The sequence below is a fragment of the Brachymonas sp. J145 genome, from assembly GCF_036312245.1.
In the GTDB taxonomy this organism is placed as follows: Bacteria; Pseudomonadota; Gammaproteobacteria; order Burkholderiales; family Burkholderiaceae_C; genus Brachymonas; species Brachymonas wangyanguii.
This window is the reverse complement of record NZ_JAZDCI010000004.1, coordinates 113,475-199,132: the sequence shown is the minus strand read 5'-3', so window position 1 is coordinate 199,132 and position 85,658 is coordinate 113,475. Positions and strand designations below refer to the sequence as shown.

The window sequence follows — 85,658 nt, the reverse complement described above, 5'->3', positions numbered from 1 at the left end:
ACTATAACACGATTTTTGAAGCTGTCAAGGAATTTTGCAAATTCTTTTTCAACCCCCGCCTGGATCAGCGCCTCAGCCCCTCAACCAGACCGCCTGTGCGGCGAAGACGTGAACTATAACAGCTTTTTTGTGGCCGTGGCAAGTCCTCGTCAAAAAATTGTCAAAAAGTTGCGTTAGCCCGTTCGGCCCAGCCTGGGTGCTGGGTGCTGGGTGCTGGGTGCTGGGTGCTGGGTGCTGGGTGCTGGGTGCTGGGTGCTGGGTGCTGGGTGCTGGGTGCTGGGTGCTGGGTGCTGGGTGCTGGGTGCTGGGTGCTGGGTGCTGGGTGCTACTAATGAACGCTGTCATAGACGCCATAGTCATAGCCTACGCAAAACGCAGGGCTCTCAGCCCCCGGGGCTTGCTCATATGCAACGCAGTCTGTTCCATACCTGCGTTGACATGAGATTTTAGCCTTGGCGATTGCATTGTCTGGAGCCGAATCGTAAGCCACCACTACCTTACCTAGCTCTTCATTGCCTCGTGGTTCTGCCAACATCAGACATGTATTGGAAAAAATTGCAACCAATTTGCAATCCTCTCCACATGACGCTGCAGCCAATCGATTTGCTTGATCCTCATTCTTATAGCCTGCCGCCCAAAAGACTTCCCCGAGATTTTTGGGATTCAGATAAACAGCCGCGTAATATTTTTCAGTTCGCAGCTTCTTTTGCAAAAAACGCTCTCTAGCTCCTTTATTTGCAATCGTTCTGCGCTCAATGTAGTCACTCACAGCAACTCTACTCTCCTCTGCACTTTCGCGTATTGCTTCCGCTCTAATAGCTATATCATCTCTATAGTACGAGCTTACTTCCTGTGCCTGCACGCTCAAAAGAGCTGTTCCGACTAAAGCAACTATGACAATTCGCATACGTTTAAATCTATTTTTTATCAACTTTTCTTGGTCCAAATGTCGCTCCCACTGCAGGGAGGCTCATCCTAGTATATTCTGCTGTAGGCGCAGAAGAGCGAATCTCACCAAACTGTTTCGGTAACAAGCCAGAAAACGAGTTGTAGCCATGAAATTGGATACCAACACTACCGCTAAAGAAGTTAAATATTAAACTCGGGGCTGCCAATAACAACATCGTCAACAACATCCCTACCCCGCCAGAAAGCGTAGCGATATCGCGCAGCTGTAGGCTGGTATTGACTCCCAGGGCACTGGCGGCGCTGTTGCCGAGGTCCATGGCGATCAGGGCGGCAATGAGCACGATGATGGCGTGCAGGGCGATGACGGTGACTACGCTGATGATGACCATGCTGAACAGGGTGGCGATGGTGAACTTGAGCCAGTTGACGAAGACGAAGCGCGTGGGCTCGTAGACATACGCCAGTATGCACAATGGCGCGACGACGAGACAGAGGTGGAGTGCGATTTCGTTGAGCAGCATCAAGCCACCTGCAATCAGGGCCGGCAGGCTCTGGCTGAGGCCGGTGCAGAAGTTGAGGAAGTTGGCCATGCTGATGTTGCTGGCCGCCGCTCCGCCATTGGCCTGGTAGACATCGAGCGCAGTCTGCAGGATCAACATCTGGGTGATGACCTTGCCTATCATGTCGGCGGGGTCGCGATAGTTGTCGCCGGTGATGACGCTGGCGATGCTGTTGCGCAGGTCATCGATGATCAGGGTAGAGAGTTCCTGACCGAACAGGGTCATGCCTTGCGCCAGCGAGAGGATGGTGATGACGCTGATGGCGCGCATGAGGAAGGCCTGCATGCTGTCGCGGCTCTGGCCGGTGGCGAGCCGGTAGCCCTGCCACATGAACCAGATGGTGAGCATGACGGTACCGACGGCTACGGCAAAGCCATAGGCACGGGCCATGCCGGCATAACCGAACTGGTGGATCAGGTCGACGATATAGCTGCGAATGCTGGCAAACAGCTGGGCAGAGATAAAGGCGTCAAGCATGGCAATGATTCCCGCTAGGTTTATGGCCGGAACAGGTTCTTGCTGCCGACCAGTTCACGCGCAGCGAGTTTGCCGGCTTGCATCCCCAACTTGGCGACAGCGACCTGGGAAATGCCTCCCAGCAGGCTGGGCTTGCCAGTAACGCGTTGCTGCAGGGCTTCCTGGTATTTTTCCTGATACAGGGTGCGCATGCCCTGATACGCCGCCATGGCGGTTTGCAAGCGCATCTGGTCATTGGCGATCAGGGCTTGCAAGGTTTGCAGCGTGTATTGTTTTTGCTGGAGTTCGGCCAGGGTGCCGTACTGGTTATCGGCCATCATGTCCTGCAAGGCCAGATTGCGCGCTTCGAGTGTTTGCCCAAGATGTTCGATTTCCTGCAACTGGGCGGCGAGGATCTGGCGACTGGCCAGGCAGTATTCCCGAATCGGACCCGGGCGATCCGGGCAATTGGGCGTGGTGTCCAGTCCGTAATAGCGCTGCATGGTGGTCAATGGCGCCGGCGTCTTTTCCAGCGTCTGCCTGGTGGTGGTTTGCAGCATGCCGAATTTCCGGGAATTCCAGTCCTGCTGGTTCTGGGTGATTTTGGAGGTCATGCCTTGCGTGACACGGGTGAAATCGATGCCGGTCTTGATACTGAGTTGTTCCAGCATGGGCGACAGCAGTTTCTGGCCGATCTGGTCACGCAGGATGGTGTTCCCCAAGTGTTCCTTGATGGCGGATTCGGCGACGGTGTTCTGCATCAGGGCCTGCATCGCCTGTTGCATGGCTTTCTGGAACGCCAGATTGGCGGCATCGGTGACTGGAATCTGCGCCTGGGCAGAGATGCTGGCACCGATGAGGCCGATGAGCAGCAGCAGGTAACGGAGCAGTTTCGGAAGAGTGGCTGAAATTCGCATGGTGAATAGGATCCAGATACGGAAGGAGAACAGGTCGGCATTACAGACCAGGGCGCTGTGACAGGCTGTGCTGCGGACTGTCGTGCCGCTGCTGGTCCTGCTTCAGGCCCTGGCGCGCCTTGTCGAGATCAGCACTGAGCAGAGCCTGACCCTGCTGGCCGATGGCGTGCAGCCACTGCCGGCCCTGGTGCTGCTCCTGCACCAGATGCCCCAGCTGTTCCGGGGCGAGTTGCAGAGCCTGCAAGCGCTGGGCCAGATACTGGGCGATCGGGCCTTGTTGCTGTTGCGGAATGTCTGGACAACCCATATGCAGCTGCTGGCACAGGGTGTTGAGCCAGGGACTGCCGTGCTGCGCCGGCTTGTCGACTGCCGGGGATGTCGTCGCCATAGCGGTCTGTGCGGGAGATTCGGTACGAACGAAATGCTCGCTGCGTGGGCGCAAGGCGCCGAGAAATTCCTGCTGCGCGCCGTCCCAGTAGCCGCCGGACTTGATGGTGACGGTAGCCGGGCCGGTGCTGACCTGAGAGCCAAAGAAGCGCATCTGGCCTTGTGCGTCGTACTCTTGGAAGATGCCGACGTGCTGGCCGGCACCATGGCGGCTTTTGAACATGACGATGTCGCCGGGCTGCAGTTGCTGCTCACGCGCCTGTTCGGGCGTGATGGTGTCAAAGTGGCTGCGCGCGAGCGCCGTGGTCTGCGTACCCTTGAACAGCATGGCGGTAGTGAGATGGGCGCCGGGCCACTGGAAGCCGGCATCCTTGAGCGATTGATATACCAGCATGGAACAGTCGATGCCGCGGCGGCCATCGCCGTCGAGGTCGCGGCCATCACGGCTGGGGTCGGTGCGCTGGTCCGGGCTGCGGTTGGGACGGCCCTGCTGCCAGCTGCCATCGGCGCGGCCGTATTCGTGGGTGCCGGGTGCAAAGCGCTGCTGTGCGGCAGCGAGCACAGCCTGGCCGGCAGCGGCGCGCCAGGATTCGGCGGGCTGCAGCGGCTGATCGGCCTGCGGCGAGGCGGGATCGAGGTGCAACTGGCCATGGACCTGCTGGGCATGCGTAAGGGCGCGCTGCATGGTGGGGCCTTCGACGATGCGGATCAGCTTGCTGGCGTAGTGCGGGTCGGTGGCGTAACCGGCACGCTGCAGCGCCTGGGCTTCGTGTTCGTAATCGCCGAGAGTGTCGGACTTGAACAGGCCGGCACGGGCGTAGCGTGGCTGGGTTTGCAGAAAGCGGTTGCGATCCTGCAGCGACGCGGCCTCATCCGGGTAGACGCGGAAGCCGTCGTGCTGCCAGCGCGTGCGGCCGCCCTCCACTTCCCAGACGTGGACCTGCTTTTCCGGGCCTTGCCAGTGGCGATCGGCCTTGATGTTGAACAGGTTGTGCGTATCGGCCAGTGAGGCCTGACGGCCCCAGCGGGTTTCGAGCGCAGCCTGGGCCAGCATCAGCTCCCAGGACAGGCCGGTTTCCTGCGAGGCCTGGACGGCGGCGGGATAGAGTCGGGTGATGAAGGCATCGGCCGAAGACTTGGACATGGTCGGACTCGCTGGGTATCAGGAAGGATGGCGGCGGGCCGCGTGGAAGCGCGGCAGCCATTGTTCGGGTGGCGGCGATTGCAGGCCATCGGCCGCGCCGGGATCAAGCTCAGTCAGGACCTGCTGCAGCAGCTGAATGTTGTGCGTGTTGGCCGAGAGCACGGCGAGGGCATCGTCCAGCCCCTGTAGGTCGAGCCGGCACAGGGCGCTGGCATGGCCTTGCTTGACCAGAAAGCAGCGGCTGCGTTCGTCGAGCTGGGTCAGCAGCTGGAATTCGGCCTCGGTGAGCTTGAGGCCGTCAATGTAATCCCGCCGGTCGGCCTGCGGATTCGGCAGCAGGATCAGCGTGGCGGTCTGTTCGATCAGCGCGGCGGCGATATCGCTGCGCAATGCGTCTTCGGGCGACTGGGTGGCGAAGATGCCGAGGCCGTTCTGCTTGCGGATGGTTTTCTGCTTGTTGCGTGCGAATTCCTTCAGGCCACCTTCGCCGTCGAGGATTTTCCAGAACTCGTCCATGACGTAGAGCAGCGGGCGGCCGTCGATCAGGGCTTCTAGCCGGTGCAGCAGGTAGTGCACGACCGGCGTGCGCAGCTGCGGCTGGTCGAGGATCTCGGTGTAGTCGAAGCCGATGATGCTGGCATCGGCCAGATCGATGCGGTCCTGCGGGTTGTCGAAGACCCAGCCGAGCGCACCGGCGCGGGTCCAGGTGCGCAGGCGGGCGTAGATGCTGTCGTCGCCGAGATTCGTCAGGCTTTTCTGCAGGTTGCCGAGGGTACGCAGTGGCATCGGCGTGTCCAGCATGGCCTGCACGGCGCGCTGGATATCCTCGTCTTCGCTGGCGCTGCAGGACGGCTTGTTGGCGAGCAGCTTGACCCAGTCGACCAGGAATTGCTGGTTGACCGGGGTGGCTTCGCATTGCAGCGGATTGAAGCCGGTCGGTTCGCCTTGCGCCAGGCGCAGGTAGCGGCCACCACAGGCACGCACGAACAGCTCGGCGCCGCGATCCTTGTCGAAAAAGAAAATGGTGGGCCTAGGCTGGTATTTTTGCACCTGCGACAACAGGAAATTGATCAGCGCGGTCTTGCCGGTACCGGACTTGCCGATCACCAGCGTGTTGGCGAGCGCCTTTTCGCCCAGGCTGTCTTCGCCCGGATGGGTGGCGTGGAAATTGAAATAGTAGGGCTGGCCATTGGCTGTCTGCAGCACGGTGACGCAATCGCCCCAGGGGTTGTGGCTGCGCTTGCCGGAGGCGAAGTTGTGCAGCGGGCTCAGGCCGAGGAAATTCAGCGATGACAGCTGCGCCAGCCGTGGCCGGTAGCGCCAGTTGCCCGGCAGCTGGGCGTAGAAGGCACCAGCCACTGCCAGGTCTTCCTTGACCGAGACAAAACCGGCCTGCGACAGTTCGGCACGCGCCTGGGCGATATGGCGCTGCAGCTGTTCCTGGCTGTCGGCGTAGATCGCCAGACTGAAATGGTATTCGCCGAGTACGAAATGGCCGCTGGCGAGTCCGTCCATGGCCAGATCCAGCTCCTCGATCTGGCTGACGCCGCGGTCGCCGGCGCTGATCATCATGCCCTTGGTGCGCTCCAGCACCTTCAGGCCTTGCTGGCGTGCATGCGGCGTGAAGGAATGCGTCAGCACGTATTCCATATCCAGGTACTTGAGGCCGTTGAGCATGCCGGGCCAGGTCTGTTCCGGATAGTCCTTGAGCTGCAGCATGGCACCATAGTGATTCGCGCCATCGGGTGTGCGCACGATGAAATCACCGCCGGACGGACTGAAGATATGGCGCGATACCGGCAGGCTGGCATGGATCGGGCCACGCGGCAAGGGCATCGGCTCGTCCAGCCGGTTGATCAGCCAGGCACAGAAGCGGCTGATGTCGGAGAACAGCGTGCCATGCGCATCCTGCTGCAGGCCGAGCCGGCTGGGAGCGTAATCGTGCAGCACGGCTTCGACATGGCCGGCCAGTTCCTCGATGCGTGTCAGGGCCTGCTCCTGCTCTGCGCGCAGCGAAGCCAGATCGGTGGCGGGCTGCAGCAGGCGCCGGCCTTCGGGCGCGGGGCGATACAGCATGCTGAAGTAGAGCGTGTTCTGCATCAGCTTGCGCCCGGACAGGGCTGCGAAATACTGGTCGGACAGCTGCTGGTTGAAGGTATCGTCGAAAGACGGCTGCAAGTCCAGCTGCATGCGGCGGCGCACATCGTGCACCCAGAACGCGACGTTGGCGTATTCCGGGGCGCGCAGGCTTTGCAGCAGGCGGTTGAAGGTCTGGTGCCGGCTTTCCAGCTCGCTGTCTTCGCGACCGGCGAATGGCAGGCCGTCGAGCTGCCAGCACATCAGGTAGTCGCCAGCGGTGGTCTTGACCACTTCGGGCGCGACATGGCTGGACAGCGGGATATGGGCGCTGATGGGCGGGAGTGCTTCAGGGCGCATGGCCTTACTCCGGCTGGCGTGGTTCGAGCGGGCTGAATACCCACATGCCGCCATGCAAGGCACGCTGGCGTACGCGCAGCCGGAACAGCCAGCGGATGCCGAGCAGGCGGAACACCATGTCGTCGTGGCGTACCATCAGCTGCAGGCTGAACACCACCGGCGGCAGGGCCAGCAGCCAGAACAGGTTGAACCAGGCCGCCAGCAGCAGGCAGCTGCCAGCACCGACAAACAGCGGCAAGATTGGCACACCCAGCAACATGGCCGGGCGGGTGCAGCCGCGGAACACGGTGTCCTTGCGCATGGCAGTCTCCGCGATCAGCCGATGAACCAGCCGGCCAGCTGCGCGGCCGCACCAATGACAACGGCACCGACCAGCACCGGCGAGACATCGCTGATGCGCTTGTGGTTGAAGGCGATCTGGTAGCCGGCAAAGACGAAGGCGATGGTGACGACGGTGATCGAGATCGGCACCAGGGCATCGCGGATCTTGATCAGGAAGCTGCCGACCTTGCCGCCATTGACCAGATCGGCGGCGAGCAGGTCTGGTGCATGGGTCAGGCACAGACTGACCAGCAGCAGCATGCCGAGCGGCTGCAAGCGACGCAGCACGGAGGGACGATGGGCAGGGGCGAAGGATGTGGACATGGAAGTCTCCTGAGGTGGTTAGAAAACGAAACGGGTATCGCCGGGAAGAGCCGGCAGAGCAACGGCGGCGGGAATGCTGGAAAGAGAGGCAGGCGGCGATTCGCTCCGCTGCGCTGGGGATGTGGCGCGCTTGCCATGGCTGGCCGGCTGGCGCCTGCCGACTACCGGAATCGGCATCGCCTGCCCCGTGGCCGCTGGCTGCATGTGCGCCATCACCTTCTGCACGTAGCCATGGCGGAAGCCGGTGGTGAAGTTGCCGGAGTAATAGCAGCTGAAGGCCTTGCCCCAGTCGCCGGCGCGCTGGTAGCACTCCTGCAGGATGCGGCTGCCGGCGCGCAGGTTGTCGCAACTGCCAAACGCCTGCTCGTAGCTGTTCAGGCCCTGGCGCCTGAGGTTGTAACGGTTGACCTGGGCCAGCCCGAGCGAGAAGTTGTAGCCCTGCTGCTCCAGCATATTGGCCGTTGCCACGGCTTCGGGCAGATTGCGTGGCTGGCGCGCGAGGCGGCCACCAACCACGCCGATGGCATAGGGATGAAAGCCGGATTCGACCCGGACCACGTGCTGCAGCACGGCGGCGGGAACGGCCAGGTTGGGGCAATCGGGCATCATGGAGGGAATCGCATCAAATATTTGTACAAATTTCGTTTAAACGAATACTTACGATGTAATATAGCACCTTATTACACGTTGGAGCGAAAATTTGATGCGCCCTGAAGCAAAAACACTACTCTCTCTTGGCCTGGTCCTGCTGAGCGCTTGTGCCAGCGATGGCGCGCCCAACTTTGGCGGGTCGTGGCAGCCGGTCAACCGCTATCCGTCGGCGGCTGCCACCACGCCCACCTATGTCATCAGCGCGCGCGATGCCAGCCTGCGCTCCTTGCTGCAGCGCTGGAGTACGCAAGACGGCCTGCAACTCGATGACCGCCTGAACCAGGACTACCCGCTGCCGGCAACGCTGACCGGCTTCCGCCACCTGTCGCTGCCACAGGCACTGCTGGCCTTGCAGACGCTGTATGCACGCGAACAGGTGATGCTGGAACTGCAGGGACGCCAGTTGCTGGCGTGGCAGGATGGGGCCGCCGAATGCAGGGAGGCCACATGCTGAAGCGCCCTGTCGATCCTGCACACCCCTTGCTGGTGGCGGCGCGCGATTTCGAAACCGGCCTGATCGAACGCAGCCGCCTGAGCGAGCGCAAGGCCTGGCGCGTGGCTGCTGCCTCCAGTCTGCTGACGCTGCTGCTGGCCGGTGGTTATGTGCTGTTGCTGCCGCTGAAGCAGCAAGTGCCCTATCTGGTGATGGCCGATCCGGCCCACGGCACCAGCAGCGTGGCGCGCATCGAGATGCCGCAGGCTGCGGTGAGTGCCAGCGAGGCACTGAACAAGAGCCAGGTGGCGCATTTCGTGATTGCGCGCGAATCGTATGACTGGGACTTGCTGAACCGGCGCGATAGCCGGCTGGTACAGGCCATGGCCAGCGGTGCCGTGCTGAAAGAATACGAGGCGCTCTACAGCAACGGGCACCCGGACAACCCCGACACGCTGTATGGCCGCGCGCAATCGCTGCGCGTGCGCATCCTGAGCACGGTACTGAACTGGAACGATGTCGGCAGCGACGCTGACAGCCCGGTGCCGCGCACGCCGGTGGCGGCCAGCGTGCGTTTCGAGCGCTGGCTGTTCGACAAGGCCAGCGGCCAGTCCCGCCTGCTCGATACCCGGCTCGCCACGCTGAAGATCGGCTACGACGCGACGCTGGAGATGAACGAGGACGCGCGCCTCGAAAACCCGCTGGGCTTTCGTGTGCTGGCCTACCGTGTCGATCAGGATGCGTTCAGCAGCGCTGCAACACCCAGCACCCCGTCTGCAGGAGAACGCGATGCTGCCTTCTAGACCCGCATGGCGCGCGCTGCTCTGCCTGTTGCCCCTGCTGTCGCAGGCCGTGCAGGGCGGCGTGATCCAGGAATACCGCTACCAGCCCGATGCCGTCTATGCCGTGCGCACCGGCCAGGGAATTGCGACCCAGATCGAGCTCGAGGCCGATGAACAGGTGCGCGATTTTGGCACCGGCCAGAGTGGCAGCTGGGAGCTGGTACGGCGTGACCAGGTGTTCTACCTGAAGCCGCGCCACGCGCAGGCCGCCACCAATATGCATATCCGCACCGACCGGCGCAACTACCTGCTGGAGCTGCAGGTGCTGGGCCATGGTGCGCTGACGCCGGCACAGGCACGGCGCCAGGGCGTGCACTACAAGGTGCGCTTCCGCTACCCCGATGCGCCGGCGCGTCAGAACGCGAATGCGGAGCCGGAGACCGGCCCGCAACACGATGCCTACAGCTACTCCGCCAGCGATGACGCCGCCTGGCTGCGCCCCGAGCGCGTCTTCGATGACGGACGCTTTACCTATATCGATCTGTCGCATGACCTCCCCTTGCATGGCGGTCTGCCTGCCGTATTTGGCCGGCAGCAGCAGGACAGCGGGGATTTCATCATCAACAGCAGCTACCAACATGGGCGCATCACCGTGCATGGCGTCTATCCCTATCTGGTGCTGCGCCACGGCCAGCAGGTGCTGGGACTGCGACGGGAGTAAGGCATGGCATTCACATTCCGCCTCGGGCAACAGCCAGCTGTCACACCTGAAACCTCCAGTGCCGCCGATGGGGCACTGCTGGCCACAGAACCAGTGCTGCGAAGCCGCCAGCGGCCACGGCTGAACCGCAAGGCGCTGGTGTTCGCCGCCATGCTGCTGGCCGGCAGTGCCGCCATGGTCGCCTGGAGCATGAGCCGGCTGCCCTGGAGCGATGGCCCCAGCAGTCCAGCACGCAGTTCCGGCGAGCGCGTGGAACTGCCGCAGCAGAGTTTCCAGGCCAGTGCCAGTGCGCCCGCCGCCGCGCTGTTGCCGGATACCTTGCCGCCGCTGCCGCCCTCCGGTCTGCCGTCTGGCCAAGTCACCATGGCGCTGGCCGGGCAGACCGCCCTGCCCACCCCGGTGGAGACACTGCCGGAACCCAGCTTGGCACCTGTGCCACTGGCTCGCCCGCGCAACCCCGCCCCCAAGCTGGCGCCGGAGCCTAGCCCCACCAGCACCAGCGCCGGCCCGCTGGTGGAATCAGCCAGTCCGCCTGCCGCCGAATCCGGTCAAGGCACTGCGCTGGTACAACGTGTCCAGCACCCTGCCACGCTGCTGCCGCGCGGCCGCGTGATCCGCTGCGTGCTGGAAACACGCATCGTCAGTGAGATCGCCGGACTGACGTCCTGCATCGTGACCGAGCCGGTGTACTCCCTCGGCAACCAACTGCTGATCCGGCCTGGCTCGCGCATCAGCGGCCAGTACCAGGAACAGCTGGGTGCCGCCGATCGACTGGCAGTGATCTGGGAGCGCCTGCTGACACCCGACGGGCTGGACGTGCAGTTGATGAGCCCCGGCGCCGATGCGCTCGGTGGCAGCGGCCATCCCGGCGTGGTGGACAAGCACTGGGGCGAGCGCGTCAGCTCGGCGCTGCTGGTCAGCCTGATGAGCGACGTGATGCAGATCGCCGCTGCCAGGCATGCCCCGGCCGCCGCCAGCCCGAGCACCACCAGCATCTCGGTTGACAGCGGCAGCCTGGTGCAGCAGACCAACCCCTACCAGAGCCGCACCGCCGACACGCTGCAATCGGCGGCGCAGACCGCGCTACAGGCTGGCGCCACGCGCGCACCCACCATCACGATCGCGCAAGGCCAGCTGATCACGATCCAGGTGGCGCGCGATATCGACTTTGCCGGAGTGCTGACGCCATGACTACCGACCCGCTGGCCCGGCTGCCCGACGGCTTTCTGCAGTACCAGTACCAGATGCTCGGCATTGCCGACTACCTGACGCGGCCGGACGTGACCGAAATCTGCATCAACCGCCCCGGCGAGCTGTTCCTGGAGACGCACGCCGGCTGGCAGTGCGTGCCGGTGGCCGGCCTGACGCCGGAACGCGTGCGCCATTTCTGCACCACCATCGTCAACGAAAGCCAGACCGGCCAGCGCATTACCGCGGCCGAGCCGCTGGTCTCGCTGACTTTCCCGTCCGGGCAGCGCGCCCAGTTCATCATTCCACCGGCGGTAGAGGCCGAGCGCGTCTCGATCACGATCCGGCTGCCCTCGCGCCAGCCGCCCTCGCTCGAGCAGTATGCGGAACAAGGCTTTTTCGAGCAGTTGGCGCCACAGACACAGCGCCTGCCGGCACACGACCGCCAGCTGCTGGAGCTGTTGCACCAGGGCCGCCATGCCGATTTTTTCCGGCTGGCAGTGCTGCAGCACAAGACACTGGTGGTGTCCGGCGCCACCGGCAGCGGCAAGACCACCTTCATGAAATCGCTGGTCGGCCATATCCCGGAACAGGAGCGGCTGGTGACGATCGAGGATGCGCGCGAGCTGTTCATTGCGCAGCCGAATGCGGTGCACCTGCTCTACTCCAAGGGTGGGCAAAGCCTGGCCCCGGTCAGTGCCAAGAGCTGCATGGAAGCGGCGCTGCGCATGAAGCCAGATCGCATCATCCTGGCCGAGCTGCGTGGCGACGAGGCCTTCTACTTCATCCGCAACTGCGCCTCCGGCCACCCGGGCTCCATCACCAGCTGCCATGCCGGCAGCGTGGCGCAGACCTGGGACCAGCTGGCGCTGATGGTCAAGGCCTCGCCCGAAGGTGCCGGGCTGGAGTTTGGCGTGATCCAGCGCCTGCTGCAGCAGACCATCGATATCGTCGTGCATGTGCGCGCCCACGCCGGCAAGCGCCAGCTCACCGGCATCCATTTCGATCCGCAGGCGCAGCTGGAGGCCACATGCAGCTGATGCACCGGATCGCCCTGCTCCTGCTGCTGGCACCGGCCGCCGTACTGGCGCGCCCGTCACCGCTGGCCGGGCAATGGATGTGTGCCAGCACGCCACAGCAGCTGCCGGCCCTGCTGCAAATCCCCGCCGGCCAACTGCGCCAGCAGGCCGCGCTGCGTGCTACTGCCGACGGCCACTGGCACAGCAACACCCTGCTGACGCTGGTACCCACCGATGGCAGCGCGCCCACGCACTTGCGCCTACAACTCGGCGGCAATAGCCAGCTGCGCGGTCGCCAGTGGCAACAGCAGGTGCTGCAAGCGCAACTGCTGCCCGCAGCAGTCCCGGACCGATCCCTGCCGGCTGCCGCACAACGCCAGTTCGAGGCGCTGGTGCTGTCCTTGCTGCGCGATGCACACGTGCGCCATTACCGATTGCTGCCGTCCGGCCCGGATCAGCTATTGCTGGCACCGATCCCGGACAACCGGCACCACCCACGCCTGGCCTGCCAGCGCATGCCGGAATCGCCCATATGAACGCCCCGCTGCGCCTGACACTGTCGCTGGCTAGCCTGTTGTTGCTGGCGGTCGCCGGCAGCTGGCTGTCCGGCTGGTTGCTGCTGCAATGGTGGAGCCTGCCCGATAGCGCCACGCCCTGGCTCTGGCCGCAGTACCTGCTGCTGCACTTGCCGCAGCTGCAGCCCCACCGGCAGGCCATCCGTATCAGTGGCGGCATCGGCCTGGGCCTGGCGATGCTGCTCTGGTTCGGCACGCTGGTACTGCTGTGGCGCCCGTCCCCGCGCAGCCTGCATGGCGATGCACGTTTTGCCAGCCGCGCCCTGCTGCGCCGCGCCGGCCTATTCCGCAACGCGGCCGGCGGCCTGCTGATCGGCCGCAGCGGCGGGCAACTGCTGCGTGACCACGGCCAGCGCTTTGTGCTGCTGGCCGCACCCACGCGTTCCGGCAAGGGCGTGAGCGTGGTGATTCCGGTGCTGCTGGACTATGCGCACAGCGTGGTCGTGCTCGATATCAAGGGCGAAAACCATGCGCGCACCAGCGGCTACCGCCGCCGCATCGGCCAGCAGGTATTCTGCTTCCAGCCCTTTGCCGCCGATGGCCGCAGCCACCGCTGGAATCCGCTGCAGCATGTGTCCAGTGACCCGGCGCGCTGTGCCGGCGACCTGCGCGGCATCGCCCAGGTGCTATACCCGGAAGGCGACAACAGCGGCAACCAGCGCTTTTTCACCGACCAGGCGCGCAACAGCTTTGTCGCACTCGGCCTGTGCCTGTTCGAGCGCCATGCGCGTGACCGGCGCCTGCAGCTGCCCAAGGCACAGCCCCCCACGCTGGGCCAGCTCTACCGCCTGTCGATCGGCGATGGCCGTCCGATGCGCGACTGGCTGCAGCTGCTGGCAGACGACGATCTGCTGTCTGACAGCTGCCGCACCAGCCTGCGCGCCCTGTGCAGCCAGGCCGATGACACGCTCAGCAGCATCCTCGGCAGCCTGCAGGCACCACTCGGACTCTGGGCCGATCCGCAGCTCGATGCCGCCACCAGTGGCCACGACATCGCGCTGGACCAGGTGCGGCGCCAGCGCATGACGGTCTACCTGTGTATCACGCCGGACCGGCTGGAACAGGCGGCGCTACTGGTGCGGCTGATCTTTTCGCTGCTGGTCCGCGACAACACGCGCACCCTGCCGGAGCAGGATCCGACGCTGCGCCACCCCTGCCTGTTGTTGCTGGACGAGTTCACCAGCATGGGCCGCATCGATATCCTGGCGCAGAGCGTGAGCTATATGGCCGGCTACCAGCTGCGGCTGCTGACGGTGATCCAGAGCATGGCCCAGCTCGATGCCGTCTACGGCACGGAGCAGGCACGCAACCTGGCCACCAACCACGCCACGCAGATCCTGTTTGCCCCGCGCGAGCAGCAGGATGCCCGGCTCTATTCGGAGATGCTGGGCAACACCACACAGCGCCGCCAGCAACGCAGTCAGGGCCGCGATACCAGCCATACCGAGATCCTGGACAGCCGCCCGCTGCTGCTACCGCAGGAGGTCAAGGCACTCGGGCCACAGCGCCAGATCGTGCTGATGGAAGGCCTGGCCGATGCCGCCCTGCTCGACAAGATCTGCTACTACCGCGAGCGGCGCTTCCGGCAACGGCTGCTGCCCGCCACCCCGATTCCCCTGCTGCCCCCAATGGAGCCCACCTGATGCGCAAATCCCTGCTGATGCTTTCCTTGCTCGGTGTCCTGGCCCTGCCCGCGCAGGCGCAACAACCTGCGCTGTTCACCGGCATCACCCGGCTCGCCTGCGAAGCGCTGCTCTGCCTGTCCAGCGGCAGCCATCCGGCGGCCTGTGCGCCAGCGCTGGGCTACTACTTTGGCCTGCGCAAGCTGTTCCGTACCGACCTGTCCACGCTGACCAAACGGCTGAACTTCCTCAACCTGTGCCCGAGCGCCAGTGCCGATGCCAACATGCAATCGCTGACACTGGCGATTGCGCAAGGGGCCGGCTATTGTGATGCCGCCAGCCTGAACCGCAACACCTACGAAACCACGATCCGCGTCTGCCCGTCCCGCAGCGGCCCCATGTGGTGGCGCTACGACGACAGCGATTGCACGCAGCAAACCGTGCAGGCGATCGACCCGGCCATGCCGCGCCACTGCACGGCCTACTACCAGCACGGCTATGTCGCGCCCGGCGACCTGAAGCCGCCGCGCTATGTCGGCAAGCCAGGCTACGACGGTCGCTGGGTGCCAGCCCCCGCCCCATGACAAAACACCCCGCCGCAGACAGATCTGCAACGGGGTGCAGGCGTTCAAGCCGAATCGCTCAGTGGAACTGCGGTGCGCGCTTTTCCATGAAGGCGGTGAAGGCTTCGCGCGCGGCCGGTTCGCCCAGCATACGCGCAAACACGGTGGCCTCTTCGGCCAGGCGCTCCAGCAGCGCGGCCTGCTGGCCCTGCTTGAGCAGGCGCTTGGTTTCCAGCAGCGAGCTCATCGGCTTGCTGGCCAGGCGCTGGGCCTGCGCCAGTGCCAGCGCATTGACCTCGGTCGGCGCGGTGATGCGATTCACCAGACCGATATCGCGGGCGGTTTCGGCCAGGAAAGGCTCACCCAGCAGCAGCAACTCGGCCGCACGCTGGTGGCCGACGAGTTGCGGCGCCAGCAGGCTGGAGCCGGCCTCGGGACACAGGCCCAGGTTGACGAAGGGCATGGCAAAAGCGGCGTTGTCACCGGCATAGACCAGGTCGCAGTGGAACAGCATGGTGGTGCCCACGCCCACTGCCGGCCCCGCCACGGCGGCGATCAGCGGCTTGGGAAAAGTCACCAGCTGGCGCAGGAAGCGAAACACCGGCGCATCGGTGCTGGTAGGCGGATGCTCCAGAAAGTCCTTGATGTCGTTGCCGGCGGTGAACACGCTGGCATCGCCCTGGATCACCAGCACGCGCACGGCATCATCGCTTGCGGCCTGCTGCATGGCCTCGGCCAGCGCGCTGTACATGGCTTCGGTCAGCGCGTTCTTCTTGTCCAGGCGGTTGAAGGTGATGGTGGACACGCCGCCATCGGTATGGATCAGGATATCGCTCATGCCCCCTCCTTACGCTGCGCGGATCATGGTGCCGTACGGCGTATCGGTGAGAATTTCCAGCAGCATGCTGTGCGGCACACGGCCATCGATGATGTGCACGGCATTGACACCGCTGCGCGCAGCGTCGATCGCGCCGGCAATCTTGGGCAGCATGCCGCCGGAGATGGTGCCATCGGCGCAGAGCTCATCGATGCGGGCCGAGGTCAGTTCGGTCAGGAGCTGGCCCTGCTTGTCGAGCACGCCGGGGATATTGGTCAGCATCAGCAGTTTTTCGGCATTCAGCGTCATCGCCAGGTGCGAGGCGACGACGTCGGCGTTGATGTTGTAGCTCTCGTTCTGTTCGCCAAAGCCGATCGGGCTGACCACCGGAATGAACTGGTCGTCCTGCAGTGCCTTGACCACGCTCGGGTCGATGCTCTCGATGTCGCCCACCTGGCCGACGTCGTGCTCCTGCGCCGGATCGTTCAGGTCCTTCAGGCGCAGCTTGCGCGCGCGGATCATGGCGCCGTCACGGCCGGTCAGGCCGACCGCCTTGCCACCGGCCTGGTTGATCAGGCCGACGATGTCCTGCTGCACCTCGCCGCCCAGCACCCATTCGACCACTTCCATGGTCTCGGCATCGGTCACACGCATGCCCTGGATGAAATGGCCTTCCTTGCCCAGGCGCTTGAGCGCGGTCTCGATCTGCGGACCGCCGCCGTGCACCACCACCGGGTTGATGCCGACCAGCTTGAGCAGCACGATGTCTTCGGCAAAGGCCTTTTGCAGTGCCGGATCGGTCATGGCATTGCCGCCGTATTTGATGACCATGGTCTTGCCATGGAACTCGCGGATGTAGGGCAGCGCCTGGGCCAGGATGCCGGCCTTGTCGATGGGGGTGAGGAGGGTCTGGTCAGACATGGGGATTTCGCCTGGTTAACGGCACGTGGTGTGCCATGACATGGACAACAGATCCCCTGCGCGGGGAATCCGGGTACAGCTGGCAATTTAGCATAGGTGCGGGACGAACGGCGCACCTGTCTGGGCCCCGCTCAGGGGCAATCAGGGAGCAGACAATCCGCACGATCGTGAGGATTCCTGGCAAAAGCAGGCCATTTCAGCAAGAATCCGCACGCTCATGCGGATTCTGAAAATATCCGCCGTTCATTCGCCCCACAATGTCGATAGCGGAGCCGCCCAGAGGCCATCGCCCACCGGCAGGGTTTCATCCCCGTCATACAGCAGCACGCCCATGCGGAACTGCTTGCCAGCCAAGCCCGCCCATTTTTTCAGGCCTTTGAAATCGGCTTCACGCACGGTAGCAGCGGCCTTGATCTCGACCCCAATGAGCTGGCCTGCCGCATTTTCAACCACGATATCGACCTCGACCTGCTCCCGATCCCGGTAGTACATCAGCTGGTAATCCCCATCGGCACTGGCGGCCAGGCGCAACAATTCCGCATAAACAAAGGTTTCGAGTACATGGCCGAAACGACTGCGGTCCTGCTGCAGCTCGACTTCTCCCAGGTCCAGCAAGGCAGACAACAAGCCCGAATCGACAAATTGCAGCTTGGGGGTCTTGATGACGCGATTGAGGCGATTATTGGCCCATACCGGCACCCGCCGCAGCAGGTACATCTGCTCAAACGCAGCCACATAGCGCGCGGCCGTCTTGCCATCCAGACCCAGTTGCCCTCCAAGCTGGCTGTAGTTACACAGCTGGCCAGCGGTTTGTGCCAGTGCCCTCAAAAAGCGAGGCAGCTGATCCAGCTTGTCAATACCAGCCACATCCCGCACATCGCGCTGGATCAGGGCATCGACATACTGCCGGTACCAGGCCACGCGCCGCCGTTGTGTGGCACGGGCCACGGCTTCCGGATAGCCTCCGCGCAAGACTCGCTCTTCCAGGGCCGCCTGCCGCGCAGGTGCACCTGCTGGCGGTAGCTGGCCGGCGAATACGGTATCCAGCCAATTGCGCGTACGCCCTTCCATCTCGCTCTGCGACAGCGGCAGCAATGTCAGGGTTTCCATGCGGCCTGCGAGCGAGTCCGCCACTGTGGGCAAGGCCATCAGGTTGGCTGAGCCGGTGAGCAGAAAGCGCCCGGGTCGGCGGTCTTCGTCCACACTTTTCTTGATGGCCAGCAACAACTGCGGCGCACGCTGGATTTCATCGATGATGGCGCGGTCCAGACTGCGGATCATGCCTGCCGGGTCTTCCCGCGCGGCCAGTTGCGTGAGTTCATCATCCAGCGTGAGGTAACGCCAGTCAGGATCTGCCAGCTGTCGCACCAGCGTGGTCTTGCCAGACTGGCGTGGTCCGGCCAGCAGTACGACGGGCGTGTCCTGCATGGCCTCGGCGATGCGCGACGTGATATGGCGTGGGTACAAGACATCTGCAGACATGTCGCGATGATAGCGGCAAATCCGGAATCAAACATCCGCCAATCCGGAATTTGGTTGCGGTAATTTCGGAATATAAACGCGGCAGATCCGGAATCAAATCACCGCCAATCCGGAATCTGCAGCCCGCCACCAGCGCTCAACGCACCCGGCTACCTTCACGCCACACCAGCATGCCAAGCGATGCCCCCACGCCAATACCGATGCTGTTGGCCAGCAGGTCCAGCAGGCTGGTAGAGCGACCCGGCACAAAGCCCTGCAGCCATTCGGTGAGCACGGCAAAGCTGAACAGGCCGAGCAGCAGCCAGGGGCGGCCGCGGCGGCCAAAAGCGCGCCAGCCGGTGAAGGCGAGTACGGCAAAGAAGGTCAGGTGCACCAGCTTGTCCACATGCTGCAGCAGGCCGCCTTGCACGTGCACGCTGCGGTTCAGGAACTGCAGCCAGGCGGCCAGCTCCTGCACGGCGGTGCCGGGCACCAGCAGCATGATGAACACCGCCAGAAAAGATACCGAAAACAATCTCACGCACATACTCCTGCATGGTTGTGCAGCCCAGACGGGCGGAAATCAGCGGCCACGCTGCACATCGGCTTCGAGCACCATACGCACATAACGCGAATAGGGAATGCCCAGAGCCTCGGCCTTGGCACGTATGGCGTTCATCAGTGAAGACGGCAGGCGCATGTTCAGGGAGGCTTCCTTTTTGGACAGCTCAAAGCGCATGGGCTTGAATTCCGACAGGTCGTACTCGGACAAGTCGGCCGAATCCACAAAGCGCTCCGCCTCTTCGTCACTTCGCAGTGCCGAAAATTTCTTGCTTTTGGCGTTCATGGTAGTCAAACTCCTTCTGATGCATAGAACAGACTGCATTGGAGCAACTGCGCGGAAAGCGGGTATCTGGCATCGTCACACTAGGCTCACAAGTCCAGAGCCAACGCAATAGTGGAGTGTTTCAATGGACGAACTGCCGAACCGCTCCGACCAGCTTTAGCTTAGCCTTATAACCCCAGTACTTCATCGAGCCAGCCTGACAAAGAATATTTATCCTTCAGGCTCTTGCTCAACGGCTTATAGGGCGTCGAGAAAAAATCATCTGGAACCTTCAATTTATCACCGCGTTTGAACACCAGTATATTGGCCGGATCATAAAAATCATAATCAATCACTTGTGGATTGGTTGTGATCAGTTTCTTCTCAGCCCCAAGCGCCTCGAAGGTTCGCATGGTCAGTCCGGTTTGCTTGGGGTGCTCAATATCCAGAATTGCCAGCGACTGCGAAAAGATCAATTGCACCCGATCTTTGGAAATCGAGTTAAAACTAAAGTCCTTACGCTGGGAGCCAGCCATTTTTCTATCCAACAGTCGGCGCACCGTGTACACCCAAGGAGCCTGCAAAAACAAGAAAAAGAATGTCCGCACGTTTGGTGGCAGCGCAGCACGAACGCTTTTTACAACCTGGTAGCGATCTGAATGTGCAGTCCCAACAAAACTCAGATCAAACTCCGAAGGAATTTTTCCAGATTCACTATAACCGGGCACATAAAATAATGGCCGGAATTTTAAATTGTACGAAGATGCATCACCCCGATCAAAAGTACTCACCACATCGAAATACGCAAGATTCTTTTTGACATATTTTTTATTGCCAAACGAATCCCACATATACAACACGAATTTTGCGCCAGGGTTCTGCTTACGTAGCTGCTCCAGAATGGTCGGAGTGAACGCCTCTCCAATTACCACAAAGACAATACCAAATTTCGCGTCACTAAATTCCCGAATCTTCTCAGCAAGTTTTTTTTCAGAGTACCAAGAAATTGCCGGCCGAAACACGCGGGCTACCGCCTTCAGAACCGAAGAAGAAAAAGGCCTATCCGAAAGAAAAGTTACTTCCGCACCCCGCCTCTCCAACTCCTTTTGAATTTCAACTTCGTAACCAAAAAATTTTGGCGCTACCAATAAGACTCGCTTATGCAGCATGTCAGCATCAGACATTATCAAGCACCTTCACAACTTTAGCAGGAATTCCAACTGCCACACCATTTTCTGGCACATTCTCAATTACTACAGCATTCGCGCCAATCTGACTGCCATTGCCCAACTTGATTCCCCCAAGCACTTTGGCACCGGCTCCAATAATGACGTTGTCCCCCACTTCGGGGCGCGTTTCAGCCGTAAAACCCAAATCTGCTTCGCGCGCACCCAGTGTCACACCTTGAAATATTGTGGCATTAGTACCGATGGACACGGCGCCTATGACGGTTCCACTCGTGTGCGGAAGCATCAATCCTGGACCGATCTGGCAACGCGGAGTACATTCAACACCGAATAGCAGAAGGTTAAGCCAAGTCAACAATAATCCAAATGGCTTAAATAGCGTGTGCCGCCACACTGCTGCAGCCAACCTTATCAGGAACACGGGAAGAAACCTGGGATTTACCAGTTTCATCAAAAGATGAATAACACCGATTTCATCCGGCTTGCGCTGACTCAGTCGTGCTGCATCACACCGCAGCGTATGAAAAAAAACACTCATCAACTCTCACCCATGAGACCTTTAGAGCGCAGTTCTTCGACAGATTTTTCGTATGCATCTGCACTTTGAGGATCTTCCGAGGATGCCCACTTGAGGAATTCATTGATCCCCTGCCTAAAGCCCACTTGAGGTTCAAAGCCCAACGCAGTTTTTATTTTAGTCATATCAGCTACATTATGGCGAATATCACCCAAACGGAATTTACCAGAAACTTCAACAGCGCTATGCCCACCAAAATATTCATTGATGACATTGGCAATCTCGATCACAGAAGTCTTGATGCCAGTACCCACATTAAAGCTATCAACCATACCGCGATCTTGGCATTCCAGTGCGAGCTTTGTCGCCATGACGACATCATCGATGTAGACAAAGTCCCGTGACTCCAACCCGTCTTCATACACTTCAATTTTCTTCGCTTGACGAGCCAGATTGGAAAAAACCGCCAAAATTCCAGTATAGGGATTTTTAAGCGATTGCCCAGGTCCGTATACGTTTTGATAACGCAGGGCAATGCCCTTCAATCCATTCGTTTTTGCATGCATCAGGATAGCCTGCTCTTGTACCTGCTTGGTCAAGCCATACACAGACATCGGCTTGAAGGGGGCAGACTCAGCGGTGGCTCGCATCTCAACCTGCGTTCCACAAACAGGACATGCAGGTTCAAAGTGGCGATTAGTCATCGCACCATATTCGCGTTGCTCAGGAAACACCTCTCCGTGCTCCTGACAGTAATACGCCCCCTCTCCGTAAATAGCCCGACTCGAAGCAACGACCAATGTTGTCAACTCTGGCGCCACTTTTTCGTTCTGGAGCAGATCCAGCATGATGGCAGTGCCCTGTACGTTCACGCTGTAGTAGCGTTCAATTTCATACATGGACTGTCCAGTCCCAGTTTCGGCTGCCAGATGCACGATTCCTTCCACGCCCTGCAGCCCCTTTCTCAGAGCGTCACGGTCACGAATATCTGCCTTGATCAACTCTACACGACCATCCAGATCAGCCGGGAGCGTATCTACCGTGTGTACCTGCGGGCTGAAGTTATCCAGAATTCTGATTTCGTGTCCGCTTGCCAGCAACACTCTTGCCAGACGTTGACCAATAAAACCTGCACCACCTGTTATCAATACTTTCATTACAATTCCTTCACGAACACAAACTTCAATCAATCACCAGCACATCATTGCTTCACACCATGTTGGCAACTTCCTGCAGCGTTAGAGCCTGCTGATCTTTCGCTGATAGCTGAGGCTCGACAATGCCATTGTCAGCCAAGGGCCAATCAATATTCACGGTCGGATCATTCCAGGCCAGACTTGCCTCGTACTGCGGCGCGTAGTAATCGGTTGTCTTGTAGAGGAATTCCGCCGTGTCGCTGAGCACCAGAAAGCCGTGCGCCAGGCCAGGCGGGACCCACAGCATGCGCTGGCTCTCTTCGCTGAGCTCCAAACCAAACCACTGGCCATAGGCGGGCGAGTCCTTGCGGATATCCACGGCCACGTCAAACACCTTGCCACGCACCACGCGCACCAGCTTGCCCTGGGCCTGTTGCGTCTGGAAATGCATGCCGCGCAGCACCCCCTTCGCGGAGCGGGAGTGGTTGTCCTGAACGAAGCTGTGGTTGGTGCCAGTCAACTCGTCAAACACGCGTTGGTTGAAACTTTCGAAGAAGAAACCACGTGCATCGCCAAAAACGCGAGGCTCCAGGATAAAAACGTCGGGGATCGTAGTCTTGATGGCATTCATGCGTGATCTCCATGCTGCAGCATACGCAGCAGATACTGGCCGTAACCATTTTTCTTCAAGGGCTCCGCCAACTTGGCCAGCTGGGTATCATCGATATAGCGCAGGCGCCAGGCGATTTCTTCCGGGCAGGCGATTTTCAGGCCCTGGCGGCGTTCCAGCGTGGCGATGAAGTGGCTGGCCTCGAGCAGGCTTTCGTGCGTGCCGGTATCGAGCCAGGCATAGCCGCGCGTCATGGTCTGCACCTGCAGCTGGCCGCGCTCCAGGTAGGCCTGGTTGACGCTGGTGATTTCCAGTTCGCCGCGGGCGCTGGGCTTGACGTTTTTCGCGATCTCGATCACGTCGTTGTCGTAAAAATACAGGCCGGTGACGGCATAGCTAGACTTGGGCTGGGCCGGCTTTTCCTCGATGCCAATGGCCTTGCCATGGGCATCAAACTCGACCACGCCGTAGCGCTCGGGGTCGTGCACATGGTAGGCAAACACAGTGGCACCTTCCGTGCACTGATGCGCCTGCTCCAGCAGGTGCGCCATGTCGTGACCATAGAAAATGTTGTCACCCAACACCAATGCGCAGGGATCATCGCCAATAAACTCCTCACCGATCAAGAAGGCCTGAGCCAGGCCATCCGGGCTGGGCTGAACAGCGTACTGCAGCTTGATGCCCCACTGCGAGCCATCGCCGAGCAGTTGCTGGAAGCGCGGCGTGTCCTGCGGCGTGGAAATGATCAGCACTTCGCGGATGCCGGCCAACATCAGGATGCTGAGCGGGTAGTAGATCATGGGCTTGTCGTACACCGGCAACAACTGCTTGCTGATGGCCAGGGTGGCGGGGTGCAGACGGGTGCCGGAACCTCCGGCGAGGATGATGCCTTTGCGATTGATAGTCATGTCAATAATCTTGCTGTTGATAGATGGGCCTCAGGCCAGGATTTCTTGCAGCATACGATCCACACCCTGCTGCCACGGCGGCAAGGTCAGGCCAAGCGCCTGCTGCAGGCGCGTAGTGTCCAGGCGCGAGTTGGCCGGGCGTTGCGCCGGTACCGGATAGGCGCTGGACGGGATGGCGGCGACGGCCTCAGACGCGACGCGCAGGGCCACACCCTGGCCTTGGGCCTGTGCCAGCACATGCTGCGCGTAGCCATGCCAGCTGGTTTCACCGCTGGCGGCCAGATGGTAGGTGCCTGTGCAGGCGGTATCGCCAGCCAGGTACTGGCGCACGGCATGCGCGGTCACATCGGCAATCAGTTCTGCGCCGGTGGGTGCGCCCCATTGGTCGTTGATGACGCTGAGGGCATCACGCTCCTGCGCCAGGCGCAGCATGGTCTTGGCAAAGTTGCCGCCGCGTGCGGCGTAGACCCAGCTGGTGCGGAAAATCAGGTGCGCTGCACCGCTGGCGCGGATCTGCTGTTCACCAGCCAGCTTGCTGTGGCCATAGACGTTGAGCGGGCCGGTAGAGGCATCGACTGGCCAGGGCTGCTGGCCACTGCCGTCAAACACGTAGTCGGTGGAGTAATGCACCAGCAGCGCGTCCAGTGCCTGCGCCTGTTGCGCCAGCACGCCTACGGCGGTGGCGTTGATGGTGTGGGCCAGTTCGGGCTCGCTTTCGGCCTTGTCCACCGCTGTGTAGGCAGCGGCATTGACGATGACGTCGGGCTGCAGCAGCTGGACGGTACGTGCCAGCGCGTCGGGGTCGGCCAAATCACCGTGCAAGGGCTGTCCCTGCCAGTGCGGGTTGCTGGCTGCATCACGGCCGAGTGCCCAGAGTTCCCCCAGTGGGGCCAGGCTGCGCTGCAGTTCCCAGCCAACCTGCCCATTCTTGCCCAATAACAGAATGCGTTTTGTCATGGCTCAGCCCTGCTGGTATTGTTTGCTGACCCAGTCACGGTAGGCACCGCTCTGGACGTTTTGCACCCAGGTCGGGTTGTCCAGATACCACTGCACGGTCTTGGCGATGCCGGTGTCGAAGGTTTCGGCCGGTCGCCAGCCGAGTTCACGTTCCAGCTTGCGTGCATCGATGGCGTAGCGGCGGTCGTGGCCAGGACGGTCAGTCACATAAGTGATTTGTTCAGCGTAGCTCTTGCCGTCGGCACGCGGGCGCAGCTGGTCCAGCAGGCGGCAGATGGTCTGGACGATCTCGATATTGGGTTTTTCGTTCCAGCCGCCAACGTTATAGGTTTCACCCAGCTGGCCGGCTTCGAGTACGCGGCGGATGGCGCTGCAGTGGTCGGTGACGTAGAGCCAGTCACGCACCTGCATGCCGTCGCCGTAGATCGGCAGCGGCTTGCCGGCCAGGGCGTTGACGATCATGAGCGGGATGAGTTTTTCCGGGAAGTGGTAGGGGCCGTAGTTGTTGCTGCAGTTGGTAGTGAGTACCGGCAGGCCGTAGGTGTGGTGGTAGGCGCGCACCAGGTGGTCGCTGGCGGCCTTGCTGGCGCTGTAGGGGCTGTTGGGCTCATACGCGTGCTGCTCGGTAAAGGCCGGCGAGTCCGGGCTGAGGGTGCCGTAGACCTCGTCGGTGGAGACGTGCAGGAAGCGGAAGGCGGCCTGCTTTTCCGGCGACAGGCCGTTGTAGTAGGCACGGACCGATTCGAGCAGGTGGAAGGTGCCAACGATGTTGGTCTGGATAAAGTCTTCCGGGCCGTGGATGGAGCGGTCTACGTGGCTTTCGGCGGCGAAGTTGATGATGGCGCGTGGCTGGTGTGTAGCCAGCAACTGATCAACCAATGCCTTGTCGCCGATATCGCCCTGGACGAAGATGTGGTTGGGGTTGTCCTGCAGCGAAGACAGGGTTTCCATGTTGCCGGCATAGGTCAGCTTGTCGAGGTTGATCAATACCTCATCAGACTGCTTGAACCAGTCCAGCGCAAAGTTGCCACCAATAAAGCCGGCTCCGCCGGTTACAAGAATACTCATTTTTTCCTCAAAAAATTAACGCGCACCGAAGCCGGTGAGCATGGTACGAATGGTCTTGAAGACGATGATCACATCCAGCCAGAATGAGAAGTACTTGATGTAGTAGAAGTCGTGCTCGATCTTGATCTGGGTTTCATCGGCGCCCGTGGCGTAGCCGTACATGACCTGAGCCCATCCGGTAATGCCAGGCTTGACGATGTGCCTGTACATGTAGAACGGCACCTGTTCCGATAGCTCATCGGCAAATTTCTTGTATTCAGCACGCGGACCAATCAGGGCCATGTCGCCCTTGAGCACGTTGAAGAATTGCGGCAGCTCATCAATGCGTACCTTGCGGATAAAGCGGCCAATACGGGTAATGCGCTTGTCGCCATGGCTGGTGGTCTGCTGCTGGTTGACGGTCTGGTTTTCCGTCATGCTGCGGAACTTGTACATCTTGAAGGGCTTTCCCCGGTACCCTACCCGCTCCTGGTTGAAGAAGATGGAGCCGCCATCTTCCAGCTTGATCAGGATGGCTGTGACCAGCATGATCGGCAGGGTGATGGGAAAGGACAGGATGATCAGCACTGATTCCAGCAGGTACTTGATCCACATGTACATGGGCGACGGCAGCAGCGAGCCCAGGTTGTTTTCGTACATGTGCTGGATCTTGATGCGACCGGTCAGCGACTCTTCTGCCTGACGAATGTTGTAGACCAGGCGATGCTGCAACGCACATTCGGCCAGGAATTTTTGCCACTCGTCTGGCATGTGGGGAGTGTGCAGATCCGCCACGATGGCGTCAATGCGAACTCCTTGCGGCATGCGCGGCTCTTCCAGACGATACCAGTTGACCCCTTCGATGCTTTCTACATGATCGGCCCGGCCCATCGGCACATAGGCCAAGGTCATGCGGTGGGAGCGGCGCAGCATATAGGCCTACGCCATCAGCCAGAGCAGGCTCAGCGTAAACCCAATGGTCAGGTAGGGAATGCTGTAACTCATCCGGAACAGGAACAGCACACCCAACAGGACACCATACCATCCCAGCAACACCGGAATACTGGCCAGCACGGAACGCGTCCCTGGAAACCAGTTCATCTTACGTAAGCTGAGCATGGTGGCGACAAAGCCAAGCCCCACCAGCAAGACATTCCAGCTCTCGTACAACTGGCCTTGCGGCAGCAGGTGGCGCCAGGCGGGCAGGAGCAGCAGCGGCAGGCCACAGACGAAGAGCAGGCCCAGCATCAGCCTGAGGTAGAAATACTTGAACATGTGTGGCTCTTGGCCACCGTTGCCATTTTTCATGGTGCGTATCCTCGCACAGGAGGTACAAGAGGATTGTGCATTTGTACACTCCAAGCTGTGCGAACGGGGATCATTGCAAAAGTTTGTGGTTGAAAGGGTACAGGGAATCAATGGTTACGACTGCAGACGACCTGTCAGCCATTGGGAAAAGTCCATACCTACTTCCGGGTGTTTTTGCGCCAAATCGACTGTCGCTTGCAGGAAGCCAAGCTTGCTACCACAGTCATAACGGGTGCCCTGGTAGCGGTAGGCAAAGACCTTTTCGCGGCGCAGCAGGGAGGCGATGGCGTCGGTGAGCTGAATTTCGCCACCAGCGCCGGGCTGGACATGGGCGATTTCGTCAAAGATGCCGGGAGTGAGGATGTAGCGCCCCGCCACAGCCAACGTGCTGGGTGCTTCTTCTGCCTTGGGCTTTTCGACAATACCACTGACATCCAACAGGTGCTCCTTGACTTGCGTGCCGGAAACGATGCCGTACTTGCGCGTGTCTTCACGCGGCACGTCCTGCACGGCCAGGATGCTGGCACGCCATTCGTTGTACTGGGCAATCATCTGCGTCATGATAGAAGGTTGCCCCACCATCAGATCGTCTGCCAGGATCAAGGCGAACGCCTCCTGCCCAACCAGTTCACGTGCGCACATGACGGCATGGCCCAAGCCGAGTGCGCGGTGCTGGCGCACATAGACACACTGCATGTCATCTGGCTTGATGCTGTGGACAACATTCAACAGCTCCTGCTTGCCTGCGGCCTCCAATTCGGACTCCAGTTCGTAGGCGGTGTCAAAATGATCTTCAATTGAGCGCTTGGTGCGCCCAGTCACAAAGATCATCTGACGAATTCCGGCTTCATAGGCCTCTTCGACCGCATACTGGATCAAAGGCTTGTCCACGACAGTCAACATCTCCTTGGGGCTAGCCTTAGTGGCAGGCAGGAACCGTGTACCCAAGCCCGCAATCGGGAAAACTGCTTTACGTAGCACAGCGCTCGATACCGACAAATTTGTCATAAAATTGCAATAAATGAGTAATCTATCCAGCAATTATAACCATATGGCATACTCATCCTGTCAAGTTTGTAGAGCACCAACTCCTGTAGTCCTTCTGATACATTTATAAAACAATTAATGAAAAAGCGTGGCTCTATGCCGTTTCCAGTGGGAATTGACTTCTCAACAAACATGATGATCGGTGGTACAACCGCCCGACACTGACGCTGACCTCGCACCGCATGAACACCCAGATTGAAGCCCTCTTCACCACCGCGCTCGGCCTGCAGCCGCCCTGGCACGTCGCCAAGGTCGAGCTCAACACAGCCAAGCGCCGGATCGACTTCGAGGTCGAGCACACCGGCGGTCGTGCGACGTGTCCGGCGTGTGGGGTCGAGCACCAGCTGATCCACGACCGCGTGCGGCGCAGCTGGCGTCACCTGGACTTCTTTCAGTTCGAAGCGTGGCTGCATGCCGAGATCCCGCGCGTGCAGTGCAAGGGCTGCGGCAAGACCACGCAGTTGCCGGTGCCGTGGGCGCGTGAAGGGAGCGGCTTTACCCTGCTGTTCGAGGCGCTGAGCCTGTCGCTGTGCCGGGAGATGCCGGTGCGCCAAGCGGCCAACCAGTTGCGCGTGGCGCCCAAGCGCCTGTGGCGTCGAGTGCGCCATTACGTCGAGGTGGCCCGTGCCAAGGACGACATGTCGGGCGTGCGCTACGTCGGGATCGACGAGACCAGCGTCAAGCGCGGGCACGAGTACATCACCGTGGTGCATGACCTCGAGGCCAAGCGCTTGCTGTTCGCCACTCCCGGCCGCGATCACGGCACGTTGCAGGCCTTTGCCCAGGACATGCGTGCGCACGGTGGCGATCCGCTGGCCATCGAGCATGCCTGTATCGACATGAGCGCGGCCTACGCCAAGGGGATCGGCCAGTCGCTGCCCAATGCCCGGATCAGCTACGACCGTTTTCATGTCGTGGCGCTGGCCAACGCGGCGATGGACGAGGTGCGTCGCGAAGAGATGCGCAGCTCGGCGGCAGCGGTGCGCGAAGCGGTCGGCGCGCAGAGCAAGAAGACGCTGCGACAGCTGCTGTGGGGCATGCGCAAGAACCCGGTGGGCTGGACCCATGCCCAGTTCGAGGCGATGCACTGGCTGCAACGCTCGAATCTGAAGAGCGCGCGCGCCTGGCGCCTGAAGCAGGCACTGCGGCTGGTCTATCGCGATGCAGCCGCGAGCAACAACGAAGAGATCGCGCAAGGGGCCATGAGCAAATGGCTGAGCTGGGCGCGCCGCAGCCGCCTGGAGCCCTTCAAGCGGCTGGCCCTCACCCTGAAGGCGCACCTCGGTGGCGTCGTGCGCGGCATGCTCGACGGACGCAGCAACGCCTACGTCGAAGCGATGAACGGCCTGCTCCAACAGACCAAGACCGCCGCCCGAGGCTTCCGCAACGTCGAGAACTTCATTGCCATGGCCTACCTGCGCATGTCCAAGCTCAAGCATCTACCGCAGAACCCCCTGGTGCCGGCCGTCGCCCGCGACTACGGGCGCTACCGTCATGTTTGTTGAGAAGTCAATTCCCACTGGAAACGGCATAGAGCCAAAAGCGTATGCGGAAATAGCGATAAGAAAACAAGAAAATCAAATGCCAATTCGCCCCACGAGAAATTACCAACAACTGTTGTGCAAACCGAAATCCATTCACAGGCAATAAATCATCGTCTAGCATTTCAATGAAAAATAAATACAACAGGTCGACAGAATGAAATATCTCAGCATAATATATTACGACTCATTCGCAAGATTTTTTCACTCGATCGAAGAGGAAACCAAAAAAATTGACCCGAATGCTGAGTTTCTCCATTTATCCATCTTTCCCAGCGCTTGGCTCTACATGCTGGCGCGAAGAAAAAAAACTGTGCTACTTCCGCTCAGAATATTTCTGCGGCGAAATTCAGGAGGCAAAAGCGAGCATGATGATGTATTAGAAAAAATCGCAAAATATCACATTACGACTGGGGAAGAGCGCGGCTCAATTTACATAGAAAAAACAAAATTACGCGCCGAGAAGTACTTACATCTAATGCAAGAAATTATCTCCAATTACAATCCCGATGCAGTAATCTTCTCTGGCGACACACGAATTGCATGCGAAGCCCTACAACACCACCTCACCTCTATTAATTTCACGGGAAAACGCTACTATTTTGAGCAAGGCCCAAACTCAACAACAATTCTCGACAATACAGGGGTAAATGCAAATTGCTCGTTCCGATTCAAAACCGCCGAGCTCACAGGATATGGCTTTGAACCAGAGGCAACAGTCAGAAATAAGCGCTACAAGCGCAATCCAATCTATCGAGGCCTAGACTACCTCATAGTCAGCGCATTAAAACTCATCAACAAAGTCCCTCCCGAATGGGATAAGCTTTCATTCAAAAAAATTACAGAAAATGAATATAAAGAGTGCACCAAAAAGCCTTACGCAGACGCAAATTCAAAGAAACCCGAAATTTTAGTTGCATTACAAGTACCAGATGATGCCAATAACATCCACCACAATCCCAACAATATTACAGACGAACTACTATTTCAGTGGGTAGTTAGCGCCAGCAAAACATTAGGCATGCCGATTAAATTTAGGGAGCATCCACTATATAGGCGCAAATATACACCGGGCTTTTACCAGAAAGTCAAAACTACAGAACACACGTACATCTCAAGCGCTAGCCTAGATGACGATCTAGCTAACGCTGCGGTAGTGATAACCGTAAACTCAATGACCGGACTGGACGCGTACTTGAAGCAAATTCCCGTAATCGTCTTAGGCAACTCATTCTACGACCACCTACCAGGCATAATTCACACCAAAACCCGTGAACAATTCGAATCCCATCTGATCGATATACCCAAACAAGGCAACCAAATAATTAAAAAACAAAACCCTCAAAAAATCTTTGCGGAAATGAAAAGCAAATTCTTCATTAACGGTCACTTCTTGGATGAAAACTTATCTTCACACAAGGACATCGCAAAGATTATCACAAACAGCAAAAGTAGCCAGAGCAGAACAGATGAACATTAAGGGCGTATATTATGGCGTAGCGTCTAACATAGCGGGCAATATGCTCATGCTAATTGCTACATTGTGGCTGACACGCATCATGAGTCCTGAGGAATTCGGCATTTTCCGTGTAGGTTCAAACTTCTCCGTTTTAATGATCCCGTTTCTAGCACTAGGAATCGAACGATTAATTAGTCGCTATATCCAAAGTCAATCCAACTATCGTCACTCAGTCGCCAGCGCCCTAATAACATCTGCTGCACTTGTATGCACTGGCATAATGCTATTAGCGGCAAGTTTTACAATTCTCTCAGAGCATATATTTAACAACAACTTGCCAGCATCAATCTATTATGCCAGCATCGCAATTATGCCATTCACCATAGCGTACAATATCGCCAATACCATTTGGCGCCATGTTGATGATCCTGCGCAAGCACAAATTGATTTAAATTTCACACAGCGAATAATTAGAGCCCCACTGCTAGTAGCATGCACACTGGCAATTCCCAGCGCATTATCAGCAAGCCTTGCCATGTTAGCAGCACAAGCAATTTCATTATTCCGAACAAGAAAAAAATACAATCAATTTATAGGGCAAAGGAAAATCACGTTAAAAAAATCCATTAAGATCAACTCTCGTCAGTTACTCTCAATAGGCATTCCAGTAGCACTCTTGGCTTCTGTTGATAGACTGGATGTCTTACTAGTAAATGCCGTATTAGGGGCCAGCAAAGCGGGGAGTTACGACCTGATTTTTATGCTTGCCATGACTGCCATGTTTCCAGCAATGGCACTATCAAAAACCACAGAGCCATATTTGCGCGGACTTTCCTCAGACGCCGACAAACAAAAAAAGTTGAAGCAATTACAAACTCGTGCATTTATAATTTCATGCGTGGCATTAGCTTTAATTTCATTACTCACCCCAATTCTAGCAAAGCATCTTGGAAATGCTGGCCCAGATTTCACTCAATCCGCCTTAATTCTTTCCACAGGCATTGCGTGCTCGACTGCATTTGGCCCAACATTCGAATATCTTCAAATCAATAACAAAACACTGCTTGCATTAATCATCACCATATCTTTGCTGCTAGCATTTCTGGGATTCAAGTATTACGCCGCAACCAGAGGATCAATGATAGCTATTGCCGGCCTGGCTGGTCTTTTCTATTTCACACTCCGACTTTCAATGGCCATCTACATTAGAGCCACAGATAAAATCATGCTTGCAAACCCAATTACAATCGCAATCTCTACAACCATCTATGCAATCGCGGCAATATATAATGCTCATACATACTTGATATAAGCAATACTAGCTCATACACATCATGCAGTCACTCACCATTAGCAAATCAAAGCAAAGCGACATTAGGGTTCTTGCGCGCATATTTCTAGCAATTCTCATTGCATTACTGTATGTATTGAAATATGAAGGAAATGACTACTTCATGTATGAAGAACACTATTATTCAGATGGCACGTTTGAATTCGGTTATGAACTCCTAGCTTCAACCGCAAAATTTCTTGGCCTTGAGTTCAAGTACTTTTACATTGCCTACAGCTCATTTAACCTATTTCTACTTTTTACCTTAACCCGCTGGAAGTTTAGAACCACACTACTTGCACTAATACCACTGATGCTTTTTCCTGGCCTACCACTAAACACCATCAGACAGTTTACTGCCAGCCTGATATGCGCAATAGCGTATGATCGCCACTATCCAAATGAAAACAAAAAATATATCCTTGGAATCATCTTGGCAATGCAATTCCATGTCACCGCGCTATTATTTTTAATACCGCTCGCCTGGAAGAGGACGAAGATATTTCTACTAATTCTAGTCACCAGCATTATTGCATTTGTAGCCCTCGATGCATATACCGGCCTAATCTTGCAAAAAATTATTTTTTACACCGAAGGTGGTGCACACGAAGGCTTTTATGAACAAAGCGGAACCAAATCGATTGCCTTTGTTGTTTTATTTTTTTCATTGATCATATCGGGCTTTCCATTGAAAATTGGCGATTACGAAAAATACCGTCCCGTCATCTTATTATCAAGCATCGCATTGCTTGCCTCTGCATACATGAGTATCTATTTGCGTTTTCTATACCTATTTCTGCCCACCATCGGCATTTGGTTAAGCTCGCATCAGAAATTTAGCAAACAATACATATTGCCACTTGCCTGGATTCTATCTATGATCAATGTCTATATGGTCGTTGCCATCTGGAGCGGAGACGCCTACAGACATAGGAACTACTTGATTGATTTTTTTCTATAACAATGCCGCATATCAATGATTTACAATCCATACTAGCGCAACCTTAAATCACAGCATCATCCTACTTAGCAGAACCTCATCAAAAGACCATCATGAACGAATCAAATACCGTCAAGATTACACAAGAAATCAGCATCTCTAACTCCTTGCCATTCGTACTTTTTGGCGGCCTAAATGTACTCGAAGACATTGACACCACACTACGTACTGCCCAGCATTTTATTGAAACAACTAGCAAACTCAACATCCCTTATGTATTCAAAGCAAGCTTTGACAAAGCCAACCGGAGCTCCATAAAATCTTTTCGTGGCGTTGGCATGGACAAGGGTCTTAAAATTTTCTCCAAGATTAAAAGTGAGTTTAATTGCCCTATTATTACTGACATTCACGAAATCGATCAAGTCAATCCAGTTGCCGAAGTTGTCGATGTCTTACAAATCCCAGCTTTCTTGGCACGTCAAACCGATCTAGTTGTTGCTACTGCAAAAACAGGCCGTGTTATTAACATCAAAAAGCCACAATTCCTCTCCCCCAGTCAAATCAAGCATATTACAACAAAGATAATTGAATCAGGTAACAACAAGATTATACTTTGTGAACGAGGAACTCAATTCGGCTATGATAATTTGGTGGTCGACATGCTTGGCTTTAGAGAAATGATTGAAGCATCAGGCGGCTACCCCGCCATATTTGATGTGACGCATAGTTTGCAGCGTCGAGATGCAGGAAGTGAGGCGTCTGGCGGTAGACGGCGTCAAGTTGTTGAACTTGCTCGCTCTGGCATGGCAGTCGGACTCGCAGGATTGTTTCTCGAAGCCCATGAAAATCCTGACCTGGCGAAATGCGACGGACCAAGCGCACTGCCATTGAAGTCCTTGGAACCGTTCCTAGCTCAAATCAAGGCGATCGATGATTTGGTCAAATCATTCCCCACCTTGGACATCAAATAAGCTGGAGTCTAATTTATGAGTCGTGTTGCTATTGTCATACCTGCTCGCTATGCTTCTACGCGCCTACCTGGCAAGCCTCTATTAGAGATTCTCGGAAAGCCAATGATCCAGCACGTCTATGAACGCGCACTTGAAGTCACAGCATCAGCTGATGTCGTGGTCGCAACCGATGACATCCGAATTGCAGATTGCGTCAGAGACTTTGGTGGCCGTTTCATTATGACTTCCATCCTGCACAACTCTGGCACCGATAGACTAGTAGAAGTCTCCAAACACTTTCCTGCTGATATTTATATCAACTTGCAAGGTGACGAACCATTAGTGCGACCAGATGACATTACCTTGCTAGCACACAAAATGTTAGACGATCCTGAAATCCAGGTCGGTACGCTATGCCACGAACTATCCGAAAACGAGGTAGACAACCCCAATCATGTTAAAGTTGTATTGAGCAACAATGGTGACGCGTTATACTTCAGTAGGTCTCGTATCCCATATCCTCGCAACGATGAAAAGCTCACATATCTAAAGCACATCGGAGTATATGCTTACCGTAGAGATGTATTGAGCCACTACAATACCTTGCCTTCATCCGCACTGGAAGATGCAGAAAGCCTTGAACAACTTCGTCTTTTATCGGAGGGAATTCGCATCAAGGCTTTTAAAGTTCCACCCACAGGACCAGGTGTGGATACAGAGGCTTGTCTAGATCGAGTTCGCGCAATCATGTCTGGAGACGAAGATCCGTCAGCAATTCAATCTCCTCTTTCACAAATCAAACTTGTCATTACTGACGTTGATGGAGTATTAACCGATGGCAGCATCATTTACAACGAAACAGGCGAATGCCTGAAGATTTTCCATGTGCGTGATGGCTTGGGTATTCGCATGCTGGAGGAGTCAGGAATTCGCGTAGCTGTCCTATCAGGCCGTGACTCCCCTACGCTCCGCAAGCGCGTCAAGGATTTAGGTATCAGCTTAGCAAGCTTTGGTGTCAAAGATAAGTCTGACGCTTGTCTAAAATTAATGGCTCAAGCCGGGGTCCCGGCTCATCAAACCGTCTGTATCGGCGATGACAGCATTGATCTCCCTGCCTTTTCTGTTTGTGGAATTAGTTATGCTGTCGCCGATGCACCCTCCTATGTCAAGCGGGCAGCATCATATGTGCTTAAAGCTTCGGGAGGCAACGGCGCATTTCGCGAATTGTCAGACGAAATTTTGAAGTCAAAAAACCTATCATCCATTTATGACTCTGCGCAAGGATTCAAAAAATCCATGTCTGAGCCCCGACAATAAGGAGTATAAAATGTCTAAAATTTTCTCTCAAGCTATTGAAGTTATTAATGCAGAACTTCAGGCCCTGGAGGCCATGCGTGAACGAATGAGTGATTCTATTGTCAAAGCCATTGAAATTATCACATCGACCGAAGGAAGAGTGGTGGTAGTCGGAATGGGCAAGTCCGGAATCATTGGACAGAAAATTGCTGCTACTTTCGCATCTACCGGTACGCCATCATTCTTTGTACATCCCGGCGAAGCATTTCATGGCGACTTGGGCATGATTCGTCCTGTTGACACCGCGCTGCTTATATCGAACTCTGGTGAAACTGAAGAAGTTTTACGTATTCTCCCATTTCTTGAGCATCAAAATAACAAGATTATTGCAATGACAGGAAATATGTCCTCTACTTTAGCAAAACATGCTGATGTGGTTCTTGACGTCGGCGTTACACGTGAGGCCTGCAATAACAACCTGGCACCAACCAGTTCAACAACTTGCACCCTAGTCATGGGCGATGTTTTGGCAGTTACCCTCTCAGTCGAAAGAAACTTCCAACCCGAGGATTTCGCTCGTTTTCACCCCGGAGGAAGCCTAGGCCGCAAACTGCTGACTCGAGTTCAAGACGTTATGCACAAGCAGCTTCCCTTTGTGGCTTCAGGATCAACGCTCAATGAAACCATGATTGCGATGACAACCGGTCGCCTTGGCGTGGCCCTTGTAACTGATACCACTGGAAATCTTCTTGGATTGTTCACAGATGGCGACTTACGCCGGGCCCTGACCAGCACTTCTATCTCACTCTCAGATGCAGTAGACAACCACATGACGACCCAACCTTTGACAATTTCCCCTACCGAAAGGCTAGTTGAGGCAGAAGAAGTCATGCATGCTCACAAAGTTCGATTTCTTGTTGTCATTTCCCCAGATAACACACCTATTGGACTTGTTGAGCTTTTCGACATGTAAGTCATTCCATCAGCATATCTCTTTAAACTTCTTCGATTAGCACCACCGTTTCATATGATCTATTATTTTTTTGACTTTCTCTCGAAGGCGATGATATCCATCTGCACCTCAACTTAGTCACGACACGATCCACCTGCTTATCAATATGCATCAAATTCATAATAACTTGAATATGCTTAGCGAGAAATTTATTTCTAATTTTGACCTGTGCAGCGTATTCCTGCAGGATGATGACCGCTTTCTCTCTCTCTCGCGACAAGCTCCTTGCGTGCAGGTGGATCTGTCCAAGCAACTATGGGACTTACAGGTAGTCAACGCCTTGCAAGCATTGGCTAACTCCCGTCAACTACAATTTGCTCGCAAGCAACTGCTAACCGGCCAGGTCGTCAACCATACAGAAAACCGCCCCGCCGATCACGCCCACTGGCGCCTGTCCTGCCAACACCAGGTTCCCCCTGCCATGCAGCAACTGCTGGATCTGGCTACACAAATTCGCAGCCGTAAGGACATCTCCCATGTCGTCCACATCGGTATCGGCGGCTCCGGGCTGGGCCCGGATCTGGCCTTGCAGGCCCTCACCCCCTGGTGCAACAGCCAACAGGAAATCCGCATCGTCTCCAACCTGGACGGTCACGACCTGCAGGAAAAGCTCCAGTGCCTGAAGCCACAGAACACCCTCTTCATCGTCGTCTCCAAATCCTGGGGAACGCACGAAACCCTGCGCAACGCCACATCTGCCCTGCAGTGGTTCCAGAACAACGGTGGCCTGGACGTTGCCCAGCACTTTGTCGCCGTCACCTCCAAACCGGAACTGGCAGCCCAATTTGGCATCCACACCGTATTGCCCATGTCCGCTGGCATGGGCGGCCGCTTCTCCATCTGGTCTGCCGTGGGTCTGCCTGTGGCCATCGCCATTGGCCCGGATCGCTTTCTGGAGTTTGTCCGTGGCGGTGCCGCCATGGACCAGCACTTTGCCGAACAGCCCTGGGACACCAACCTGCCTGTCTGGCTCGGCCTGCTCGACGTCTGGAACAGCACCTTCCTTCGCCAGACCGGCCGCTGCGTGGCGCCTTACCACCACGGCCTGCGCCGCCTGCCCGCCTACTTGCAACAGCTGGAAATGGAAAGCAACGGCAAGCGCGTGGACATCCACGGCCAGCCCCTCAACTACAACACCGCCGGCCTCACCTGGGGCGAAGAAGGCAGCAACGGCCAGCACGCCTTCTTCCAATGGCTGCACCAGGGCACCTGCAACATGTCCACCGAATTCATCGTGGTCAAGAAACCCACCCATGACTTCGACGGCCACCACGAAGCCCTCATGGCCAATGCCCTCGCCCAATCGCGCGCTCTCATGATTGGCAGCAAGGCCAGCGGCAGCCAGCTCCCCGGCCACCAGGACTTTCCCGGCAACCGGCCCAGCACCACCATCGTCCTGGATGAACTCACCCCCACATCACTCGGCTCCCTGCTCGCCATGTACGAACACCGCGTTTTCGTCGCGGGTGTCATCTGGGGCATCAACAGCTTTGACCAATGGGGCGTGGAACTTGGCAAGACCCTGGCCAAGGACCTGACGCCGCGCTTCCAGACGGGAGACACGACCGGCCTTGACCCGTCTACGGCAGGCCTACTCGGCTGGTTGCGTGAACCGCACAAGCCCGGCTCCGCACAGCCCTGACAGCTTGTATCCCCCCACCAACGGCGGATAATGCGCGCATCCCCCACGCACCCGCGTGGCGGCCCCCTGTTTTCTGCCGTATCCATGCACACCACTTCCCCCATCGCCGTCATCGGCCTAGGCTACGTTGGCCTCCCCCTGGCCGTGGAATTTGGCCGCGTCCGCCCGGTTGTCGGCTTCGACATCAACCCGCAGCGCATTGACGAACTGCGCCAGGGCCACGACGCCACGCTCGAAACCACGCCCGAACAGCTCCAGGCTGCCAGCCAGCTGCGCTACACCAGCCAGGCCGCCGACCTGCGCGACTGCCGCATCTTCATCGTCACCGTCCCCACCCCGGTCGATGACGCCATGCAACCGGACCTGACCCCGCTCATCAAGGCCAGCCAGACCGTTGGAAGCGTGCTCAAGCCGGGCGACATCGTCATCTACGAATCCACCGTCTACCCCGGCGCCACCGAAGAAGTCTGCGTCCCCGAACTGGAAAAAGCCTCCGGCCTGCGCTACATCCACAGCGGCAACGAGGCCGATACCGATCCGGCCCAGGGCTTCTACTGCGGCTACAGCCCCGAACGCATCAATCCCGGTGACAAGGTCAACACCCTCACCAAGATCAAGAAAATCACCAGCGGCAGCACCGCAGCTACCGCCCTAGCCGTCGATGCCCTCTACGCCAGCATCATCACCGCCGGCACCTACCCCGCCAGCAGCATCAAGGTCGCAGAAGCCGCCAAGGTCATCGAAAACACCCAGCGTGACCTCAACATCGCCTTCGTCAACGAACTCTCCGTCCTCTTCGCCCGCCTCGGCATCGACACGGTGGAAGTGCTGGAAGCAGCGGGCAGCAAATGGAACTTCCTGCCCTTCCGCCCCGGCCTGGTCGGCGGCCACTGCATTGGCGTCGATCCCTACTACCTCACCCACAAGGCCCAGGCCGTCGGCTACAACCCGCAAGTCATCCTGGCCGGCCGCCGCATCAACGACAACATGGCGCGCTACGTCGCGCGCAACACCATCAAGCTCATGCTGCAACAAGGCATGGACGCCCCGCGCTGCAAGGTCGGCATTCTCGGCATCACCTTCAAGGAAAACTGCCCCGACATCCGCAACAGCAAGGTCGTGGACATGGTGCGTGAATTTGAAAGCTGGGGCATGCAGGTGGTCGTGAGCGACCCCGTCGCCGACCCGGACGAAGTCCGCCATGAATACGGCATCGAGCTGCAGACCATTGATGCCGAGCACCCGGTGGATGTGCTTGTCGTCGCCGTGGGCCACAGCGCCTACCGCAGCCTCACCCCGGCACAGCTGCGGCCGCTGGCGCACGGGGACAAGCCGATTCTGGCGGATGTGAAGAGCCTGTTTGACCGGCATGCGGCGGGGGCGGAGGGGTTTACAGTGTTCCGGTTGTAATACTCCAGGAATGTGAGCCCCCCATCCATGCGCTATCCCAAACCCTGGAAAAGCTATTCCGAGCAACTTGCATTGCTCCAGTCACGTGGCATGACGGTGAATGACACTGACCGCGCCCTGGACTACCTCGAGCGCATAGGGTACTACCGGCTCAGCGGCTACTGGTTTGCCTTCCGGGAACGCAGCGGAACCTGCTGTCCATTGAGCCTGCAGGGCACAAAGCCCGCCAAAATCCGCGAAGACAAGCTTGCCCTGGACACATTCAAGCCTGGCACCACATTCCAGAACGCCGTAGACCTCTACGTCTTTGACAAGAAGCTTCGACTGCTGGTGCTGGACGCCATCGAGCGCATCGAAATCGCGCTCCGTGTCCATGTCTCCCACACCTTGGGACGCACTGACCCTTTCGCCTATCTGAATCCCTCCCACTTTCACAGGAAGTTCAGCGAAGAACTGGATCCCAAAACCGGCTTGACACCTCACCATGCCTGGCTGAACAAGCAGGCGCAATTGATCAAGCGGTCAAAGGAAGAGTTCGTACAACACAACAAGACCAAGTACGGCTTGCCCTTGGCGATGTGGGTGGCTTGCGAAGTCTGGGATTTCGGAACGCTTTCCAGCCTGTTCAGTGGCATGCATGAATCAGACCAGGATGCCATTGCACACCTGTATGGCGTTCGCAATGGACGTACGCTCTCGACCTGGTTCAGAAGTCTGAACTATCTGCGCAATGTGTGCGCACATCACAGCCGGTTATGGAACCGGAACATCGTTGATCAGCCCAAGCTGGCATCAGCGCAAGAGCTGGGCTGGACGTCTGCTTTCATCGGCAATGCGCATGCTCAGGCGCGCTGCTTCCTGCTGTTGAAGATGACATGTCATCTGCTAATGGTGATCAACCCCCATTCCAGCTGGCCGCAGCGCATGCGAGATCACTTGCTTGCCTTTCCCGACCTGGGGCATCTGGACGTCAACCTGGCAGGCATGGGCGCCCCTGAAAACTGGCAAGATATCTGGAACACACGGACGTAAAAAACCCCTCAGCAACTCATCTGCAAAACAGACTCGTCGAGAGGGGCCGTGTTGCAAAAATTATACCTGCAGGCACCTCATTGTCAACAGAAAACTTGTATGCACACGTATGGTGTACACAAGCTGACAGCTACCGCAACTACTCTCTTGACAGACAATACAACGCACCATGACCACCAAGAACTTCGCCCTTATCGGCGCCGCCGGCTACATCGCTCCGCGCCACATGCACGCCATCCGTGACCTTGGCCACCACCTGGCCGTGGCCTACGACATCAACGACTCGGTCGGCATCATCGACAGCATCTCGCCACAAAGCGAATTCTTTACCGAATTCGAGCGCTTCTACGACTACGCGCACCGCCTCAAGCGCGATCCCGCCACCGCGCTGGATTACGTCAGCATCTGCACCCCCAACTACCTGCACCACCCGCAAATCACCGCCGGCCTGCGTCTGGGCTGCGACGTCATCTGCGAAAAACCGCTGGTCCCCACGCCCGAACTGCTGGACGACCTGGCCCTGGTAGAGCAGGAAACCGGCAAGCGCGTCTACAACATCCTGCAGCTGCGCCACCACGATGCCATCCTGGCGCTGCGAGAAAAAGTCGCCGCCATGCCGGCCGACACCAAGTTTGACGTCACCCTCACCTACATCACCAGCCGGGGCAAGTGGTACCTGGAAAGCTGGAAAGGCGACCCGCGCCAGTCCTTTGGCGTGGCCACCAACATTGGCGTGCACTTCTACGACATGCTGCACTTCGTCTTTGGCCAACTGCAGGACAACGTCGTCCACTACAGCGGCGAAACCAAGGCCGCCGGCTACCTGGAATACGAACGCGCCCGCGTGCGCTGGTTTCTCTCCATCGACGCCAATGACCTGCCCGACGAAGTCAAGGGCAAGAAGACCACCTACCGCAGCATCGACATCAACGGCGAAGAACTGGAATTCTCCGAAGGCTTTACCGAGCTGCACAAGGTCAGCTACGAAGAAATCCTGGCCGGCCGCGGCTACGGCCTGGACGATGCGCGCCACTGCATCGAGACGGTGAATGTGATCCGTACCGCGCAGCCGGTGGCGGCAAGGGATGGGCGGGGGCATCCGGTGCTGGGGCGGCTTATTCGATAATCGGCCAAGGCTCGCGATCTTCAAACGCGGACCGTATCGCCTCAATCAGGCGCAGGGCCAGCGCCTGGTCATCCAGCAAGGGGTACTCTTGCCGCAACTTGCCCGACACTTTCCAACCGTTTTCCTTGATGGAGCGGATCATCCGCGCCGCATCGGCATCCGGCATTTCCAGCACATCCTTGATACGCTCTTGCGCCAGCTGGAACGTCAGTAGCACCCTGGCCTCATCTGCCATTTCATGCTCTACCGTATGGGCAATGACTTGTGCCGTGTAAAGAACATGCTGTGTCAAGTCCGGATAGCGCCATGCCGCCAGAGCGTCTTCATACGCATCAAACACCAGGTTGGAACGCACTCCATCGGCATATGCCGTAACTGGACCAAAGGCGTAATCGCTGGCATAGCGCTGCATGAAGGGCCGGGAAAAGCCCTCCAGCACCTGGTCATAACCCTGCGCGAACTCCCGCACATGGGTGATCGTGGCTGATATCGGCAGAATGATGCCCTGCGGAATAGCGCCATCCCGCTGCAACGTGTCATTGATCAGGAAACGGTGGATCCGTCCATTCCCATCTGCCATGGGATGAATATAGACAAAGCCGAATGCCAGTACGGCGGCGCGCACGATGGCCTCCTGCCCGCGCGTATTCTTCTCCAGCAACTGCAGGCCATCCAGCATCTCCGGGACAGCCTCATGATGCGGAGCGATGTAATGCACCACATCTTCCCGCAAGCTGGATTGCCCCACAAACACCGGTGACATGCGCACACCCAGCCGCATGGCACCGTCCCCCAGAATGCCTTGCTGCAGAACCTGCAAGCCGTCGCAGCCCAAGGGCTCAGGCAAGCGGCCACTATGCTGTGCAATCACATGGGCAAAACGTGCAATCCGGTCAGCCTGGTCCGCTTCCTTTTCAATCAGAAAGCTCGCCCGGGACTCCTTGAACGTCAGCCACGATGCCGTGCGCAACAGCACGTCTGCGCCAAACTCGCTGTCCAGCGCCTGCAAGGCCAAAGACAAGTCAAACGCCAGCGCCTGCTGCAACTCTGAGCTACGCCGTACGACAGGACAAAAAGCTGGTGTACCTGGCAGGTTGTTCCTGATGCGCCAACGTGCATCCAGCTCTGGGTTGCTCCGGGTGAAATAGATGTCAGACGACACCAGATCCAGGTAGCTACCCCGACTCAGATTCGGAACATCCAGCGAGCGCCCGGTCAGCCATTCATAGAGGAAGCCAGTCCTGCGTGCATACTGGCCATAGGGCTCCCTCCGGCACCAGTCTTCCACCAGAGCTGGTGGAATTTGCGCAAAAAGACGACTGAAGAACTCCAGATGCAGCTCTTCGTACTTGAGCCCGAAAGCAAAGTGTCCGGCAAAGCTCCCCTCCGGCGTGTAGCTCGACGGATACTGGTTGCGCACCCATCCATCAGCTGTTTCTGTCCGGGAGCGTGAGCCACCGATCACCGATTGAACGCGCAAGGGCTGCACCAGCTGGATGCCATATTGCTGCTGCAACGCCAGGAAGCCCACATCCATGCTACACATTTCCTTTTTTGCTTACGCGAAAACGTTGACAAACATCGCACTCGTGAAAAATTCGATTTTGATTGTGGCACAACTTGCGCCGTTTGCACCTCCATGAACTGGAGTCACGTTTGCACAAATGCTTGTACAGTTACACGAAAACAGATGCAAAACAAGATTTCTGAACAAATTTGCATACACAGTAAAAGCATCTGCCCATCACATCTTCAGCCATGCTTCAAGCACAATACGCAGCATGACATCCCCCTTGCCCTCCTACACCGCCCACCCCAGCGCCATCATCGACGACGGCGCCCAGATCGGCCACGACACCCGCATCTGGCACTGGGTCCACGTCTGCGGCGGTGCCCGCATTGGCAGCGGCTGCTCGCTGGGCCAGAACGTGTTCGTCGGCAACGACGTGCTGATCGGCAACAACGTCAAGATCCAGAACAACGTCAGCGTCTACGATGCCGTCACGCTCGAAGATGACGTGTTCTGCGGCCCGAGCATGGTGTTTACCAATGTGTACAACCCGCGCGCTGCCGTGGCGCGCAAGGCCGAATATCGCCGCACCCTGGTCAAGCAAGGGGCCACTATCGGTGCCAACGCCACCATCGTCTGCGGCAGCACCGTGGGGCGTTACGCCTTTGTCGGTGCCGGTGCCGTGGTGCAGAAAGACGTGCCCGACTTTGCCCTGGTGGTCGGCGTACCGGCACGTCAGATCGGCTGGATGAGCCGTTTTGGCGAGCGGCTGGCATTGCCACTGGCGGGGGATGGCGAGGCGGGTTGCCCGCACACTGGTGACCGTTACCTGCTGCGGGATGGCCAGGTAGAGATGACGCCAACGGGCAACTAAAGCGCTACGGGCTGCCTTACACACGGATACCGGGCTGCAACGTACAATGCAGGCATTGATGTTTCCACAGGATGACGCTGTCCATGACGCCTTCTTCTACCGTTTCTGCCTCCAGTCGCGTGCGACAGGCACTGGCGCAGGCCATGCAAACGGCACAGCGCTCGACCGCCTATTTCGCCGAATATCGCAAGCAATACCCGGTGGTAGAGCCTGATACCCTGGGACGCGTGGCCCGCCATTACCCGGATGGCCGGGTCGTCGTGCTGCACCCTGCGCCACGTCCATGACACAGCCCCTGGCGCTGTTTTACGCCGGGGCCAACGGAGCGGGCAAATCCACCATGCGCGAGCGGCAGGCCGGTGACTATCCGGACATGCTGCACTTGGATCCAGACGCCATCGCACGCGAAATCTGCCCAGCGGCACCACGCACCGTGGACATTGCTGCTGCGCGTGAGACCCTGCGCCGCTTCCACCAGGTCCTGCAATCACAGCATCCGTTCTCGCTGGAAACCACGCTGTCCGGAGAAAGCATTTTCCGACGTATGCAGGAAGCACGCCGTGCCGGTTACTGGGTAGAACTGCACTATGTCGGCCTGCCCAGCTCTGACTGCAATATCGAGCGGGTACGCGAACGCGCCGAACGCGGCCTGCATGACATCGAACCAGACACAATACGCCGGCGCTACCAGGCCAGCATGCACAATATTCCCAAGGCGCTCAGCCTGGCAAACCTGGCCATGCTGTACGACAACTGGGAGCGCCCCCACCACCCCTATCTGCTGTATCACGATCAGCACTGGCAAGTGCTGGGGCAGCCCCTGCCAACCTGGCTTGCTGCAATACACGACTCCCATGCAATTCATTGACCTGAAAACCCAATACGCCGCGCTGCAAGACAGCATCCACACCCGCATGCAGCGCGTGCTCGACCACGGCCAGTACATCATGGGCCCGGAGGTGGCCGAACTGGAGGCCGCACTGGCGGCACGCACCGGCACCGCCCACTGCATCAGCGTCTCCAGCGGCACCGAAGCGCTGCTGATCAGCCTGATGGCGCTCGGCATCCGCCCCGGTGACGAAGTCATCACCACGCCCTTCACCTTTGCCGCCACGGCGGAAGTCATCGCCCTGTTGGGCGCGGTGCCGGTCTGGGTGGATGTCGAGGCCGATACCGGCCTGATCGATGCCAACCAGATCGAGGCGGCCATCACGCCACGTACCCGCGCGATCATGCCGGTCAGCCTCTACGGCCAGGTGCCGGACATGGACGCCATCAATGCGATCGCGGCGGCGCACGGCAACATCCCGGTAATCGAAGATGCGGCGCAAAGCCTGGGCGCGCAACTGGACGGCCGCGAGAGCTGCAACCTCAGCACTTTCGGCTGCACCAGCTTCTTCCCGAGCAAGCCGCTTGGCTGCTATGGCGATGGCGGTGCCATCTTCACGCACGATGATGCGCTGGCGCAGGCCTGCCGCGAAATCCGCATCCACGGCCAGAGCAAGCGCTACACGCACACCCGCATCGGCGTGGGCGGCCGCATGGACACGCTGCAGTGCGCCATCGTGCTGGCCAAGCTGGAACGCTTTGACTGGGAAGTGCAGCAGCGCCTGGCGCTGGGTGCGCGCTACAACCAGCTGATGGACGCAGCCGGTATCAGCCGCATCGTGCAACGACCGGGCCGCACCAGCGTGTTTGCCCAGTACACCGTCAAGGTGCCGAACCGCGAGCAGGTACAGCAACGCCTGCAAGCCGCCCGCATCCCCACCGCCGTGCATTACCCGATTCCCATGCACCAGCAACCGGCCTACCAGGGCCTGTGCGATCGCCCCACGCCGGTCGCCGATGCGCTCGCGCGTGAGGTGATGAGTCTGCCGATGAGCGCGGACCTGCAGCCGGCGCAGCAGGAGCAGGTGGTGCTGGCGTTGCGGGAGGCGCTGGCAGCCTGACGCCGATTTTCAGGCCATGATGCGAAAGCTAGTGGCCTTGGCGATGGGCCGCACATGGCGCTGCTCACGTCGCATCTCGACAAAACCGTAATTGGCCATGGTCTTGAGCGTGCGCGACAGATTGCCCGGCTTGCGTCCAGTCAACTCGGCCAGCGCGCTGATCGATTCCGGCTTGCTCTGCTGGATCACCTGCAGCAAGGCGCGATTCTCGTCACTCAGCACTTCGGCCAGCGACCGCATGGAAGTAAACCACACCTTGGGCTCCCCCGGCCTGGGCTTGTACTCGCCACGTGCAATCGCCAGCACACGCTCGCGCATGCGCTCCTGCGACATGATGCCAATGACTACTGCCTTCATCGCTGTTTCAACTCCTGCAGGACCTGGTCTGCTTCCTGAAAAAAATCCACCAGCAACTGGTGGGCATCCTGAAAGACATACGGCACCCCCTTGTCTCTGGCATGTCGATGCCGATGATCATAGGGCAGACGCCTGCCGACAAACTTGAACTTGTTGGGTGGCCTGACGGCATGGGCATTGTCATAGCCCAGGATCCGCGTGCCATACGGTTCGTGCAAGGACAAGGCATAACGCACCCCATGCGGAATATCCGGACTGGCTGGCACACGCCAGGCATCAATCTTGATCCAGTAGCCATTGCCCTGATCCAGGACTTGCCCATCCAGATCCAGCAAAGTGGAAATGCCATCGTCTTCTCGCTCGAACATTGTATCAGCTGATGATATTTATATAAATGAGGGAAAAATCCCTTCACGATCTCATTTTAATTCTTATTTACTACACTTATCGAGCCGCAAGCTGCGGAATAATAAGCGCATGAATTCCCCCACCCCCAAGGCCCTGCCGTGAGCCTGCTCCGCGCCACCCTCACCCTGCTGGCCGGCGGCGCGCTGGCGCAGCTGATTCCGCTACTGCTCGGCCCGCTGATCACGCGGCTGTTCACGCCGGAGGCGTTTGGCCTGTTCACCAGCTTCAGCACCATCGCCGCCACGGTGGCGGTCGTCGCCTGTGCGCGTTACGAATTCGCCCTGCCCATGGCGCGCGACGGACGCGAAGCGCGTGCGCTGCTGGCGCTGTGCCTGCGCATAGGCTTGATCGTGCTGTTGCTGTGCCTGCCGCTGGCCTGGGCGCTGCATGCGCTGGGCTACCTGCCCTTGCCGCAGCTACTGCCGCTGGCGATGCTGGCGGCCGGCCTGTTGCAGCTGCTGATGCTGTGGAGCAACCGTGCGCACCGCTTTCGTGCGCTGGCAGTGGCGCGGGTGCTGCAATATGGCGGTACCGCCGTGCTGCAGGTGGCCATCGGCTATGCACTGTGGCTGCAACACCGCGCGCCGGTCGGGTCGGATCAGGCCTGGGCGCTGCTGGCGGCACCGATAGCCGCCGCGCTGATCGCCTGCCTGGTACTGCTCCGTCCGGCACCCGAGGGTGGCTGGCGTGGCGTGCTGCCGGGTTCGGCCGATGGCGCCCTGGCCAGCGCCATGCGCCAGGCTGCGCGCGAACATCGGGATTTTCCGCTGCTGAACACGCCGCATGCCTTTCTGGGCACGCTGCAGGATGCGGTGGCGGTGGCGCTGCTGATCACCTGGACCGGCGAAGCGGCCGCCGGCTTCTGGGGCCTGGCGCTGCGCTATCTGAAAGCACCGGCCACGCTGGTCGGCAGCGCGGTGTCGCAGGCACTCTACCCGCGCCTGAGCGGTGCGCAACCGGAGGAAGCCCGCCGCGCCGTGCGCCAGGTGATGCTGCTGCTGGCCGCCATGGGCATCGTGCTGATGCTGGTGCTGATGCTGGCCGGGCCCTGGCTGTTCGTGACCGTGTTTGGCCCGCAGTGGTCCGAGGCCGGCGAGCTGGCACGCGCACTGGCACCGTATATTGCCGCGCACTTTGTCGCGGCGCCGCTGGCGGTGGTCACCATGGCCTGGAAGGCGCAGCGCTGGGCCTTCCGCTGGGCGCTGGTGGGCCAGGCGGCGTTTGTGCTCTCGCTGGCGCTTGGCCTGCAGCTCGGCGGGCTGGTGGCCGGTGGCTGGGCGGTATCGGCCGCGATGCTGCTCTACTTTGGCATCTACTTCTGGCGGCTGGCCTTCTGGCGCGATATTCCACAGCCGGAACCGCAGGACCCGGCCGACCCTGGCGTGCGTGAACTGGTCGAAGAACAGCCCTGAACGCCCTGGCATAGGGGACAATACGCATTGCATGTCCGATTCCAGCCTGTCCCTGCGCCTGCGCGCGCACCTGAACCGCCTGCGCCGTCGTCTCTGGCGGCTGCTGTTCTTTCGCGTGCTGTTTGGCGAATCCAGCCAGGGCCGGGCACTACCGCACACGCGCATCTCGCCCAGCAGCTGCATCGAGCACGAAGAGCGGCTCACGCTGGGTGACGACGTGTTCATCGGCCACTTCAACTTTATCGAAGCCAGCAGCGGCATCAGCATCGGTGCCGGCACGCAGGTGACCAATTTCATCAGCATCGTCAGCCACAGCACGCACCGCAGCGTGCGCGTGGCGGCGCGCCTGTCCGGCGTGCCGGCGGCCGCGCCTGATGGCAGCCAGCCCAGCGATATCCGCGCACCGATTGCGATTGGTACGCACTGCTTTATCGGCCCGCACAGCCTGATCGAAGCCGGCACGGTACTCGGCAAGGGCTGCCTGGTGACCGCCGGCAGCCGCGTGCGCGGCCAGTTTGGCGACTTTGCCGTGCTGGCCGGCAACCCGGCGCGCGTAGTGGGCGATACGCGCCAGCAGGACGCCGCCTGGCTGCAGCAGCACCCCGACTACCGCGCCGCCTACGAGCGCTGGGCCGGCCAACTTCCCGCATCCGACGCATGAGCCGTTCCCGCCCGTACGATCCCGCCGCTTCCCCGATCAGCCAGGCCGTGGCCCGCGCCAGCCAGCCGCAGGTCCAGCCGGCTGCCGCATCGCGCCTGCGCTACGTGCTGATTGGCGATGGCGACAGCCCGCATCTGCTGAAATGGGCGACCGCGCTGCAACCGCTGGTGGAGCTGTGGATCTGCAGCAGCCGCGGCTTTGCGCCCGAACTGGCCCGGCTGGTGCCGCAAGCCCGGCGGCTGGCGCTGGACACCGACCCGGCCCATGGCGGCGGCAATATCGCGCTGCTGAAAAAAGCGCCGCAAGTCGCGCGCTGGCTGCAGCAGGTCGATGCCGACTGGATCAACCCGCACTACCTGACCTCGCACGGCACGCTGGCGCTGCTGGCCAAGCGCTTTGGCCGGCTGCGCGGCCGGCTGATCGCCTCGGCCTGGGGCAGCGACATCCTGGTCACGCCGCAGCGCCACGCGGCCTACAGCTGGCTGACGCGCTCCATCCTGCGCAGCGCCGCGCTCTGCACCAGCGATTCGCAGCACATGACGGGCATCATGCAGCAGTTGGGCGCGCGCGAGGTGCTGACTTTTCCGTTCGGGCTGGACAGCCTGCCAGTGCTGTCGCGCCAGCCAAAACAACCCTGGCTCTGCTACGCCAACCGCGGGCTGGAGCCGATCTACCAGCCGCAGCGCGTGCTGGAGCTGTTTGCCGCCATCGCCGCCTGGCAGCCACAGGCGCAACTGCTCATCGCCAATGACGGCAGCCTGCGCCCGCAGCTGGAGCAGTGGGTGGCGCAGCGCGGCCTGCAGCCGCAGGTGCGCTTTGTCGGCCGCCTGTCGGCGCAGCAACAGGCCGAGCACTATGGGCGCGCCCAGTGGTACCTGAGCCAGCCTGAGAGCGATTCGGTCGCGGTCTCGGTACTCGAAGCCATGGCCTACGGCTGCATCCCGCTGCTGAGCGATCTACCGGCGAACCGCGAGCTGGTGCACGATGGCCACAATGGCTGGATCGTGCCCGCCGACGCCATCGATCTGGACCAGGCCGTGCCGCAAGCCCTGCCGGCGCTGCAGGCGCGCGCCGCCGACATCGCGCGCCAGAACCGCGACTGGGTGCAACAACATGGCCTGTTCCCGCCGGCGATCCGCCAGCTGGTGCAGACCCTTTCTTCCCGATGAACATCCTCTACCTGAACCACTACGCCGGCAGCCCGCGCCACGGCATGGAATACCGGCCCTACTACCTGGCACGCGAATGGGTGCAGGCCGGCCATGCGGTGCGCATGGTCGCCGCCGACTACAGCCATGTGCGCGCACGCCAGCCCGAACAGGCCGGCAGCCGCCACCATGAGCTGATCGACGGCATCGACTACCACTGGTATCCAACACCCGCCTACAGCGGCAACGGTCTGGGCCGCGTGAAGAACATCTGGAGCTTTCTGCGCCAGGTCTGGCGCGATGCCGGCGAGATCGCACGCACCTTCCGGCCGGACATCGTGATTGCGTCCAGCACCTACCCGATGGATATCTGGGTCGCGCACCGCATCGTCAAGCTGGCGCGCCAGCAGGGCGTGGCCAGCCGGCTGGTGTTCGAGGTGCATGACCTGTGGCCACTGTCGCCCATCGAGCTGGGCGGCATGTCGCCCTCACACCCCTTCATCCGCCTGTGCCAGGCCGCCGAAGACTACGCCTATCGCCATGCCGATGTGGTGGTGAGCATGCTGCCCAAGGTCGCCGGCCACATGCAGCAGCACGGGCTGGACCTGCACAAGCTGCATATCGTGCCCAACGGCATCACGCTGGACGAATGGCAGGGCGAGCCGCCACCGCTGCGCGATGACGTGGCCGCGCACATGCGCGCCTGCAAGCAGGCCGGGCTGCAGCTGGTCGGCTACGCCGGGTCGCACGGCACGCCCAACGCGCTGGAGGTGATGCTGCAGGCCGCCGCGCTGCTGCGTGACGAGCCGTTTGCCTTTGTGCTGGTCGGCGACGGCCATGAAAAAGCCAAGCTGCAGGCACAGGCGCAACAGCTCGGCCTGGAGAAGGTGGCGTTTTTTGATCCGATTCCCAAGGCGCAGATACCGTCCTTCCTGGCGGTGGCCGATATCGCCTATATCGGCTGGCAGCGCGTGCCGATCTACCGTTTCGGCATCGCGCCGAACAAGCTGATGGACTACATGATGGCGCGCTGCGTCGTGCTGCACTCGGTCGAGGCCGGCAATGACCCGGTGGCCGAAGCCGGCTGCGGCATCACCGTGCCGCCGGCCGATCCGCTGGCGATTGCCGAAGGCCTGCGCCAGCTCGCCGCGCTCGACGCCGGCACGCGTGCCCGCATGGGCGATGCCGGCCGCCAGTTCGTGCTGGAACACCACACTTATCCGGTGTTGGCACGCCGATTCCTGCAAGCCTGCGACAATAGCCAGCCATGAATACCTTCATCCCGTTTGCCCGCCCCGATATTGGCGAGGAAGAAATCGAGGCCGTTGGCCACGCCATGCGCAGCGGCTGGGTCACCACCGGCCCGGAAACGCGCGCCTTCGAAGAGGAGTTTGCCGACTACCTGGGTGGCGGCGTGCAGGCGATTGCCGTCAACTCGGCCACCGCTGGCCTGCACCTGGCACTCGAAGCCATGGGCATAGGCCCGGGTGACGAGGTGATCGCGCCAACGCTGACCTTTACCGCCACCACCGAGGTGATCCGCTACCTGGGCGCCGATCCGGTGCTGGTGGACTGCGATGCGGTGACGCTGAACATCGACGTGACCAAGATCGAGGCCGCGATCACGTCACGCACCAAGGCCATCATGCCGGTGCACTACGGCGGCCTGGCCTGCGACATGACGGCGATCCAGGCGATTGCCGATCGCCACGGCCTGCGCGTGCTGGAAGATGCGGCGCACGCCCTGCCCACCACCCACGCTGGCACCCTGGTCGGCCAGCTGCCCAGCGATGCCGCAGTGTTCAGCTTCTACGCCAACAAGACCATGACCACCGGCGAAGGCGGCATGGTGGTGACGCGCAACGCCGAGATGGCGGCCCGCATGCGCGTGATGCGCCTGCACGGCATCAACCGCGATGCCTTTGACCGCTTTACCAGCAAGACGCCGGCCTGGTATTACGAGATCGTGGCGCCGGGCTTCAAGTACAACATGACGGACATGGCCGGCGCCATGGGCCGGGTGCAACTGCGCCGCCTGCCGGCCTTTCTGCAGCGCCGCCAGCAGCTGGCCGCACGCTATCTGGAAGGCCTGCACGACCTGCCACTGATCCTGCCGGCTGATGCGCCTGCGGGCGATATCCACGCCTGGCACCTGTTCGTGCTGCGCCTGCCCGACAATGCCGGCATCACGCGCGACGAGGTGATCCAGCAGCTCAGCGATGCCGGCATTGGCACCAGCGTGCACTACGTGCCGCTGCACCGCCAGCCCTACTGGCGCGATACCTACGGCCTGACACCGGCGATGTTCCCCGAGGCCGAAAAAGCCTACCAGCACATGTTCAGCATCCCGCTGTTCACCGCCATGAGCGATGCCGAGCAGGAGCGCATCATCGAGGCGCTGCAGCACATCCTGGGCTGAACGCCCTGCCTTGCCCTGCATGAAATCGCTGCTGCTCAAGCGCCTGTTTGACCTGCTGGCCTCGGCCGCCGGCCTGCTGCTGTTGGCGCCGCTGCTGCTGGCGATTGCCGCCTGGGTCAAGCTCGATTCGCCCGGGCCGGTGTTCTTCCGGCAGGAGCGCATCGGGCGCCAGGGCCAGCCATTCCGCATCTACAAGTTCCGCAGCATGCGCCAGGACAACGCCGGCCTGCAGATCACCGTGGGCGCGGACGACCGCATCACGCGCAGCGGCCAGCTGATCCGCGCCTACAAGCTGGACGAGCTGCCGCAGCTAATCAATGTGCTGCTCGGCGACATGAGCCTGGTCGGGCCGCGTCCCGAGGTGCCGCGCTACGTGGCGCTCTACCCGGACGAGGTCCGCGCCGAGGTACTCAGCCTGCGTCCTGGCATCACCGATCTGGCCTCCGTACAATACCGCAGCGAAAGCACGCTGCTGGCCAGCAGTGCCGATCCCGAACGCACCTATGTCGAGATCATCCTGCCGGCCAAGCTGGCGCTGTGCCGGCAGTACGTGCGCGAGCGCAGTTTCCTGCTCGACCTGAAGATCATCGCCATGACCGTGGGCATCCTGCACAAGCCCTGAACCCTGCCCTGCCGCATGTCTGCCACTTCCCGCATTTTTGATTCCAACACCCTGCCCAAGCAGCTCATGGCGATGCTGATGGACGTGCTGTGCGCCTGGCTGGCACTCTGGCTGGGCATCAGCCTGCGGCTGGACCTGTGGGTGCCGCCAGATGCCACGCAGCTTACCGCCTACCTGCTGGCCCCGGCGCTGGCGATCCCGATCATGGTCAAGTTCGGCCTGTACCGGGCGATTTTCCGCTACACCGGCTTCAGCGCCATGGTCACCACCATCCAGGCGGTGGCCGTGTATGGCGTGCTGTTCTTCATCTACGTGGTGTTCTTTGGCAATCCGACGGCCGTGCCGCGCAGCGTCGGCATCCTGCAGCCACTGCTGTTCCTGCTGCTGGTGGGCGGCAACCGTGCCTTTGTGCGCGGCCTGTTCATGTACACCAGCGGCCACGAGACGCGCCAGCAGGGCCGGCTGCTGGTCTATGGTGCCGGCGAAACCGGCGTACAGACGGCCGCCGCGCTGCACAACGCGCGCCAGTACACGCTGATCGGCTTTGTCGATGACGATCCGGCCAAGGCCAACCACAGCATCAACGGGCTGGAGGTCTGGCCCTCCAGCCGCCTGCCCGAGGTGGTGCGCGACAGTGCCGTCACCGACGTGCTGCTGGCGATTCCGAGCCTGTCGCGCAGCCAGCGCAACCAGATCATCCAGAGCCTGCAAGGGCTGCCGGTGCATGTGCGCAGCGTGCCCAGCATGGCAGCGCTGGCCAGCGGCCGTGCCGGCCTGCAGCAGTTCCAGGAGCTGGATGTGGAAGACCTGCTCGGGCGCGACCCGGTGCCGCCGCATGCCGAGCTGATCCGCCGCAACATCGCCGATCAGGTAGTACTGGTGACTGGTGCCGGCGGCAGCATTGGCAGCGAGCTGTGCCGCCAGATCCTGCGCCAGGGGCCGCAGCGGCTGCTGCTGGTCGAGCACAGCGAATTCGCCCTGTACAACATCTACCAGGAACTGCAGGCCGAGGCCGCCACGCTGCCGCAGGCGCCCGAGCTGGTGCCGCTGCTGGGCAATGTGCGCAAGCTGCAGCACATGCGCGAGATCATGCAGACCTGGCAGCCGCACACGGTCTACCACGCCGCTGCCTACAAGCACGTGCCGATGGTGGAGCACAATCCGGTGCAAGGCCTGGCCAACAACGTGTTCGGTACGCTGGCCGTGGCGCGCGCCGCGCTCGAGCACGGCGTGCCGCACTTTGTGCTGATCTCCACCGACAAGGCGGTGCGCCCGACCAACATCATGGGCGCCAGCAAGCGCCTGGCCGAGCTCTGCCTGCAGGCGCTGGCCGACAGCCCGATGCTGTCGTTTGCCGCGCTCGATGCCGCCGTCGGCCGTGAGATCAATGAACAGCCGGTCCACAACCGCACCTGCCTGGCCATGGTGCGCTTCGGCAACGTGCTCGGCTCCTCCGGCTCAGTGGTGCCGCTGTTCCGCCAGCAGATTGCCCATGGTGGCCCGATCACGCTGACGCACGCCGATGTGACGCGCTACTTCATGACGATCCCGGAAGCGGCACAGCTGGTGCTGCAGGCTGGCGCCATGGGATCGGGCGGTGACGTGTTCGTGCTGGACATGGGCGAACCGGTGCAGATCCTGCATCTGGCGCGCCAGATGGTGACGCTATCCGGCCTGACCGTGCGCGACGCGCAAAACCCGCAAGGCGATATCGCCATCCAGATCACCGGCCTGCGCCCCGGCGAAAAACTCTACGAGGAATTGCTGATCGGCGACCACCCGGAACCGACCGAGCATCCGCGTATCATGAAGGCGCACGAGCAGTTCCTGCCCTGGGCCGAATTGCAGCCGCGCCTGGCGCAGCTGCTGCAGCACATGGATGCGCACGATGTCGATGCCATCAGCCAGCAACTGCTGGAACTGGTCAACGGCTACCGCGCCGGCCCGGTGGTCGACTGGATGTTGTTACAACAAAAAAGCACGGTCGTTCAGTAAATCGCTACAATCGGCTTTCACCACAACCCACACCCGCCCAGGAGGAGACACCATGAGCGATCTCAACGCCGCATTCGAAGCCGCTTACGAGCGCACCCAGCAACTGACCAAGCGTCCCGACAACGCCACCCTGCTCAAGCTGTACAGCCTGTACAAGCAGGCCACCGAGGGCGACAACACGCGCCCCAAGCCCGGCTTTGCCGACATGGTGGCGCGCGCCAAGTGGGATGCCTGGAACGCGCTGAAGGGCACCTCCGGCGACGATGCACGCCAGCAGTACATCGACCTGATCGATTCGCTGGACTGATCCACGCTGCCGATCCCGGCTGCACGCCAGGCCTGTACGCTGCGGCGTCAGGCCTTTTCTTTTTGGCCGCATCGGCATCCCGCGCTACACTGCCAGCATGAGCAGTCCGACCTCCGCCTCCCGCACCCTGCAGCTGCCCGCCGAGATCCGCCAGCAGATCCCGGACTGGGTTGCCACGCGCCGTGACATCCACGCCCACCCCGAGCTGTGCTATGAAGAGCACCGCACCTCGGAACTGGTGGCGGAAAAACTCGCGCAGTGGGGCATAGAGGTGCACCGCGGCATCGGCCGTACCGGTGTTGTCGGCATGCTGCGCAACGGCACGTCAGAGCGCGCCGTCGGCATCCGCGCCGACATGGACGCGCTGCTGGTGCAGGAAGAAAACACCTTTGCCCACGCCAGCCGCCACCCCGGCAAGATGCACGCCTGCGGCCATGACGGCCATACGGCGATCCTGCTGGGTGCGGCACAGCACCTGGCCAGCACACGCGCTTTTGATGGCACGGTCTATTTCATCTTCCAGCCGGCCGAGGAAGGCGGTGCCGGCGCCCAGGCCATGATCGACGACGGCCTGTTCACGCGCTTCCCGATGGACGCGGTGTTCGGCCTGCACAACTGGCCCGGCCTGGCAGCCGGCGACGTGGCGGCCTCCGCCGGCCCGGTGATGGCATCGAGCAACGAATTCCGCATCACCCTGCGCGGCAAGGGCGGCCATGCCGCCATGCCGCACAACGCCAATGACCCGGTGCCGGTGGCCTGCCAGCTGGTGCAGGCGTTCCAGACCGTGATCTCGCGCAACACGCGCCCGGCCGATGCCGCCGTGGTCTCGGTCACCATGCTGGAAGCCGGCGAAGCCACCAACATCATCCCGGACAACTGCACGCTGCAAGGCACGGTGCGCACCTTCTCGATCGAGGTGCTGGATCTGGTCGAGCAGCGCATGCGCGAGCTCTCCATCCACACGGCCCGTGCCTACAACATGGAGGTCGATTTCGAGTTCCTGCGCAACTACCCGCCCACGGTCAACAGCCGTGCCGAGGCGCAGTTCATGCACGATCTCGCCAGCGAGCTGCTGGGCGCGCGCCATGTGCACAAGCAGGAGCCGACCATGGCGGCGGAAGACTTCTCCTTCATGCTGCAGCAGAAGCCCGGCTGCTACCTGTTCCTCGGCAATGGCGATGGCGAACACCGCCACCTTGGCCATGGCGAAGGCCCGTGTCTGCTGCACAACCCGAGCTACGACTTCAACGACGAGGTGCTGCCGGTCGGCGTCATGCTCTGGGTGCGCCTGGCCGAGCGCTGGCTGGCGCCCGCACAGCCGGCCTGACACGCAGCCGTTTTTCCCGATTCGCCCATGACCCGATCCCGACGACTGCCAGCCGTACCCACGCGCTGGCTGCAACTGTTGCTGCTGTGTACCCTGCTGGCCGGCAGCGGCCTGCTGCAGGCGCAGGACAGCGCCAGCCCCGCCAGCCCCGCCAGCCCCGCCGCGAGCAGCGCCACGGCCAACAGCCTGCAACAGGACATCAGCCAGTTGCGCAGCACCGCAGACGCCCTGCCCGAAGCCGAACAGAAGCCCGTCCTCACGCTGCTGGACGATGCCGAACAGCGCCTGGCCGATGCCACCGCGCTGCAACAGGAGCGCCGCCAGCTGGAACAGGCGAATCGGCAAGTGGCCAGCCCGCCCACCACGGCCAGCCCGGAACAGATCGCCCAGGCCCTGCAGCAATGGACCGAGCGCCTGCCCACCCAGGCCAGCAACAGCCAGCTGGAACAGCTGCTGGCCGATGAGCGCGCCGCCCAGGCCGGGTTGGAGCAGCAGCTGCAGGCCAACACCCGCGCGCTGACCGACCTGATCCTGCAGCCGGCGCAGGTGATGGACGAGCTGAACGCGCTGCGCCAACAGGTGCACACGCCGCCGCCGGCCAGCAGCAGCCCCGATGCCGATGCCGCCTCGCAGGCACGCCAGCTGCTAGATGCCGCCAGCTACCGGCAGGCCGAAGCCCGGCTGGCATTGCGCGAGCTGGAGCTGGCCAGTACCGAAAGCCGCCAGCGCCGCCTGGAAAGCCGCCAGGCCGAGCTGAAACAGCAGCTGGCGCTGCGCGCCCCGCGCATCGGCTGGCTGGAACAGCGCCTGGCGCAAAACAGCCAGCAGCAGTTGCAGCAACTGGCCGACCAAATGCAGCAGCTGGCCCAGGCCAGCAGCGACGACGATCCGGCCATCAGCGCGCTGGCGCAGCAGAACCTGGAACTGGCCAGCCTGCTGCAGACCGAATCACAGGCCGTGGTGCAGGACCAGCAGCAGCTGGCGGTACAGGAAGCGCAGCGCGACCGCATTGTCGAATCGCTGCGTGAAACCCGCGCCCGGCTGGAGCTGGGCAGCAGCAGTGTCAGCATGGGCCAGTGGCTGTGGAAGCAGCGCCAGGGCATGCCGTCCAGCTATGCGCTGCAGCTGCAGCGACGCAAGCTGGAGCAGCAGATTGGCGAGCTGCGCCTGCAGCTGTACAACCTGAACGAACAACAGCGCCGCCTGCAGGAAGCACGCAGTCAGAGCGCAATGCTGGTCAGCCAGCAGGCGTTGGCACGCTGGCAGCAAACCCAGGGCGAGCTGATCGGGCAGCTGGTGCCGGTGCTGCGCCGCCACATCGTGCTGCTGGAGCAATCACATGCCGCCCTGTTCACGATCGAGGAGCGCGGCTCCGAGCTGCGCAAGCTGATGGACCAGCAGCTGCTCTGGGTGCCCAGCCATGCCGCCATCAACGCCAGCTGGCTGCGCGAGCTGCCGGCCAGCATGCGCGCCTCGCTGGAACCGGAAGCCACGCCGCAGATGGCGCGCCTGCTCTGGCAGGACCTGCAGCAACGACCGCTCTCCTACCTGCTCGGGCTGGCGCTGCTGATTGGCCTGTTTGCCGCCGGCAACCATGCACGCCGCGAGCTGCAGCGCCTGGGCCAGCTGACACGCAACCCGCTGCAGGACAGTTTTCTGCACACCATGCTGGCGCTGCTATGGACGCTGGTGCTGTCGCTGCCCTGGGCCGCGCTCGTCTGGGGCAATGGCTACATCCTGCAGCGTCTGGGTGCCGGCGTGTCGCCACTGGTCACGGCCTGGGGCCAGGCGCTGGTGCAGCTCAGCGGCCTGGTGATGGTGCTGGCCTTTGCCAAGGCGCTGTTGCGCCCCGACGGGCTGGCGCAGGCGCACCTGTACTGGCGCAGCGAACGGCTGGCCTCGCTGCGCAAGGTGCTGCCGGTCGCGCTGGTGACGATTCTGCCGGTGGCGCTGCTGGCGCTGGTACCCCTGCATGCCGGCTCCGATCTGGCAGTCGGCGGCCAGGCACGCTTGGGCCTGATGCTGCTGGCGCTGTTGATGGCGGTGCTCAGCCTGTGGCTGGGCCAGCTGGCCACGCATGAGCAGCACCAGCAGCAGCCGGAATCGGCCACCGCCATGCGACGCTTGACACGCCTGCTGCGCTGGCTGCTGCCGCTGGCCTTCCTGTTCTGCCTGGTGATTGCCGCCATGGGCCATGTGCTGTCCAGCGCCATCGTGCTGCAATCGCTGATGAGCAGCATGGCGGTGCTGATCAGCGTCGGCGTGCTGTCCGGCCTGTTCAAGCGCTGGCTGCTGCTGAGCGAGCGCCGCATCGCGATCCGCCAGATGGAGCGCGGCGAAAGCGCCGCCGACAACAGCACCGTGGTGGACCTGGAAGCCGGTGAAACGCCGCGCCAGACCGCGCCCGAGCTGACGCTGGTGAACATCAGCGCACAATCACGCCGGCTGGTGCGCACGCTGCTGATCACGCTCTTGCTGCTGGGCCTGCTCTGGGCCTGGGCCGAGGTGCTGCCGGCGCTGTTCAAGCTCGATGACGTGGTGCTCTGGCATGCCAGCGGTACCGGTGCCGCCGGCGAAAAGACCGATATCCCGGTCAGCCTGGGTGACGTACTCGGCTCGATGCTGCTGCTGGCGATCATGATCAGTCTGGCGCGCAACCTGCCCGGCCTGGTCGAGATCCTGCTGAGTGCGCGCAACCTGGTGTCAGCGTCGGCGCGCTACACCATCACCACGCTGCTGCGTTACGCCATCACGATTGCCGGCATGGTTCTGGCGCTGCAGACGCTGGGGCTGCGCTGGTCGCAGCTGCAGTGGATGGCGGCGGCGCTGTCGGTGGGCCTGGGCTTTGGCCTGCAGGAGATTTTTGCCAATTTCGTCTCCGGCCTGATCCTGCTGGTAGAGCGGCCGTTCCGCGTCGGCGACACCATCACTATCGGCAACCTGACCGGCACCGTCAGCCGCATCCACACGCGTGCCACCACGGTGCTGGATTACGACCAGAAGGAAGTGCTGATCCCGAACAAGACCTTCATCACCAGCGAGGTGGTCAACTGGACGCTGAACAACACCGTCACGCGGCTGGTGCTGCGCGTGGACGTGGGCTACGACAGCGATCCGGCACAGGTGCATGCGCTGCTGCGCCAGGTCGCGCGTGACGACCCGCGCGTGATGAGCGAACCGGCGCCGACCTCGGTGTTCGTGACCATGGGGGCCAACGCGCTCAACTTCGAGTTGCGCGTGTTTGTCGACATGAATGACCGCATGGGCGTCAACACCGACCTGAACGCGCGCATCCTGGCCACGCTGAAGCACCACGGTATCGAAATCCCGTTCCCGCAGATGGATGTGCATGTGCGCGATGTGCCGGCAGCGCCCGCCAGTGTGGAGCCGGCTGACAAGCAATCCGGCGCACAGACCGGCTGACGCCAAGCGCGGAATCGATCCTGTTTACTGTTGCTGCTGTTGCGCTTGCTGCGCCAGCAGCGACTGCAGGTGCTGGTGCGCAATGGTGCGCGCATCGGGCTCTTCGGCCATGCACAGCAGGCCTTCGAAGATCAGGCTTTCCACCAGCTCGAACGGCGTTTCCATGTAGGGCGCCATTTTCCAGCCGGCACCGCCGGTCATGATGCACATCGGCGGCAGGCCGCAGCGCTTCTGCACGTGGCGCACCATGCGCTGTACCGCGCCGGCAATGGCAAAGGTGCCGCCGCTGGTGAGCGCATCACTGGTGTTGGTGGGAAACTCGGTGACGTTGCCGGTGGGCACATGCAGGCCGGCAGTGCCCGACTCCAGTGCGCGCAGCATGATGCCGTGGCCGGGCAGGATCATGCCGCCCATGAACAGGCCGGACGGATCGATCGCCTCGATGGTGACGGCGGTACCGACCATTACCAGCAGCACCGGGCGCAGCGGCCGGCCCTGGCAGTGGTGCAGCATGCGGCGGTAGGCGCCAATGATGGCGACCCAGCGATCCGCGCCCAGCCGCGTGGGCAGGTCGTAGCCGTTGGTGACGCCAGCCTGCCGGACGCTGGGCACGACCCAGCTGGCCTCCAGCTGAGGCCAGATTTCCATCTGTTCCTCGACACGGCGCTTGAGCGCATCGCCGGCGACCACGCACCCCAGCATGCGCTGCGGCGTCGGCAGCGCCTTCCAGGGTCCATCGGCCAGCTTGTCGATGTTTTCCAGAAATTCGGCGCCATGCGCCAGCATCACCGCCTGCGGTGCGGGCTGATCGTACAGCGCCCACTTGAGGCGGGTGTTGCCGATGTCGACTGCAAGAAAGCTCATGGCTGCATTATCCACATCCAGTGCGAATTAATTGACGAATACTTACCATAATTTTGCCAGTACCCCTTTCGCTGTCACATTTTCGCGCTACGCTGGAGCATCCTCAACTCATTTCAGGAGATACACATGGGTCTGTTCAGTTTCATCAAGGACGCTGGCGAAAAACTGTTTGGCGGCAAGAAGGTCGAAGAAGCCGCTGCAGCGAATGACACCGCCTCCCTGGCCCAGCTCAACGCCGAAGCCGGCGCGGCCATCAAGCAGTACATCGAGACCCAGAACCTGGGCCTGACCAACCTGGCCGTGATGTTTGACGGCGCCAGCGGCAAGGTCATCCTGACCGGCGACGCGCCCAACAAGGAAGCTGCCGAGAAGGCCACCCTGGCTGCCGGCAACGTGGCCAGCGTGCGCGACGTGGACAACAACCTGAACGTGGCTGACGGCGCCGGCTCCGACGCCCAGTACCACGACGTGGCTTCCGGCGACACCCTGTCCGCCATCTCCAAGAAGTACTACGGCGATGCCAACAAGTACATGGTGATCTTCGAGGCCAACAAGCCGATGCTGTCTGACCCGAACAAGATCTACCCGGGCCAGAAGCTGCGCATCCCCGCGCTGTAATCCCCGCCGCACGCGCTGATCGTGCCACGCACCTGCCGCCTTCGGGCACAGGTGCGTTTTTTTGTGCCTGTGGCCAGCCCGCCAATGACACGCAGCCGCCACGCCACTTTCATAGAATGGGCCTATCACCCGTGACGAGAGAGCCCGATGAACGCTGCCACCCAGCCCCTGACGCCGCCCTTCGTGGCGCCGCAATCCTTTGACGATGCCGATGCCGCCCTGCAGCAGGTGCAGCTGATCTACCGGCAGGCGGTGGAGCACCTGCGCGAGCAGTTCCGCCTGTTCGTGCAGGACGGCAGCCTGCCACAGCCGGTACGCGCCTACTACCCACAGATACGCATCCGCACGCAACAGCCGACGCGCCAGCCGCGCGCCGGCCAGGGCCAGGCCTACGGTTTTGTCGCGCACGCCGGCGTGTTCGAGACCACGCTGACCGATCCACAGCTGTTTGCCAGCTACTACCGCACGCAGTTCCAGCACCTGCTGGACAACCACCAGGCACCGCTGGACATCAGCACCAGCAGCCAGCCGCTGCCACTGCACTTTGCGCTGGATCCGAGCGAGCAGATGGAAGGCAGCATGGACGAGGCACAGCGCGCGCGCATGCACACCACTTTCGACTGGCCGGACCTGGCCAGCATGGACGATGCGATTGCCAACGGCACCCATGTGCCGCGCCATGGCGAGGCGCTGCCGCTGTCGCTGTTTACCGCGCCGCGCGTGGACTACTCGTTGCAGCGCCTGCGCCACTACAGTGGTACCGCGGCACCGCATTTCCAGAACTTCGTGCTGTTCACCAACTACCAGTTCTATATCGACGAGTTCATCCGCCTGGGCCACGCCGCCATGCAGGACGACCGCAGCGGCTACACCGCCTTTGTCGAGCCTGGCAACGTGATCACGCAGCACGTCAGCCTGCCGACACCGGACGGCTTCGTGCAGGGCAGCCATCCGCAGCGCCTGCCGCAGATGCCGGCCTACCATCTGGTCGGGCCGGACCACAGCGGCATCACCATGGTGAATATCGGCGTCGGCCCGAGCAATGCCAAGACCATGACCGACCATGTGGCGGTGCTGCGCCCGCATGCCTGGCTGATGCTGGGCCACTGCGCCGGCCTGCGCAACAGCCAGCAGCTCGGCGACTACGTGCTGGCGCACGGCTATGTGCGCGAGGACCACGTGCTGGACCACGACCTGCCAGCCTGGGTGCCGGTGCCGGCGCTGGCCGAGATCCAGCAGGCGCTGCAGCAGGCGGTGGCCGAAGTCACCGAACTGCCGGAGGACGGCCTGAAGGCGATCCTGCGCACCGGCACCGTGGCCACCACTGACAACCGCAACTGGGAGCTGGAAGGCCACAACGCGCCGGTGCAGCGCTTCAGCCAGAGCCGCGCCATCGCCATCGACATGGAAAGCGCCACCGTGGCTGCCAACGGCTTCCGTTTCCGCGTGCCCTACGGCACGCTGCTGTGTGTCAGCGACAAGCCGCTGCACGGCGAGATCAAGCTGCCCGGCATGGCCAACCACTTCTACCGCCAGCGCGTGGACCAGCATCTGCGCATCGGCATGCGCGCGCTGGAGCTGCTGCGCAGCGGAGCCACCGGCCAGTTGCACAGCCGCAAGCTGCGCAGCTTCCAGGAGGTCGCCTTCCAGTAAGGCTGCTGCGGAACGTGATTTTTCTGGCATTGGCCGGCCAACACCTGCTGCAACGCATCATTTTTGTGCAGTGCAGCGTTAAAATGGATGCACTGTGCATGCTGGCTGACGCTGTCTGCCGCCGCTGCCAGGCCTGCCCCTGCAAGCCCTGAAAGGAGGCTGAACCATGAATGCCCCGACCCCTGCTTCCGCACTCGACCCGGTCGCCGTGATGGAACTCTTCGATACCAGCCACCAGCAGATTGCCGCCATGCTGGCGCGCCTGTCACAGCTGTCGCTGGACTTGGCCGAACAGGGCACCACGCTGCCGCTGCGCCAGGAGGCCCGCGCCGTGCGCGACTGGCTCGGCAAGGAAGCACGCGAACACCATCTGGATGAAGAACGCCATATTTTCCCGCCGCTGATGGCCTCGGGTGACGAGGAACTGATGCACGTGACGCGCCTGCTGGTGCAGGACCACGGCTGGCTGGAAGAAAACTGGCTGTCGATCCAGCCCGAGCTGACCGCGGCTGTCGAAGGTTTCACCACCTTCAATGCCGAATCGCTGAAGGAAACCACGCGCCTGTTCTGCCAGCTCTACGCGGACCACATGCTGCTGGAAGAAAGCGTGGCCTACCCGGCGGTGAGTCCGCTGGTGCAAGGCGAATCGGGCCAGGCCATCCGCAACGAAATCGAGCAGCGCCGCAACCTGCGCGCGCAACTCAAGGGCTGATCCGGCCCCTCACGGTGGCAGCCACCCTGCTGCCACCACCCCACCCCGTCTGCTCACAATCCCGTCATGGACGCGGGTTAAGATACAGGCAGACTTCACACTCTCCAGGAGATCAGAATGAGCATCAGCAAAGTAGGCATCGTCGGTGCCGGCACCATGGGTAACGGTATTGCCCAGACCTGCGCCGTCAACGGCATCAACGTGGTCATGGTCGATATTTCCGAAGCCGCCGTGCAGAAAGGCCTGGCCACCATCGCCGGCAGCCTGGACCGCCTGATCAAGAAGGAAAAGATGACCGAAGACGACAAGGCCAAGGCGCTGTCGCTGGTCAAGGGCAGCACCAGCTACGACGACCTGAAGGACGTCGACCTGGTGATCGAGGCCGCTACCGAAAACCACGAGATCAAGAACAAGATCCTGAAGCAGATCGACGAGACAGTGCAGGCTGGCGCCATCATCGCCACCAACACTTCCTCCATCTCCATCACCGACCTGGCAGCGCAGACCAGCCGCGCCGACAAGTTCGTCGGCATGCACTTCTTCAACCCGGTGCCGATGATGGCGCTGGTGGAAGTGATCCGTGGCGTGCAGACCAGCGACGCCACCCACGACGCCGTGAAGGAACTGGCCGAGAAGCTGGGCAAGTCCCCGATCACCGTCAAGAACAACCCGGGCTTTGTCGTCAACCGCATCCTGGTGCCGATGATCAACGAAGCCTTCTTCGTGCTGGCCGAAGGCCTGGCCACGGCAGAAGACATCGACGCCGGCATGAAGCTGGGCTGCAACCACCCGATCGGCCCGCTGGCACTGGCTGACCTGATCGGTCTGGACGTGTGCCTGGCCGTGATGGACGTCTACCTGAAGGAGCTGGGCGACAGCAAGTACCGCCCCTGCTACCTGCTGAAGGAATACGTGGCCGCCGGCCGCCTGGGTCGCAAGACCGGCCGTGGCGTGTACGACTACAGCAAGTAATCGCTACGCCCTGCGCTGGCTGCTGCGGCAGCCAGCCGGCAACAGCCAAACCGCCCGATCGTCAGATCCGGCGGTTTTTTTATCGCTGTGCGGCGGCGTTCAGGGGCTGACGCGCTGCACGCCCCAGGGCCAGTTGCGGAAGGCCGAGCCTTCGGGCGCCTCGTTGACGACCTGGGCCTGCTGCGGCTGTACCGTGCCACTCTGTGTTACCGGGCTCCAGACGCCGGCAGGTGCCTGCTGTACCGGCGTACCGGCCGGTGCCGGCAGGGTTTCGGCCGGCGCGTTGTCATCGCTGCGGTTCAGCACCGTGCCGCCGCCCATGGAGACGCCGACACCCACACCGCTGCCCCAACCCCAGCCACCGCTGCCACGACCGAGGCCGATGGTGCCGCTGACCGGGCTGGTCGGGCTGCCGATCGGCGTGCTCATGGTGACACCACCCCAGCCGCCGCCGCTGCCCACGCCAATGTTCACGCCGCCGAGCACCGGCCAGCCGTTCACATTGCCGGCACAGCCGGTCAGGGCCAGTACGGCAGTACCGGCCGCCAGTGCAGCCGGCATCTTGCGCCAGATCTTGTTCATATCGCTTTCCTTTCGCACGGGAAACCAGGGCATCGTGCCCCTTTGCGGTTGGATACCATGCTAGCGCAAGCGTTCCCTGCCGTCATGCCGTGTTGCATCTGGCAAAGCCATGGCCGTGCGAAAGTGCACAGTGTCAGGCCGGACGCAGTTGCAGCCGCACGTCATCGCCCACCGCCTGCAGTGCCTGCAGCTGCCAGCGTGCGGCATCAGCCACACGCTCCAACGGCGGCAAGACCGCCAGCGGCTGGCCCGGACCTAGCAGCACCGGGGCCACATAGGCGACCAGCTCGTTGACCAGGCCTTGCTGCAGCAGCGCGCCCGCCAGCTGCGCGCCCGATTCGACATGCAACTCGTTCACTTCCTGCCGGCCCAGCTCGCGCAGCAGCGCCACCAGATCGGGACGGCCAGCGGGATCGGCCGGCAGCTGCAGCAGCTCTGCCCCAGCCTGCTGCAAGGCCACGGCACGCTGCTGCCAGCCGGTATCGGCCTGTGCCACGCTGGCAATCAGCACGCGGCGCTGTGCCACCTGCAGCAGCTGCGCAGACAGCGGCGTGCGCAGCTGCGTATCCACAATCACCAGATGCGGCTGGCGCGTGGCCTCGGGCAGGCGCACGTTGAGCAGCGGGTCATCGGCCAGCACGGTACCGATGCCGGTGAGCACGGCACAGGCGCGGGCGCGCCAGTGCTGCACCTCGGCACGCGCCGCCTTGCCGGTAATCCACTGGCTGTCGCCGTTGTCCAGCGCCACGCGGCCATCGAGCGAGGAGGCGGTCTTGAGCCGCACCCAGGGCAGGCCTTGCTGCATGCGGCGCAGAAAGCCGATATTCAGTTCACGCGCACGAGCTGTGATCTCGTCAGGAGCCAGTTCCACGGCGATACCGGCGGCCTGCAGCCGGGCCATGCCCTGCCCTGCCACCAGCGGGTTCGGGTCCAGCAGCGCAATGCAGACCTTGCCCACGCCGGCAACGATCAGCGCATCGCAGCATGGCGGCGTGCGGCCCTGGTGCGAACAGGGTTCGAGCGTGACGTAGCAGGTGCTGCCGCGCACGTCCTCGCCACGGCTGGCGGCATCGCGCAAGGCCATCACCTCGGCATGCGGGCCGCCACGTTGCTGCGTGTAGCCCTGGCCCTGGATGCGGCCATCCGGGCTGACGATCACCGCGCCGACGCGAGGATTCGGGTTGCTCAGCGTGAGTGCGTTGGCGGCCAGATCAAGGGCAAGAGAAAAATAGTCCATGGCTGCGATTATCAGGCCGCCGGCAGCCGACGCGCCACGCGGGTCAGGCCGGATTCCAGCGGCTGCAGCAGTTGCCAGCGTTGCGTATCGGCCAGTTCGGCCCGCACGCGGCGTGCGCCCAGCGGGCCATTCAGGTCGATATTGGCGCAGACCAGCAAGCCGCCCGGTGCCAGCAGCGTGTGGAAATGCTGCACCAGGATCAGCGGCGGCATATTGCCATCGAAAAAGATCAGGTCTTGCGAACCTTCCGACAATTGCAAGGCCTGCATCACCGTGGCAAACGAGCCTTCGTGCAGCTGCACGCGCTGCTGCAGCTGGAGTGCCGCAATCTGCTGGCGTGCCAGTGCGGCATGTTCCGGATCGCCTTCGAGCGTCAGCACCTGGCCTTGCGGGCTGGCCAGCGCCATCAGGCAGGCGGTGTAACCCAGGCCGGTACCGAACTCCAGCATGCGGCGCGGCTGGTGCTGCTGCACCAGCTGCCACAGGCCGATGCCGTCTTCGAACGTGTGGGCGTTGCAGGCGTGCTGTTGCTGGTGGGTGCGGGTGGCTTGCTGGATGGCTTGCAGGGCTGCGGGCAGGGTGGCGGGAGGCGTCATGCGAGGCATTCTGCAGCAAAAAGGGACAGACTTTTCAGCCTGTCCCTGCCTGCTTGCGTCAGATGCCTTACCGGATCACACCAGCAGCGCATTCACCCGCTTCACATAGCCCGCCGGATCGGCCGGCATGCCGCCTTCGGCCAGCAGCGCCTGGTCAAACACGATATGCGCCAGATCGGCAAAGCGGCCGTCTTCGGCCTGGGCCGATTGCAGCTTCTGGATCAGCGGATGCTCCAGGTTCACTTCCAGCACCGGCTTGACGTCCGGCACCGGCTGGCCGGCCTGCTTGAGCAGGCGCGCCAGCTGCATGCTCATGCCGTTGTCACTGGACACCAGGCAGGCCGGGGAATCGACCAGGCGCGTGGTGCTGCGCACGTCTTCGGCGACGTCGGCCAGCACCTGCTTGAGCTGCTCCAGCAGCGGCTTGGCAGCTTCCTGGGCGGCTTCGGCGGCCTTCTTCTCTTCCTCATCCTGCAGCGCGCCCAGATCGACCGCGCCCTTGGCCACGCTTTGCAACGGCGTGCCGTCAAACTCGGTCAGATAGCTCAGCGCCCACTCGTCCACGCGATCCGTCATCAGCAGCACCTCGATGCCCTTCTTGCGGAACAGTTCGAGCTGCGGGCTATTCTTGGCGGCGGCCTGGTTTTCGGCGGTGATGTAGTAGATCGCCTGCTGGCCTTCCTTCATGCGCGTCTTGTAATCGGCCAGGCTGACACTCACGCTGTCGGTTTGGGTGCTGGCAAAGCGCAGCAGCTTGGCGATACGCTCGCGGTTCCTGGTGTCCTCGCCCAGGCCTTCCTTGAGCACGGCACCAAATTCGGCATAGAAGCGCGCGTACTTGCCCTGGCCACTGGCATCTTCGGCAAAGGCAGCGGCGGTTTCGGCAGCCGGTGCGGCATCGCTCTTGTCCTGCACATCAGTGATGCCGTCTTCGGTCTCGACCGGTTCCGGCGCCGGCACGGCTTCACCGCTGCCGATATCGATCTTGCCTTCCTGGCTTTCCGGCGGCGTCGCCTGCTGGCTGGCCAGATCTTCCAGCATGGATAGCACGCGGCGCGTGTTGCCTTCGCGGATCGAGCGGATGTCGCGGCTTTCCTGCAGCAGCTCGCGGCTGACGTTCAGCGGCAGGTCGGAGGCATCGACCACGCCCTTCACGAAGCGCAGGTACTGCGGCAGCAGCGCCTCGGCCTTGTCCATGATGAAGACGCGGCGCACATAGAGCTTGAGGCCATGCTGGCTGTCGCGCTGGTACAGGTCGAACGGGGCGTGTGCGGGAATGTAGAGCAGCTGGGTGTATTCGGTATTGCCTTCGACGCGGTTGTGGCTGTAGGCCAGCGGATCCTCGAAATCATGCGCCAGCTGCTGGTAGAAGGTGTTGTACTGCTCGGGCGTCAGGTCCTTCTTGTTGCGCGTCCACAGCGCCTGAGCCTCGTTGACCTGCTCCCATTCGCCGGTCTGCACCATGTCGCCGGGCTGGCCGTCCTCGCCCTCTTTCCACTCTTCCTTGGGCATCATGATCGGCAGGCTGATGTGGTCGGAGTACTGCGCGATGATGCTCTTGAGCTTGTAGCCGTTCAGGTAGTCCAGCTGGTCCTCGCGCAGGTGCAGCGTGATGCTGGTGCCGCGCTGCTCGCGCGTGATGGTCTCGGTGGTGAATTCGCCGGTGCCGCCGCTGATCCAGCGCACGCCCTGCTCCGCCGGCAGGCCGGCGCGGCGGCTTTCCACCGTGATCTTGTCGGCCACGATAAAGCCGGAATAAAAGCCCACGCCAAACTGGCCGATCAGCTGCGAATCGGTCTTCTGGTCGCCGGTCAGGCGGCTGACAAAGTCCTTGGTGCCGCTCTTGGCAATCGTACCCAGGTGGTCGATCGCCTCCTGCTCGCTCATGCCGATGCCGTTATCGGTAAAGGTGATCGTCTTGGCCGCCTTGTCGATCGCCACATGCACTTGCAGCGTGGCATCACCTTCGTACAGTTCGGGCTGCTCCAGCGCCTCGAAACGCAGCTTGTCGCTGGCATCGGACGCGTTGCTGATCAGCTCGCGCACGAAGATGTCGGGGTTGGAATACAGGGAGTGGGTGACCAGATGCAGCAGTTGTGCGACTTCGGCCTGGAATGCGTGTTGATGGGTACTCATGCTTGTCTTGGTGGTCTTGTTGGAATGAAAAATCAACAGGTTGGAATCTGTCCTACACAGGTAGGGCAAGGCGTCCGATTTTCAAGACAGGCGTCCACAGCGATACTTTTTCACGGCTGACGATTGTTTACAGGCCAAGCGGAACTGCTTCCGGCAATTTGGTCTAACATCCGAAACGTCAGATCCGTGCAGCCGGCCTGTTGCCAGGCTGCCACCAGAACACAGGGAGATCCCATATGTCCAAGAAGCCTCTGATCACCATGGCACGCCGCGCTGCCGTCGCCGTTGCCGTCACCGCCACCCTCGCCGGCTGTGCCACCTCCACTACCGGTTCCGTCACCGGCAGCAACCGCTCGCAGCTGCTGCTGGTCTCCGAAGCCGAGATGGTGCAGGCCTCGCAACAGGCCTTCAACCAGCGCAAGAGCGCCGCCCAGTCCAAGGGCGTGCTGATCAGCAGCGGTGCCGACTACAACCGCGTGGTCAACATCATGCGTCGCCTGTCGACCCAGGTCGCCCATTTCCGCCCCGATGCGGCACGCTGGAACTGGGATCTGGCGCTGATCCGCAACAACGATGTCAACGCCAACGTGATGCCGGGCGGCAAGGTCACGGTCTATACCGGCCTGTACCAGAAGCTGAACCTGACCGATGACGAGCTGGCGGCCGTGATCGGCCACGAAATGGCACACGCCCTGCGCGAACACTCGCGCGAGCAGGTGTCGCAGCAGATGGCCGGTGACATGGCGCTGTCCATCGGCGGCTCGCTGCTCGGCTTGAGCGGCGGCATGATGGACGTGGCCGGCATTGCCAAGCAGCTGGCGCTGGACCTGCCCTACTCGCGCACCATGGAAACCGAGGCTGACGTGTTCGGCCTGGAACTGGCCGCACGCGCTGGCTACAACCCATCCGCCGCGCTGACGCTGTGGCAGAAGATGGCCGCCAACGGCGCCGGCCAGGGCTCGGCCTTCTTCTCCACCCACCCGAGCGCGTCTGACCGCACCGCACGCATCCAGGCCGCGCTGCCGCAGGTGATGCCGCTGTACCAGGCAGCGCGCCGCAAGTAAGCCGGACCGGCTTGCCGCAGCACCGCCAGATCCGCAGGGACTGGCGGTTTTTTCATGGGAACAGGCGACGACAGATATAATGCGCAGGTATTCATTTTTACCGCACGATGCCTGACGCTTCCCTTGCCTCCTCCCCCCTGCAGGTACTCCAGCAGGTCTTCGGCTACCCGGCCTTTCGCGGCCAGCAGCAGGCCATCATCGAACGTGTCAGCAGCGGCGACGATGCGCTGGTGCTGATGCCCACCGGCGGCGGCAAGTCGCTCTGCTACCAGATCCCGGCCATCGTGCGGCAGCGCCAGGGACTGGGTTGCAGCATCGTCGTCTCGCCGCTGGTGGCGCTGATGCACGACCAGGTCTATGCGCTGCAGGAAGCCGGTGTTGCCGCCGCCTACCTCAACTCCACGCTCAGCCTGGAGCAGGCACGCCAGGTCGAACAGGATCTGCTCACCGGCCGGCTCACCATGCTGTATGTGGCGCCGGAACGCCTGACCACGCCGCGCTTCCTGGATCTGCTGCAGCGGCTCTACCAGCGCCAGCAACTGGCGCTGTTTGCGATTGACGAGGCGCACTGTGTCAGCCAGTGGGGCCACGACTTCCGCCCCGAATACCGCCAGCTCGATATCCTGCCGCAGCAGTTTCCCGGCGTGCCGCGCATCGCGCTCACCGCCACGGCCGATCATCTGACGCGCCAGGACATCGCCGAGCGCTTGCAGCTGGAACAAGCCGAATCCTTTGTCAGCAGCTTTGACCGCCCGAATATCCGCTACACCATCGTCGAGAAACGCGATGCGCTGGCCCAGCTCAAGCGCTTTATCGAGGACGAGCACGAAGGCGATGCCGGCGTCGTCTACTGCCTGTCGCGCAAGCGCGTGGAAGAAGTCGCCGAGGCACTGGTGCGCGAAGGCATTGATGCCATGCCCTACCACGCCGGCATGGACGCCAGCCAGCGCCAGGCCAACCAGGACCGCTTCCTGCGCGAGGAAGGCGTGGTGATGGTGGCCACCATCGCCTTCGGCATGGGCATCGACAAGCCCGATGTGCGCTTCGTGGCGCACCTGGACCTGCCGCGCAATATCGAGAGCTACTACCAGGAAACCGGCCGCGCCGGCCGAGACGGCCTGCCTTCGCACGCCTGGATGGCCTATGGCCTGCAGGATGTGGTCAACCAGCGCCGCATGATCGATGACAGCCCGGCCGATGACCAGTTCAAGCAGGTACAGACCGGCAAGCTGGACGCGCTGCTGGCGCTGGCTGAAGCCATCGACTGCCGCCGCGTGCGCCTGCTGGCCTATTTTGGCGAGCCATCCCGGCCCTGCGGCAACTGCGACAACTGCCTGAATCCGCCCGATGTCTGGGACGCCACCGAGCTGGCGCGCAAGCTGCTGTCCACCGTGTTCCGGCTGCAGGAAAAATCCGGCTTCGGCTTTGGTGCCGGTCAGGTGATGGACGTGCTGCGCGGCCGCGATACCGACAAGGTCAAGCAGTATGGCCACGACACGCTCAGCACCTTCGGCCTGGCGCGTGGCGCCAGCGAGGCCGAGCTGCGCACCGTACTGCGCCAGCTGGTTGCCACCGGTGCGCTGCTGGTCGATGCCAGCCGCTTCAACACCCTGCACCTGACGCCGGTGGCGCGCCCGATCCTGCGTGGCGAACAGCCGGTGCTGCTGCGCCATCTGGTCACGCCAAGTGCGCGCCGCCGCGCCTCCGGCACTACACGCAGTGGCAGCAGCAAGCTCAGCGTGCTGGCCGCGCAACTCGACGATGCCGGCCGCCAGCGCTTTGACGCGCTCAAGCGCTGGCGTGCCGAGACCGCGCGCGAGCATGGCGTGCCGGCCTATGTGATCTTCCACGACAGCGTGCTGGCCGCCATTGCCGAGGCCTGCCCCGATACGCTGGACGCGCTGAGCGGCATCAGCGGCGTGGGTGAGGCCAAGCTGGAGCGATATGGCCGCGCCGTGCTGCAACAGCTGGAACTGGCCTGAAACGCCTCCCCCGCCGGAGGGGAGGCCAGCTCCCCCAAAAGGACATGTTTGCGCCAGGTCAAAGCCCCACTATTTTTATCGGATAAGAATCTCCCTTCCGCCTTCCCAACCTGGAGATTCCCCGATGGCCACCATTCCCCTGCAACCCGTCGGCATGCCGCACGACCATTCGCGTACCGATGCCATCTATGGCTTTGATGCGCGCGGCGTAGCCAAACGCTTCCGCCATGCCGCCATCTTTGGCGCGCTGGACTCCCTGCAGCCCGGCGAAACCATGCGCTTCGTGAACGACCACGACCCGATCCCGCTGCTGCACCAGATGATCGACCGCTACGGCGACCAGGGCATCCAGATCACCTACTTGCAGCGCGACATGGACGGCGTGGTGATCGACTTCCTGCGCAAGTGAGCCGGGGCCTGATCTGCCATGACCGCCCACGCCTCCGGACAGGCCGTCGACACGGCGCGGCCGCCGATGGAACTGGTCTGCCCCGCCGGCAGCCTGCCTGCACTGAAGCAGGCGGTTGACCACGGTGCCGACTGCGTCTACCTGGGTTTCAGGGACGCCACCAACGCCCGCAACTTTGCCGGGCTGAATTTTGACAACAAGGCCATCGCCAGCGGCATCGACTATGCCCATGCGCGTGGCCGCAAGGTGCTGCTGGCACTCAATACCTATGCCCGCAGCGAATCGGTCGATGTCTGGCGTGGCGCGGTCGATCGCGCCGCCGACATGGGCATCGACGCCATCATCATGGCCGATCCCGGCCTGATGCAGTACACCGCACGCCGCCATCCGCAGGTGCGCCTGCACCTGTCGGTGCAGGGCTCGGCCACGCATGCCGCCGCCATCAATTTCTACCACGAGCAATTCGGCATCTCGCGTGCCGTGCTGCCACGCGTGCTGTCGCTGACGCAGGTCGAGCAGCTGATCGACAAGACCCCGGTCGAGATCGAGGTGTTCGGTTTTGGCAGCCTGTGCGTGATGGTGGAAGGCCGCTGCCAGCTGTCGTCCTACGCCACCGGCGAAGCACCGAACATGCAGGGCGTCTGCTCGCCGGCCAAGGCGGTGCGCTGGCAGGAAACCCCCAAGGGGCTGGAAGCGCGCCTGAACGGCGTGCTGATCGACCGCTATGCCGAAGGCGAAAGCGCCGGCTATCCGACCCTGTGCAAGGGCCGCTTCGACGTCGGCGAGCTGCGCAGCGAGGACGGCTACTACGCGATCGAAGAGCCGACCAGCCTGAACACGCTGAGCATCCTGCCGCAGCTCTACCGCATGGGCGTGCGCGCCATCAAGATCGAAGGCCGCCAGCGCAGCCCGGCCTATGTCGGCCAGGTCACGCAAGTCCTGCGCGAGGCGCTCGACCACTGCCACGACAACCCGCACCTGTACACGCCGCGCTCGAACTGGATGACGGCACTGGCCGACGTCTCCGAAGGCCAGCAGCAGACGCTGGGCGCCTACCACCGCCCCTGGAAGTAAGCAAGCCATGACCGATTCCCCCTCCCGCATGCAACTGGCCCTGGGGCCGCTGCTCTACTACTGGCCGCGTGACACCGTATTCGACTTCTACCAGCAGATGGCCGAGGCCCCGGTGGACATCGTCTACCTGGGCGAAGCGGTCTGTTCTCGCCGCCACGAGCTGCGCCTGAGCGACTGGATCGACGTCGCCCGCATGCTGCGCGATGCCGGCAAGCAGGCGATTCTCTCGACCCAGGTGCTGGTCGAGTCCAGCGCCGATGCCGCCACCGCACGCCGCATCATCGACAACGGCGAATTCCTGGTCGAGGCGAATGACATGGGCGCGGTACAGATGGTGGCCGGCAAGCTGCCCTTTGTCGCCGGCCCGCACCTGAACCTGTACAACCAGCCAACGCTGCAGTGGATGGCCGATCTCGGCGCCACGCGCTGGCTGCCGCCGCTGGAGCTGAACCAGACCGATCTGCAGTCGCTGCAGCAACTGCGCCCGGCCGGCCTGCAGACCGAAATCTTTGCCCTCGGCCGCATGCCGCTGGCGTTTTCGGCACGCTGCTTTACCGCGCGCCACCGCAATCTGCCCAAGGACGATTGCCAGTTCAGCTGCATCGACTATCCCGACGGCCTGCTGCTGCAGACGCGTGATGGCGAAGCCTTCCTCACGCTCAACGGCATCCAGACGCAATCCGCCCATGTCTGCAACCTGGTGCAGGAGCTGCCGGCGCTGCAGGCCATGGGCGTGGACGTGCTGCGCCTGAGCCCGCAATCGCAGCACATGGCCACGCTGGTGCAGCTCTGGCGCGATGCCCTCGAGCAGCGCCTGACACCGGCCGAAGCCCACGCGCAGATGCTGCCGCTGCTGCCGGACCAGCCCTGCAACGGCTACTGGCATGGCCGCTCCGGCATGGAGCAGGTCAGCGTGCCGGCCTGATCGCCTCCCGGAGAGCCATGATGTCTTCTACCCACCTGATCCCCGATGATTTCACCCTGCCCGCACCGGTGTCGGGCGTGCTGCAGCGCCTGCCGCGCTGGCCCGGTGCCCTGCTGTTTGTCGGCGCGCTGAACCTGACGCTGGCACGCCAGCTGCCGGAAGACGTGGCCGAAGCCTTGCAGGGCCGCACGCTGCGGCTGGCCGTGCGCGATGCCGGCGTGCACTGCGACTTTTGCTGGCAGGGCACGCGCTTTGCGCCGCTGCACCGGGTGCAGGGCACACCGGACCTGATCATCCGTGCCCACGCCAGTGATTTCATCGCGCTGGCGCGCCGCTCGCAGGATCCTGATACGCTGTTCTTCAACCGGCGCCTGAGCATGGAAGGCGATACCGAACTCGGCCTGATGGTCAAGAACACCCTCGACGCCATGGAGCTGCCGGTGTTCGACCCGCGCCAGTTCCAGCTGTCCGATCTGCGCCGCCTGCCGCGCCCGCCACATCCGCGTGCGCTGTTGCAACGCCTGCGGGAGCGACTGCCGCCCCGCTGAGAGTCCAAGGAGGTCTCATGTCCAAGCCCCGTGACCAGCAAGCCCTGGTGTATTCCTGCTCCGGTTGTTCCAGCGCTGCCCAGCTGGCCAACCACGTCGCCCTGCAACTCGACCGCCGTGGCGTGGCCGAGATGTCCTGCATTGCCGGCGTAGGCGGTGATGTGCCTTCGCTGGTCAAGCTGGCCGCTTCGGGGCGTCCGATCATCGCGCTGGACGGCTGCCAGCTGCAGTGCGTGCACAACACGCTGGCACGCCACCAGATCACGCCGGACCGCCATTTCCAGCTGCAGGAACAGGGCGTGCGCAAGAAGCTGCACCAGGATTTCGATCCGGAACAGGCCGAAGAAGTGATCGGCCATGTCATCGCCGACATCACCGCCACGCCGCTGCCCGAACGCAACCAGTCTGCCGGCGTCCAGCCGAAGGCGAAAGACAGCGACGCCGCATGAACCCGCGGCGCATCGTGGTCGGCATCTCCGGCGCCAGCGGTGCCGTGCTGGCGGTGCGCCTGCTGCAGGCCCTGCAGACGCTGCCCGGGATCGAGACCCATGTCACCGTCAGCGATGCCGCCTGGCTCACGCTGCGCCACGAACTGGACCTGGGGCCAGCCGATATCGCCGCGCTGGCGCACCAGATCCACGACATCAACGCCGTTGGTGCCACCATTGCCAGCGGCTCGTTCCGCTGCAGTGCTATGGTGATCGCGCCCTGCTCGATGCGCACCCTGGGCGCGATCGCGCACGGTCTGGGCGACAACCTGCTGACGCGCGCCGCCGACGTCATGCTGAAGGAGCGCCGTCGCCTGGTGCTGGTGGCGCGCGAGGCGCCGCTGAACCTGGCGCACCTGCGCAACATGACCAGCGTGACCGAAATGGGTGCCATCATCTACCCGCCGGTGCCGGCGTTCTACCAGCATCCGCAGACCATGGAAGACATGGTGCGCCACTGCGTGGCCCGGCTGCTGGACCTGATCGACGTACCGCATGCGCTCGCGGCAGGCTGGAGCGGCCTGCCCGACGCCGACATGCCAGCCCCGACCCCGCATTGACCCGCCCCGACCATGTACCGCGACCTGCGTGATTTCATCCAGCAGCTGGAAAGTGCCGGCCAGCTGCGCCGCATCCACAAGCCGGTCTCGCCCTATCTGGAAATGACGGCTGTCTGCGACCACACCTTGCGCCAGGGCGGCCCGGCACTGCTATTCACCCAGCCCACCGGCCACCAGCACCCGGTGCTCGGCAACCTGTTCGGCACGCAGCAGCGCGTGATGCAGGCCATGGGCGTGCAGTCGCTGGCGCAGGTGCGCGAACTGGGCCACGTGCTGGCCGACATGAAGGAGCCATCCGCGCCGCAAGGCCTGCGCGAGATGCTCGGCATGAGCGGCCTGCTCAAGTCGCTCTGGCACATGGCACCGCGCACCGTGGCGCATCCGCCCTGCCAGCAGATCGTGCAACAGGGCGACGAGGTCGACCTGACGGCACTACCGATCCAGCACTGCTGGCCCGGCGATGTGGCGCCGCTGGTGACCTGGGGCCTGACCATCACGCGTGGCCCGCACAAACCGCGCCAGAACCTGGGCATCTACCGCCAGCAGCTGCTGTCGCGCCATCAGCTGATCATGCGCTGGCTGCCGCATCGCGGCGGCGCACTGGACTTCCGCGAGCATGCGCTGGCGCATCCGGGCCAGCCGTTCCCGGTAGCGGTGGCGCTCGGTGCCGATCCGGCCGCGCTGCTCGGTGCCGTGGTGCCGGTGCCTGATGCCCTGTCCGAATATCAGTTCGCCGGCCTGCTGCGCGGCAGCAAGACCGAAGTCGCCCGGGCGCTGGGCAGCACGCTGCAGGTGCCGGCGCATGCCGAAATCGTGCTCGAAGGCCATATCCAGCCCGACGCCAGCCACCCGAGCGGCTATGCACATGCACTGGAAGGTCCGTATGGCGACCACACCGGCTACTACAACGAGCAGGCCGAGTTCCCGGTGTTCACCGTGGACCGCATCACGCAGCGCCACGATGCGATCTACCACTCGACCTACACCGGCCGCCCGCCGGACGAGCCGGCCGTCCTCGGCCAGGTGCTCAACGAGCTGTTCGTGCCGCTGCTGCAGCGCCACCTGCCGGAAGTGACCGATTTCTACCTGCCGCCCGAAGGCTGCAGCTACCGCATGGCAGTGGTGCAGGTACGCAAGGCCTACCCCGGTCACGCGCGCCGCGTGATGATGGGCATCTGGGGGCATCTGCGCCAGTTCATGTACACCAAGTTCATCATCGTGGTAGACGAGGACGTGGACATCCGCAACTGGAACGACGTGGTCTGGGCCATGACCACGCGCTGCGACCCGGCGCGCGACACCATGCTGGTGGAAAACACCCCGATCGACTACCTCGACTTCGCCTCGCCCGTCAGCGGCCTGGGCAGCAAGATGGGGCTGGACGCCACCAACAAGTGGCCGGGTGAAACCACGCGCGAATGGGGCCGGCCCATCAGCATGCCGGCCGAGGTGCTGAACCGGGTAGAAGCGCTACTGGTGCCGTGACGCCAGCTGGCCGACACTGGTGCCAGTGCAGCCTCCCGCTCCCGGCCCCGGATTGACGGCTGCACGCAACATTCCGGCCGCCAACGTGACACATTTGATTATCGCTTTCCCTAGGTTTTGGTAACACGTTGTGGCTCCGCTGATATAGTTCGCGCTTATTGAGCGATTCTTGATCTAAATCAATCTGGAGACCCCATGAGTCAAACCACCACGGCCGGCAACCCGGTCATCGATATCGGGCACGCGCTCGACCAGGGACCGTTTACCGCCCTGCAGAAAGGCGTGATCTTCCTGTGCGCCATGGCCATCGTGCTGGATGGCTTTGACGGTCAGCTGATCGGCTTTGCCATTCCGATGATCATCAAGGAGTGGGGTATCACGCGTGCCGCCTTCGCCCCTGCCGTGGCCTCCGGCCTGATCGGCATGGCGGTGGGCATGGCCATGGCCGGCAGCATCGCCGACCGTATCGGCCGTCGTCTGGTACTGGCCTTCAGCGTGCTGCTGTTCGGCGCCGCTACCGTGGCGATCGGCTTTGCCCCGGATGTGCAGAGCATCATCATCCTGCGCTTCGTCGCCGGCCTGGGCATTGGCGGCGCGCTGCCGAGCTGCTCCACCATGACGGCCGAGTACGCCCCGGCGCGTTCACGCACCATGGCGGTGACCATCTCCATCGTCTGCTTCCCGCTGGGTGGCATGCTGGCCGGCCTGTTTGCCGGCTGGGTGCTGCCGACCTACGGCTGGCGCGCGCTGTTCTGGATTGGCGGCGCCATCCCGATGGCCTTCAGCCTAGTGCTGTTCGCCTTCCTGCCGGAATCGCCGCGTTTCCTGGCCCGTCAGCGACAGCGCTGGCAGGAGCTGGTCAAGCTGCTGAACCGCCTGGAGCGCCCGACCCCGGCCAACGCCGAGTTCACCGATTCCCTGGAAGCCGCTGCTTCCGCCAACGCCAAGCAGGCCGTCGGCTTCAAGGGCCTGTTCACCAGCGATTATGCGCGTGACACCATCGGCCTGTGGCTGGCCTTCTTCATGGTCGTGCTGTCGCTGTACAGCGCCTACAGCTGGCTGCCGACAATGCTGACCAGCGAAGGCCTGCCGGTCGCACTGGCCAGCCAGGGCCTGACCGCCTACAACGTCGGTGGCGTGGTCGGTTCGCTGCTGTGTGCCCTGATCGTGAACCGCTTCGGCTCGCGCATCCCGATGATCATCATGGCGCTGCTGGCAGGTATCGTGGCGGTGGCCATGATGGGTATCGATACCAAGCAGGACACGCAGATGCTGATCACCGGCTTCGGTATCCACGGCCTGTTCGTGAGTGCCTCCCAGGTGCTGCTGTACGCCCTGTGTGCCTATGTCTACCCGACGGCCATCCGCGCTACCGGTACCGCCATGGCGCTGGCCGTGGGCCGTGGCGGCGGCATCGTGAGTGCCTTTATCGGCGCCGCCGTGATCACCGCTGCCGGCGCCAATGGCTTCCTGACGCTGCTGGCTGTCGGCATGTTCGGCTCGGCCTTCGCGCTGATGCTGATCAAGCGCCACATCCCGCCGGTCAGTGGTCGCATCACCAAGGTCTGAATCCCTGGCATGACACCAGTTTCCAAACGACTGGGCATGTAAACGGATCATGATCCCGCCAGGCCTGTCTGCTTGCAGACAGGCCTTTTTCGTGGACGCTGGGCTGGGGGGATGCAGGCAGGAGCGCTTTGTGCGTCTCTGGCGCGCCCAGACGTCCGCTAACGCCGCACCAGGGCGTCGGCATACTGTCCCCACCATCCTGTGGATCAAGGCTGCAGGCAGCCTCCAGACAGCAGAGCAGCATAGATCCCTTGGCTCACGCCCTGTTGATCGGGCAAATCACGATCTGATCAGCAGCCCTGCAGCCTCCCATCATGCGTAGCCTTGACGTGCAGACTTGCTGGTCTTGCTGCCTTGCTGGCCCCGCCGTCGCACCCTGCCCGCCATACCGCAGTTCGCTGCCACACGCACGGCAACAACGCTCCCCCGCTCCACCACACGACCTGCCGCAGCAGCACACAGACACCACAGCCCACACACAAAGGGCTCCCCAGGCAGATGCCGGAGGAGCCCCAAAAAGAACGACCCGCCAACCGGCAAGGCCGGCGGGCGGGTCGATCAGGCTTGACTAGCGCTGGATCAGCGCTCGTCGAAGCTCAGGACCACGTTCGGGCTGGTGGCGCGCGCCTGGCAGCTCAGGACATAGCCCTGTGCCACTTCGTCGGCTTCCAGAGTGAAGTTCTTGTCCATCACGGTGTCGCCAGACACCACCTTGCAGCGGCAAGTGCAGCAGACACCGGCCTTGCAGGAGAACGGCAGATCCAGACCGGCATCCAGTGCGGCGTCCAGCAGGTGGTCGTCCGAGCTCACCGGGATCTCGTACTCCTTGCCGTCCAGCACCACGGTCATCATCTTGTCCTTGGCCGCAGCGATCTTGGCATCGGCCGCATCGGAGTCAGCCTGCACCTTGGCCGCCTGGGCCGGAGAGGTGGCGAAGCGCTCGCTGTAGACGCGGCTTTCGGGCACACCGGCAGCCACCAGGGCCGCAGCGGTAGCGTCGATCATCGCCTCGGGACCACAGATGAACACCTCGTCCATGCTCTTGGCCGGCAGCAGCGTGTCGATCAGGGCCTGCACCTTCTCGGCGTCGATGCGGCCTTGCAGCAGGTCCACTTCCTGCGCCTGCCGCGACAGGATGTGGATCATGGTGAAGCGGCCGGCGTAGCGGTCCTTCAGATCCTGCAGGGCTTCGTTGAACATCACGCTGGACATGCGGCGGTTGCCGTACACCAGGGTGAACTTGGACTCGGGCTGCTCTTCCAGCGTGGTCGCCGCGATCGACAGGATCGGGGTGATGCCGGAGCCGGCCGCAAAACCGACGCGGTGCAGGGCACGGGCCTTCTTGACCGTGAAACGGCCTTCCGGCGGCATCACCGACAGGGTCTGGCCGGGCTTGACGTTCTCGGCAGCCCAGTTGGAGAACAGGCCGTCGATCACCGGACGGATGCCGATCTCGATCTCGCCGTTGTTGGTGAAGCGGCTGCGCGAGCTGCTGATCGAGTAGTTGCGGCGCACATCCTGGCCATCGATGGTGGCGCGCACGGTCAGGAACTGACCGGGTTCGAACTGGAAGTCAGCGCGCTGGCTTTGCGGAATCTCGAAAGCGATGGCTACAGAGCCAGCCGCTTCCGGATTGACGCGCTTGACCTTCAGGTCATGAAAACGAGGAATGGACATGAAAGTCTCCCAATCTCTTTTTAATAGGGCTTGAAATAGTCGAAAGGCTCCTGGCAGTCCAGGCACTTGTAAAGGGCCTTGCAGGCAGTGGAGCCGAAGTGCGAGGATTCCGTCGTATTGCTGGAACCACACTTCGGGCAGGGCACCACCTCGGGCCTGCTGGCCTGGTGCACAAAGCGCAGCACGCTCTCCCCTGACAACGGCTGGCTGGCGCAACGGTTCTGCGGCGGCGCAATGCCGTAGGCCCGCAGTTTCTCGTGCGCTTCATCCGTCATCCAGTCGGTCGTCCAGGCCGGTGCCAGCTGGGTGACGACGCGGCCCTGCAGGCCGGCGGCCTGCAGCGTGGCGCTGACGTCATCCTCGATCTGGCCCATCGCCGGGCAGCCGCTGTAGGTAGGCGTGATCACCACTTCCAACCCCTCTTCCCCCATGCGGATATCGCGCAGGATGCCAAGCTCCCGCAGCGACACCACGGGGATTTCGGGGTCGGCCAACTGTTCCAGGGCGGCCCAGGCCGCCTGGACAGTGTCCTGATCGAACTGCGTACTCATGGCCTTACCAGCTGGCGCCCGGGTGGGCGCGTGCCAGACCCTGCATTTCGCTCAGCAGGAAGCCCAGATGTTCGGAGTGCACACCTTCCTTGCCCTGGGTGATGTAGCCACCCGGGAAGGCCGGACGCGTCAGCGTAGCCTGTGCCAGGGCGTCATTCACCAGCTCGTCCCACTGCGGGCGCAGCACGGCCATGTCGACACCGACGCCAGCTGCCAGGGCAGCCTGTTCCATCGCGGAGTTCTTCCAGAATTCCTCGGTGTAGGGCATCAGGTGGTCCAGGGCAGCCTGGGCGCGCTCGTGCGACTCTTCCGTGCCGTCACCCAGACGCACCAGCCAGTCACGCGAGTGACGCAGGTGGTAGCGCACTTCCTTCAGCGACTTGGCAGCGATGGCAGCCAGTTGCTCGTCGGAAGAAGACTGCAGGCGATCCCACACCAGCACCATCAGGGCGCTGTACAGGAAGTTGCGCACGATGGTGGTGCCGTAGTCCATGTTGGACTTGGCGTAACCGACCAGCGCGGAGTGGTGCGGCAGTTCCAGCAGCGTGTAGTTGCGGAAATCCGGCACGTCGCGGAAATAGGCCAGCTGGTCTTCCGTCGCGCCGTTGCCGATGCGCTCGGCGGCCTGCTGGTACAACAGGCGCGCCTGACCGATCAGGTCCAGGCTGACGTTGGCCAGGGCGATGTCTTCCTCGATCGCGGGGCCGTGGCCGCACCATTCGGCGTTGCGCTGGCCCAGCACCACGGCGTTGTCCGCCAGGTGCAACAGGTATTCAGTCGTTGCGCTCATTACATGTGCCCCACTTCTTCCGGGATCTCGTAGAAGGTCGGATGGCGGTAGATCTTGTCGGCGGCCGGATCGAACAGCTCGCCCTTGTCATCCGGGTTGCTGGCGGTAATCTTCTTGGATTCCACCACCCAGATGCTCACGCCTTCCTGGCGACGGGTGTACACATCACGTGCGGCTTCGAGGGCGTGCGCCGCGTCAGACGCGTGCAGGCTACCACAGTGCTTGTGCTCCAGACCCTGCTTGCTGCGGACGAATACTTCCCACAGGGGCCAATCCTTAAGTTCGATGCTCATGCTGCCTCCTTGATTTGACGTTGCTGTTGCTTGCGGGCGTGGGCGTTTGCGGCTTCGCGAACCCATGCACCATCGTTGTGCGCTTTCACGCGGGTGGACAAACGCTCCTTGTTGCAAGGACCATTGCCGTTAACGGTTTCCCAGAATTCGTTCCAGTCGATCTGGCCGTAGTCGTAATGACCACGCTCTTCGTTCCACTTCAGGTCCGGATCGGGCAGGGTCACGCCCAGCACCTTGGCCTGCGGCACGGTAGCGTCGATGAACTTCTGACGCAGATCGTCGTTGGAAACGCGCTTGATACCCCAGCGCATGCCCAGGGCACTGTTGGGGCTGTCGGCGTCCGGGGGGCCAAACATGGCCAGGCACTTCCACCACAGGCGGTTCACGGCGTCCTGCACCATGGCCTTCTGTGCTTCGGTACCCTGCATCATCACCAGCAGGCCTTCGTAGCCCTGGCGCTGGTGGAAGGACTCCTCTTTACACACGCGCACCATGGCACGGGCGTAAGGACCGTAGGAGCAGCGGCACAGCGGCACCTGGTTCATGATGGCAGCGCCATCCACCAGCCAGCCGATCACGCCAACGTCGGCCCAGTTCAGGGTCGGGTAGTTGAAGATGGAGCTGTACTTGGCCTTGCCGGAGTGCAGGTCGTCCAGCATCTTGTCGCGGCCGGTACCCAGGGTCTCGGCAGCGCTGTACAGGTACAGGCCGTGACCGCCCTCGTCCTGCACCTTGGCGATCAGGATCGCCTTGCGCTTCAGGCTCGGAGCGCGGCTGATCCAGTTGCCTTCGGGCAGCATGCCGACGATTTCGCTGTGGGCGTGCTGGCTGATCTGGCGCACCAGGGTCTTGCGGTAAGCCTCGGGCATCCAGTCTTGCGGCTCGATGCGGCCGTCAGCGTCGATGCGGGCATCGAACTTGGCCATCTGCTCGGCCGATTCGGTAGACAGAACCGGTTTTTGCTGCTTGCCCGGCTCGTCCGAAACACTAAAGGACTGTGTATACATAGTGAAGTCTCCTTACTACTTGGGGAAATTGGAGTCGGCTGGGCAGCCTCAGGCAAGCCAGGATGGCTTGCGCTTCTCCAGGAATGCCCCGATTCCCTCGCGGGCTTCGGGGGTCGCACGCTGGCGCGCAATGCGCCGGGCAGTCTCTTCTCCAGCGGCTTCGCCAATCGGCAGGCCGTGGATCGCTGCCACCAGGTCCTTGGCCGCCTGCTGGGCACCAGGGCCGCCGGTGAGCAGCGGTTCGACCACGGCCTTCACCGTGGCATCCAGATCATCACGGGCGCACACTTCGTGCACCAGGCCGATCAGCTGGGCGCGCTCCGCGCTGAAGCGCTCGGCACTCTGGAAGTAACGCAGCGACTGGCGCGGGCCGATGGCACGCAGCACATAGGGGCTGATCACCGCCGGGATGATGCCGAACTTCACTTCGGAGGTCGCGAAGCTCGCGTCATCGCTGGCCACCGCGATATCGCAGGCGGCGGCCAGGCCGGTGCCGCCACCCAGGGCTGCACCCTGGACGCGGGCTACGGTCGGCTTGGACATGGTGGCCATGCGGCGCAGCATGCCGGCAAAACGCAGGGCATCGGCGCGGTTCTCTTCCTCGGTGAAGGTGGAGGCACGCTTCATCCAGTTCAGGTCGGCGCCGGCAGAGAAATGCTTGCCCTTGCCGCCCAGCACCACCACGCGCACGCTGTCGTCCTGATCCAGCTCGGCAAACGCCTGATCCAGTTCGGCAATCAGCTGCTCGTCAAACGCGTTGAACACATCGGGGCGGTCCATCCACACGGTGGCGACCGCGCCGTCGCGCTCGATGCTCAGGGTCGTGTACTTGCTCATGCGGACACTCCGGCTCAGACGCTCTCGATGACCATGGCAATGCCCTGACCAACGCCAATGCACATGGTGCACAGCGCGTAGCGGCCGCCGCGACGCTTCAGCTCGTAGGCTGCGGTCGTCACCAGACGCGCACCGCTGGCACCCAGCGGGTGACCCATGGCGATGGCACCGCCATTCGGGTTCACGTGCTCGGCGTCATCGGCCAGGCCCAGATCGCGCACCACTGCCAGTGCCTGTGCGGCAAAGGCTTCGTTCAGCTCGATCACGTCCATCTGCGCCAGGGTCAGGCCGGTCTGGGCCAGCACCTTGCGCACGGCCGGAGCCGGGCCAAAGCCCATGATGCGCGGCGCCAGGCCAGCCGTGGCCATGCCGACGACGCGGGCGATCGGCTTCAGGCCGTACTTGCCAGCCGCCTGCTCGGAAGCCACCAGCAGCGCACAGGCGCCGTCGTTGACGCCAGAGGCGTTGCCTGCGGTCACGGTCAGGTCGGGACCGTTCACGCCCTTCAGCTTGGCCAGCTGCTCGATCGTGGTTTCCGGGCGCGGATGCTCGTCGGTCGTGAAGATGACCGGATCACCCTTCTTCTTGGGAATGGTAACGCTGATCAGCTCGTCGGCAAAGCGGCCGGCGGCGTTGGCTGCGGCCCAGCGCTGCTGCGAGCGCAGTGCCAGCGCATCCTGGTCGGCGCGGCTGATGCCGAAATCGGCCGCCACGTTGTCGGCCGTCTGCGGCATGGAGTGCGTCTCGTACAGCTGCTTCATCACCGGGTTGATGAAGCGCCAGCCGATCGTCGTGTCCTGCACGCTGTTGCTGCGGCTGAAGGCGGATTCGGCCTTGGGCATGACGAAAGGCGCGCGGCTCATGCTTTCCACGCCACCGGCGATCATCAGCTCGGCTTCGCCGGCCTTGATGGAACGCGCAGCCAGACCCACGGCGTCCATGCCGGAACCGCACAGGCGGTTCACGGTGGTACCGGGCACATCGACCGGCAGGCCGGCCAGCAGGCCGCTCATGCGGGCCACGTTGCGGTTGTCTTCGCCGGCCTGGTTGGCACAGCCATAGATGATGTCATCCACCAGATTCCATTCGACCTGGGGGTTGCGCTCCATCAGCGCCTTGATCGGCAGGG

General features: G+C 61.8%; 85 protein-coding genes (1 of these 85 only partly in view). 47 read left to right on the top strand and 38 right to left on the bottom strand.

The window, feature by feature from the left end; genetic code table 11:
* Positions 1-328: 328 nt before the first annotated feature.
* The 8 genes from V1261_RS06175 to V1261_RS06140 are packed head-to-tail and all read right to left on the bottom strand — an operon-like array spanning position 329 to position 8,063.
* Positions 329-946: a DUF4189 domain-containing protein gene (locus V1261_RS06175; RefSeq protein WP_329770751.1), complete on the bottom strand. Its 618-nt coding sequence runs from the start codon at positions 944-946 to the stop codon at positions 329-331.
* The gene (locus V1261_RS06170; protein ID WP_329770750.1) at positions 918-1,946 is read right to left on the bottom strand and encodes a TrbL/VirB6 family protein; all 1,029 of its coding nucleotides are present in this window, start codon (positions 1,944-1,946) and stop codon (positions 918-920) included. Before V1261_RS06170 ends, V1261_RS06175 begins: the two co-directional genes overlap by 29 nt.
* A gap of 20 nt (positions 1,947-1,966) precedes the next feature.
* Positions 1,967-2,842 carry a hypothetical protein gene (locus V1261_RS06165; protein WP_329770749.1) on the bottom strand — a complete coding sequence of 292 codons (876 nt, stop codon included), beginning with the start codon at positions 2,840-2,842 and terminating at the stop codon, positions 1,967-1,969.
* Positions 2,843-2,882: 40 nt separating this feature from the next.
* Positions 2,883-4,373, bottom strand: a complete 1,491-nt coding sequence (locus V1261_RS06160; RefSeq protein ID WP_329770748.1) for a glucosaminidase domain-containing protein — start codon at positions 4,371-4,373, stop codon at positions 2,883-2,885.
* Positions 4,374-4,391: 18 nt separating this feature from the next.
* Positions 4,392-6,809: a VirB4 family type IV secretion/conjugal transfer ATPase gene (locus tag V1261_RS06155; protein ID WP_329770747.1), complete on the bottom strand. Its 2,418-nt coding sequence runs from the start codon at positions 6,807-6,809 to the stop codon at positions 4,392-4,394.
* A gap of 4 nt (positions 6,810-6,813) precedes the next feature.
* Entirely contained in the window at positions 6,814-7,110 is a 297-nt protein-coding gene (locus V1261_RS06150; protein ID WP_329770746.1) for a VirB3 family type IV secretion system protein, read from the bottom strand.
* Between the two features lie 14 nt (positions 7,111-7,124).
* A complete protein-coding gene (locus tag V1261_RS06145; RefSeq protein ID WP_329770745.1) occupies positions 7,125-7,454 on the bottom strand; it encodes a TrbC/VirB2 family protein in 330 nt (109 codons plus the stop codon).
* An 18-nt stretch (positions 7,455-7,472) separates the two neighbouring features.
* Positions 7,473-8,063, bottom strand: a complete 591-nt coding sequence (locus tag V1261_RS06140; RefSeq protein WP_329770744.1) for a lytic transglycosylase domain-containing protein — start codon at positions 8,061-8,063, stop codon at positions 7,473-7,475.
* 94 nt (positions 8,064-8,157) lie between these two features.
* Here V1261_RS06140 and V1261_RS06135 point away from each other — a divergent pair, with 94 nt between their 5' ends.
* From V1261_RS06135 to V1261_RS06100, 8 genes are read left to right on the top strand one after another with little or no spacing between them, the layout of a single operon-like run.
* Positions 8,158-8,559: a hypothetical protein gene (locus tag V1261_RS06135; protein WP_329770743.1), complete on the top strand. Its 402-nt coding sequence runs from the start codon at positions 8,158-8,160 to the stop codon at positions 8,557-8,559.
* Positions 8,553-9,341, top strand: a complete 789-nt coding sequence (locus V1261_RS06130) for a VirB8 family type IV secretion system protein (protein WP_329770742.1) — start codon at positions 8,553-8,555, stop codon at positions 9,339-9,341. Before V1261_RS06135 ends, V1261_RS06130 begins: the two co-directional genes overlap by 7 nt.
* Positions 9,328-10,041 (top strand): TrbG/VirB9 family P-type conjugative transfer protein, encoded by a 714-nt coding sequence (locus V1261_RS06125; protein ID WP_329770741.1) that lies wholly within the window; start codon positions 9,328-9,330, stop codon positions 10,039-10,041. The genes V1261_RS06130 and V1261_RS06125 overlap by 14 nt, the downstream gene beginning before the upstream one ends.
* A gap of 3 nt (positions 10,042-10,044) precedes the next feature.
* Entirely contained in the window at positions 10,045-11,232 is a 1,188-nt protein-coding gene (locus V1261_RS06120; protein WP_329770740.1) for a TrbI/VirB10 family protein, read from the top strand.
* A complete protein-coding gene (gene virB11 / locus V1261_RS06115; protein ID WP_329770739.1) occupies positions 11,229-12,269 on the top strand; it encodes a P-type DNA transfer ATPase VirB11 in 1,041 nt (346 codons plus the stop codon). Before V1261_RS06120 ends, virB11 begins: the two co-directional genes overlap by 4 nt.
* A complete protein-coding gene (locus tag V1261_RS06110; RefSeq protein ID WP_329770738.1) occupies positions 12,260-12,784 on the top strand; it encodes a hypothetical protein in 525 nt (174 codons plus the stop codon). The genes virB11 and V1261_RS06110 overlap by 10 nt, the downstream gene beginning before the upstream one ends.
* Complete coding sequence (locus V1261_RS06105) at positions 12,781-14,466, top strand: type IV secretory system conjugative DNA transfer family protein (RefSeq protein WP_329770737.1); 1,686 nt, start codon at positions 12,781-12,783, stop codon at positions 14,464-14,466. The genes V1261_RS06110 and V1261_RS06105 overlap by 4 nt, the downstream gene beginning before the upstream one ends.
* Positions 14,466-15,029 (top strand): TrbM/KikA/MpfK family conjugal transfer protein, encoded by a 564-nt coding sequence (locus V1261_RS06100; RefSeq protein ID WP_329770736.1) that lies wholly within the window; start codon positions 14,466-14,468, stop codon positions 15,027-15,029. The genes V1261_RS06105 and V1261_RS06100 overlap by 1 nt, the downstream gene beginning before the upstream one ends.
* A 58-nt stretch (positions 15,030-15,087) precedes the next feature.
* On the opposite strand, the gene V1261_RS06095 is transcribed toward V1261_RS06100, so the two are convergent.
* From V1261_RS06095 to galU, 15 genes are all read right to left on the bottom strand, one after another.
* On the bottom strand, positions 15,088-15,846 hold the full coding sequence (locus V1261_RS06095; protein ID WP_329770735.1) for an enoyl-CoA hydratase: 759 nt from the start codon (positions 15,844-15,846) through the stop codon (positions 15,088-15,090).
* A 9-nt stretch (positions 15,847-15,855) separates the two neighbouring features.
* Complete coding sequence (argB, locus tag V1261_RS06090) at positions 15,856-16,746, bottom strand: acetylglutamate kinase (RefSeq protein ID WP_329770734.1); 891 nt, start codon at positions 16,744-16,746, stop codon at positions 15,856-15,858.
* 243 nt (positions 16,747-16,989) lie between these two features.
* On the bottom strand, positions 16,990-18,228 hold the full coding sequence (locus V1261_RS06085; RefSeq protein WP_329770733.1) for an ATP-binding protein: 1,239 nt from the start codon (positions 18,226-18,228) through the stop codon (positions 16,990-16,992).
* Positions 18,229-18,364: 136 nt separating this feature from the next.
* A complete protein-coding gene (locus V1261_RS06080) occupies positions 18,365-18,748 on the bottom strand; it encodes a VanZ family protein (RefSeq protein ID WP_329770732.1) in 384 nt (127 codons plus the stop codon).
* Positions 18,749-18,790: 42 nt separating this feature from the next.
* Entirely contained in the window at positions 18,791-19,054 is a 264-nt protein-coding gene (locus V1261_RS06075; protein WP_329770731.1) for a BrnA antitoxin family protein, read from the bottom strand.
* 167 nt (positions 19,055-19,221) lie between these two features.
* Positions 19,222-20,217, bottom strand: coding sequence for a WaaS/CpsH family glycosyltransferase (locus V1261_RS06070; protein ID WP_329770730.1), 996 nt, complete (start codon positions 20,215-20,217; stop codon positions 19,222-19,224).
* On the bottom strand, positions 20,210-20,758 hold the full coding sequence (locus V1261_RS06065) for a serine O-acetyltransferase (RefSeq protein ID WP_329770729.1): 549 nt from the start codon (positions 20,756-20,758) through the stop codon (positions 20,210-20,212). Before V1261_RS06065 ends, V1261_RS06070 begins: the two co-directional genes overlap by 8 nt.
* Complete coding sequence (locus V1261_RS06060) at positions 20,758-21,894, bottom strand: NAD-dependent epimerase/dehydratase family protein (RefSeq protein WP_329770728.1); 1,137 nt, start codon at positions 21,892-21,894, stop codon at positions 20,758-20,760. Before V1261_RS06060 ends, V1261_RS06065 begins: the two co-directional genes overlap by 1 nt.
* Positions 21,895-21,946: 52 nt before the next feature.
* A complete protein-coding gene (gene rfbC, locus V1261_RS06055; protein ID WP_329770727.1) occupies positions 21,947-22,504 on the bottom strand; it encodes a dTDP-4-dehydrorhamnose 3,5-epimerase in 558 nt (185 codons plus the stop codon).
* Complete coding sequence (rfbA, locus tag V1261_RS06050) at positions 22,501-23,391, bottom strand: glucose-1-phosphate thymidylyltransferase RfbA (protein WP_329770726.1); 891 nt, start codon at positions 23,389-23,391, stop codon at positions 22,501-22,503. The genes rfbC and rfbA overlap by 4 nt, the downstream gene beginning before the upstream one ends.
* Positions 23,392-23,421: 30 nt before the next feature.
* A complete protein-coding gene (gene rfbD, locus V1261_RS06045) occupies positions 23,422-24,348 on the bottom strand; it encodes a dTDP-4-dehydrorhamnose reductase (protein ID WP_329770725.1) in 927 nt (308 codons plus the stop codon).
* Between the two features lie 3 nt (positions 24,349-24,351).
* The gene (rfbB, locus tag V1261_RS06040) at positions 24,352-25,416 is read right to left on the bottom strand and encodes a dTDP-glucose 4,6-dehydratase (RefSeq protein WP_329770724.1); all 1,065 of its coding nucleotides are present in this window, start codon (positions 25,414-25,416) and stop codon (positions 24,352-24,354) included.
* A 15-nt stretch (positions 25,417-25,431) separates the two neighbouring features.
* Complete coding sequence (locus V1261_RS06035) at positions 25,432-26,328, bottom strand: exopolysaccharide biosynthesis polyprenyl glycosylphosphotransferase (protein ID WP_329770723.1); 897 nt, start codon at positions 26,326-26,328, stop codon at positions 25,432-25,434.
* Positions 26,329-26,334: 6 nt separating this feature from the next.
* Positions 26,335-26,703, bottom strand: a complete 369-nt coding sequence (locus V1261_RS06030; protein ID WP_329770722.1) for a hypothetical protein — start codon at positions 26,701-26,703, stop codon at positions 26,335-26,337.
* Positions 26,704-26,817: 114 nt separating this feature from the next.
* A complete protein-coding gene (gene galU, locus V1261_RS06025; RefSeq protein ID WP_329770721.1) occupies positions 26,818-27,711 on the bottom strand; it encodes a UTP--glucose-1-phosphate uridylyltransferase GalU in 894 nt (297 codons plus the stop codon).
* A 221-nt stretch (positions 27,712-27,932) separates the two neighbouring features.
* Between galU and V1261_RS06020 the strand changes: the two genes are divergently transcribed.
* The 11 genes from V1261_RS06020 (at position 27,933) to V1261_RS05970 (ending at position 41,488) form a co-directional block, all read left to right on the top strand.
* A complete protein-coding gene (locus V1261_RS06020; RefSeq protein ID WP_329770720.1) occupies positions 27,933-29,255 on the top strand; it encodes an ISL3 family transposase in 1,323 nt (440 codons plus the stop codon).
* Positions 29,256-29,448: 193 nt separating this feature from the next.
* Positions 29,449-30,771, top strand: a complete 1,323-nt coding sequence (locus tag V1261_RS06015) for a capsular polysaccharide export protein, LipB/KpsS family (RefSeq protein WP_329770719.1) — start codon at positions 29,449-29,451, stop codon at positions 30,769-30,771.
* A complete protein-coding gene (locus tag V1261_RS06010; RefSeq protein ID WP_329770718.1) occupies positions 30,761-32,062 on the top strand; it encodes a lipopolysaccharide biosynthesis protein in 1,302 nt (433 codons plus the stop codon). Before V1261_RS06015 ends, V1261_RS06010 begins: the two co-directional genes overlap by 11 nt.
* Positions 32,063-32,084: 22 nt before the next feature.
* Positions 32,085-33,041 (top strand): EpsG family protein, encoded by a 957-nt coding sequence (locus V1261_RS06005; RefSeq protein WP_329770717.1) that lies wholly within the window; start codon positions 32,085-32,087, stop codon positions 33,039-33,041.
* A 92-nt stretch (positions 33,042-33,133) separates the two neighbouring features.
* A complete protein-coding gene (gene kdsA, locus V1261_RS06000; RefSeq protein WP_329770715.1) occupies positions 33,134-33,991 on the top strand; it encodes a 3-deoxy-8-phosphooctulonate synthase in 858 nt (285 codons plus the stop codon).
* 15 nt (positions 33,992-34,006) lie between these two features.
* Positions 34,007-35,287 (top strand): 3-deoxy-manno-octulosonate cytidylyltransferase, encoded by a 1,281-nt coding sequence (gene kdsB / locus V1261_RS05995; RefSeq protein WP_329770714.1) that lies wholly within the window; start codon positions 34,007-34,009, stop codon positions 35,285-35,287.
* A 10-nt stretch (positions 35,288-35,297) separates the two neighbouring features.
* Positions 35,298-36,239: a KpsF/GutQ family sugar-phosphate isomerase gene (locus V1261_RS05990; protein WP_329770713.1), complete on the top strand. Its 942-nt coding sequence runs from the start codon at positions 35,298-35,300 to the stop codon at positions 36,237-36,239.
* A gap of 145 nt (positions 36,240-36,384) precedes the next feature.
* Positions 36,385-37,920: a glucose-6-phosphate isomerase gene (gene pgi, locus V1261_RS05985; RefSeq protein ID WP_329770712.1), complete on the top strand. Its 1,536-nt coding sequence runs from the start codon at positions 36,385-36,387 to the stop codon at positions 37,918-37,920.
* A gap of 84 nt (positions 37,921-38,004) precedes the next feature.
* Positions 38,005-39,330, top strand: coding sequence for a nucleotide sugar dehydrogenase (locus tag V1261_RS05980; protein WP_329770711.1), 1,326 nt, complete (start codon positions 38,005-38,007; stop codon positions 39,328-39,330).
* 27 nt (positions 39,331-39,357) lie between these two features.
* Positions 39,358-40,362, top strand: a complete 1,005-nt coding sequence (locus V1261_RS05975) for an Abi family protein (protein WP_329770710.1) — start codon at positions 39,358-39,360, stop codon at positions 40,360-40,362.
* Positions 40,363-40,531: 169 nt separating this feature from the next.
* Positions 40,532-41,488, top strand: coding sequence for a Gfo/Idh/MocA family protein (locus V1261_RS05970; RefSeq protein WP_329770709.1), 957 nt, complete (start codon positions 40,532-40,534; stop codon positions 41,486-41,488).
* Here V1261_RS05970 and V1261_RS05965 read toward each other — a convergent pair.
* A complete protein-coding gene (locus V1261_RS05965) occupies positions 41,478-43,025 on the bottom strand; it encodes a Fic family protein (protein WP_329770708.1) in 1,548 nt (515 codons plus the stop codon). The genes V1261_RS05970 and V1261_RS05965 overlap by 11 nt on opposite strands.
* 244 nt (positions 43,026-43,269) lie before the next feature.
* Here V1261_RS05965 and V1261_RS05960 point away from each other — a divergent pair, with 244 nt between their 5' ends.
* The 4 genes from V1261_RS05960 to V1261_RS05945 all read left to right on the top strand — a co-directional run bounded on the left by V1261_RS05960 (position 43,270) and on the right by V1261_RS05945 (position 45,821).
* Positions 43,270-43,872 (top strand): acyltransferase, encoded by a 603-nt coding sequence (locus V1261_RS05960; protein WP_329770707.1) that lies wholly within the window; start codon positions 43,270-43,272, stop codon positions 43,870-43,872.
* Between the two features lie 83 nt (positions 43,873-43,955).
* Positions 43,956-44,159 carry a hypothetical protein gene (locus V1261_RS05955; RefSeq protein ID WP_329770706.1) on the top strand — a complete coding sequence of 68 codons (204 nt, stop codon included), beginning with the start codon at positions 43,956-43,958 and terminating at the stop codon, positions 44,157-44,159.
* Positions 44,156-44,740, top strand: a complete 585-nt coding sequence (locus tag V1261_RS05950; RefSeq protein ID WP_329770705.1) for an AAA family ATPase — start codon at positions 44,156-44,158, stop codon at positions 44,738-44,740. The genes V1261_RS05955 and V1261_RS05950 overlap by 4 nt, the downstream gene beginning before the upstream one ends.
* Complete coding sequence (locus tag V1261_RS05945) at positions 44,727-45,821, top strand: DegT/DnrJ/EryC1/StrS family aminotransferase (protein ID WP_329770703.1); 1,095 nt, start codon at positions 44,727-44,729, stop codon at positions 45,819-45,821. Before V1261_RS05950 ends, V1261_RS05945 begins: the two co-directional genes overlap by 14 nt.
* A gap of 9 nt (positions 45,822-45,830) precedes the next feature.
* Here the strand turns inward: V1261_RS05945 and V1261_RS05940 are convergent, their stop codons facing one another.
* Both V1261_RS05940 and V1261_RS05935 read right to left on the bottom strand, forming a co-directional pair.
* Positions 45,831-46,178 (bottom strand): HVO_A0114 family putative DNA-binding protein, encoded by a 348-nt coding sequence (locus tag V1261_RS05940; protein ID WP_329770702.1) that lies wholly within the window; start codon positions 46,176-46,178, stop codon positions 45,831-45,833.
* Positions 46,175-46,546 (bottom strand): toxin-antitoxin system TumE family protein, encoded by a 372-nt coding sequence (locus V1261_RS05935; protein WP_329770701.1) that lies wholly within the window; start codon positions 46,544-46,546, stop codon positions 46,175-46,177. The genes V1261_RS05940 and V1261_RS05935 overlap by 4 nt, the downstream gene beginning before the upstream one ends.
* A gap of 138 nt (positions 46,547-46,684) precedes the next feature.
* Between V1261_RS05935 and V1261_RS05930 the strand changes: the two genes are divergently transcribed.
* The 10 genes from V1261_RS05930 to V1261_RS05885 all read left to right on the top strand — a co-directional run bounded on the left by V1261_RS05930 (position 46,685) and on the right by V1261_RS05885 (position 59,900).
* Positions 46,685-47,998: a lipopolysaccharide biosynthesis protein gene (locus V1261_RS05930; RefSeq protein WP_329770700.1), complete on the top strand. Its 1,314-nt coding sequence runs from the start codon at positions 46,685-46,687 to the stop codon at positions 47,996-47,998.
* A gap of 31 nt (positions 47,999-48,029) precedes the next feature.
* Entirely contained in the window at positions 48,030-48,659 is a 630-nt protein-coding gene (locus tag V1261_RS05925; RefSeq protein WP_329770699.1) for an acyltransferase, read from the top strand.
* Positions 48,656-49,828: a glycosyltransferase gene (locus V1261_RS05920; RefSeq protein ID WP_329770698.1), complete on the top strand. Its 1,173-nt coding sequence runs from the start codon at positions 48,656-48,658 to the stop codon at positions 49,826-49,828. The genes V1261_RS05925 and V1261_RS05920 overlap by 4 nt, the downstream gene beginning before the upstream one ends.
* Complete coding sequence (locus V1261_RS05915) at positions 49,825-51,078, top strand: glycosyltransferase family 4 protein (protein WP_329770697.1); 1,254 nt, start codon at positions 49,825-49,827, stop codon at positions 51,076-51,078. Before V1261_RS05920 ends, V1261_RS05915 begins: the two co-directional genes overlap by 4 nt.
* Positions 51,075-52,226 (top strand): DegT/DnrJ/EryC1/StrS family aminotransferase, encoded by a 1,152-nt coding sequence (locus tag V1261_RS05910; RefSeq protein ID WP_329770696.1) that lies wholly within the window; start codon positions 51,075-51,077, stop codon positions 52,224-52,226. Before V1261_RS05915 ends, V1261_RS05910 begins: the two co-directional genes overlap by 4 nt.
* 31 nt (positions 52,227-52,257) lie before the next feature.
* On the top strand, positions 52,258-52,848 hold the full coding sequence (locus V1261_RS05905) for a sugar transferase (RefSeq protein ID WP_329770757.1): 591 nt from the start codon (positions 52,258-52,260) through the stop codon (positions 52,846-52,848).
* 15 nt (positions 52,849-52,863) lie between these two features.
* Positions 52,864-54,843 carry a polysaccharide biosynthesis protein gene (locus V1261_RS05900; protein ID WP_329770695.1) on the top strand — a complete coding sequence of 660 codons (1,980 nt, stop codon included), beginning with the start codon at positions 52,864-52,866 and terminating at the stop codon, positions 54,841-54,843.
* Positions 54,844-54,895: 52 nt separating this feature from the next.
* Entirely contained in the window at positions 54,896-55,150 is a 255-nt protein-coding gene (locus V1261_RS05895; RefSeq protein WP_329770694.1) for an acyl-CoA-binding protein, read from the top strand.
* A 97-nt stretch (positions 55,151-55,247) separates the two neighbouring features.
* The gene (locus V1261_RS05890; RefSeq protein ID WP_329770693.1) at positions 55,248-56,477 is read left to right on the top strand and encodes a M20 aminoacylase family protein; all 1,230 of its coding nucleotides are present in this window, start codon (positions 55,248-55,250) and stop codon (positions 56,475-56,477) included.
* Positions 56,478-56,504: 27 nt separating this feature from the next.
* Positions 56,505-59,900, top strand: a complete 3,396-nt coding sequence (locus V1261_RS05885; RefSeq protein WP_329770692.1) for a mechanosensitive ion channel domain-containing protein — start codon at positions 56,505-56,507, stop codon at positions 59,898-59,900.
* Positions 59,901-59,924: 24 nt separating this feature from the next.
* Here V1261_RS05885 and V1261_RS05880 read toward each other — a convergent pair whose 3' ends face one another.
* Positions 59,925-60,764: a type III pantothenate kinase gene (locus tag V1261_RS05880; protein WP_329770691.1), complete on the bottom strand. Its 840-nt coding sequence runs from the start codon at positions 60,762-60,764 to the stop codon at positions 59,925-59,927.
* 126 nt (positions 60,765-60,890) lie between these two features.
* Here V1261_RS05880 and lysM point away from each other — a divergent pair, with 126 nt between their 5' ends.
* From lysM to V1261_RS05860, 4 genes are all read left to right on the top strand, one after another.
* Positions 60,891-61,382 (top strand): peptidoglycan-binding protein LysM, encoded by a 492-nt coding sequence (gene lysM, locus V1261_RS05875; RefSeq protein ID WP_329770690.1) that lies wholly within the window; start codon positions 60,891-60,893, stop codon positions 61,380-61,382.
* Positions 61,383-61,529: 147 nt separating this feature from the next.
* The gene (locus V1261_RS05870; protein ID WP_329770689.1) at positions 61,530-63,035 is read left to right on the top strand and encodes an AMP nucleosidase; all 1,506 of its coding nucleotides are present in this window, start codon (positions 61,530-61,532) and stop codon (positions 63,033-63,035) included.
* A gap of 166 nt (positions 63,036-63,201) precedes the next feature.
* Entirely contained in the window at positions 63,202-63,747 is a 546-nt protein-coding gene (locus V1261_RS05865; protein WP_329770688.1) for a hemerythrin domain-containing protein, read from the top strand.
* A gap of 117 nt (positions 63,748-63,864) precedes the next feature.
* Positions 63,865-64,719, top strand: a complete 855-nt coding sequence (locus V1261_RS05860; protein WP_329770687.1) for a 3-hydroxybutyryl-CoA dehydrogenase — start codon at positions 63,865-63,867, stop codon at positions 64,717-64,719.
* A 99-nt stretch (positions 64,720-64,818) separates the two neighbouring features.
* Here the strand turns inward: V1261_RS05860 and V1261_RS05855 are convergent, their stop codons facing one another.
* The 4 genes from V1261_RS05855 to htpG all read right to left on the bottom strand — a co-directional run bounded on the left by V1261_RS05855 (position 64,819) and on the right by htpG (position 69,270).
* A complete protein-coding gene (locus V1261_RS05855) occupies positions 64,819-65,301 on the bottom strand; it encodes a hypothetical protein (protein WP_329770686.1) in 483 nt (160 codons plus the stop codon).
* Between the two features lie 133 nt (positions 65,302-65,434).
* On the bottom strand, positions 65,435-66,538 hold the full coding sequence (gene ribD / locus V1261_RS05850) for a bifunctional diaminohydroxyphosphoribosylaminopyrimidine deaminase/5-amino-6-(5-phosphoribosylamino)uracil reductase RibD (RefSeq protein ID WP_329770685.1): 1,104 nt from the start codon (positions 66,536-66,538) through the stop codon (positions 65,435-65,437).
* 11 nt (positions 66,539-66,549) lie between these two features.
* The gene (locus V1261_RS05845; protein ID WP_329770684.1) at positions 66,550-67,134 is read right to left on the bottom strand and encodes an O-methyltransferase; all 585 of its coding nucleotides are present in this window, start codon (positions 67,132-67,134) and stop codon (positions 66,550-66,552) included.
* 75 nt (positions 67,135-67,209) lie between these two features.
* Positions 67,210-69,270, bottom strand: a complete 2,061-nt coding sequence (gene htpG, locus V1261_RS05840) for a molecular chaperone HtpG (protein WP_329770683.1) — start codon at positions 69,268-69,270, stop codon at positions 67,210-67,212.
* A 236-nt stretch (positions 69,271-69,506) separates the two neighbouring features.
* Between htpG and V1261_RS05835 the strand changes: the two genes are divergently transcribed.
* From V1261_RS05835 to V1261_RS05790, 10 genes are all read left to right on the top strand, one after another.
* Positions 69,507-70,334, top strand: a complete 828-nt coding sequence (locus V1261_RS05835) for a M48 family metallopeptidase (protein ID WP_329770682.1) — start codon at positions 69,507-69,509, stop codon at positions 70,332-70,334.
* A 107-nt stretch (positions 70,335-70,441) separates the two neighbouring features.
* Entirely contained in the window at positions 70,442-72,316 is a 1,875-nt protein-coding gene (gene recQ / locus V1261_RS05830) for a DNA helicase RecQ (protein ID WP_329770681.1), read from the top strand.
* 124 nt (positions 72,317-72,440) lie between these two features.
* Positions 72,441-72,725 (top strand): DUF2249 domain-containing protein, encoded by a 285-nt coding sequence (locus V1261_RS05825; protein WP_329770680.1) that lies wholly within the window; start codon positions 72,441-72,443, stop codon positions 72,723-72,725.
* An 18-nt stretch (positions 72,726-72,743) separates the two neighbouring features.
* On the top strand, positions 72,744-73,799 hold the full coding sequence (ubiU, locus tag V1261_RS05820) for a ubiquinone anaerobic biosynthesis protein UbiU (protein WP_329770679.1): 1,056 nt from the start codon (positions 72,744-72,746) through the stop codon (positions 73,797-73,799).
* A gap of 28 nt (positions 73,800-73,827) precedes the next feature.
* Positions 73,828-74,724, top strand: coding sequence for a ubiquinone anaerobic biosynthesis protein UbiV (gene ubiV / locus V1261_RS05815; RefSeq protein ID WP_329770756.1), 897 nt, complete (start codon positions 73,828-73,830; stop codon positions 74,722-74,724).
* 17 nt (positions 74,725-74,741) lie between these two features.
* Complete coding sequence (gene ubiT / locus V1261_RS05810; protein ID WP_405198010.1) at positions 74,742-75,272, top strand: ubiquinone anaerobic biosynthesis accessory factor UbiT; 531 nt, start codon at positions 74,742-74,744, stop codon at positions 75,270-75,272.
* Positions 75,273-75,289: 17 nt separating this feature from the next.
* Complete coding sequence (locus tag V1261_RS05805) at positions 75,290-75,721, top strand: putative zinc-binding protein (RefSeq protein ID WP_329770678.1); 432 nt, start codon at positions 75,290-75,292, stop codon at positions 75,719-75,721.
* The gene (locus tag V1261_RS05800) at positions 75,718-76,320 is read left to right on the top strand and encodes a UbiX family flavin prenyltransferase (RefSeq protein WP_329770677.1); all 603 of its coding nucleotides are present in this window, start codon (positions 75,718-75,720) and stop codon (positions 76,318-76,320) included. Before V1261_RS05805 ends, V1261_RS05800 begins: the two co-directional genes overlap by 4 nt.
* Before the next feature lie 12 nt (positions 76,321-76,332).
* Positions 76,333-77,805: a UbiD family decarboxylase gene (locus V1261_RS05795; RefSeq protein WP_329770676.1), complete on the top strand. Its 1,473-nt coding sequence runs from the start codon at positions 76,333-76,335 to the stop codon at positions 77,803-77,805.
* A 195-nt stretch (positions 77,806-78,000) separates the two neighbouring features.
* Positions 78,001-79,374, top strand: a complete 1,374-nt coding sequence (locus V1261_RS05790) for an MFS transporter (RefSeq protein ID WP_329770675.1) — start codon at positions 78,001-78,003, stop codon at positions 79,372-79,374.
* Positions 79,375-79,953: 579 nt separating this feature from the next.
* Here the strand turns inward: V1261_RS05790 and paaE are convergent.
* The 7 genes in view from paaE to pcaF are tightly spaced (at most 48 nt apart) and all read right to left on the bottom strand, a layout consistent with a single transcriptional unit that may run on beyond the window.
* Positions 79,954-81,051, bottom strand: coding sequence for a 1,2-phenylacetyl-CoA epoxidase subunit PaaE (paaE, locus tag V1261_RS05785; protein ID WP_329770674.1), 1,098 nt, complete (start codon positions 81,049-81,051; stop codon positions 79,954-79,956).
* Between the two features lie 20 nt (positions 81,052-81,071).
* Entirely contained in the window at positions 81,072-81,602 is a 531-nt protein-coding gene (paaD, locus tag V1261_RS05780) for a 1,2-phenylacetyl-CoA epoxidase subunit PaaD (protein ID WP_329770672.1), read from the bottom strand.
* Positions 81,603-81,606: 4 nt separating this feature from the next.
* The gene (paaC, locus tag V1261_RS05775; protein ID WP_329770671.1) at positions 81,607-82,392 is read right to left on the bottom strand and encodes a 1,2-phenylacetyl-CoA epoxidase subunit PaaC; all 786 of its coding nucleotides are present in this window, start codon (positions 82,390-82,392) and stop codon (positions 81,607-81,609) included.
* The gene (gene paaB, locus V1261_RS05770) at positions 82,392-82,685 is read right to left on the bottom strand and encodes a 1,2-phenylacetyl-CoA epoxidase subunit PaaB (RefSeq protein ID WP_018715823.1); all 294 of its coding nucleotides are present in this window, start codon (positions 82,683-82,685) and stop codon (positions 82,392-82,394) included. The genes paaC and paaB overlap by 1 nt, the downstream gene beginning before the upstream one ends.
* On the bottom strand, positions 82,682-83,692 hold the full coding sequence (paaA, locus tag V1261_RS05765) for a 1,2-phenylacetyl-CoA epoxidase subunit PaaA (protein WP_329770670.1): 1,011 nt from the start codon (positions 83,690-83,692) through the stop codon (positions 82,682-82,684). The genes paaB and paaA overlap by 4 nt, the downstream gene beginning before the upstream one ends.
* 48 nt (positions 83,693-83,740) lie before the next feature.
* Entirely contained in the window at positions 83,741-84,529 is a 789-nt protein-coding gene (locus tag V1261_RS05760) for an enoyl-CoA hydratase/isomerase family protein (RefSeq protein WP_329770669.1), read from the bottom strand.
* A gap of 14 nt (positions 84,530-84,543) precedes the next feature.
* Positions 84,544-85,658, bottom strand: partial view of a 3-oxoadipyl-CoA thiolase gene (pcaF, locus tag V1261_RS05755; RefSeq protein ID WP_329770668.1) — the 3' portion only. Its footprint extends 91 nt past the window's final position; 1,115 of the gene's 1,206 nt are visible here — the last part of the coding sequence; its start codon lies beyond the right edge, outside the window; the stop codon is at positions 84,544-84,546.

What these genes read in the sequence shown, in the direction of transcription:
- V1261_RS05990 (WP_329770713.1), top strand. Translation starts at nt 35,298, where the DNA reads ATGTCTAAAATTTTCTCTCAAGCTATTGAAGTTATTAATGCAGAACTT.
- V1261_RS06015 (WP_329770719.1), top strand. Translation starts at nt 29,449, where the DNA reads ATGAAATATCTCAGCATAATATATTACGACTCATTCGCAAGATTTTTT.
- paaA (WP_329770670.1), bottom strand. Translation starts at nt 83,692, where the DNA reads ATGTATACACAGTCCTTTAGTGTTTCGGACGAGCCGGGCAAGCAGCAA.
- V1261_RS05895 (WP_329770694.1), top strand. Translation starts at nt 54,896, where the DNA reads ATGAGCGATCTCAACGCCGCATTCGAAGCCGCTTACGAGCGCACCCAG.
- V1261_RS06010 (WP_329770718.1), top strand. Translation starts at nt 30,761, where the DNA reads ATGAACATTAAGGGCGTATATTATGGCGTAGCGTCTAACATAGCGGGC.
- V1261_RS05970 (WP_329770709.1), top strand. Translation starts at nt 40,532, where the DNA reads ATGACCACCAAGAACTTCGCCCTTATCGGCGCCGCCGGCTACATCGCT.
- V1261_RS06140 (WP_329770744.1), bottom strand. Translation starts at nt 8,063, where the DNA reads ATGATGCCCGATTGCCCCAACCTGGCCGTTCCCGCCGCCGTGCTGCAG.
- V1261_RS06060 (WP_329770728.1), bottom strand. Translation starts at nt 21,894, where the DNA reads ATGAAAGTATTGATAACAGGTGGTGCAGGTTTTATTGGTCAACGTCTG.
- V1261_RS06020 (WP_329770720.1), top strand. Translation starts at nt 27,933, where the DNA reads ATGAACACCCAGATTGAAGCCCTCTTCACCACCGCGCTCGGCCTGCAG.
- V1261_RS05980 (WP_329770711.1), top strand. Translation starts at nt 38,005, where the DNA reads ATGCACACCACTTCCCCCATCGCCGTCATCGGCCTAGGCTACGTTGGC.
- V1261_RS05925 (WP_329770699.1), top strand. Translation starts at nt 48,030, where the DNA reads ATGTCCGATTCCAGCCTGTCCCTGCGCCTGCGCGCGCACCTGAACCGC.
- V1261_RS05920 (WP_329770698.1), top strand. Translation starts at nt 48,656, where the DNA reads ATGAGCCGTTCCCGCCCGTACGATCCCGCCGCTTCCCCGATCAGCCAG.
- V1261_RS06120 (WP_329770740.1), top strand. Translation starts at nt 10,045, where the DNA reads ATGGCATTCACATTCCGCCTCGGGCAACAGCCAGCTGTCACACCTGAA.
- rfbC (WP_329770727.1), bottom strand. Translation starts at nt 22,504, where the DNA reads ATGAATGCCATCAAGACTACGATCCCCGACGTTTTTATCCTGGAGCCT.
- kdsB (WP_329770714.1), top strand. Translation starts at nt 34,007, where the DNA reads ATGAGTCGTGTTGCTATTGTCATACCTGCTCGCTATGCTTCTACGCGC.
- paaD (WP_329770672.1), bottom strand. Translation starts at nt 81,602, where the DNA reads ATGAGTACGCAGTTCGATCAGGACACTGTCCAGGCGGCCTGGGCCGCC.
- V1261_RS06085 (WP_329770733.1), bottom strand. Translation starts at nt 18,228, where the DNA reads ATGTCTGCAGATGTCTTGTACCCACGCCATATCACGTCGCGCATCGCC.
- V1261_RS06130 (WP_329770742.1), top strand. Translation starts at nt 8,553, where the DNA reads ATGCTGAAGCGCCCTGTCGATCCTGCACACCCCTTGCTGGTGGCGGCG.
- V1261_RS05910 (WP_329770696.1), top strand. Translation starts at nt 51,075, where the DNA reads ATGAATACCTTCATCCCGTTTGCCCGCCCCGATATTGGCGAGGAAGAA.
- V1261_RS05800 (WP_329770677.1), top strand. Translation starts at nt 75,718, where the DNA reads ATGAACCCGCGGCGCATCGTGGTCGGCATCTCCGGCGCCAGCGGTGCC.
- V1261_RS06160 (WP_329770748.1), bottom strand. Translation starts at nt 4,373, where the DNA reads ATGTCCAAGTCTTCGGCCGATGCCTTCATCACCCGACTCTATCCCGCC.
- V1261_RS05825 (WP_329770680.1), top strand. Translation starts at nt 72,441, where the DNA reads ATGGCCACCATTCCCCTGCAACCCGTCGGCATGCCGCACGACCATTCG.
- V1261_RS06035 (WP_329770723.1), bottom strand. Translation starts at nt 26,328, where the DNA reads ATGCTGCGCCGCTCCCACCGCATGACCTTGGCCTATGTGCCGATGGGC.
- paaB (WP_018715823.1), bottom strand. Translation starts at nt 82,685, where the DNA reads ATGAGCATCGAACTTAAGGATTGGCCCCTGTGGGAAGTATTCGTCCGC.
- V1261_RS06110 (WP_329770738.1), top strand. Translation starts at nt 12,260, where the DNA reads ATGCAGCTGATGCACCGGATCGCCCTGCTCCTGCTGCTGGCACCGGCC.
- virB11 (WP_329770739.1), top strand. Translation starts at nt 11,229, where the DNA reads ATGACTACCGACCCGCTGGCCCGGCTGCCCGACGGCTTTCTGCAGTAC.
- V1261_RS05960 (WP_329770707.1), top strand. Translation starts at nt 43,270, where the DNA reads ATGACATCCCCCTTGCCCTCCTACACCGCCCACCCCAGCGCCATCATC.
- V1261_RS06135 (WP_329770743.1), top strand. Translation starts at nt 8,158, where the DNA reads ATGCGCCCTGAAGCAAAAACACTACTCTCTCTTGGCCTGGTCCTGCTG.
- pgi (WP_329770712.1), top strand. Translation starts at nt 36,385, where the DNA reads ATGCATCAAATTCATAATAACTTGAATATGCTTAGCGAGAAATTTATT.
- V1261_RS05915 (WP_329770697.1), top strand. Translation starts at nt 49,825, where the DNA reads ATGAACATCCTCTACCTGAACCACTACGCCGGCAGCCCGCGCCACGGC.
- V1261_RS05855 (WP_329770686.1), bottom strand. Translation starts at nt 65,301, where the DNA reads ATGAACAAGATCTGGCGCAAGATGCCGGCTGCACTGGCGGCCGGTACT.
- ubiV (WP_329770756.1), top strand. Translation starts at nt 73,828, where the DNA reads ATGCAACTGGCCCTGGGGCCGCTGCTCTACTACTGGCCGCGTGACACC.
- V1261_RS05885 (WP_329770692.1), top strand. Translation starts at nt 56,505, where the DNA reads ATGACCCGATCCCGACGACTGCCAGCCGTACCCACGCGCTGGCTGCAA.
- V1261_RS05965 (WP_329770708.1), bottom strand. Translation starts at nt 43,025, where the DNA reads ATGGATGTGGGCTTCCTGGCGTTGCAGCAGCAATATGGCATCCAGCTG.
- rfbA (WP_329770726.1), bottom strand. Translation starts at nt 23,391, where the DNA reads ATGACTATCAATCGCAAAGGCATCATCCTCGCCGGAGGTTCCGGCACC.
- V1261_RS06100 (WP_329770736.1), top strand. Translation starts at nt 14,466, where the DNA reads ATGCGCAAATCCCTGCTGATGCTTTCCTTGCTCGGTGTCCTGGCCCTG.
- V1261_RS05845 (WP_329770684.1), bottom strand. Translation starts at nt 67,134, where the DNA reads ATGACGCCTCCCGCCACCCTGCCCGCAGCCCTGCAAGCCATCCAGCAA.
- V1261_RS06125 (WP_329770741.1), top strand. Translation starts at nt 9,328, where the DNA reads ATGCTGCCTTCTAGACCCGCATGGCGCGCGCTGCTCTGCCTGTTGCCC.
- kdsA (WP_329770715.1), top strand. Translation starts at nt 33,134, where the DNA reads ATGAACGAATCAAATACCGTCAAGATTACACAAGAAATCAGCATCTCT.
- V1261_RS06150 (WP_329770746.1), bottom strand. Translation starts at nt 7,110, where the DNA reads ATGCGCAAGGACACCGTGTTCCGCGGCTGCACCCGCCCGGCCATGTTG.
- V1261_RS05890 (WP_329770693.1), top strand. Translation starts at nt 55,248, where the DNA reads ATGAGCAGTCCGACCTCCGCCTCCCGCACCCTGCAGCTGCCCGCCGAG.
- V1261_RS05940 (WP_329770702.1), bottom strand. Translation starts at nt 46,178, where the DNA reads ATGAAGGCAGTAGTCATTGGCATCATGTCGCAGGAGCGCATGCGCGAG.
- rfbB (WP_329770724.1), bottom strand. Translation starts at nt 25,416, where the DNA reads ATGAGTATTCTTGTAACCGGCGGAGCCGGCTTTATTGGTGGCAACTTT.
- ribD (WP_329770685.1), bottom strand. Translation starts at nt 66,538, where the DNA reads ATGGACTATTTTTCTCTTGCCCTTGATCTGGCCGCCAACGCACTCACG.
- V1261_RS05975 (WP_329770710.1), top strand. Translation starts at nt 39,358, where the DNA reads ATGCGCTATCCCAAACCCTGGAAAAGCTATTCCGAGCAACTTGCATTG.
- galU (WP_329770721.1), bottom strand. Translation starts at nt 27,711, where the DNA reads ATGACAAATTTGTCGGTATCGAGCGCTGTGCTACGTAAAGCAGTTTTC.
- paaE (WP_329770674.1), bottom strand. Translation starts at nt 81,051, where the DNA reads ATGTCCATTCCTCGTTTTCATGACCTGAAGGTCAAGCGCGTCAATCCG.
- ubiU (WP_329770679.1), top strand. Translation starts at nt 72,744, where the DNA reads ATGACCGCCCACGCCTCCGGACAGGCCGTCGACACGGCGCGGCCGCCG.
- V1261_RS05860 (WP_329770687.1), top strand. Translation starts at nt 63,865, where the DNA reads ATGAGCATCAGCAAAGTAGGCATCGTCGGTGCCGGCACCATGGGTAAC.
- V1261_RS05900 (WP_329770695.1), top strand. Translation starts at nt 52,864, where the DNA reads ATGTCTGCCACTTCCCGCATTTTTGATTCCAACACCCTGCCCAAGCAG.
- V1261_RS06095 (WP_329770735.1), bottom strand. Translation starts at nt 15,846, where the DNA reads ATGAGCGATATCCTGATCCATACCGATGGCGGCGTGTCCACCATCACC.
- V1261_RS05955 (WP_329770706.1), top strand. Translation starts at nt 43,956, where the DNA reads ATGACGCCTTCTTCTACCGTTTCTGCCTCCAGTCGCGTGCGACAGGCA.
- htpG (WP_329770683.1), bottom strand. Translation starts at nt 69,270, where the DNA reads ATGAGTACCCATCAACACGCATTCCAGGCCGAAGTCGCACAACTGCTG.
- V1261_RS05790 (WP_329770675.1), top strand. Translation starts at nt 78,001, where the DNA reads ATGAGTCAAACCACCACGGCCGGCAACCCGGTCATCGATATCGGGCAC.
- V1261_RS05950 (WP_329770705.1), top strand. Translation starts at nt 44,156, where the DNA reads ATGACACAGCCCCTGGCGCTGTTTTACGCCGGGGCCAACGGAGCGGGC.
- V1261_RS06070 (WP_329770730.1), bottom strand. Translation starts at nt 20,217, where the DNA reads ATGTCTGATGCTGACATGCTGCATAAGCGAGTCTTATTGGTAGCGCCA.
- paaC (WP_329770671.1), bottom strand. Translation starts at nt 82,392, where the DNA reads ATGAGCGCAACGACTGAATACCTGTTGCACCTGGCGGACAACGCCGTG.
- V1261_RS06105 (WP_329770737.1), top strand. Translation starts at nt 12,781, where the DNA reads ATGAACGCCCCGCTGCGCCTGACACTGTCGCTGGCTAGCCTGTTGTTG.
- V1261_RS06145 (WP_329770745.1), bottom strand. Translation starts at nt 7,454, where the DNA reads ATGTCCACATCCTTCGCCCCTGCCCATCGTCCCTCCGTGCTGCGTCGC.
- V1261_RS05760 (WP_329770669.1), bottom strand. Translation starts at nt 84,529, where the DNA reads ATGAGCAAGTACACGACCCTGAGCATCGAGCGCGACGGCGCGGTCGCC.
- V1261_RS06065 (WP_329770729.1), bottom strand. Translation starts at nt 20,758, where the DNA reads ATGAGTGTTTTTTTTCATACGCTGCGGTGTGATGCAGCACGACTGAGT.
- V1261_RS06075 (WP_329770731.1), bottom strand. Translation starts at nt 19,054, where the DNA reads ATGAACGCCAAAAGCAAGAAATTTTCGGCACTGCGAAGTGACGAAGAG.
- V1261_RS05805 (WP_329770678.1), top strand. Translation starts at nt 75,290, where the DNA reads ATGTCCAAGCCCCGTGACCAGCAAGCCCTGGTGTATTCCTGCTCCGGT.
- recQ (WP_329770681.1), top strand. Translation starts at nt 70,442, where the DNA reads ATGCCTGACGCTTCCCTTGCCTCCTCCCCCCTGCAGGTACTCCAGCAG.
- argB (WP_329770734.1), bottom strand. Translation starts at nt 16,746, where the DNA reads ATGTCTGACCAGACCCTCCTCACCCCCATCGACAAGGCCGGCATCCTG.
- lysM (WP_329770690.1), top strand. Translation starts at nt 60,891, where the DNA reads ATGGGTCTGTTCAGTTTCATCAAGGACGCTGGCGAAAAACTGTTTGGC.
- V1261_RS05865 (WP_329770688.1), top strand. Translation starts at nt 63,202, where the DNA reads ATGAATGCCCCGACCCCTGCTTCCGCACTCGACCCGGTCGCCGTGATG.
- V1261_RS05870 (WP_329770689.1), top strand. Translation starts at nt 61,530, where the DNA reads ATGAACGCTGCCACCCAGCCCCTGACGCCGCCCTTCGTGGCGCCGCAA.
- V1261_RS06005 (WP_329770717.1), top strand. Translation starts at nt 32,085, where the DNA reads ATGCAGTCACTCACCATTAGCAAATCAAAGCAAAGCGACATTAGGGTT.
- V1261_RS05935 (WP_329770701.1), bottom strand. Translation starts at nt 46,546, where the DNA reads ATGTTCGAGCGAGAAGACGATGGCATTTCCACTTTGCTGGATCTGGAT.
- V1261_RS05945 (WP_329770703.1), top strand. Translation starts at nt 44,727, where the DNA reads ATGCAATTCATTGACCTGAAAACCCAATACGCCGCGCTGCAAGACAGC.
- ubiT (WP_405198010.1), top strand. Translation starts at nt 74,742, where the DNA reads ATGATGTCTTCTACCCACCTGATCCCCGATGATTTCACCCTGCCCGCA.
- rfbD (WP_329770725.1), bottom strand. Translation starts at nt 24,348, where the DNA reads ATGACAAAACGCATTCTGTTATTGGGCAAGAATGGGCAGGTTGGCTGG.
- V1261_RS06165 (WP_329770749.1), bottom strand. Translation starts at nt 2,842, where the DNA reads ATGCGAATTTCAGCCACTCTTCCGAAACTGCTCCGTTACCTGCTGCTG.
- V1261_RS06155 (WP_329770747.1), bottom strand. Translation starts at nt 6,809, where the DNA reads ATGCGCCCTGAAGCACTCCCGCCCATCAGCGCCCATATCCCGCTGTCC.
- V1261_RS05880 (WP_329770691.1), bottom strand. Translation starts at nt 60,764, where the DNA reads ATGAGCTTTCTTGCAGTCGACATCGGCAACACCCGCCTCAAGTGGGCG.
- V1261_RS06030 (WP_329770722.1), bottom strand. Translation starts at nt 26,703, where the DNA reads ATGAAAAATGGCAACGGTGGCCAAGAGCCACACATGTTCAAGTATTTC.
- V1261_RS05795 (WP_329770676.1), top strand. Translation starts at nt 76,333, where the DNA reads ATGTACCGCGACCTGCGTGATTTCATCCAGCAGCTGGAAAGTGCCGGC.
- V1261_RS06170 (WP_329770750.1), bottom strand. Translation starts at nt 1,946, where the DNA reads ATGCTTGACGCCTTTATCTCTGCCCAGCTGTTTGCCAGCATTCGCAGC.
- V1261_RS05835 (WP_329770682.1), top strand. Translation starts at nt 69,507, where the DNA reads ATGTCCAAGAAGCCTCTGATCACCATGGCACGCCGCGCTGCCGTCGCC.